The sequence below is a fragment of the Nocardia sp. NPDC087230 genome (genome assembly GCF_044744725.1).
In the GTDB taxonomy this organism is placed as follows: domain Bacteria; phylum Actinomycetota; class Actinomycetes; order Mycobacteriales; family Mycobacteriaceae; genus Nocardia; species Nocardia canadensis.
In genome coordinates this window covers 1-112,763 of record NZ_JBIUYV010000013.1, presented here as the reverse complement: position 1 = coordinate 112,763, position 112,763 = coordinate 1, and the positions used below count along the sequence as shown (strand labels likewise).

Sequence of the window (112,763 nt, the reverse complement as noted above, 5' to 3'; positions counted from 1 at the left end):
CGATCGCGATGTCGTCACAGTGCGCGCCGAGCAGCGCGAGCCGGCGCGGCGGGCGGGGGAACAGCCCGATCACGCCTGCTCCCACACCATCCACGGCCGGGAGCCGTTGCGGTAGGCATCGTCGAGTTCGGCGCGCTCCTTGAAGGTGTCGGCCGGTTTCCAGAAGCCCAGGTGCTGATAGCCGAACAACCGGCCCTGCCCGGCCAGCGCACCGCACGCGTCGGCGACCAGATCACCGCCGGGCGGGAGCAGGTCGAAGATCTCCTGGCTGAGCACGAAGTAGCCGCCGTTCTCCCACAGCGGCATCCGGGCCACCGGCATGATCTCCTTCACCTCGCCGGTCGCGGTGATGTCGACGCAGTGGAACGAGGACTGCGGCGGGACCACCATCATCGACGCCGCGGCGCCCGAGGCGTGGAAGGTCTCGACCATGGTGTCCAGCGGGGCGTCGGTGAGCACGTCGGCGTAGTTGGCCAGGAAGTACTCGTCGCCGTCGAGGTGCGCGCGGACCCGGCGCAACCGCTCACCGATCGCGGACTCGACCCCGGTGTCGACGAAGGTGATCGACCAGTCGCCGATATCGCTGCCGAGCAGTTCCACCTGGCCGTTGCGGATGACGAAGTCGTTGGACGCCGATTCCTGATAGGTGAGGAAGAAGTTCTTGATGTGCTCGGCGCCGTAGCCCAGGCACAGGATGAACTCCTTGTGTCCGTAGTGCGCGTAGTAGCGCATCACGTGCCACAGCAGCGGCCGCGGCCCGACCAGCTGCATCGGCTTCGGGACGACGTCGTCGGAGCCGCCGCGCATGCGCATGCCGTATCCGCCGCAGAACAGCACGACCTTCATCGGTTCACCTTCGTTTCCGTGCCCGCGCGGTGCAGCACCGGCAGCGGATAGATCAGTTCGCCGCCCCAGTCGCCGACATGGCGCAGCTGGGCGGTGATCTCGGTTTCGAGATTCCACGGCAGGACGAGCACGACATCGGGCCGGTCGGCGTCGATGCGCTCCGGCGGATGAATCGGAATCCGGGTGCCCGGGGTGTATCGGCCGTGCTTGTAGGGGTTGCGGTCCACGGTGTACTCGAGCAGGTCGGGCCGGATGCCGCAGTAGTTCAGCAGGGTGTTGCCCTTGCCGGGGGCGCCGTAGCCGACGACCCGCTTGCCCTGATCCCGGCAGTCGAGCAGGAAGCGCAGCAGCTCGAGCCGGACCCGTTCGGCCCGCACGCCGAGTTCGGCGTAACCGGCCGGGACGTGCAGGTCGGCGGCGCGCTCGAGCTCGAGGACCTCGGCCACCCGCCCGGTCGGCACCGCGACCTGCTCGGGGCGGGCCCACAACCGGATCGAGCCGCCGTGGGTCTCGAGCAGCTCCACGTCGACCACCGTCAACCCGGCGACCGCGAGCGCACGCTGGGCCGAATGCACGGTGTAGTACTGGAAGTGCTCGTGATAGACCGTGTCGAACTGGCCCAGCCGCACCAGGTTCAGAGCGTGGTGCACCTCGATGCTCAGCCAGCCGTCGTCGGCGAGCAGGGTGCGCAGGGCGCGGGTGAAACCGCGCAGGTCGGGGACGTGCGCGTAGACGTTGTTCGCGACCACCAGATCGGCGGGCCCGTGCTCGGCGCGCACCCGCGCGGCCGATTCCGCGTCGAGGAAGGCGGTCTCGGTGGGCACTCCCGCCGACCTGGCCGCCTCGCCGACATTGACCGACGGCTCGATGCCCAGGCACGGGATGCCACGGGCCACGGCGTGGCGCAGCAGATAGCCGTCGTTGCTGGCGACCTCGACGACGAACGAATCGGTGTCGAGCCCCAGCCGCTCGGTCGCGGTGGCGACGAATCGCGCGGCGTGGTCGACCCAGCTGTGTGAGTACGACGAGAAGTACGCGTACTCGGTGAAAGTCTCCTCCGGCGTGATCAGTGCGGGGATCTGCAACAGCAGGCAGTCCCGGCACAGGCGCAGGTGCAGCGGATAGGTCGATTCCGGCAGGTCGAGCTGGGTCTCGGACAGGAAGCTCTCACACGGCGGGGTCGCGCCCAGATCGAGTACGCTCTCGAGCCGATCGGAATCGCAGAGACGACACTGCACGCGGGCTCACCTTCTAGCTGTTCATTCGTCGCGGCCGGCGCCGGACATGCCGGACGTCGGCGCGGCGTGGTCAGACGTTACAACCGGAGGTAGGCGGGGGCCATTCGAAACAGCCGGGGTGGAAACCAATTCATGGCATGTTTCGGGATCGGGGCTGTTCGCGGGCATTTCGGCAAATTGTCGGCGACGACAACTTCTCCTCGGCGAATTGTGATCCGTCCCATCCGGAAATCAATTGTCCTGCGATCATATCCGATAGCCATCATTCATCTGCCGATAGCCATGTGATAGCCATCATACTCGGCTACCTATGGAATGCACTGTGGCCCTTAACCTTCGGAAAGAAGTCGCCTCGAGACTCTGTAACAATCAGCGGGCGGGCATCGAATCGACGGGCAGAGGGCGGCCGAGCGGGCCGCATTCCGGTCGACGGCGACCGGAAATATGATTCGTCTCCCGAGGGGGAGGTGTGGGTTCATGAGCTTCGAGCTCACCGGTGGCAGCGATGTGAATGTGGTCAACGGTGTCCGAGTGCTGCGCCGAACGCAGCGCGAGAATTGGCAGGAGGCGTATCTGCAACGCCTGGGCGTCACCGACGTCGCCGCCGTGTTCGCCGCGGTGGCGGCGGCCCAGGTCCTGCGCTTCGACGGTCCCGCCGCGCCGCCGCTGGCCTGGCCGCTGCCCTACGAGATCGGCTACTCGGTGGTGTCGCTGGCGCTGGCCGCGGGGTGGCTGGCGCTGCTGCACGGCACCCGCACGCCGCAGGTGATCGGCTCCGGCAGCGAGGAATTCCGCCGGCTGGTCTCGGCGACGATGCGCCTGTTCGGGGTGCTGGCCATCCTCGCGCTGCTGTTCCGGGTCGAGGTGGCGCGCGGCTATCTCGCCATCGCGTTGCCCGCCGGGCTGTGCGCCCTGATCGTAGGCCGGCTGGCCTGGCGGTCGCGGCTGCGACGCTGGCGCGCCCAGGGGCGCTGCCACACGGCGGTGCTCGTGGTCGGCTCGCCCGAGGCCGCGCACGCCATGGCCACCGCCTTCACCGACGACCCCGGTTCCGGCTATCGGATCGTCGGTGTCTGTGTGCCCGCGGGCTCCGGTGACCGGCGCTTCACGACGGTCGACGGACCGACGGTGCTCGGCGACGATCGTTCGGTGCTCGAGGCGGTGCGCCGCAGCGGCGCCGACTCGGTGGCCGTGGCGGCGACCGACCATCTCGGCCCGGTCGAATTGCGACGGATGGCCTGGGAGCTGGATCCCTTGGGCGTCGATCTCATCGTGGCGCCGGGCGTGGTCGACATCGCGGGCATCCGGCTGACCAACCGGATCGTGGCCGGCATGCCGATGCTGCACATCGACGGGCCCCGCTACGACCACGCCAAGTCCAGCCGCAAAGCGCTGTTCGACTTCTGCTTCGCCACCGCCGTGCTGGTGCTCATCGCGCCCATGCTGCTGGCCATCTCGCTCGCGGTACGCACGACGAGCCCGGGGCCGATCTTCTATCTGTCCGAACGGATCGGCCGTGACGGCATCCCGTTCCGGATGATCAAGTTCCGCAGCATGCTGGTCGGCGCCGACCGCGCCGTGGACGCGCTGATCGAGAGCCACGGCGGCAATCCGGTCTTCTTCAAGGTGAAAGACGACCCGCGCGTCACTCCCGTCGGCCGCTTCCTGCGCAAGTACAGCCTCGACGAGCTGCCGCAGTTCTTCAATGTGCTGCGCGGGGACATGAGCGTGGTCGGGCCGCGACCGCAGGTGCAGCGTGAGGTCGACAGCTACGACGGAGAGATGCGCCGCCGACTGCTGGTGAAGCCCGGTGTCACCGGGCTCTGGCAGGTGAGCGGGCGCTCGGACCTGTCCCCGGAGGACTCGGTGCGGCTGGACCTGTCCTATGTCGAGAACTGGTCGATGGTCCTCGATCTGATCCTGATCGGCCGCACCATCGGCGCGGTCACCCGCGGCGACGGCGCGTACTGACCACCGGGGTGGTGGGCGAGGCGCACCACCCCGGCCCCGGCTCAGCGCAGGTCGCGCCGACGGAAGGCGGTCAGTCCCACGGCGATTCCCGCCACCGCGACCAGCAGCAGCCAGCCGATCGGGACGATGTCGAACGTCGCGCCGGGCAGCTTCGGCGGATGCACGAACGGCACCAGATCCATCAGCCACTGCGGGAACGTGCCCAGCGAGCCGAGCAACACGATGACGATCATCGCGCTCAGCACCGCCCAGGCCAGCGACGCGTACTTCGGGACCACGCCGAACAGCAGCAGCGCGATCGCGGTGACCACCCAGACCGCGGGCAGCTGCACCGCGACGGCACCCAGCGATTCGCCGAGCTTGCCGACCACGTCACCGTCGGTGGCGCCCCAGACGACGCCGATGCCCAGACCCGCCACCAGCAGTGTCACAGCCGGTCCGGCCAGCGCGAACAGCAGATGGCTCGCCGCGTACCGCACGCGGCCGACGGCCGCCGCCAGCACGCTCTCGGCACGACCGGTGTTCTCCTCCTCGTGCAGCCGCAGCACCGCCGACACCGAGTACGCGGCCGCCGCCGCGGCCAGCATGGTGATCGCGTAGGCGATGAACGACTTCTCCAGATCGGCCGATCCGCCCATCGAGGTGACCACGTCCTGGAGTGTGCCGCTGTCGTCGAGCATGCCGCCGATGCTCTGCACCGCCCCACCGATCAGCAGGCCGTACAGGCCGAAACCGATCGTCCAGGCCAGCATCGACCCCCGCTGCAACCGCCATGCCAGTCCGACCGGGCCCGACAGCGCGGCACCCGCGGTGGCGGGACCCGGACGGTCGGCCAGCAGTCCCGCACCGAGGTCACGGGTTCGCAGCAGCTGGTAGGCGAGCAGGGTCGCCCCGGTGGCGACGGCGGCCAGGGGCACCAGGACCCACCAGCGCTCTTCCGCGTACGGGCGGATCTGCAGACACCAGCCCAGCGGCGAGAACCACGACAGCACACCGTTTCCGGCGTCGCCGACCGCCCGCACCGCGAACGCCGCGCCCAGGATGCCCAGCGCGACACCGCGGGCGATCCGCGCGCCGTTGCTCAGCTGCGCGGCCACCGCGGCCACCGCGGCCCAGACGATGCCGGCGGCGGCCAGCGCCGCACCCCAGGCCACCGACCCCGCGACCGGCAGGTCGGTGCCGAGCAGTGATGCGGTGCAGGCGATCCCGGCCACCGCCGACGCGCCGAAGGTCAGCAGCAGCGCACCGGTGAGCCCGGCGAACCGGCCGATGCTGGTGGCGCCCACGAGCTCCGCACGCCCGGTCTCCTCCTCGACCCTGGTGTGCCGGATGACCGTCAGCACGGCCGCGATGGCGATCATCGAATACATCGCCCCGGCCTTCCAGGTGCCGATGGATCCCAGCGAGGAGTTGAACACGGGACCGTACATGGCCAGCAGCGCCGGACTTGCCGCGGTGGTCGCGGCGAAGCTGTCGAGCTGCTGCTGGGTGCTGTAGAGGTCCTTGATGGAGACGATCTGCAGCGCCGGCATCAGCCCGATCAGCAGCGACCACAGCGGTGCGATGATCCGGTCGCGACGCAGGTACAGCCGCAGCATCTGCCCGGTGCCCGCGAATTCCCCTGCGGTGCGGGTGGTTCCGAGGAACCCGGGGGAGGCGGCGATGGTGGTCATGCCCGCACCTTCTCTCCGGTGGCCGCGTCGTCGGCCTCGACGTGGTAGTGCCGCAGGAACAGGTCCTCGAGCGTCGGCGGTGCGCTGGTGAGGCTGCGCACGCCCGCGTCGCCCAGCACTTGGATCAGCCGGCCGAGGTGATCGGCGTCGACCTGGCAGCGCAGGGTCGACCCGTCGCGTTCCACGTCCTCGACGCCGGGCAGTGCGCCGACATCGCCCGGGTCGCCGATCAATTCGGCGGTGATCGCCGTGCGGCTCAGGTGCCGGAGCTGGTCGAGCGAACCGGATTCGACGGTGCGGCCGGCGCGGATGATGGTCACCCGATCGCAGAGATGCTCGACCTCGGACAGGATGTGACTCGACAGCAGCACCGTGGCCCCGCGGGCGGCGGCATCGCGGACGCAGCCCTGGAAGATCTGCTCCATCAGCGGGTCGAGGCCCGAGGTCGGCTCGTCGAGGATCAGCAGATCGGCATTCGCCGAAAAGGCCGACACCAGCGCGACTTTCTGCCGGTTGCCCTTGGAGTAGGTGCGGGCCTTCTTGGTCGGGTCCAGCTCGAACCGCTCGATCAGCTCGGCGCGGCGGGTCTCGTCGATGCCGCCGCGCATCCGGGCGAGCAGGTCGATCGTCTCGCCACCCGACAGTGACGGCCAGAGCGTGACATCGCCTGGTACATAAGCGATCCGGTGGTGCAGGGCGACCGCGTCGGTCCACGGGTCGCGGCCGAACAGGGCCGCCTCGCCGCCGGAGGCGCGCAGGACGCCGAGCAGGACGCGAATGGTGGTGGATTTGCCCGCGCCGTTGGGGCCGAGGAAACCGTGGATCTCGCCGGGACCGACGTGCAGGTCCAGTCCGTCGAGCGCGGCGAATCGGCCGAAAGTCTTACGCAGGTCATGGACTTCGATGACCCGATCGGTGGTGGGGGAGGGCATCGTCTACTCCTCGATGAGGCTGTCGAGCAGAGTCGAATCGGTCAGCATGCCTTGGGTGTAGAGCTCGAGCGCCGGGAAGGTGGTCAGGTCCGACAGGTCCCGGATCGCCTTGCGGTAGTCGAGCTTTCCCTCGCGCTGCATTCGCATCTGCAGATAGAGGTTGGTGGCTCCGATGTGGCAGAGCACGACGTATCTGGCCCGGGCCGCGGGATCGCGGCTCGGTTTGAGCTGGCCCGCCTCGACGGCGGCCTGCATGTAGTCCTGCGCGTCGGCGACCATGTGTTCGAGCAGGGACTCGGCCAGCGCGCCGCCGGCTTGGAAGCTGCGCAGGATGTAGGCGAGCAGCGGGGCGTAGATCTCGATCTCGGCCAGGGCGCTGAGCATTCCAGCGGCACCCTGTGTGCGGATGACGCGCAGCTTCTCGTCGCGAATGAGCTCGAGCACGCGATCGTCGCAGGCGGCGCGCAGTCCGTCCTTGGAACCGAAGTGATGGTTCACCAGGCCGGGTGACACTCCGGCCGCCGCGGCGATCGCCCGGACGCCGACGCCGAAACCCTGTTCTCCGAACAGGTCGATCGCGGTGTCGCGAATGCGGGCCATGGTCGTCAGATCGGCGGAGGATCCTTGCGGTACGGGCTGTTGGCTGAACACATGTTCAATATACTAAACACTCGTTCAATCCACGAGCAAGGTTTCGCGGCGACCAGTTTTCCAATCAATGTTTGAAATAATGATTGAAACGGTGATGGAAATCTGGTTGGCTGCCGGTATGGGATCACTCGGGACGAGGGCTCGCGACGCGCGCTCGGTGGAGACACGCGAGCGGCTGCTCGCCGCGGCGGAGGAACTGCTGCTGGCGCAGCCCTCGACGGAGGTCTCGGTGCGGGCGGTGTGCGCTGCGGCCGAGACCAATCCGGCGGCGGTGCACTATCACTTCGGGAGCAAGGACGCGCTGGTCGCCGCGTTGCTCGAGGCCCGGCTGGCGCCGCTGTGGACCGAACGGCTCGGCGCGGCGGCCCAGCGCGAGGCCGAACTCGCCGAGGTGGTGGACGCGGTGATCGGACCGCTGACCGACCTGGCCGCCGATCCGCGCGGCCGGCTGTACCTGCGGCTGCTCGCGGAACTGGTGCTGGGCCGGCGCGACGTGGGCTGGACCGGGGACTGGTTCCAGCTCGACACCTGGGTGCGATTCCTTCCCGACCTCGACCCCGCCGAGGCGCAGCGGCGCTGGCTGCTCGCGTTCGAGGTGCTGATCATGCGCTTCGGCGCGGGACACCCGCCGTCGCAGGGCAGCGTCGGCACCCTGCGCGATTTCGTGCTGGCCGGACTCGACGGGCCGGGTGCGCGATGACCGATATCTTCACCCCGGCGAAGCTGGGCCCGATCACCCTGCGCAACCGCGTGATCAAGGCCGCCACCTTCGAAGGCCGCACCCCGGACGCGCTGGTCACCGACGAACTGGTGGAATTTCATCGCCGCATCGCCGCGGGCGGTGTCGGCCTGTCCACGGTCGCCTACTGCGCGGTGGCGCCCGAGGGGCGCACCGACCGGCATCAGATCTGGATGCGACCCGACGCGGTGCCGGGACTGCGCCGGCTCACCGACGCGATCCACGCCGAGGGCGCCGCGGCGTCGGCCCAGATCGGGCACGCGGGGCCGGTGGCCAACGCCGCGTCCAATCGCTTGCCCGCGCTGTCACCGAGCAGACTGTTCTCCCCCCTGGGGATGCGGATGACCCGGCGACCCGATGCCGAGGGCATCGCCGAACTGGTCGCCGCGCACGTGCGCAGCGCGCTGCTGGCCGAGGAGGCCGGGTTCGACGCCGTGGAAATCCATTTCGGCCACAACTATCTGGTGAGCGCCTTCCTGAGCCCGCTGCTCAACCGGCGCCGCGACGACTACGGCGGCAGCCTGGTCAACCGGGCACGGCTGGCCAGGCAGATCGCCGAGGGGGTGGCCGGCGCGGTCGGGGGCCGGCTGGCCGTGCTGGCCAAACTCAACATGGACGACGGGGTCGCCGGTGGGCTGCGCCCGGTCGAGTCCGTGCGGGTCGCACAGCTGCTGGAAGCCGACGGGACACTCGACGCGCTCGAACTGACCGCGGGCAGTTCGCTGCTCAACCCCATGCTCTACTTCCACGGCGACCCGCCCCGGCGGGCCTTCGCCCGCGCCTTCCGGCCGCCGCTGAGCTGGGGACTGCGCGTGGCCGGCCCGGTGTTCCTGCGCGAGTACCCCTACCGCAGTGCCTATCTGCTCGAGCGCGCCCGCCTGTTCCGGTCGGCCCTGCGCATGCCACTGGTCCTGCTCGGCGGCATCACCGACTACGACGGCATGCGCCTGGCCCGCACCGAGGGCTTCGAGTTCGTCGCGATGGGCCGCGCCCTGCTGTGCGAACCCGATCTCCCACGCCGGATCGCGGCCGAGACCACGACCACCGCCGCCTGCACCCACTGCAACGAGTGCATGCCGACCATCTTCACCGGCACCCGCTGTGTGCTGCCGATCGCCGAGGGAACCCTGTCGTGAGAATCGCCGTCACCGGTGGCACCGGGTATCTCGGCGCGCCCACGGTCGCCGCGCTGCTCGCGGACGGTCACGAGATCCAGCTGCTGGTCCACCCCGGCGAATCCCTGGACCGATGGTGGCCGGAATTCGCGCAGGACCGCGACCGCATCACCGTCCTACGCGGCGACCTGCGCGACAGCGACACGATCACCACGCTGCTCGACGGCTGCGCGGCGGTGCTGCACGCGGCAGGCATCGTGGCCACCGACGACCGCCGCGAATCGCTGATGTGGCAGGTCAACGTCGATGCCACCGCGGAGATCCTGTGCCGCGCGGCCCTGGCCGGACTCGATCCCATCGTGCACGTGGCCAGCTACAGTGCGCTGTTCCCCTGCCCGGATCCGGTCATGACCCCGGACAGTCCCACCGCGACCGGGCGCAGCGCCTACGGTCGCACCAAGTCCGCCGCCGACCGGGTCGCGCGGGCACTCCAGCGCAGCGGTGCGCCGGTGGTGATCACCTACCCCTCGAGTGTGATCGGGCCGGGTTTGGCCGGCACCCGCGGCATCACCGAGCGCGGCTGGAACACCATGCTGCGCAGTGGATTCGCGCCCCGGCTCGACGGCGGAATGGCGATGATCGACGTCCGCGACGTAGCCGAGCTGCACGCGGTGGCGATGCTGCCGGGTCAGGGCCCGCGCCGGTATCTGTGTGGCGGGCACCAGGTCCCCTTCGACACGGCCATCGACCTGCTCGCCGCCGCGTCCGGACAGCGGATCCGCCGGATTCCGGTGCGCCCCGGCCTGTTCCGGGCGCTGGGCCGGGCCGCCGACGTCGCCTCGCGATTCGTCGAGGTCGACGCCGCGTTCGGCTACGAGGCGGCGTGGCTGCTCACCTCCGACACCCCGACCGACGACTCGGCCGCGCTGAGCGAGCTCGGCGTGAGCTGGCGGCCCACCGAAGTGTCGATGCGGGACATGTTCCTCGGCTGAGACGCGGCGTCGGCGCGATGTGGGGGAGAACGCGAATCCGTCGCCGGGCGCGATGCACGGATTATGGTCGAAGTATGGCTACCGGCATTTCGACGACGGCAGAACATCTCCGCGCAGCGCTGGACGGACCGTGGCGCGAGGTCAGAGACCAGGCGCGAGTCCAGCTCGCCGACGACCGCTTCACCGGCGATCCCGAACTCGACATCCACGCCGCGCGGGCCCGCGTGCTCGATCAGATGCGGGTCATCGCGACCATGGGCTATCCGGAGCGTGGCTTCCGCTCCGAGAACGGCGGCACCGGCGATCCGGGTGGTGCCGTGACCGGGTTGGAGATGCTGGCCTACGCCGATCTGTCCCTGTGGGTGAAATCCGGCGTGCAGTGGGGTCTGTTCGGCGGCGCCGTGGAGAACCTGGGCACCGAACGCCACCGCGAGTACATCAAGCGGCTGATCACCCTGGATCTACTCGGCTGCTTCGCGATGACCGAGTCCGGGCACGGCAGCGACGTCGCCAATCTCGAGACCACGGCCACCTACGACCCGGCCACCCAGGAATTCGTGATCCACACTCCGACCCCGTCGGCGCGCAAGGACTACATCGGCGGCGCGGCGGTACACGCGCGGATGGCCGCGGTGTTCGCCCAGCTGATCACGGGTGGCGAGAGCAAGGGCGTGCACTGCCTGCTCGTCCCGATCCGCGACGAGCTCGGCGCCGACCTGCCCGGCGTGACCACCTACGACGACGGGCTCAAGGGCGGCCTGCCCGGTGTGGACAACGGCCGCATCGTGTTCGACCACGTCCGGATCCCCCGGGAGAACCTGCTCAACCGCTACGCCGACGTCGAGCCCGACGGCACCTACACCTCCGAGATCGAGAACCCGAGCCGCCGCTTCTTCACCACCCTGGGCACCCTGGTGCGTGGCCGGGTGAGCGTCGGCGGCGCGGCCGCGGCGGGCGCGCGCGTGGCGCTGAGCATCGCGGTGCGCTACGCGCTGGCCCGGCGCCAGTTCGCCGATCCCGACACCGGCGCGGAAACGCTGCTGATGGATTACCGCAGCCACCAGCGCAGGCTGCTGCCGCTGGTCGCGAAGTCCTTCGCGCTGGCCTTCGCCCAGAACGACCTGGTGCGCCGGATGGACCTCGTACAGAGCGGCCGCGAGATCGAGCCGGGCGCCCAGCGCGCGCTGGAGAAGCGCGCCGCCGGCTTCAAGGTCGCCCAGACCCGGCACGCCACCCGGGCCATCCAGGAATGTCGCGAAGCCTGCGGCGGTGCGGGCTATCTCACCGAGAACCGGCTCGTCACCCTCAAGGCCGACACGGATGTGTTCACCACCTTCGAAGGCGACAATGTCGTCCTCACCCAGCTCGTCGCCAAGGAACTGCTCACCGCCTACTCCGACGAGGTCCGCGACCTCGACGCCATGGGCTGGGTGAAATTCGCCGCCACCATGGCCGGTGACGTGGTGCGCAAGCGATCCGGGGTGCGCCAGCTGATCCAGACCCTGCGCGATCGCTCCGACGAGTCCGTCGACGAGGGCGACCTGTCCAAGCGCTCGGTCCAGCTGCAGCTGTTCGCCGATCGCGAGGACTACCTGCTGCGGACCGCGGCGCACCGGCTGCGTGCCAGGGCGGCCGACACCGGCCCGTTCGAGGCGTTCAACAACGCCCAGGACCACATCCTCGCCGCCGGCGCCGCGCACATCGACCGGCTGGTGCTCGAGGAATTCGTCGACGGGATCGCCGAGATCGAGGACCCCGACGCCAAGGCGCTCGCCGAGACCGTCTGCGACCTCTACGTGTACTCGACGCTGGAGGAGAACCTGTCCTGGTACATCATGCACCGGTTCATGTCCGTGGAGCGGGCCAAGGCGGTGCGCCGCGGGGTGAACGAACTCGTCGACCGGCTGCGGCCGGACGCGCTGACCCTGGTCGAGGCGATGGGTGTGCCGGAGACCATGCTGCGCGCCGAGATGCTGCACGACGCCAGCGTTTTCGACCGGACCTAGCGCACCGCGGCGCGTAGCGCCTCGGCGAGCCAACACAGTGCCGCTACCAGCGCGGTCGCCGCGGCCGCCCCACCGAGGACATCGGTGGGGCGGTGATAGCCGAGGACGACCATGCCGGGCGTGATCGCGAGCAGGGCGAGCACGGTGAGCGCCGCGACCGTGATGCGCGCGGTGCGCGTTGTCACCAGACACGCGAACGTCGTTGCGACAGCGACCAAGTGGACCGTGTGGCCGCTCGGATAGGCGAGGTAGTCGTGCATCTGCCTGTCCCACAACGGTTTCAGCACCACCGTGTTGATCGCCAGGGCGAGCTCGGGCACCACGAGCATGGTCAGCGCCGCCCGCCACCGGCGGCGCAGCGCGAACCAGCCGACCGCCGCCAGCAGCACCGCGAGCACCACCGGGGCGTTGCTCGGTGCGACCAGCACCTCGGCCAGACCGGGGGAGACCGTCGCGGCGATCGGGTCGGCGACGGCCGCGTCCAGTCCGGACGGTCCGTCGTCGGCGGGGAAGGTCAGCGGGAGCGCGGCGGTGAGCGCGGCGCCCGCGCCGATGGCCGTCGCGCGGACGACGGTGGCGGTCCGGGCGGGAGCGGGGTCGATCACCGATGCGACGATAGCCGCCGCGCGGGGCTGTCTCAGGCGGGACCGTAGGTGAGCACCGCGGTCACCACGAACCACAGCACCCACACGATCGCCACGATCATGCCGATCGCCAGGGTGATCCGCAGGAACGCGCGGCCGAAGTCCAGGTCGCCGCCGACCCGCGGGTACAGCTTCCACGGGCTGTACCAGGGCGCCACCAACCCGCGCGAGGCCAGCTCCTGCTCGCGCTGGGCCTGTTCCTCGGCATACTGCTCGGCCTGGGCCTGGGTGGGGCCACCGTGCCACAGCGTGACGTCGATCGGGCCCAGGAAACCCTCGTTGAGCAGGTCCTGCGGGGCGGGCAGGAACGGCAGGATGCCCAGCCCGCGGAACGCGATGGCGATGTCGTTGGCCGTCCAGAGGTTGTGTTCCTTGGCGGCCAGCATCTCGAAGTACTGCTCGAGCCGGTGCGGATCGTCGGTGACGATGACATCGAAACTCGGATCGTTCCAGCCCTGGTGGATGTCGATCTGCGCGCCCGGCTGCGGCACGATCACGCCGAGCCCGTGCACCGCCCGCTGGCCGAGCCCGCGCGCGGCGAGATAGTCCTGCAGCGCGAAGGTGTGTTCCCGTGAGCGCTCCAGCGGCGTCGACTTCTCCCCGCCGGTGAACTGGGCGAGCTCGCCGGAGACCATCCACGGGCCGTTGAGCGGGATCTCCAGCACGCCGTCCTGCGCCACGGCGAAGGTCTCGGCCTCGATGATCACGCAGCTGGTCGGGGTCCACACCACCGCGTCGAGCTGGTGCAGCCGGTCGTTGTGGAACAGGCCGCAGTTGATCGTGGCGACGCCGTGCGGGCTGGACGGATCCTTCCACGTGCGCAGCCAATCGATCAGTGCCAGCTCGGCATCGGTGCCTGCCGCATTCTGCACGCGCACGAGCATGGAGTCCGCCCTTCTGGGTCGTTGGCGCCGCGGGCCGAGAACCGTTGGCGTACATCGTAGCTCGACAATCGATGGATGCCCGGCAGGATGCCGGTGGTGTTCAGCTCGGTTCGGCGGCGATCTTGCCCGCCGAAACGGCGGCGACCAGTTCGGCGTGATCGGCCTCGGTCCGGTCGGCATAACGTACCGCGTAGGCGGCCACCGCCTCGTCGAACGCCTCGCCGTCGTCGTCGAGATAGCCGGCCAGCGTGCGCGGGTCCAGCGACCGCGAGTGCGCCCTGGCCAGCAGCGCGCCCGCGAGCCTGCCGTAGTCGTCGAGATCGTCGGCCGAGAGCCCGGCCGGGTCGATGCTGCCTTTGAGATTGCGGAACTGACGGACGATGAACGGCAGCGGCTCGTCGAGCTCCACGGTGGTCCAGCCGAGCAGGATGTCGGTCTCGGACTGCACGCTGCGCGCGCCTGCGACGATCCGCTCGCCCTCGTGCCGCGGCGCGACCGGTGGCAGGAAGGGCGCCAGCGCGGACGGCCTGGCCTGCTTGACCTGCAGCACCAGCGACTCGCCGTCGTTACCGTGTAGCAGCGCCACGTAGCTGTGCAGGCCGACGCTGCCGGTGCCGACGATCCGGAAGGCGACATCCGAGACCGCGAAGCGCGCCAGCAGCGCACGCCGCGACTCGCGGATGGTGCCCGCGTAGCGCTGCAGCCCGTCGATCACGGCGTCGGCGACCGGCTCCTCGACCGGGGTCAGGATCGGCGGATCGCTGACGAAGCGGTGCTTGCTGATGCCGGTCTCGTGATCGTCGAGGTGCTCGGTCCACTTCGCCACCACCTTGGCACTGGTGTTCTTGCGGGCCTTCTTGGCGGCCTTCTTGAAGTCGTCGATCAGGTCGTCGGCCTTGGCCTTGCCCAGGATCGACTCGTCGGGCAGCGCGGTCCAGGACTGCATGAACGGCATCTCGGCGAGCTCGGCGGCGGTCTGCCGGTAGAAGCGGGCGGCGTCGCGCGCGGCGCGTACGCAGTCGTCCTCGTCGGCGCCGCTCTCGCGCCCGGCCAGCACCAGGCTGGCGGCCAGCCGCTCGAGATCCCACTCCCACGGGCCGAGCACGGTCTCGTCGAAATCGTTGATGTCCATCACGATCTCGCCGCGCTGGGTGCCGTAGAGGCCGAAGTTGGCGGCGTGGGCGTCACCGCAGATCTGGGCGGTCAGCCCGCTGTCGGGGCCTGCGGCCAGGTCGGCGGCCATCAACCCGGCGGCGCCGCGGAAGAAGGTGAACGGGGACGCGGTCATCCGGCCGATCCGCAGCGGGATCAGCCGCTCGATCCGGCCCTGGTTGCTCGCCTCGACGAACTCGAGCACCGTCGGCCGGTCGGGGCTTTCGACGGCCCGGTCGCGGGCGTCGACGGGCACGCGCTGCCGGGCTGCGCGGCCGCGCTCACGGGCGTCCTCGGCGGAGACGTAGGAGCGCAGATCTGGACCACTGTCGGACACAACTGCCCAGGCTAGCGGGTCGGCGGGCGGTGGGCATCGCGACCGCGCGGCAATCGGACACGCCCGACGATTTTCGGCGTGGCCGGATGGCGCGATCAGGGGTCGGTGCGGTATGCAGGGGCGTGGCAACCGAATCGGGAACGCCGGGCACCAACGACACCGAAACCGGTGGCGTGTTCAGCGACCGCATCCTGACCGTGCCCAATGTGCTCAGCCTGCTCCGGCTGATCGGAATCCCGATATTCCTGTGGTTGATGCTGGTCCGCCATGCCGACGGCTGGGCGTTCACATTGCTGATCGCCAGCGGTGTCACCGATTTCCTCGACGGCAAACTCGCCCGTCTGCTCGACCAGTCCTCCCGGCTGGGCGCGCTGCTCGATCCGCTCGTCGACCGGTTATACCTCGTGACGACACTCGTGGCGTTCGTCGCACGCGGGCTGATCCCGTGGTGGATCGCCGTGATCCTGATCGGTCGCGATCTGGTACTCACCGTGACCCTGTCGGTATACAAGCGCCGTGACCTGCCCGCGCCCGAGGTGATCTACCTGGGCAAGGCGGCGACCTTCGCGCTGATGTCGGCCCTGCCGTGGCTGCTCACGGGGGAGATGGACTGGGCAGGGGCGGGTTTCGGCTGGGCCTTCGGCTGGGCACTGCTGATCTGGGGCACCGCGCTCTACGTCTGGACGGGGGCGCTCTACGCGGGGCTGGCGGTCGCGGTCGCGCGATCGATACCGCCTGTGCCGCACCGTGGGAGCTAGTCGATACTGTTGCGTGCAACGTTGACGACGAAAGGACGTCCTGTGACCCGGACCCCTGAGGATCTGCGCTACACCGAAGAGCACGAGTGGGTGCGGCGGACCGGCCCCACGGCGGTTCGTGTGGGCATCACCGACTACGCCCAGTCACAGCTGGGTGACGTCGTGTTCGTCCAGCTGCCCGATGTCGACAAGGATGTGACCGCGGGCGAGAGCATCGCCGAGGTCGAGTCGACCAAGAGCGTCTCCGACATCTACGCCCCGCTGGGCGGGAAAGTCGTTGCGGTGAACGAGGATCTGGTCTCGGAGCCGGAGACGCTCAACAGCGATCCGTACGACGCGGGCTGGCTGTTCGAGCTCGCCTTCGACGATGCGGCAACCCTCGATTCCGCACTCGGTGAACTGCTGGATGCGGCGGGTTATCAAGGAGTTATCGGGGGCTGAGCAAGCCTTCACAGTTCTCCCTGCACGGGTACGCCCCGGCAGGGTACGGTCAAAGCCAAGCGGATACGTCGGGGAATCGACGCCGGGATCTTTTTTCCTGGCGATGTGATCGCGCCGGTCGTGTCGCCGAATACAGCACCTGCTTGCATGGATAATCAGGTTCGAGGAGGAGAGAAACGGTGAGCGAGAACAGGGACCCGGGTTACGGGGAGACCGCGGCCGAGACGACGTCGGTCTTCCGCGCGGACTTCCTCAACGAGGTCGACGCGTCGCGCTCCGGAGAGCCGACCGGCGAACAGCCGGTGCAGGGCGTCGAGGGCCTGCCGGTCGGCGCGGCCCTCCTGGTGGTCAAGCGCGGCCCGAACGCGGGCTCGCGTTTTCTGCTGGATCAGCCGACCACCTCGGCCGGTCGCCATCCCGACAGTGACATCTTTCTCGACGACGTCACCGTCAGCCGCCGGCACGCGGAGTTCCGTCAGGACGACGACTCGTTCCAGGTCGTCGATGTGGGCAGCCTCAACGGCACCTACGTCAACCGGGAGCCGGTGGACTCCTCGGAGCTGCAGAACGGCGACGAGGTCCAGATCGGCAAGTTCCGGCTGGTCTTCCTGACCGGTCCGCGCGCGCAGGCGAACGAGTCGGCGTCGGGCGCGGGGTCGCGATGACCCCTACGGTGCTGGTGTCCGTGAAGGGCGCAGTGCTGTGACGGGGGCGGCGCAGTGGGCGCGCGGAGGAATGTCGATCGGCTCCGTGCTCGACCTGCTGCGACCAGATTTTCCTGACATCACCATCTCGAAGATCCGGTTCCTCGAATCCGAGGGCCTGATCCGGCCGGAACGAACGCCGTCGGGGTACCGGCGGTTCTCGGTGGCCGATTACGAGCGGCTGCGTTTCGTGCTGACCGCGCAACGCGATCAGTACCTGCCGCTGAAGGTGATCAAGGAGCAGCTCGAAGCGATCGACAGTGGTGCGGCGACCCTGGGCGTGCGTGAAGCGCGTGCCAGGGCGCACTCCCACCACAGCGCCGCGGAGGCCGGGCAGTCGCTGTCCGGCGCCGCGCGTGCCGACGGCGAGGCCACGCCGGCGCCGCCGCGTCGGCTGGGCGTTGTTCCCGGCGAGATCACCCCGGACGAATTGCGCGTCGATGTCGGGGTCCGGCTCACCCGGGCCGATCTGCTCGCCAAGGCGGGCATCGACGACCGTTTCCTCGACGACCTGCTACGCGCCGGACTGATCGTCCCCGGTGCAGGCGGCTTCTTCGAATCCGACGCGGTGACGCTGGCGCACGCGGCAAAGTCGATGGCCGAGTTCGGCCTGGAAGCCCGGCACCTGCGCGCGTTCAAACTGGCCGCCGACCGCGAGGCGGCTCTGGTCGCCCAGATCGCCGCGCCGATCGCCAAGAGCCGCGACGCCGACGCGCGTGCCCGCGCCGAGGAGACCGTCCGCGAACTGGCGGCATTGTCGCTGAACTTGCACGCGGCACTGGTGAAGGCGGCCGTACGGGCCGCCCTCGGCAACTGACACACCCGACCGCCGGATCGGGTATCACCCCGGCAACACGCCGATTTCGGCTCGGGCGTCCTCGTTGCACCGCCCGGAATTCGCCTAGACTCATGGGTACGGCGAGCTGGGCAGCGGTCCTGCCGGCCGGCGGCGAGTATGGGAGGCAGACAACTCATGAGCGAGATGCGCGTCATCGGCATCCGTGTCGAGCAGCCACAGAACCAGCCCGTGCTGCTGCTGCGGGAAGCGGCGGGCGAGCGTTACCTGCCGATCTGGATCGGGCAGGCCGAGGCCACCGCGATCGTGCTCGAGCAGGAGGGGGTCACGCCGATCCGTCCGCTCACTCACGATTTGATCAAGATTCTGATCACCGAACTCGGCCACACCCTCAAGGAAGTGCGGATCGTCGATCTGCAGGAGGGCACCTTCTACGCCGATCTGGTCTTCGACGGCGACCTGCGGGTCTCGGCGCGGCCGTCGGATTCGGTGGCCATCGCGTTGCGGGTCGGCTGCCCGATCTTCGCCGAGGAACCGGTCCTGGCCGAGGCCGGGCTGGTGATGCCCGACGAGCGCGAGGACGAGGTGGAGAAGTTCAAGGAGTTTCTCGAGTCCGTCTCGCCCGACGACTTCAAGGCCACCGACAGCTGATTCACATCACGATCTTCTAGACCTGAAGTAGAGGTCGAGGGAATCGCCGCGCGCGGTGCTTGGTGCGACAACGGTGCAGGTCCGACAATGGCAGGAGTAACCTCGAAAGTCGGGCAACATCCGTCGTGACTCCGGTACTCGAGAACGTCGGCAGAGCAAGGAGTGGTCAGTGGAAGAGCAATCGCAGGATGTGGTGCAGCCTGGCTTGTTCCCGGACGACTCGGTTCCGGATGATCTGGTCGGTTACCGGGTGCCGAGCGCGTGTCAGGTCGCCGGCATCACCTACCGCCAGCTCGACTACTGGGCGCGCACCGGGCTGGTCGTGCCGTCGATTCGTGGCGCTGCCGGGTCGGGCAGTCAGCGGCTGTATTCGTTCAAGGACATCCTGGTCCTCAAGATCGTGAAGCGACTGCTGGACGCGGGCGTCTCTTTACAGAACATCCGGATCGCCGTCGATCATCTGCGCAGCCGCGGCGTGCAGGATCTGGCCGGGATCACGCTGTTCTCCGACGGGACCACGGTGTACGAGTGCACCTCGCCCGAGGAAGTCGTCGATTTACTGCAGGGCGGGCAGGGTGTCTTCGGGATCGCGGTCAGCGGCGCCATGCGGGAACTGACCGGGGCGATCGCCGACTTCCCGGCCGAGCGGGCCACCGAGATCACCGATCGACCCGAGGACGAGCTGTCCTACCGCCGCAAGGTGCGGGAGAACCGTAAGACCGGGTAGTGACGAGCACTACACCCCCGGCGTGCCCCAGGTGGCGCGGCCGGGGGTTTGCTGCATCTAGACTTGATGACGCGTCGCCGCCGTGCGGGAGAGTCCTGGATTCGTGAGAGTCCGGGCGCCGAAGGAGCAGCACCTCCCCGTCAATCTCTCAGGCAACAGGGACCGCACGGTGATTCGACGCCTCTGGAAAGCGGTGGCTCCTGGCTGCCCGCCCACGGGGAAAGGGGCACGGCTGTTCGCGGTCGGGTCACCGAATCTCTCAGGCGCCACGACAGAGGGGGAGGGCTGGTACCCGTCGACCACCTGGTCGACCCGCCCGACCTTGGAGCTGCCGTGACCCGTTCGTTCGCCGACCGCCACATCGGACCCGATTCCGACGAACTCGCCCGGATCCTCGCGACCGTCGGCGTCGAGTCCCTCGACGCGCTGGCGACCACGGCATTGCCCGCGACCATCCTCGACGAGTCCGGCCTCGGCGCGCTGCCCATGCCCGGCACCGAGCACGAGGTGCTCGCCGAACTGGCCGCGCTGGCGCACTCCAACACCGTCGCCACCTCGATGATCGGCCTGGGCTACTACGACACGCTGACCCCGCCGGTGCTGGTGCGCAACCTGCTGGAGAACCCGGCCTGGTACACCGCTTACACCCCCTACCAGCCCGAGATCAGCCAGGGCCGCCTCGAAGCGCTGCTCAACTTCCAGACCATGGTCTCGGACCTGACCGGCATGGACGTCGCCAACGCCTCGATGCTCGACGAGGCCACGGCCGCCGCCGAGGCGATGACGCTGCTGCGGCGCGCGGGCAAGTCCTCGTCGAACCGGCTGGCGCTCGACGCCGACCTGTTCCCGCAAACCAAGACCATCATCGGCACCAGGGCCGAGCCGCTGGGTATCGAGGTCGTCGAGGCCGACCTGTCGACGGGCGTGCTGCCCGAGGGCGAGTTCTTCGGCGTCATCGTGCAGACCCCGGGCGCGTCCGGCCGGATCGTCGACTGGACCGCACTGTTCGGCGCCGCGCACGAGCGCGGTGCGCTGGTCGCCGCCGGTGCCGATCTGCTGGCCCTGACCCTGATCACCCCGCCGGGTGAGCAGGGCGCGGACGTGTGCTTCGGCACCACCCAGCGTTTCGGCGTGCCGATGGGCTTCGGCGGCCCGCACGCCGGCTACCTCGCGGTGCGCACCGCCTTCGCTCGGCAGCTGCCCGGCCGGCTGGTCGGCGTGTCGGTCGATGCCGACGGCGCTCCCGCCTACCGCCTGGCCCTGCAGACCCGCGAGCAGCACATCCGCCGCGAGAAGGCCACCTCCAACATCTGTACCGCGCAGGTGCTGCTGGCCATCGTCGCCGCCATGTACGCCAGCTACCACGGTGCGAACGGACTGCGCGCCATCGCCCGCCGGGTGCACGCGCACGCGGCCGCGGTCGCGTCCGGGATCGGTGCCGCGCTGGTGCACGACACCTTCTTCGACACCGTGCTGGCGCACGTGCCCGGCGGCGCGGAAGCCGTTGTCGCCAAGGCGAAGTCGCAGGGGATCAACCTGCGCCTGGTCGACGCCGACCACGTCGCGATCGCCTGTGACGAGGCCACCACCGACGCGCACGTGGCCGCCGTCGTCGAATCCTTCGGCACCGCACAGGCTCCCGACGCGGGCGCCGGTGCCCAGCCCGCCGCGATCGAGACCCGTACCTCGGAGTACCTGACGCACCCGGCGTTCACCCGCCATCACACCGAGACCGCCATGCTGCGCTACCTGCGTTCGCTGTCGGACAAGGACATCGCGTTGGACCGCAGCATGATTCCGCTCGGTTCCTGCACCATGAAGCTCAACGCGACCGCCGAGATGGAGGCCATCACCTGGCCCGGCTTCGCGCGCCTGCACCCGTTCGCGCCCACCGAGGACGTGCCCGGCATCCTGAAACTGATCGGCGATCTCGAGCAGTGGCTGTCGGAGATCACCGGCTACGACGCGGTGAGCCTGCAGCCCAACGCCGGGAGCCAGGGCGAGTACGCGGGTCTGCTGGCGATTCGCCGCTACCACCTCGATCGCGGCGACGACCACCGCGACACCTGCCTGATCCCCTCCAGCGCGCACGGCACCAACGCGGCGTCGGCGGCCATGGTCGGCATGCGGGTCGAGGTCGTGAAGTGCCGTGAGAACGGCGACGTCGACCTCGACGACCTGCGCGCCAAGATCGCCGACCACGCCGATCGGCTGGCCTGCATCATGATCACCTACCCGTCCACGCACGGCGTGTACGAGCACGAGGTGGCCGAGCTGTGCGCGCTCGTGCACGACGCCGGCGGTCAGGTCTACGTCGACGGCGCCAACCTCAACGCCCTGGTGGGCCTGGCTCGTCCGGGCCGGTTCGGCGGCGACGTCAGCCACCTGAACCTGCACAAGACCTTCTGCATCCCACACGGTGGCGGCGGTCCCGGTGTCGGTCCGGTGGCGGTGCGCTCGCATCTGGCGCAGTACCTGCCCGGTGACCCGCGGGAGGCGGGCTCGCACGCGGTGTCGGCGGCGAACTACGGTTCGGCCTCGATCCTGCCGATCACCTGGGCCTACATCCGGATGATGGGCGCGCAGGGCCTGCGCGCGGCGACGCTGACCGCGATCGCCTCGGCCAACTACATCGCCCGCCGGCTCGACGCCTACTTCCCGGTGCTCTACACCGGCGAGAACGGCATGGTCGCCCACGAGTGCATCCTCGACCTGCGCGAGATCACCAAGCAGACCGGCGTCACCGTCGACGATGTGGCCAAGCGTCTGGCCGACTACGGCTTCCACGCGCCCACCATGAGCTTCCCGGTGGCGGGCACCCTGATGGTGGAGCCGACCGAGAGCGAGAACCTCGAGGAACTCGACGAGTTCATCGCGGCCATGATCGCCATCCGCGGCGAGATCGACCAGGTCGGCGCGGGCGTGTGGCCGGTGACCGACAACCCGCTGCGCGGCGCGCCACACACCGCGGCGAGCCTGGTGGGCGAGTGGGACCACCCCTACAGCCGGGAGGTCGCGGTCTATCCGCGCGGCATCGGGCACACGCGTCCGAAGGTGTGGCCGCCGGTGCGTCGCATCGATGGTGCCTTCGGCGACCGCAATCTGGTCTGCTCGTGCCCGCCGCTGGACGCGTACGAGGACTGACCATTCCGCCGACGGGCCCCGCCGACACTGTTCGGCGGGGCCCGTCGGCGTCGGCAGCGGTGCGCGTGCCGAGGACTAGCCGTTCTCCTCGGTCAGCAGCCCCGATCGGGCGAGCACGGCCGCCGCGTCGGCGGCCCGGCGCGCGTGGTCGGCGGTGACCGGTTCGTGGGTGACGAAGAGCCGGTGGAACAGGGGCGCGACGGCGAACCGGACGACTTCGGCTCCGCTGACCGCTGCGTCGAGTTCACCGCGGGCGATCGCCCGGTCGACGATCACCGCCGCCTCGGCGTGCCGGGCGGCGTAGTAGGCGCGCAGGGCCTCGGCGGCGGCGGGGTGCTGTATGCCGGCCGCGACGAAAGAGGTTGCCACGGGCGCTGATTCGGGATCGGTGAAGCCGGTGCGTAACAGCTCGGTGAGGGCGCGCAGGTCGCCGGCGAGGCTGCCGGTGTCCGGGATCGCCCACGACAGACCCGCTGCCCGGTCGAGTGCGTCGGCGACCAAGCCTTCGGGACCGCGCCAGCGCCGGTAGACGGTGGTCTTGTGCACCCCTGCCCGCTGCGCGACGGCGTCGACGGAAAGTCCCTGGTAGCCGTGCTCGGCGAGCTCGGCGGTCGTCGCGTCGAGGACGGCCTCCCGTACTCGGGCGCTGCGCCCACCAGGGCGCCGTTGCGGTTCCAAAATCTACTCCTGTTGCGTTAGTAGCCGAGCCTTCGTATATTAAAAGCTACACACGTTGCGATTGGAGCGCTGTTTGACCACTCAATTGACCGTGCGGGGCGTGTCGAAGTCCTACGCCGACCGGCTGGTACTCGACGCGATCACCGCGACCATCCGGCCCGGCGAGCGAGTCGGCATCGTCGGGGAGAACGGCGCGGGGAAGTCGACCTTGCTGCGGCTGCTCGCCGGTGCCGAGTCCGCCGACGCCGGATCCATCACCGTCACCGCCGACGGCGGCGTGGGCCACCTCGCCCAGACCCTGACCGGCGACACCGTCGAGGCGGCGGTCGAGCAGGCGCTGGCGGAGCTGCGCGGGCTCGAACGCGCGATGCAGGCCGCCGCCGAAGCGCAGGACATGGACCGGTACGGGGAATTGCTCACCCGATTCGAGGCCAGGGACGGGTACGCGGCCGACGCCAGGGTCGAGGCGTCGATGCACGGACTGGGGCTGGCCGGGATCGACCGATCGCGCCGCCTCGACAGTCTCTCGGGTGGGGAGCGGGCCCGGCTCGGCCTGGCCTGTCTGCTCGCCGCCTCGCCGGAGGTGCTGCTGCTCGACGAACCGACCAATCACCTCGACGACAGCGCGCTGACCTGGCTCGAGGACCGGCTGCGCACCCACAACGGCACGGTCGTGCTGGTCTCGCACGACCGGATCTTCCTCGACCGGGTGGTGACCGCGATCGTCGAGGTGGCCGACCGCGGCCTGACCCGGTTCGGGGGTGGGTACAGCGGATTTCTCGCCGAGAAGGCGGCCGCGCGCGTGCGCTGGGAGCAGGCGTACGCGCAGTGGCGCACCGAGATCGGGCGGCTGGAGGAGTTCGCGACCACGACCGCCCTGCAGGTGGCGCACGGCCGGGCGATGACCGACAACAACAAGATGGCCTACGACCGCAACGCCGGGCGGGTCCAGAGCTCGGTCGCTTCCCGGGTGCGCCGGACCGCCGAGCGTCTGCGCCGGTTGCGCGAGCAGCCGGTGCCCTGCCCGCCCGAACCGCTGCGGTTCCGTGGACGATTCGCGGCGGCCGGGTCGGGCGCGGAGTTCACCGTCGGTCCCCTGACGCTGGGCGCGCGAGGACGGCTGCTGATCCACGGTCCCAACGGCGCGGGCAAATCGACGCTGCTCGACGCGATCCACGCGACGGCGCCGGACCGGATCGGATACCTGCGGCAGGACGAACGTTTCGATCCGGACCGCAGCGTCACCGAGACCTACGGGTACGGCCGGGCCGCGCTGCTGGCGACCGGGCTGTTCGCGTCCGACCTGCTGGATCGTCCGGTGGGTAGCCTGTCGGAGGGACAGCGGCGCAGGCTGTCGCTGGCGCGAGTGCTCGCGGGCGAACATGATCTGCTGCTGCTCGACGAGCCCACCAATCACCTCTCGCTCACGCTGGTCGACGAGGTGGAACGCGCGCTGCACGACTATCGGGGCGCGGTGGTCGTGGTCTCCCACGATCGGGCGCTGCGCCGGCGGTTCCGGGGAATACAGAAGGGAATTCAGGACTTTGGCTGACATCGTGCAGGTGGTCGAGGTGCCCGGCGCGCCGTACGGGGTGACGATCGGGCCGGACGACGCGGTGTGGTTCACGCTGGTCGCCCAGGGTGCTGTCGGCCGCTACGCCGACGGCGAGGTGCGAGTTTTCCCGCTCGATCCGGCCGACGGACAACCGACCGTGATCGTCACCGGACCCGACGAGGCCCTGTGGTTCACCGAATTCCAGGGCGGACGGCTGGGGCGGCGCACGCTCGACGGCGCCGTCACGAGCATCGCCCTCGACGGACCCTACGGGGTGTGCGCCGGACCCGACGGGGCGCTGTGGTTCACCGCGTTGCAGGCGGGCCGGGTCGGGCGGCTCGCCGCCGACGGCACCGTCGAGTGCGTCGACGTAGACGGGATGCCGTCGATGATCACCGCGGGATCCGATGGCGCACTGTGGTTCACGGTGAATCAGGGCAACGCGATCGGCCGGGTCGAGCAGGACATGGCGCTCACGCTGTTCCCGCTGCCGACACCCGCCGCCGCCCCCGTCGGGATCGCGGCCGGACCCGACGGCGCGGTGTGGTTCACCGAGATCGGGGCGGGCGCGATCGGGCGCATCGAGACCGACGGCACCGTCACCGAATTCGCGCTGCCCGACCCGGCCGCGCGCCCCCACGCGATCGTCGCCGGTCCAGACGGCGCGCTGTGGTTCACCGAATGGGCAAGCGGAAAGCTCGGCCGGATCTCCACCCGGGGCGAGATCGATCACCTGATCCTGCCCGGCGCGGAACCGCACGGACTCACTGTCGACCCGCGCGGCCATCTCTGGATCGCCATGGAATCCGGTGCGCTGGTGGAGGTCTCACCCGGCTGAGGACCGCAACCGCCTTAGCCCGGAAACGGCCGGTACGTCGATCGCTTCCGGCGGTACCTCGAGCATCCGCCCTGCGTGCGGCGTCAAGGCGTGGTGAGCGCCTTCACGACAGCGGTGCCGAAGCCGAGGTCGTTGCTGGTCGGGACCCGGGTGTAGGTGCCGCCGGTCTGCTGCGCGAGGGTCTGCAGAGTTTGGGTGCCCTGACCGCCGATCACGACGATATCGATCCGGACGGGCTTGCCCGCGGTCGTCGCGGCGGTGATCTCGTCGACGAGGGCGGTGCCGGTCAGGGTCGAGTCGTCGTCGGGACCGTCGGTGACGACCAGGATCGAGTTGGTCCGGCCGGGGGAGTAGGCGGCGACCGCCGCACGGTAGGCGGCGAGCAGGCTCGGGTAGGCCTGATCGGTGGCGCTCTGGGTCGCCTTGGTGCTGGTGACCGCCGACCCGACGGCATTGCGTTGGGTGTCGGTCAGCAGTCCGGTGGGGACCTGCACCTTGTAGGGGGTGGTGCCGTCGAGGTTCTTGCCGAAGGTCCACAGCCCGAGGCCGAAGTCCGGCGGCATCACCGTCAGTGTCGAGGCCAAGGCCGCGCCGGCGTTCGCGAGGCGGGTGGTCGAGCCCTCGGCGGTGCCCATCGACGACGACACGTCCAGCAGCACCGTCGCGTTCACGCCCAGCACCGGATCGGCCAGGGTGGACTGCACCTTCTGCAGCGCCGCCTTGTCCGGGTTCGGCGGCGCGGACCCGATGGCCGGGCCGAAACCATCGGTGGCCAGGGCGCCCGCCTGCTCCGGGGCGCGCAGGAAGTCGATGAAACGGGAGGCGATGAGGTTCTGGGTCTTGTCGACCCAGGGACCCGACAGCAGCGCGGCGGGATAGTCCGCCAGCGGCGCGGTGCCGACGGGCCGGAACGCGGTCAGGCCGCCGGTACCGAGCTGCTGGGCGGTCGCGGCGACGGCGTGCACCTCGTCGGCGGTGGGGTCGGCACTGATGGCGGCCATCGCGGTCATCAGGTCGGCGGGTGTCTGGGCGCCCGCGGCCAGTCCGGAGATCGCGGCCACGACCTGGCCGGATCCGGCGGCCTGCGCGGTCAGCGGTTCGGTGCCCGAGACCGCGCCGCCGATCGCGGCGGCCGCCGCGGTGGTGGCATCGCCCGCGGGCAGGGCCATCCGCAGGCCGCCCCAACCGGACAGGCCGAGCTCGTCGAGCGAGCCCTGTTGCAGGCGTGGCAGATCGGACCAGGCGATCCGATGCTGTTCGAGGGCCTGGCGCAGCGCGTCGGGCACAGCCAGCACGATCGGGCTGGTGGCGATGGAGGCGGGCGTGCCCTCGATCAGGCCGGGTACCCGCACGAGTTCGATCGATCGGGTCGAATCGGCGATCCACAGCCCCGGCTTGGGTCCCAGCGCCGGGTCCCACTTCCCGGGATCGGCCAACCCCGCCACCACGGCGGCCGACGGCCGGGCCGACACCTTCACCTGGGCGCAGTGATCGCGCACCCGCGGCTTGGTCGCGTTGTAGCGATCGGCGGCGGCGCGGACCGGGCCCGCGATCGCCGGGTCGACCGTCACGTCCAGCGACGCCGGTCCCTCCACGCATTCGGCGGCCGCCGCGACGTCGGTGCTCGCGGCGCGATCGCTGAGCTGGAACCAGGCGAAGACGGCCACGAGTATCAGCACGAGTACCGATGCCGCGATAACCGGACCTTTGCTGATACTTCGAGATCTGGTCCCGCTGCGATGAGTACCCACGTGGCAAGTTTAAGGAGTCGTGACCGGGCCGCCGCACGGTGTACACCGATGCGCATCGGCGCTGGTCACGACCTCGGGCCGGGTGTCACGACGGGCACCCGGCCCCGGCCGGTCACTCGCGGATCACCCGTCCGCGGTCGTATTCACGACCGCCCCAGACCCCCGACTGGCCCGTCTGCGCCGCGTACTCGGTGCACCCCGCGAGCAACGGGCAACCGGCGCAGATCCGGCGGGCGTAGTCGAAGTCCTGCGACGGATACGGGAACCACGCCTCGTGGTTCGGGTCGCCACGGCAGGCCGCGCGATGCCACTGCCCGGAATCGGACAGAGTCAGCAGTTCGGTCAGTGCGAGGTCGGTGGTGGTCACGGCGCGTACTCCTTCCAGATCCGGCGCTGGGTGCGGGCCAGCGGGTCGGGAGCCTTGGGCTCCCACAGCAGCCGCATCCCCGCTTCCTCCGGGGTGCGGTCGGCCTTGCTCGTATTGCAGGGGCCGCAGCAGGCGATCAGGTTGCCCCAGGTGTTCGGTCCGCCCCTGCTGCGCGGGCGGATGTGGTCGACGGTCTGCGCCCAGTCGTCGCAGTAGCCGCAACGGTGCTTGTCGCGGCGTAGGACACCGGCCAGCGTGGCGCGGCTGTCCTCGCCCACCGGGGCGACGTGGCCCAGGTAGACGTAGCGCACCAGCCGGATCGTCTCCGGCAGGCCGATGACCAGGTGCTGGGACCGGATCGGGAATTGCGGCGCCCGTTCGATGACGGTCTCCGCGGCGCCGCTGATCAGCAGTGTCACGGCCCGGTCGGCGGTGATCTCGTCGAGAGCTTCGTAGCTGGCGTTGAGCACGAGCACCCTGGTGCGTATCCAGGTGTCGGAGGTGGGCGCCATCGGGTCGACGGCATGACGGATCGTCATGGGAATCACCATGTTTCGGGAGAGAAAGGCGAACGACGGTCGAAGGGGAGCGGCTACCGCGTCAGTGCGCGAACCGGAGACGGGCCATGGCATCGGGGCCCGCGTTCGACACGCTGTGGGCCGAACCAGCGCGGCGGTAGGTCTTTTCGGACTGTCGCCGTGGCGCAAGGGTTTTCATGGCCGTCTCCTCCTCTCGAGGTGTCTCGTCGGTCTCGCCGTGTCGCGACTGACCGGCGTGGAATTCATGGTGGCATACGGCGCGCCGGATGTCGGCTGATTTATTTCCGGTAACGCTCCGATACCGACGGAAACGCTGAACCGGCAGGTCGCGATACATTTTCGGGGTGAGGTGCCCGTCGGGCGCACCGATCGCGAGGAGTGGTGCTCATGCGGACAGCGCTGATTCCGGCCACCGTGGTCTGCGCGGTGGCCCTGCTCCTCCCCGGCTGCGGAGCCGATTCGGGTGGCACGAGCGCGCCCGCCGATCGGCCGAGCCCGACCCTGCCCGCGCCCGGCTCGGCGTCCTCGGTCGAGCCGAGCGCGGCCGGGCCGGCGACACTGGTGCCACCGGCCGCCCTGCCCGCCCCGTCGCGTGGCCCGGCGGTGAGCTCGGCACCGGCGGCGACCGGCGGGCCGACCAGCCCGCCCGGTGTCGCGGTGCCCGACACCGCGCCCGCGTGCGCCGACGGTCAGGTGCTCGTCGGCGGCGGACCGGTCACCGCGGCCGCGGGCCATCAGGGGCTGACCCTGCGGTTCTGGCTGGTCGGCGCCGGCGCGCCCTGTTCGCTCACCGGCTATCCGGGCGTGGACGCGATCGGCGCAGCGACCATCGGTGCCACCCGCACGCTGCGTGGCTACCTGGGTGGCCTACCGCCCCATCAGAACGAGCCACCGACGGTGATCCTCACCCGGGACCACGGTGCGGAGGCGGTCGTGGAGGGCACCGCGACCGACGCCTCGGGTACTGCGTGCCCGGCGTACACCGGATTGCGGGTCACCGTGCCCGACACCACCGAGACCGTCCCGGTCGCCGAGACGCTGTCGGTGTGCGATCTGTCGGTCCATCCGGTCACCCCGATGAGCTGATCGTCGGCGCCGCGCTCCGGATCATGTCTGTGGGCACGAAACCGTTTGGACCGGAACGATTTCCGTGGTCGGGGTGACGCGTAGCCGGGCCAGGCCCCAGACGGTGAGACCGCACAGGGCGTAGCCGGCGCCGAACGCGCACGCGGCCCACCAGCCCCACGAGCTGTAGGCCCAGGCGGTGGTGACCGCGCCGAGGGCGGACCCGGCGGAATAGAAGGTCATGTAGGCGCCGATGACGCTGCCGGTGCGGTCGGGGTGCGCGGTGGTCAGCAGGTGCTGATTGGAGACATGCACCGCCTGCACGGCGAAGTCGAGCGCGACGATGCCTGCCACGAGCGGGAGCAGGGTCGGCCCCAGCGGGGCGATGAGCAGCCAGGATCCGGCCAGGATCACCAGCGACCACCCACTGACCGTGCCTGCCCGACCGGCGTCGGCCCACCTGCCCGCTCGGCTCGCGCCGAGGGCACCGGCCAGACCCGCCACCCCGAAGAGCCCGATCGCGGTGGTCCCGAGGGACCACGGTTCGGCGCCGAGCGGCAGGGCCAGGCCGCTCCAGAGCGTGCCGAAGGACGCGAAGAGGAAGAAGGCGATCAGGCCACGGCTCAGGAACAGGCGATCGGTGACCAGGAGGCGACCGGTCGACCGCAGGGTCGGCAGGTAGCGTGCGCCGGGCATCCGGACATCAGGGCGCAGAACCGCCCGGGTGACGACGGCGAGCGCCACGCACGAGCCGGTCAGCAGGACGAAGACGACCCGCCACCCGAGCGTGTCCCCGAGGACGCCCGCGACGACGCGGACACCGAGAATGCCGAGCACCACTCCCGAGGTGACGGCGCCGATGACGCGACCGCGTGCACCGGGGGCCGCCATCGCGGCCGCGTAGGCGACCGTCACCTGCACCACGACCGCGAACACCCCGGCGACGGCGAGCCCCACCATCGCGACCAGGCCGTTCGGTGCGAGGGCTGTGATCGCGGCGCCCACCGCGGTGAGCACGAGCAGACCGCTGATGAGCCCGCGTCGGTCCATCAGGTCGCCGAGCGGCACCAACAGGATCAGCCCGGCGACATAGCCGAGCTGTCCGGCGGCGACCAGCAGGCCCAGTGACTCGTCGGGCAAACCCAGTTCGGCGCCCGCCGTCTCCAGCACCGGCTGTATCGCATAGATCGTGGCCACCGCCGTGGCGCACACCGCGGCCAGCAGCGACCGCTGTGGTCGCGTGATTCCGGGGACCATCAGCCCTCCATTCGGTAGCAAAATGCAACCAAATCACGATAGGGAATAATGGTTTCGAAATGCAACCCGATGGAAGGGGTGGGGATGACACCGACGTCCGGCGTCGATCGCGCGTGGACCGATCCCACGTGTCCGGTCGCCCGCACCGTCGACCTGGTGGGCGATCGCTGGAGCCTGCTCATCGTCCGCGACGCCATGGACGGACCCGGCTCGTTCACCGAGTTCCGGCAGCGGCTCGGGATCGCCCGCAATATCCTCGCCGACCGGCTGCGCAGGCTCGTCGACGACGGCATCCTCACCACCAGCGCCACGCCGAGCGGCAAGCGGCACGTCTACGAGCTCACCGCCGCCGGGCGCGATCTGTTCACGACCATCGTCGCCCTGCGGCAGTGGGGCGAACGGCACGCCTTCGCCGACGGTGCGCGGCATTCGACCCTGGTCGATCGAGACGGTGAGGCGCTCGCCGAACTGCGGCCCCACAGTCTCTCGGGCGTGCCGGTCACCGCCGAGACCACCGACGTGCGGCGCGTGGACTGAGCCGGCACCAGCACCGGATTCCCGGCGGTGACCTCCCGATCAGAGGTTGCCGACTTCGCGTTCGAGCCGCCGCGCGACCAGGTCGCGGGCCTGCTCGCGCAGCACCGGGCGGAAACCGGTGGGATACACCGGGTCCGCGGGCGCGTACTGCTTCAGGACCTCCTTGGCCAGGGTGATCTTGTGGACCTCGGTGGGCCCGTCGGCGATGGCCATGACCTCGGCGTAGGTGGTCATGTCGAGGAACGGGAGATCGGTGCTGACACCGAGCGCGCCGTGCAGATGCAGTGCGCGGCGGGCGATGTCGTTCATCACCGTCGGCATCGCCACCTTGATGGCGGCGATGTCCTTGCGGACCGCGCGATAGTCCTGGGCCTGGTCGATGCGCCAGGCCGTGCGCAGTACGAGCAGGCGGAACTGCTCCATCTGGATCCAGCTGTCGGCGATACGCTCCTGGGTCATCTGGAAGCCGCCGAGCACGCCCTTGCGGGCCGGGCGCGACACCGCGCGCTCGCACATCATGTCGAACGCCTTGCGGACCAGCGCGACCGTGCGCATCGCGTGGTGCACGCGGCCGCCGCCGAGGCGGGTCTGCGCGACGACGAAACCGGCGCCCTCCGCGCCCAGCAGGTGATCGGCGGGCACCCGGACGTCGGTGAACCGCAGGTGCCCTTCGTGTTCGCTGAAGCCGGGCACGGTGAAATTGCGCACCAGCTCGAGCCCGGGCGCATCGGCCGGGACGATGAACATCGACAGCCGCAGATGCGGTTCGGCGTCCGGATCGGTCACCACCATCACGATGTGGAAGGTGGCGAACTCTGCGCAGGAGTTGAACCACTTCTCGCCGTTGATGACCCACTCGTCCCCGTCGCGGACCGCGGTGGTGCGAAACGCCGTCGGATCCGAGCCGCCGGTGGGCTCGGTCATCACGTAACAGGAGCCGATCTCGCCGTCGAGCAACGGCTGCAGGTACTTCTGCTTCTGCTCCGCGGTGCCGAAGTGTGCCAGGATCTCGGTGTTGCCGGAATCCGGTGCCTGACAACCGAAGACGAGCGGCGCCCACATCGACGTGCCGAGCACCTCGTTGAGCAGCGCGAGCTCGAGCTGACCGTAGCCGGGACCGCCCAGTTCGGGGCCGAGGTGGCAGGCCCACAATCCCTGGTCCTTCACCCGCTGCTGCAGCGGCCGCATGAGCGCGCGGATCTCCGGATCGGTCCGGTCGTAGGGGTTGGGGTAGATCAGATCCAGGGGCTCGACCTCGGTGCGGACGAACTCCGCGACCCAGTCGAGCTTGCGCTGGTACTCCGGATCGGTCTCGAAATCCCAAGCCATGGTCAGCCTTTCGGGTCGGTGTCCGTGGCGCTGAGCCCGGACAGGACGGTGTCGGTGAGGATGTCGGCGATCTCGGCGGGGGAGTGCGCGCCGCGTTCGCGGTACCAGAACCCGAGCGAGTTCAACATGCCGAGCAGGCCGTTGGTGACGACGTGATCGGCGGTGCGCAGCCGCCCCGCGGCGTAGCCCGCATCGATGACGTCCTGCCAGCGATGCTGGAGGCGGTCGCGTAACCGCTGCAACTCGATCGCGCGGTCGCCGGTCAGGGCGTCGGCATCGCGCAGGTGTACGGCGACCGCGCGGCGATGGGTGACGATCAGCTCCACATGACTGCGGATGAGCAGGCGCAGCGTCGCGACCGGGTCGGTGCTCGCCTCGGCGAGGCGCTCGGCGTCGGCGAGCAGCAGACGGGTGTAGTCGGCGAGGATCTCCCACAGCAGCTCCTCCTTGGAGCCGATGTGGTAGTACAGCGCGCCGCGCTGGACGTCGGCCCTGGCGCCGATCTCGGCGACGCCGGTGCCGTGGAAGCCGCGCTCGGCGAACAGCTCCAGCGCGGCGGCGCGGATGCGATCACGGGTGTCGGCCGCGCCGCGATCGGCGGCCGGCGGGCGGCCGCGGCGACGGACCGGAGCGACGGGTTCGCCTGCTCGCGCGACGCTCATCGTGCCTCCGCTCCACCCGGCGACCTGGGCGAGCCGCCGAGAAATGTTCCGGTCAGTACATTAATTCTCCGGGTGCCTACAATCAAGGGGTGTGCCGCCACGCCCACGCGCCGACCCCGGCGTCTCGGCGTGGCGGAATGGACGGCGGTTCCACGACGTTCCCACCCACACGAGGTGTCACCACTACCCACGGGTAACATGACATCGACTTTTCCCACCCGGCTTTCTCAAAAGTGAGGCAGTAGATGACAGAGCGGATTCAGGTCGGCGGGCTCCAGGTGGCCAGCGTTCTCCACGATTTCATCGAGAACGAGGCGCTCCCCGGTACCGGCGTAGATTCCGCCGCGTTCTGGGCCGGAGCCGAGCAGGTCATCAACGACCTCGCCCCGCGCAACCGCGCCCTGCTGGCCGAACGCGACGAGATCCAGGGCAAGCTCGACGCCTGGCACCAGGAGAGCCCCGGCGCCGGCTACGACAAGGGCGCCTACAAGCAGTTCCTGACCGAGATCGGTTACCTGCGTCCCGAGCCCGCCCCGTTCCAGATCGGCACCGGCAACGTCGACGCCGAGATCGCCACCACCGCGGGCCCGCAGCTCGTGGTGCCGGTGATGAACGCGCGCTTCGCGATCAACGCCGCCAACGCGCGGTGGGGCTCGCTCTACGACGCGCTCTACGGCACCGACGCCATCTCCGAGGCCAACGGCGCCGAGAAGGGCACCGGCTACAACCGCGTGCGCGGCGACAAGGTCATCGAGTGGGGCCGCAACTTCCTCGACGACGCCGTCACCCTGATCACCGGCTCGCACATCGGTTCGTCGTACTACAAGATCGTCGACGGCGAGCTCGAGGTCGGCCTGGAAGACGGCACCGACATCGGCCTGGCCGATCCGTCGCAGCTCGTCGGCTACCTGGGCGACCCCGAGGCCCCGACCTCGGTGCTGCTCAAGCACAACGGCCTGCACATCGAGATCCAGATCGACGCGAACTCGCCGATCGGCTCGACCGACACCGCCGGCGTCAAGGACATCGTGCTCGAGTCCGCGCTCACCACGATCATGGACTTCGAGGACTCGGTCGCCGCGGTCGACGCCGACGACAAGGTCGTCTGTTACCGCAACTGGCTCGGCCTGATGAAGGGCGACCTGGCCGAAGAGGTCACCAAGAACGGCAAGACCTTCACCCGCACCATGAACCCCGACCGCGTGTTCACCGCGCTCGACGGTTCCGAGCTGGTGCTGCACGGCCGTTCGCTGCTGTTCGTGCGCAACGTGGGTCACCTGATGACCTCCGACGCGATCATCGACGCGCAGGGCAACGAGGTGCCCGAGGGCATCATGGACGGCCTGATCACCTCGCTGATCGCCGTGCACTCGCTCAACGGCTCCGCTCGGCTGTCCAACACCCGCACCGGCTCGGTCTACATCGTGAAGCCGAAGATGCACGGTCCCGACGAGGCCGCGTTCACCAACGAGCTGTTCGGCCGGATCGAGGACGTCCTCGGCCTGACCCGCAACACCCTCAAGGTCGGGATCATGGACGAGGAGCGCCGCACCACGGTCAACCTCGCCGCGTCGATCGAGGCCGCCAAGGAGCGCGTGGTGTTCATCAACACCGGCTTCCTGGACCGCACCGGCGACGAGATCCACACCTCCATGGAGGCCGGGCCGATGGTCCGCAAGGCCGAGATGAAGACCCAGACCTGGATCACCTCCTACGAGGACTGGAACGTCGACACCGGTCTGGCCAAGGGTCTGCCCGGCAAGGCGCAGATCGGCAAGGGCATGTGGGCCATGCCCGACCTGATGGCGGGCATGCTCGAGCAGAAGATCGGCCACCCCAAGGCCGGCGCCAACACCGCGTGGGTCCCCTCGCCGACCGCCGCCACCCTGCACGCCACCCACTACCACCAGGTGGACGTGTTCAAGCGGCAGTCCGAGATCGCCAAGGGCGGCCCGCGTGCCACCGTCGACCAGATCCTGGAGATCCCGCTGGCCCAGTCCACCGACTGGTCCGACGAGGAGAAGCGTCAGGAGCTGGACAACAACTCCCAGGGCATCCTGGGCTACGTCGTCCGCTGGATCGATCACGGTGTCGGCTGCTCGAAGGTGCCCGACATCAACGACATCGGCCTGATGGAAGACCGTGCCACCCTGCGCATCTCGAGCCAGCTGGTCGCCAACTGGCTGCGCCACGGCATCGTCACCGAGGCCGACGTGATCGCCAGCCTCGAGCGCATGGCGCCGGTCGTCGACCGCCAGAACGCCGGCGACAAGGCCTACCGCCCGATGGCGCCGGACTTCGACGCCTCGATCGCCTTCCAGGCCGCCAAGGAACTGGTGCTCGAGGGCACCAAGCAGCCCAACGGCTACACCGAGCCGATCCTGCACCGCCGCCGCCGCGAGTTCAAGGCTGCGCAGAAGTAGTGCTGCCGAGTGCATGAAAAGTAGCTCATAGCAGTGCTTTTCGCTTGTGGCCCCGCGTCGGAGAGATCCGGCGCGGGGCCACTGCCGTCACTGGACATGAACGTTGGAGACGACGAGCGGGCGATGCTCGGCGTCAGTTCACGGCACGCTGAATCCGGGTTCTCCTTGCGCGCATCGCTTCGGTGGATTCGCGAATCTTCTGCTGGATACGCCAGGACTGCCGAAGGAATTCGATGAAACCGTCGGCAAGCTTGTGATCCTCAGGGGCACACTCGTTGTAGAGATAGACTGCACCGGATCCGCGTCGGAAGAAATAGACTTTATAGCCTTGATGGTGGCCGAAGAAGAAGTGGTTCTCCAGTGTCGGTCCCTCGCCGGAGATTTCTTCGGCGGCCTCTCGGGCATCCAGCATTCGCGGAAAGAACAGGTCGGTTCCCCGGAAGAGTGTGCCGGCCTGCTTTCCCATCTGCGCGAGAAAAGCGTGATACTCATCGGGGATCGGGAAGCCTTCGGGCGCAAGAGAATAGACCTGTGCGATCTCTGCTGAGTCACACCCGATGATCGAGTCGCTCGTTGCGAATCCGGACTCTATCAGGTCGCGACCGAACGATTCCATGTCACGGCTGCTGGTGTTCCTGGGCGTATCGATCTCACGTGACACGCGACCCCCCATCGAAGACAACAGAATCGAGGCTAGCGATGGTGGCGCCGGAAGGGCAACAATCTATCGGGGGCGGGCCAGTTGGCGTATCGCACCGCCTCGGTGCTCTGGTTTCCGCTGTTCAGAAGTAGCTACTCGCGAACGAAGCGTGCTGCGCGTCGAGCGAATCGCTCGCAACGCAGCCGGTCGATGACGTCGACTTCGACCTGTGCGAGGGCACAATTGCGGAAACCACCTCTGGGACAACGATCGGTGACACGACTGGGACCCTCACCAGTAGTGCGGTGTGAGGCCCCAGAAGTCGAATTCGGTGGTGAGGAGGGTGCGGAGGGCGGCGCGGGTGGGGAAGCGGTCCGGGTCGGCGCCGGTGACGGCGAGGGTGACGGTGTGGCCGTCGGTGCAGAAGGAGAGGTTCACACCGACTTCCACGCGGCGGAACATGGCGGGATCGTTCGTGCAGACGACCGGGCGCATGAGGACGGCCGAGGCGTGGTGGCCGGCGAAATCGGCGACGCCTTGGGCGGTGTCGCCGAGGTTGGTGCACAGGCATTCCGGTGCGGTGGCGGTCCGGGCGAAATGGCGCAGGACGAAACGCGGCAGGATCATCTGGAGGGGTTGCAGGTGTTGCAGGGCCGGGGTGGTCGCCGGGTCGCGGTAGGCGGTCGCCGCCTGTTTGACCGCCGTGCGGACCGCGGCGAGGTCGACGCGGTCGGTGGTGCGGTAGCGGACCGAGATCGGCAGGCCGGTGGTGGCATTGGCGCGCGGGTCGTCGGCGGTACGCATCGAATGCGGAATGTCGACGCGGATGTCGGCGGCGTCGCCGACACGTCCGCTGCGCCCGAGCAGGCCCGCGCCGAGGGCGATCAGCAGTCCGTTGGTCGTGCCGGAATGTGTTGCGGCGACGGAGTTCCACTGGTCCAGCGACAGCTGCACGACGACGTCGGCGGGGGACCATCGCCGCGGCAGCGGCAGCAGGGGTTGCGCGGGTCGGGGCGTGCGGTCGGGCTCGGTGACAGCCCGGGCCGCGATCGCGGCCCGGATGCCCTTCGCCACCGCTCGCAGCTGATGCAGCGCATCGGAGACGTTCGCGCCGAGCGCGTTTCGCGGTGCCCGGCCGACCAGCGCCCCGGAACTCACGGTCCGGTCGGGTTCCTCCGCCAGGCGGGCCAGCGCATCGCCGACGGCGAACAGCACCGCGCCGCCGTCGGAGGCCACGTGCGAGGTCACCAGCGACACCAGGGTCCCGCCCGTGGTGGTCGGCGCGGCCGACAATCGCCACACCAGACCGGTGCCGGGGTCGAACTCCACCCGGCTCTGCGCGAAGTACCAGTCCAGCACCTCGTCCTCGGCGACCGGCACCGTGTCCCACCCCAGCGGGATCGAGGCGGTGGCGGGCACCCAGTACGGCCGGGCGAAGGGCACCCGGGTGCCCTGGACCCGGCGGGCCAGGAAGCCCTGGGCGAGGTGGGCGTGGAAGCGGTCGAGCAGGTCCCGGCTCAGCGGCTCGTCGAACCGCCACGCGAGCTGGTTGACCAGTGCGTTGCCGTAGAGGCTGTGCAGTTTGAGGAACAGGTCGTCGTCGGCGGTGAGCCGATTGACGGCGGCCACGGGAGCGATCGCGGGAGCGGTGAGCGTCATGGTGGCTCCTCTCAGCGGGCACGCAGGGTGCGGACGGTCAGGGGCGCGAAGACGGCGACGACGACGAGCGAGGCGACGACCGACCAGCAGGCATCGGCGCCGATCGCGCCGTTCTCGGCGAGCGCGCGGACCGCCGACACCAGATACGACACGGGGTTGTAGTCGGAGACGTAGCCGAGCCAGGTGGGCATGGACTCCTCGGGCACCAGCGCGTTCGAGGCGAAACTCAGGAAGGTCAGTACCAGCATCGACATGCCCTGCACGGCGGCGGGCCGCGACACGGTGACCCCGATGAACGCGAACAGCCAGCTGATCGCGGTGGTCGCCAGCACGACCAGCACCGCGCCGGCGACGAAGCCGATCGGATGCGCCGGTCGGTAGCCCATGGCGAACCCGACGATCACCACCGTGGTCGCAGCGATCACATAGCGGGTTGCCCCGGCCAGCAGCGCGCCGGCGACCGGGGCCGACCGCGCGATCGGCATGGCGACGAACCGGTCGAAGACTCCCGAGCGGATGTCCTCGGACAGCTGCACCCCGGTGGCGACCGACGACGTCAGCACAATCTGCACCAGTACGCCCGGGATCAGGATCGGCAGGTAGGCCGTCATGCTGCCGGCGATGGCGGTGCCGAAGATGCTGCCGAACAGCAGCGGCCCGACGATGGGCAGCAGAAGGGCGTCGTAGAGCAGCTGTGGGCTGTGCCGGAAGGTGAGCAGCCCGCGCCAGGCCATCAGCAGGGACTGGAACAGCGCGGCGCGCAGGCTCACGTGCGTGACGCGGGGGCGGCGAGCGATCGTCGCGGGCGTGGTGGTCTCGACGGCGATCTCGGCGGTGGTGACGGTCATGATGGTCTCGGCTTCCGTGATCAGGCGGCGGCGCGAGCCGTGCCGGTGAGAGCGAGGAAGACCTCGTTCAGGTCGGGTCGGTCGACGGCGAAGCCGCGCAGTGCGATGCCCGCGGCCCGGCAGGCGGCGACGATGTCGGCGGCGGTGCCCGCGTCGGCGAGCGCGACGGTCAGGACGCCGGCCGAGGAGCCCTCCGGCACCTCGCCGGTGAGGTCGGCGACGATGGCCTCGGCGTGCCCGGACTGGGCCACATCGGCGAGTTCCAGGCGCAGCACCTGTTCGCCGATGGAGGACTTGAGCTCGGCGGCGGTGCCCTCGGCGACGATGGCGCCGCGGTCGATCACCGCGATCCGGTCGGCCAGTGCGTCGGCTTCCTCGAGGTACTGGGTGGTGAGCAGCACGGTCGCGCCGCGGGCGACGAGCTTGCGGATGATGCCCCACATGCGGTCGCGGGTGTGCGGGTCCAGGCCGGTGGTGGGTTCGTCGAGGAAGATCAGCGGGGGATCGGTGATCAGCGTCGCGGCCAGATCCAGGCGCCGCCGCATGCCGCCGGAGAACTGGCCGACCGGGCGATCGGTGACCGCGCTCAGCTCGAACTCCGCGAGCAGTTCGGTGCTGCGGGCGGCGGCCGCGCGCCGGGAGAGACCGAGCAGGCGGCCGAACAGGCGCAGATTCTCACCCGCGGTGAGGGTTTCGTCGACGGAGGCGTATTGGCCGGTGAGCCCGATCATCGAGCGCACCGCGGTGGCCTCGCGCACGATGTCGTAGCCGAAGATCTCGGCGCTGCCGCGATCGGGCCGCACCAGGGTCGCGAGCATGCGCACGGTGGTGGTCTTGCCCGCGCCGTTGGGGCCGAGCAGGGCGAAGACGGTGCCCGCCGCGACGGTGAGGTCGACCGCGCCCACGGCGGTGAAGTCGCCGTAGGACTTGCCGAGTCCGGTGATCCGGATGGCGATATCGGGGTTCATGGGAGTCTCCCTGGGGCGTCGATGAGTTCGGGCGCGACCGGGGCCAGCGCCGCGACGATGTCGGCGGCACGCTCGACACCGTCGGTGGTGAAGGCGGCGGCGTAGTCGGCGGCCCGGCGGCGGACCTCGGGGGTCGAGATCCGGTCGAGCAGCGAGTCGAGCCGCGCGCCGGTGAGCGTGCGCGCCGGGGTGGTCGCCGCCAGGCCGCGTCGTTGCAGCGCTCGTCCCCAGTAGGGCTGGTCGGCCTGGACCGAGCAGATCACCTGCGGCACACCGGCTCTCAACGCGGCCGCGGTGGTTCCCGCGCCGCCGTGGTGCACCACCGCCACACAGTGCGGCAGCACCTCTGTGTGGTCGACCTGGTCGACGACGGCCACGTCGGCATCGATGCCGGGGGTGATCGCGGCCCAGCCCGAGGCCAGCAACAGTCGGCGCCCGCGACGCGCGCAGACCTCACGCAGCATGGCGACGAACTCGACGGGATCCCCGACATCCATCGAGCCGAAGCCCACGTAGACGGGTGCGGAACCGGCCGCCAGCCACCGGCGAACCGCTGCCTGGGCATCGGTGCGGGAGCGGAAACCGGCGGAAGCCGTGGCGGTCGCGCTCGACGGCAGCGCCGGATCCGTCGAGGCGCCGCACCGCACGTCGTCCCGGGGACCGAGCGGCCCGGCCTCGGGATGCGCGCCGCGCGGCCGCCGGTGACGATCGGAATCCCTCGGCGTGGTGCGGGCACCGTCGACGTCGACCGGAAAGCCGGTGAACGGCCCGGGCAGTTCGTCGCGCAGACCGGGGAACAGCGTGGGGTCGTACGCCTGGATACGCACCCTGGTCGGCGGTTCGCCCGTGGGCAGCACCGGAGCCAGCGCGGCGGCCCTGGCGAAGGCGAGCGCCGACCACCCCCAGCGGTGCACGACACCCGGGAGTCGCTGCGCCCAGCGCGCCGGAACCACCGGGACGACGGCATTGGCCTGGATCGGGAAGAAGTGCATCGCCGCGAACGGCAGCCCCGCCTCGTGCGCCACCGCGGCGGCGGCCTCCTCGCCCGCCATCCCGGCCACCACCGCATCATGGCCGGGCACCAGCTCGCGCAGGTCGGCGACCATGTCCGGCACCCCGCGACGCTGCAGGTCGAGCACGGCGCGCAGTCGTGACCACGGATTGCGGGCCTTGAATCGGCGGTCGGTGCGCTGGGCGTGCAGCAGCACGGCGCTGTCACACCCGAAGGGGACCGCGGGGACGCCGTGTTCGGTCGCGAACCCGACGAGGTTGGGGGCCAGCGCGAGGGTCACCTCGTGTCCCCGGGCGATCAGGGAGCGCGCCAGCAGGATGCCGGGCTGGGCATCGCCGCGGCTGCCGGTGAATGCCAACAGGGCCCGCATCGGCTCATACCGCCTGCGCGACGACCGGCGCCGCGACGGGCGCGGGTGCGTCGAGGTGGACCGCCGCGGTGACCTCCGTCAGCACCGCGCCGAAGGCGGTGAGGAAATCGTCCATCACCTCGGCGGGCAGCCCCGCGGGATACCGGGTGGACACGTAGAGGCCGTCGGCGGCCCGCACGACCCACAGGAACACCTCGTCGGTGGAGTACGACTCCGCCCGCAGGGTCCGTCCGCGCAGGTCGGCGACGAGCTCGTAGCCGGGCAGCACCCGGATGTCGAGGAAGGACACACCGAACCGGGGCGTCTCGCGCACGCCGAGGATGTCCAGCACGCGCGACCAGGACGCGTCGTTGGCGGTTCGCGACCGGCGCAACGCGGCGCGGGTGCTCTCCAGCGCCGCGGCCATCCCCGCGCCGGACTCCACCCGGATGTCGACCGGGACGACATTGACGAACCAGCCCATCGCTTCCAGCCAGCGCAGGTCGGGCCGGGTCGCGATCGGCATCACCGTGCGCAGACGTTCCGTGCCGAACCGGCGCTGGTGGGCCACGGCCAGCGCGGCGAACACCGCCACCGACATCCGGTGCCGCACCTGGTCGAGCACCGCTTCGATCTGTTCGAGCTGGTCGAGCTCGAGCACCCGCCGCGACACACTCGGCTGCGCGAGGCCGGCGGCCACGGGCCGGTGCGTGTGCGGGGCGAACTGTGGCATGGTGCCGTCGCCGCCGGCGAGGAACTCCCGCCAGGTCGCCACCGCGGGCGACGCGGCGTCGAGGTCGGCGGCGGCCGCCCGCTCGACCACCGCGAAGTCGGCGGGACTGCCGAACGTGGCCGATTCGCGCGCCCGCTCGCCCGCCAGCACCTCGCGGTAGAGGGTGCGCAGCTCCAGGATGAGGATGGCCTGGGAGTAGGCGTCCATCACCGAGTGATCGGCGCCCACCAGCACGGTGAAGTCCGCGGTCGCGGCATGCTCTACGGTCGCGGCCAGCAGATGCGGCCAAACCAGCGGGGACAGCCGCAGTTCCAGTGCGCCGCAAAGGAATTCGTTGATACTCGTCCCGTCGGTGAGTCCGTCGACCTGCTGTTCGACGATGCCGACCGCGGTGGCGGGCGCGAGGAGCCTGCCGGGTTCGCCCGCGGGGTCGGGGCGCACCGTGGTGCGCAGCCCCTCGTGCCGGGCATGCCAGCGGCGCAGCGTCTCGGCCCAGGCGGCGCGATCGAGCGGGGCGTCCATCTCGAAGACGGTGCCGATCCAGCGGCCACGGCCCGGTCGCGGGTCGGCGGGGTCGACGCTCGCGCAGTAGCCGGCGTGCACGCTGGTGAGCGGACGGTCGTCGGGGTGCCAGGCGTTCGCGGGCAGTTCCGGCGTCCAGAGCGACAACGTGCCGGGGCGGATCTCGAATTCGGACAGGTGGGTGTATTCCATGACCGGTTCACCTCGTGACGAATACATGCCGGAACGGCGGAAGACGGATTCGAAAAGGGGCACGTCGATGTGTCACCACTGATGCTCTGGATCTTCGACGGCGGTAATTCCCGGGAAGCCTCGGCGGATCTGATGGTATAGCCGGAGCGGTGGAATTCATGCCTGTGACGGCGATCACGGTTTTGCTGAACAAAACTCTTCTGCCAGCGGTTGGTGCTGAGGGTTCGGTGGATTGCGGCTGTCGCACAGAATATTTCGGATGGAAATATCGGTGCACATCGGTGTCCGTCGACACTTTTGTTCAGCCGTGGTCGGTGCGCGGTGTCGGCGTCATCACAGCCCGGGTAGCCCGTTGTCCGGTGCTGTTTCCCGGCCGTTCACCCGGTGCGGTGTGGCAGCGAGTGAAATGCCGGAATCGATGGGCTGTGCTCAGCGCGATGCCGCGATGTCGCCGCGAATGGCCAACTCGCGCAGCCGGACCCAATCGATCGTGGGCCGTGCGGGCGGTGTTCCCGGCCGGTCGCGCGGCACCCATACGCGCAGCGCGCCCGGTTCGATGACGCAGCGCACCGGCGTGTCGAGGCGGCGGGATTCGCCGTCGACACCGACCGGGAGCTGCGGGGCGTCGGTGTCGACGTCGACCCGCGCGGTGGTGTGCTGGGTGAGCCCGCGGCTGCGGGTGCGGCGGAGCAGGCCGACCGCGTCGCGAGTGTTGGCGACCGAGACGGTGACCGCACCGAGCATGCCGCGATCGAGGCGGTCGCGGCGGTTCAGGCCGGCGAGATCGCTGGTGCCGTAGGGGTTGTTGCTCACCAGGATCGCCTGCGGTCCGACGACCGTGGTGCCGTCGATTCGGGCGACGAGCTGGTGGCCGGTGTGGCCGGCGAGCAGGTCGGGCAGCAGACGCAGGACCGTCGCGGTCTTGTCGTCGCGGTAGGCGGGACTGCGCACGATCTCGGCGTAGACGCCGAACGAGGCGTTGTTGACGAACGGCAGTCCGTTGATCCGGCCCAGGTCCACGCGCAGCTCCACGCCGTCGCGGAGCGCGTCGAGCCCGGCGGCAGGATCGTCGCGATCCAGGCCGAGGTCCATCGCGAAGTGATTGCGGGTCCCCGCGCTGATCACCAGGAACGGCAGATCGTGCTCGGCCGCGACGCCTGCCACCAGGGCCTGGGTTCCGTCACCGCCCGCCACCCCGAGCAGATCCGCGCCCCGCGCGACGGCCTGTCTGGCCAGCGCCTCGACATCGACGTGGCCCTCGAGCATCGCTACTTCCGCACCCAGTTCCTCGGCGCGGCGACGCAGGTCGAACTTCTCGACCTTCCCGCCGCCGGACCGTGGATTCATGATCAGGAACGGGTGCTGGGCGCGCGGGGCCGACCGGCCCGGCGCGGTGGCGGGTGGTGTTCCGGCGCGCAGCGCGATGCGCGCGCAGACCACCGCCAGCAGGGCTGCCGCGACGGCGAGCAACACCACCCACAGCAGCCGGGCGCGCACGAACACCACGACGACGAAGATCGGCGAGAGCACCGCGATCGCCAGCGACACCCAGCGCAGCACTCCGTACCTGGTCAGGAACCAGTACAGCGCGGCCATCGTGACGACCACGCCCCCGGTGCCGATGATCAGCACACCGAGGGTCCCCACGACCCCGGCGAACAGCACCGGGATCACCGCCGTCAGGGCCGCGAACACGAAGGCGGCCCGGGCCGACCAGGTCCGGATCCGCCGTCCGGAGTCGGTGGTCATCGCCCGGCCCGCCGTGGCGCGGGCCGGCATGTCGTCCGTCGCACGGGCGGACTCAGGGCTGTGGTTTCCAGGTGGCGATCGCCCAGATGATCACCACGCTGAGGGCGATGATGATGAACGACCAGGCCGGGTAGTAGGGCAGGGAAAGGAAGTTCGCGACGATCACCAGCCCGGCGACACCGAGCGCGCTGTACCGGCCCCAGGTGGCGCCCAGGACCAGGCCGACGCCGACGATCAGCGCCAGCGCTCCGAGGACCACATGGACCCAACCCCAGGTGGTCGTATCGAACTCGTACACGTAGTCGATTCCGGCCACATATATTTCGTCTTCCAGCAGCGCGGAAATGCCCTGCAGGATCGAGACCGCCGCCAGGATGAGAAGCATGCACGCGGCCGTGATGGATATTCCTTCCGCGACGGCTTGTCGCTGAAAGGGTTCTGCTTCGGGTGGTGCGCGATGCGCTGAGGTATTGCTGGTCATGCTCGACTCCTCGCTGTGCGGAGGGACGCCAGCCCGTCGCGAACAGGATCGCCGACAATTCTGCCGACAGTCCGGTGACGAGGTCGGCGAGCGGGTGATATTCGGTCGAAGAACGTTCTGATTTTACCGAAATAGCATCCTCCGAACAAGGAATCGGGCAGGCACGGAATCAGTCGGTAGATGGGGGGTACGCGTTCACGAGCGCTCCTCGCCTCGGGACCCTGCGGTCGGCCTGTTCCAGCCAACCAGGCGGGCCCGGCGCCGACCTCACCCGGAACGGGTGATTCCCGAGGCGGACCGACGGGGCAGCAGGCCGGTGCCGAACAGCGCCAGGACCGCGATCAGCGCGGTCACCGCGAACGCGACCTGCAGGGCCTCGAGGCGGGCGTCGGCGTTGACCGACTGCACGGCGGCGGCGGTGGTGGCGTCGACCCCGGCCTCGTCGAGGGCGTCGGAGAGCTGCTGGTCCGACAGGAACGGCACCCCTGAAGCCAGATCGGTGGTGGCCTGCTGTTGCACGGCGACCGGCACGTCCGGGTTCTGCTCGATTCCGGCGACCACCGAGGACGTCAGCGTGGCGATCAGGACCGACCCGATCAGCGCGGTCCCCAGCGAGGCGCCGAGCTGGGTCGCGGTGTTCTGGATCCCGCCGACCTCGGAGGTGCGTGAATCGGGCACGGCCGAGACCGTGACCGCACCGAGCTGCGAGGCCAGCGCGCCCAGACCCAGCCCCATCAGCAACATCGGGATCGACACCACCGCCGCGTTGGCGCCGGGATCCATGCCCGCCGCGAGCATCAGCACCCCGACGATGATCACGCCCAGGCCCAGCCGGACCACCCGGCGCGGGTTGGCATGAGGACGGAACTTGGGGATGCCCACCGCGGTCAGCACCAGCGCGACCGACAGCGGCAGAATACGCACTCCGGTCTCGACCGCGCTGAGCTCGAGCACCACCGACAGGAACAGCGGCACCGTGAAGAACGCCCCGGCCTGCACGGCGAACTGCGCGAAGAACATGCTCGACCCGCCCACGAGCTGACGGTTCCGCAGCAGCGCCGGATCGACGAGCGGATCCCGGTCGTGGTCCACCAGATACGCCTGCCAGCGCAGGAACAGGTACAGGGTGAACAAGCCGCCCAGCAACAGCCAGATCACCGCCGACAATCCGAACAGTGCCGGGGCGCCGGATTCCGGCCGCACCCAGCCCCATTCGCTCGACCGCAGCACGCCGAACACGATCGCGCCGAGCCCGACGACCGACAGCGCCGAGCCGATCAGGTCGAGGCGGACCCGCTCGGCGGGCGCGTCCTCGACGCGGCGCAGCACCAGCAGGATCGCCACCACGATGACCACCTCGCCGAAGAAGACGTAGCGCCACGACGCGAATGTCGTCACCGCGCCACCGAGCAGCGGGCCGACGGCGACCGCGATCGCACCCGCCGCCGCCACCATCCCGTAGGCCGCCGGTCGTCGATCGGGCGCGAAGTTACCCGCGACCAGGGAGACGATCGCGGGCATGATCAGGGCCGCGCCGATGCCTTCCAGCAGCGACCAGCCCAGCAGCAGGACGGCCAGATTGGGCGCCAAGCCGGTGACGAACGAGCCGATGCCGTAGATCACCAGGCCGATCCCGAACACCCGGCGTCTGCCGACGATGGCGCCCACTTTGCCGCCGGTGATCATCAGCGAGGCCATGACCAGGGTGTAGAGCGTGATGGCGGTCTGGATGCCGGTGATCGTGGTGTCGAGGTCTTGGGCGACGGTGGCCATCGACACGTTCATCACCGAACTGTCGAGGGTCATCAGGAACTGGCCCGCCGCCAGCACGAGCAGGACGAGCGAACTGGACTTCACCGGTGTCGCCGACATCCGGTCCTCCTCGCGATCAGTGGGTCAGGATGACTTTGACCGCCACCACGGTGGTGGCGACGCAGCCCAGCACGACCGCTCCGGTCAGTGCCGATCGGTCGGGGCGCCGGCCTTGCAGCCGCCGGATGACGAACACGATGCCCGCGATGCGTACCAGCATCGCGACCTCCGCCAGGATCTGCGCGGTGCGTGGTTGCAGCCACCCGAAGGCCGCGGCCGCGAGAATCGCGCACGGCAGCACCGCCGAGGTGAGGATGGGCAGCGAATCGCGCAGGTTCGCCCAGCGTTGCGCGGCGGGCATCGCCATGCCCTGCCGCACCGATTGCCCGACGCTCTCGGCGAACGAATGCGCGATGAACGTCGACACCGCGGTCCCGAGGACGACCAGGATGCCGACGTCCTCGGTGGACGGCGCGACCGGGATCAAGGCGGCGAGGATCAGCACGTTGCCGTAGATATAGGCGCTGATGCGACTGGCCGCATTGCGCTGATCGAGGGGGACCCGGGAGAACAGGGGCCTGTGCAACAGCTCGTGGGTGGTGCCGTCCATCTGTCCTCACCGTGTTCGTCGGGCGCTACCGGTCTCACGTCGGAAAGGTTTGCTTCCTGTGTACTGTATTCGCGGTTCGCCACGGCCGCGAGGAGGTTCGCCCTCCGGCGCCGCCGTGGCGCGGCGTCGGTGCGCGCCGCGCCACGTGCGGCGAATATGTCGACGGCGAGAATTCGTGGCCCGCCACCCGCGGAAATTGCGGCCCGGCCGGAAATTGATCGGCCGGCGCACCCGGTATGCGCGGAACTCGCTGCCCGCGCCGATTTCGCTCCGTCGACGCCCTCACCTGCTGAAACGGCGATCGCGTTGTCGGCGAAACGAATGCGCGCGCGGTCCGGCTGGTAATGCTCCAGTGCTTCGAGATCGCCTCGTGATCGGCGGTCACGAGTTGCTATGGTGGGCAAGCGAATCGTTCATCCGAATGTGAGGAAGCTTGATGGGAAGCACTGCTCTCGACGTCATTGCCCTGCTGGTCAACCGTGCCGCCGGATTCTGGAACTGGATGGCGACCGGCTCGGCGGGATTCCCGCCGCTGTGACGGTGTGATCTGTGCGCGCGAAACCCCTGAAAGCCCCGGGCCTTCAGGGGTTTCGCCGTTTCCGGCCGGTGCGTTTGTAGGGTGGGCCCATGACGACCGTGGACACCGAGGCCGCGCCGGCGCCCCGGCGCTGGGTGCTGGCGATGCGCACGTCGATCGTGCTGGCGGCCGGAGCGATCGGCGTCCTCGTCCTGAACGACGCCACCGAGTTCGACCTGTTGGTCACGGTCGGCGGCGGGCTCGCGCTGCTGGTCGCCGGGGTGCTGTGGATGGTGTGCGCGCCGATCGGGTGCGCGCGCTACCGGCGCTACGGCACGGTGCTGGTCGCGCCGCTGGTGGTGTCGGCCGGCATCGGCGCCGCCGTGGCCGGGATTCCGGATCGGGTGGCGTGGTGGCTGTCGGAATCGGCGGTGACGGAGGTGGCCCGCGCGGGGTGCGACGAGACCCGGGCAGGCTGGATCGGTGTCGTCCGGGTGCACTCGGTCGCCGCGAGCGACGGCGGCTGCCTGTTCCGGATCGGGGACTCGCTCGGGGGCCTGGCCTACTTTCCCGACGGTGCGCGGCCGCCGGTCCACGCCCCCGCCACCTACCAGCCCGTCTACATCCCGTTCGACGGGAACTGGTACCGCTACTCCGTCGACCTGCACGACGAGCACTGAGACGGTCGTCCGGTTCTGTCGGACCCCGGCGTTACCGTTGGCGCACAGCCCATGTCGAGGAGGGTGACGATGACCGACAGTGTCGACGGTGTGCGCGAACGAGCGCGGCGTCCGGAGGATCTGAGCCGGCTGGTGGTCGAACGGCTGAATGCCGGTGACGTGGACGGCCTGGTCGAATTGTATGAATCCGAGGCGGTGCTCGCCCTGCCGGACGGCGTGGTGGCGACCGGCATCGCCGAGATCAGAGCCGCCTACGCGCGCCTGATCGCGGATCGGCCGGTGTTTCAGCTCGGCGCGCAGGCGCCCGCATTACGCGCGGGCGATCTCGCGCTCACCTCGTCGCGGCTGCCCGGCGGAACCGGGGCCACGGTCGAGGTCGCACGCAGGCAGCCGGACGGTAGCTGGCGCTGGATCCTGGACCAGCCGAACGTGCTCGGCTGAGCGGTCGGCGGTGTCCAGAATGTTGGACATCGGCGGCACCGTCTTCTCCGTAGCGTGGTGCTCGGGTCGGGACCAGAACATCGAGGAGGCCTGTACATGACGAGGTCGAATTCCGTCCTCGCGCGGGCGTCGGGCTCCGACGGCGAGTGGCGCACGACGATGCCGATCGCCGCGCACGGAGACGACGCGGGCCGGGTGCAACGCCTGGTCGCCGCGTTCACCGAGGCCGAGGACACGGTGGGCGCCGCCGAGATCGAGGACGTCGTCGCCGCGTGGGTGCGCCAGGGCGTCTCTCTGGAGACGGTGCTGCGCTACGCGGTGCTGCGCGAACACCACAGCGCGGTGCACGCGATCACGGCGGCCCTGCTCGACGGCAGCGCGACCGCGACCATGGCGCGGCGCTGCGGGGTCGAGATCGCGTCGCACTACTGGGTCCTCGCGCTGGCCGTTGCCGACCATCCGGAGTCCGCGGGCCGGGTGCGTCCCGACCGCGCGCAGGCCAGGCGCAGGCTCGAACAGATGCGCGCCGAATTGTTCCGCTGGTCCGACGGCACCGCGCTGTCGCTGCTGACCGGCGACGGCGGCACCGCGCTGATTCCCGGCGATGTCGACGCCGACGAACTCGAGCCGCTCTTCGCCGCGCTGACCCACGCCGCGGGAGTGCCGATCACCGCGGCGGTCGCGCACTGCCCCAGTGACGCGTTGCCGACCTGGGCGGACCGGACGCACAGTCTGCTCGATATGGTGCAGCGGCTCGGCGTCGACGGCCGGCTGCACCACTTCGCCGACCTGGCGCTGGAATACCAGCTGACCAGGCCCGGCCCCGGGCGGGATTTCCTTGCGGCCCTGCTGGATCCGCTCGACGAGCACCCCGAACTGTTCGCCACCCTGCAGTGCCACATCGCGCACGACGTGAACCGGCAGCGCACCGCGCGCGCCCTGCACGTGCATCCCAACACCGTCGATTTCCGGCTCAAGCGCATCGCCCGGCTGACCGGCTGCGACGCGACCCGCAGCCACGGGCTGTGGCGCTTGCGGTCGGCGCTGGTCGCGCGCAGCTACCGCAGTGCGGAACCGGTGTAGCGCAGCGGCTTTCGCCGCACGTCAGTTCTGGTTCAGACCGGTCGACAGCACGACGACGACCTTGTCCTGGGTGACCTCGCTGACCCGGACGTCCATGCCGTTGGCCGCCTGCGACTGCCCGACCGGCACCGTCAGCTGCTGACCGCCGATGCTCAGCGTCACCATGTCGCCGTTCACGGCGACCAGTTCGGCATCGATCCCGAGCACCGACGCCTTGGCGCTCACGCCGCGTTCGAAGGTCACCGTGCACCCGCCGACATTGCATTCGGAGGTGGTGCCGGGCCCCGTCATGGTGCAAGCGGTGGCGGCGAAGGGCAACAGGAGGGCGAACGCGCACAGCGTGATCAGCCGACGAACTGGCATGAGGGCCAGTGTAGTGCGCGCCGACAGGCCGCGGTCCAAAGCGTGGACTCGGGATCGAAGGTGCAACGGAACGGTCTCGCCGTGTTGCGGGTCGACCTCGCCGGGTAATACCGTCGCTGACAGGTAACTGGCATCGCAGACGGGTTGCCGATCGTGTCCGGTACGTCGGGGTGAACTGGCCGAATCTGTTGTTCGCGGACAGACGTGCCGGTCAACCGGGTAGTCGCTGGGGCGAGCGGCCGAGATCGGGAGGTGGGTCGATGAGCGCGAGCGAGATGACGGTTGCCAGCCGCTGGTGGTGGCGGCCGGGGTGGACACCGGGACGGTCCTTCTACGACTGGCAGGTCACGCCGACCCAGCCCGTCGCCGACAAGCTGGTGGAGATCTTCGCGCCGACCCTGACCAGGCTGCCCGGCTTCGAACCCGTCGACGCCGGCCGCCTGCGGATCGGGGTCCAGGGCATCGGCTTCGTCGACGGGGTCAAGGGAGTGCATCTCGCGGCGCTGGTCGCCGGTTCGCGCGCCGCGCTCGCCGAGCGCGCTCCGTTCCAGCTCACCTTCGGCGCTCCCGTGGTTGCCGCCGACTCGATCCGTCTGCCGATCGAGCTGCCCGCCGATCTGCTCGAGGTCCGCGAGGACCTCACCCGCGCGCTGACCGAGGTGTGGATTCGGGAGCGGGTCCCCGAGTTCGGTGAGCCGCTGCGGCCCTTCCTCGCCCTGGCGTACGCGACCCGGCCGACCTCGGTCGAGCACATTCGCGCGGTGCTCGCCGAGGACGGCTTCGCCGACTTCGGCCTCGACGACACCGTGTCGTCGGTGTCGCTGGTCGAATTGCTGTGTGAGAACCAGCGATACGACTGGACCGAGGTGAGCACCGCCGACCTGCTGCGGGTGCCCGATCCGGTCGTCGAACCCACCGTCTACGACGATCCGCTCTTCGGCGCGTTACGACGACCGGCGGACCTGCTCAGGGGATGAGCCGCGGCGGTGGCGTGCCGTGCGGCAGGCGCGGACCCACCGCGACGCGGGCACCCGCGGTCCGGCCCTTGCCCCAGCCGAGCTTCTCGCGGTACCGGCCGATGTGCTCGGTCGGCAGCGTCGCCTCGCGCGGGAGCGCGGTCGACTCCGGGGACACGTAGAGCGCGTCGGTGGGGCAGTACGCCTCGCACATGAAGCAGGTCTGGCAGTCCGATTGCCTCGCGATGACCGGGATGCCCTCGTCGGTGCGGTCGAACACATTGGTGGGGCAGGCGAGCACGCATTTGTCGCAGCCGATGCAATCCTGCGCGCGCAGCAATTCGATCACGACGCCACCGCCAGCCCGGAGTTGCGCGCGTCGGCGGTGCCGGTCCACGGCGCGTCGAGGCCGCCGGAGACCACATGATGGTGCTGCGCCGGGTCGAGGCCGGGATGATCGGCCCGCTTGCTCATGCCCCGGGTCTCGGTGCGCGACAATGTCGATCGGTACATCAGCCTGCCGACCGCGGTGAGCGCCGCGGCCTGGCGCGCCCTGACCCGTTCGTCGCCGGTGGTGCCCGTCAGGCCGTCGGCGGCAGCGGTCCACAGCTCGTCGAGGCGGGCGAGCGCGGGCCGCAACCGGTCGCCGTGGCGCAGGTAGTTCTTCTCGAACGGGATCAGCTCGGCCTTGGCGGCCGCGACCACCTCGTCGGCGGTGAGCGTGCCGGAACCGGTGGGCCGCAGGCCGACCCGGCCCGCACCCTCGACCTCGCCGCCCACCCGCGCCGTACGGGCATAGCGCGCGGCGCCCGCGCCCGCCCAACTGCCCGACGACATCGCCCAGGCCGCGTTGTGGCTGCCGCCGCCGGTGAAGCCGCCGCAGATCCGCTCCCTGGTCGCGGCGTCGCCGGCGGCGTAGAGACCGGGAATCGTGGTGGCGCAGTCGTCGTCGACGACGTCGATGCCACCGGTGCCGCGCACGGTGCCCTCGGCGAGCAGATCGATCTCGAAACGCTGGGTGAACGGGTCGATCCCGCGGCGGTCGAACTGCAGGAAGAAGTTCGGCTGCCCGAGCCGCATCTGTGCCTGCACGGTGGCGTCGGCCCGATCGAGCTGGGCGAACACCTTCTCCTGTACCAGGGTTCGCGCGATCACCGACCGGCCCTTGGTGGACCCGGCGTCGGCGAGCACCCGGCCGTCCTCGCCGAAGAAGGTGGCGTAGCCGTAGTAGGCGGTCTTGGTGATGGTCGAGCCCTTGGGCACGATCGCGTAGGCGTTGGAGAACTCCATACCCGAGAACCGGGCGCCCACCTCGGCCGCCAGCAACGCGCCGTCGCCGGTGTCGACATTGGTGCCCAGCGCCCCGGACAGGAAGGCGCACCCGCCGGAAGCCAGCACCACCGCGCCCGCGGTGATCCGGTAGTCCCGATCGAGCTGACGCTGATGACCGGCCGCGCCGCGGACCGCGCCGGTGTCGTCGACGAGCAGTTCCAGGGCGGGGGAGTGATCGTGGATCCGCACCCCGATCCGCTGCAGCCAGGCACGCATCCGGCGCATGTACTCCGGGCCCTGCACGCCGGTGCGCAACTGCTCGCCGGTCGCCGGATCGACGGGGAAGGGATAGCGGCCCTCGACGGCGAGCCGGTTCATGTTCGTGTAGGTCTGGTCGAGGACGCGGTCCATCCAGTAGTGGTCGGCGAGGTGCCCGCCCAGCGCCTCACGGGACGCTTTCGCGCTCGCGCGGGCCGTGGCCTCGGGCGCGACGTACCACACCCCGGTGCCCGACGGCGCGGTGGCGCCGCTGGTGCCGCAGTAGCCCTTGTCGACCAAGATCACCTCCGCGCCCGCCTCCCTGGCGTGGATCGCCGCCCAGGACGCGGCGGGACCGCCGCCGATCACCAGGACATCGGTGCTGGTGTGCCAGGTTTCGCTCATGGATCGTTCTCCTGTCGAGAAGACCGGTGCCCGGCCGGGGGCCGGGCACCGGAAGGGAAATCAGGCGCCGGTGAATTTCTCGCCGGCCACCGAGCGCGAGGCCGTGCCGTCGACGCCGACCGGGACGTCGCCCTCGAGGGTGGTGCGGTAGAGCACCCGGGTGACATCGAGATGGTCCAGATCGCTCGGGGCCAGGTGCGCGGTGGCGCGGTTGTCCCAGAACGCGATGCTGCCCTTCTCCCACCGGAACCGGACGGTGTAGGCGGGGTGCGAGATCTCGTCGAAGAGCAGCTGCAACAGGGCATCGCTCTGCGGCGGGGTCAGACCGATGATCCGGGTGGTGAAGCCGGGGTTCACGAACAGCACCCGCTCGCCGGTCACCGGGTGTACCCGGACCACCGGGTGCTCGGTGACCAGCGGTGCGGCCGCGATCTTGCGGGCGTAGTCGCTGTCGGCCTCCCACGGCGGGATCCGGCCGCCGAAGCGGTGCTCGGCGCGCAGTCCGTCGAGGAAGGTGCGCAGCGACTCCGGCAGCCCGGCGTAGGCGGCGGCCAGGTTGGTCCACTGGGTGTCACCACCGCGTTCGGGGGCGATCTCGGCGCGCAGGATCGAGGCCGCGGGCGGGTTGATCAGCGGGGAGACATCGGTGTGCCACTGGTTGGTGTAGCTGAACTTCTTGCGGCCGAAGCGCTTCTGGTAGAGGCGGCTGTCGACGGCCAGGATCTCCGGGTGCTCGGTGGGCGCGTCGTCGTCGTAGGGGTGTGACGGGGTGACGGCGCCGAAGCGGCGGGAGAAGGCGATCTGCTCGGTGTGGCCGATCTGCTGATCGCGGAAGAACAGCACCTTGTGCCGGTGCAGGGCGGCGGTGAGCTCGGCGACCTGGCCGTCGGTGAGCTCGGTGCGCAAGTCGATGCCCGCGACCTCGGCGCCGATGTGCCCGGCGACCGGGGTGATCTCGAGTGCGGTGGCGGTGCGGGGGGTTTCGATGGTGGTCATGTTCTCGGTCCTTCGGGGATGCCGGGCTGGGGGCGGTGTGCTCAGCGGCCCGGACAGGAACTGCTCACCACCCGCATGAGATCGATGTCGAGGCGTCGGGTCCGCATCAGGCGCTGACCCGCGAATCCCGCTGGGCGAACTGGCTTTCCACCGGATCGAGGCCGTAGTGGCCGCGCAGCGTGGTGGAGTCGTAGTCGGCCCGGAACAGGCCGCGCTCCTGCAGGATCGGCACCACCCGGTCGACGAAGTCGGCCAGGCCGCCGGGCAGATACGGCGGCATGATGTTGAAGCCGTCGGCGGCGCCCGCCTCGAACCAGGTCTGCAGTTCGTCGGCGACCTGTTCGGCAGTGCCGGCGAAGGTGCGGTGCCCGCGGCCGCCGCCCAGCTTGCCGATGAGCTGACGCACGGTGAGATCCTCGGTCTCGGCCAGTTCCTTGACCAGCGTGAAGCGGCTCTTGCCGCCCTCGATCTCGCTTTCTGCCGGCAGCGGGGGCAGCGGCGCGTCCAGCGCGTGCGCGGTGAGGTCGACACCGAGCATGGACGAGAGCTGGCGCAGCGCGTAATCGGGCGAGATGAGGTCGGTGAACTCCTGCTCGAGTGCCTTCGCCTCCTCGACGGTGTCGGCGATGAACGGCACCAGACCGGGCAGCACCTTCAGCTCGTGGTCGGCGCGCCCGTATTCGGCGAGTCTGCTCTTGAGGTCGCGGTAGAAGCGCACACCCTCCTCGAGGGTGCGCTGCGCGGTGAACACCGCCTCGGCCCGGTGCGCCGCGAACTCCTTGCCGGACTCCGAGGATCCGGCCTGCACCAGCAGCGGCCTGCCCTGCGGCCCGCGCGGCGAATTGAGCGGACCACGCACCCGGAACCGCTCACCGGCGTAGTCGAGGGTGTGCACCCGGGAGGGATCGGCGAACACGCCCGCCTCGGTGTCGAGCACGATCGCCTCGGACTCCCAGCTGTCCCACAGGGCCAGGGCCACGTCGACGAACTCCTCGGCCCGTTCGTAGCGGCGCGCGTGCTCGGGAATCGCGTCGAGGCCGAAGTTGTGGGCCTCGTCGACACTGCCGGAGGTGACGATGTTCCAGCCCGCCCGGCCCGCGCTGATGTGATCGAGCGAGGCGAACGTGCGAGCGAGGTTGAACGGCTCGTTGTAGCTGGTGGAGGCGGTGGCGATCAGGCCGATCCGTTCGGTGGCCGTCGCGATGGCCGACAGCAGCGTCACCGGTTCGAACACCGCGAGGGTGTTGCGTTCGATGCGCGGGCCCACGGCCAGGGTGTCGGCGAAGAACACCGAGTCGAGCTTGCCGCGCTCGGCGATGCGGGCCAGCTCCTGGAAGTGGCGCACGTCGAGGACCCGGTGCGCGTCGGTGCGCGGGTGGCGCCAGGCCGCCTCGTGATGGCCGACGCCCATCAGGAAGGCGTTGAGGTGGAAGGTCTTGCGGGACATGGGGTAACTCCTGGTCAGGCGTCGGTGGGCGAGGTGCGCCAGCGGGAGAGGCGACGTTCCAGCGCGACGAGGGCGAAGTTGAAGCCGAGGCCGATCAGCGAGATGGCCACGATGCCGGCGTACATCTGCGGAATCTGGAAGTTCTGCTGGGCCGCGGTGATCAGATAGCCGAGACCGGCCCTGGCGCCGACCATCTCGGCGGCGATCAAGACCAGGATCGAGCCCGCCGCCGCCATCCTGATACCGGTGAAGATCGACGGGATGGCCGCGGGCAGGATGACTTTCTGGAACAGCTGGATCGGGGAGAAACCCAGCGACACCGCCGACTTCACCAGCAGCGGATCGACCGTGCGCACACCGGTGATGGTGTTGAGCAGGATCGGGAAGAACGTCGCGTAGCCGATCAGCGCGATCTTGGAGGTCTCACCGATGCCGAGAATCAGCACGAACACCGGCAGCAGTGCCAGGGCGGCGGTGTTGCGGAACAGCTCGAGCACCGGATTGAGGAAGTCGGAGACGGGCTTGTACCAGGCGATCGCGATCCCGACCGGCACCGCGATCACCAGGGCGATCGAGAAGCCGGTGACGGACCGGGTGAGACTGGCCGAGACGTGTTCGCCCAGTTGCCCGTTGGCGGCCAGTTCGGCGAAGGCCTGCACCACCACCGAGAACGGCGGCAGGAACACTTCGTCGACCAGGCCGAGTCTCGGCGCGAGTTCCCAGGCGCCGAGCAGCAGCGCGAAGGCGAGCAGCGGCTTGGTCAGCCGGATCAGGGTCGCCGCCGTCGTGCGCGCGGCCCGGGTCAGACCGGCGGGGACCGTGGGCCGGGGGACCGCAACGGCCAGGGGCGCGGCTGGTCGCTCGGCGACGTCGGTGGGGCGGACGAGGAGGGGGACGGCGCTAGACATGGGCGGGACTCCTGTCGGTGGACGCGGCCGCCTCGGCGGCGCTGTCGTCGGTGGCGAGCTCGAGCCGCTGCGCCCGGCTCACCTCGCTCTGCAGTTCGGTCCAGAGGCGGTGGCGGTAGTCGCGGAACTGTTCGCTGGAGCGGACGTCGATGTCGCCGGTCCGGTTGATGTCGATGTCGATCACGGCCTTGACCCGGCCGGGCCGCGAGGTGAGCACCGCGACGCGCTGCCCCAGGTACACGGCCTCGTCGATGCCGTGGGTGATGAACAGGATGGTCTTGCCCGTGGTGCGCCAGATGCGCAGCAGTTCGTCCTGCAGCGATTCCCTGGTCTGCGCGTCGAGGGCGGCGAACGGTTCGTCCATGAGCAGCACCTCGGGGTCGAAGGCCAGGCTGCGGGCGATCGCGACGCGCTGTTTCATGCCGCCGGAGAGCTCGTGCGGGTAGCGGTCGCCGAAGCCGGCCAGACCGACCAGCTCCAGGTAGTGATCGGCGATCGCCTTGCGTTCCTTGCGGGCCACGCCCTTGGCCTCGAGACCGAACTGGATGTTGGCGCGGGCGGTGCGCCACGGCAGCAGCGCGTACTGCTGGAACACCACGCCGCGGTCGAGGCCGGGGCCGGTGATCGGGGCGCCGTCGAGCAGGATCTGCCCCGAGCTGGGGGTGCTCAGGCCGCCGAGCAGATCCAGCAGGGTGGACTTGCCGGAGCCGCTGGGGCCGACCAGGACCAGGAACTCACCCGCGCCGACCTCGATGCTGATGTCGTCGATCGCGGTGAACTTCTCGGCCGCGCCGCGCACGGCGAACTGTTTGCCGACGCCGCGCAGTGCGAGTTTGGCTGTGGTGGTACTCATTTCGCGGCCACGACCTCTCCGGTCGGGCCACTGGCCGGCTGGTAGGTGCCGTTGGCGTAGGGGTTGTCCTGGTTGGTGTAGAGGTCCTTGGCGGCGATCTTGCCCTTGGGCAGTTCACCGTTGCGCTCGAGCCAGTCGATCCAGATCTGGATCTCGCGCTCGGCGATCACCGCGCCCGCGACCGGGATGCCGGAGCTGCGCCAGTAGTCGAGCAGCTTGAGGTTCTCGTTGCGGCCCCGCTTGGAGATGATCTCGGCGAACTTGGCGACCACCTCGTCGCGCGGGGTGATCTGCAGCCAGCGGGTCGCCCGCGCGGTGCCCTGCACGAAGTCCTCGACCGCCTCGCCGTTCTGGGCGATGTAGTCCTTGCGGAAAACGTAGGTGCCGTAGTCGAATTCGCCGAAGATGTCCTTGTCGGTGAACAGCGGGTGCAGGCCGCCGCGCGGCACCGCGGTCTCCCGGTACACACCGCCCAACGCCGCGACGTCGATCTGGCCGCTGCGCAGCGCCTCTTCGGTGTTGATCGGCGGGACCACGATCAGCTGGACCTGCTTGATCTCGGCCTCGCTGAGGCCCTGCTGATGCAGCCATTCCCGGGTGACGAACTCGTGGTGGGCGCCGAGAGTGTTGACGCCGACCTTCTTGCCGATCAGGTCACGGGCGCTGGTGATGCCGGCATCGTCGCGGACGAAGTAGCCGGTGAAGGACTTGGCATCGGAGCCGTAGGAACTGAGCACCGCCTGCACCGGGGCGCCCCCGGCGGCGAGCTTGACCACCGCGCCGTTGAACGCGCTGCCGAATTCGATCTGTTTGGTGGCGGCGGCCTGGATGTTGGCCGGTCCGCTGGTGGTGTCGCCTTCCCACTGCAGGCTGATCTTGCTGAAGTAGCCCAGGTTGTCGGCGAGTTCGAAGGCGGTGACCAGGCCGGTCTGGCCCTGATAGCGCAGGACGGTCTTGCCGTCGGCGGTCGTCGGCGCATCGGAGGCGCCGCACGCGGTGACCACCGCGAGGGCGGCGGGAACGACGAGCGCGGCGGCGAGCGCACGCAGCGGACGTCGTCGGAAGAGGGTGGAGAACATGTTTCGGGGTTCTTTCGACGGCACGCGTGACCGCGCGGCGGGCCACACGGGGCGCACGCCGCGACGCTCCGCGCGAACGGATTACCGGGGGTGAGAAAGGAGGAATCGGCGGACCTGGGATGCCGCCGCGGCGTCAGCGGCGACAGAATCCGGGCGACAGGCGCATCAGGTCCACCGTACGGCGGCGGACGAGCGCGGGGGATTCGATCATGACGGGACTTTCCTGATGAAGTGCGACGAAGTGTGCGCCGCAACGGATTCCATAGTGCGCCCGCTGGTATCCGGGCGGCAATGTCGTTTTCGCATCGTGGAAATCACGGTGCGCCGAATCCCGTACCAGCGGCGCCCGCGTGGAAATACGGTCCGATCCGCACGGCGATCTGGTGCATGGCGGGCACGACGGCCCGCACGAGATCACGGTCGAGGCGCACCGAACGTGCCTGCACGCCCAATGCGCCCCAGACCTGTTTGTCCGGCCCGAGCACTGGGACGGCGATCGCGCGGATCGGTTCCTCGCTGTCGATCTCCTCGACCGCGAACCCGCGCCTGCGCACGGTGTCGAACAGTTCGCCGTGGCCGGTGTCGGCCCTGGCCGGGGTGTGCGCGAGCAGGGCGTGGCCGACCGCGCTGGTATGCAGCGGCCTGCGCTCCTGCGGAATCTGGTTGTGGCAGAAGTACACCGGCGGCCGGGCCTGGAAGACGGTGAGCGCCTCCTCGGCGTCGGGCACGCTCAAACTGACGGTGATCTTGATGCCGGCCGCGAGCGCGTACAGATGTGGTGCGGCGGCGTCGAGACCCAGCCGCGAGAGCGCGGGCCGGGCCAGGCAGGCCAGCCCGTGCCCGATCCGGTAGCGATCGGTGACCGGATCCTGCTCGAGCAACCGGCCGCGCACCAACGCCTGGGCGAGCCGGAAGGTGGTACTGACCGGCAGTCCCGCCCGCTGCGCGAGCTCACTGAGCGAGAGTTCGGGATCGCTGCCCTGGAAGCAGTTCAACACGTGCACCGCGCGGTCGACTGCTTGCGCGCCGGAACGCGGCGGTTCGGTGGCGGTCATGGCGGCTCCCTCTCGACGAAGTGCCGTGAACTATCGCCACTGCCGTGATCAGGCGCAATCCTTCCGCGCACCGATAGCGGAATTCGACGGGTGCGGCGCGGGCGCTACTCGTCCTCGGCCGGGGCCCGGCCGATCGGTGAGGAGAGCCGGATGACACCGGCGTCCAGGTCGACGGCCAGCCGGGGATCGTGCTCCTGCCCGTCGCTGTCGCCGCTGCCCTCGTTCTGCAGCTTCTTGCCCGGAAACAGCTCGCCCATGATGCCCACGGCTCCACGATAGCCGCGGGCAGCGGCGCGCACCTCACCAGAAGCGCGGAGTCAGGCCCCAGTCGGCGAACTCGGCGGCGAGCAGATCCTGCAGGGCCGCGCGGGTCGGGAAGCGGTCGGGATCGCCCCCGGTGACCACCAGGGTGACGGTGTCGTCGTCGCAGGAGAAGGCCAGGTTGACGCCGACTTCCACCTGCCGGAACAGTTCCACCGGGCCGGGGTTGACCACCGGTCGCATGATGACGTCGCGGGCCCGGTGCGGGCCGAGGACGGCGATGTTCTGGGCGGTGCGCCCCATGTTCGTGCACAGGCATTCCGGCGCTTTGGCGGTGCGCGCGAACTTGTGCAGCACCACCTTCGGCAGCAGCATCTGGACCGGCTGCAGGTGCTGGATCGGCGGGATGGTCTCGGGATTGCGGTAGGCCAGGCCCGCGGCCTTGAGCGCGGCGCGGACCGCGGGCAGGTCGGCGCGCTCACCCGCCCGGTAGGTGACGCTGATCGGCAGCCCGGTGGTGGCGTTGGCCCGGGGATCGTCGGCCACCCGCATCGAGTGCGGGATGTCCACGCGGACCTCGGCACCGTCGGCGATGCGGCCACTGCGCCCGAGCAGACCGACGGCGACGCCGATCAGCAGGCCGTTGGTGGTGCCGCCGTTGGCCGCGGCGACCGCGTCCCAGTCGGCGAGGTCGACCTGGACGATCGTCTCGGCGGCCTGCCAGGTCTCCGAGTGCGGGAGGCGGGGTTCGGCCGGGCGCGGATTGCGGGCGGGCTCGCTGACACCGCGAGCGCGCCGCGCCGCGCGGACACCGCGCGCGACCGCGCGCAACTGCCCCGTGGCGTCGGCGAGGTCGGCGGCGAAGCGGCCACGGCCGGCGACCGGGCCCACCAGATTGCCCGCGCTGGCGGCGCGGTCGGGATCCTCGCCCCGGTTGAGCCGGTCGAGCGAATCGACGATCGCGTGCATCATCCCGCCGCCGTCGCAGGCGACATGGGAGGCGACCAGGGTGACAACGGTGCCGCCGGACTCCGTGTGCGCGCCCGCCAGCTGCCACACCAGGCCGCGTTCGGGGTCGAACTCGACCGCGGCCTGCTCGAGGAACCACTCCAGCACCCGGTCGTCGGGCAGCGGTGTCGGCGTCCAGATCAGCGGCATCGACTCCGTGGCGGGCTCCCAGTGCGCCCGCGCGATCGGGAACCGGGTGGTGCGGACCTTACGGGCGATGAACCCCGTGGCCAGGTGCGCGTGCCAGCGCCGCAGCAGCTCGGGGTCGAGCTGCTCGTCGAAGCGGTAGGCCAGCTGGTTGACCAGTGCGTTGGGGTAGAGGCTGTGCAGTTTGAAGAACAGGTCGTCGTCGGCGGTGATCCGGTTGAGGCCGGCCGGTCCGGTGGCGACGGCCGCGACGGCGGGGGAGGTGACGGTCATCGGGAACTCCTCATCGGGAACGGAGGGTGCGCACGGTCAGCGGCGCGAAGACGGCGACGACGACCACCGAGGCCACCAGCGACCAGCACGCGTCGGCACCGACGGTGCCCGCGGCGGCCAGCTCGCGCACCGCGGAGACCAGGTAGGACACCGGATTCACGTCCGAGACGTGCTGCATCCAGGTGGGCATGGACTCCTCGGGAACCAGGGCGTTGGAGGCGAAGCCGAGGAAGGTCAGGACCAGCATGCACATGCCCTGGACGGCGGCGGGCCGGGCGACGGTCGCGCCGATGAAGGCGAACAGCCAGCTGATCGCGGTGGTCGCGACGACGACCAGTACGGCGCCGGCGAGGAACCCGGCGGTGTGCTCGGGCCGGTAGCCCATGCAGAACCCGACGATCACCACCGTCGTCGCGGCGATGAGGTACCGCACCGTGCCCGCCAGCAACGCTCCGGCAACCGGGGCGGAACGGGCGATCGGCATGGCGACGAAGCGGTCGAAGACTCCCGAATGGATGTCCTCGGACAGCTGCACGCCGGTGGCGACCGAGGAGGTGAGCACGATCTGCACCAGCACGCCCGGGATCATGATCGGGAGGTAGGCGTCCATGCTGCCCGCGATCGCGGTGCCGAAGATGCTGCCGAACAGCACCGGGCCCACGATGGGCAGCAGGATGGCGTCGTAGAGCAGTTGCGGGCTGTGCCGGAAGGTGAGCAGGCCACGCCAGGCCATCATCAGCGCATGGTGCAGCGCGGCGAGCGCGCCGACCCGGGTGATCCGCGGCGCGCGCACGACCTGCGGGGGCGTCGTGGTGGTCGTGGTGAGAGTCATGGCGTTGCTCGACCTTTCACGAAGGGCGGTCATGCCGCGTCGACGGTGTCGGCGGTGCGGGCGTGCCCGGTCAGTGCCAGGAACACCTCGTTGAGATCGGGCCGGTCGACCGCGAACCCGCGCAGCGTGAGCCCCGCGGCGCGGCAGGCGGCGACGATGTCGGCGCCGAGCGCGACATCGGGCAGGGTCACCGTGAGCGTGCCGGTCGAGGAGCCCTCGGGGACCTCGCCGGTGAGTTCCTGGATCAGCGCTTCGGCGCGGCGCAGGTCCGCGGTGTCGGGAATGTCGAGGCGCAGCACCTGTTCGCCGATGGAGGACTTGAGCTCGGCGGCAGTGCCCTCGGCGACGAGCGTGCCCCGGTCGATCACCGCGATCCGGTCGGCCAGCGCGTCGGCCTCCTCGAGGTACTGCGTGGTCAGCAGCACGGTCGCACCGCGGTCGACCAGACCGCGCACGATGCCCCACATCCGGTCGCGGGTGTGCGGGTCCAGGCCCGTGGTCGGCTCGTCGAGGAAGATCAGCGGGGGCACGGTGATCAGCGTCGCGGCCAGGTCCAGGCGGCGGCGCATCCCGCCGGAGAAGGCCGAGACGCTGCGGCGCGCGACAGCCGAGAGCTCGAACTCCGCGAGCAGTTCGTCGCTGCGCGCGGCGGCCGCGCGCCGGGAGAGGCCGAGCAGGCGGCCGAACAGGCGCAGATTCTCACCCGCGGTGAGGGTTTCGTCGACGGAGGCGTATTGGCCGGTGAGCCCGATCATCGAGCGCACGGCGGTGGCCTCGCGGACCACGTCGAAACCGAACACCTCGGCGCTACCGCGATCGGGGCGCAGCAGCGTCGCCAGCATGCGGACCGTCGAGGTCTTGCCCGCGCCGTTGGGGCCAAGCATCGCGAAGACCGAGCCCGCCGGGATGCTGAGATCGATGCCGCCGACGGCGGTGAAGTCGCCGTAGGACTTGCCGAGTCCGCTGGTGCGGACCGCGATGTCGGTGGTCACCGGTGCCTCCCGGCATGGTCGAGTTCGGGGGTCGAGAACGTCAGGGGGACGAGGTGTTCCACCTCGTCGGCGGCCAGCGCGACGCCGTGGTCGGGGAAGCGGTTCGCGTACGCGGTGGCGCGCGAGACCACGGTCGGGTCGGCGACTCGGTCCAGCAGGGTGGTGAGCCGCTCGGCGGTCAGCTCGGCGGCGCGCAGGGTGTCGGCCAGTCCGAGGCGGGCCAGGGCCTGTCCCCAGTACGGCTGGTCGGCCTGGATCGAGCAGATCACCTGGGGCACACCGGCGCGCAGCGCGGCGGCGGTGGTGCCCGCCCCGCCGTGGTGCACCGCGGCGGCACAGCGCGGGAACACCGCGGCGTGGTCGACCTGTTCGACGATCGCGACGTCGGCGGACAGCTCCGGCTCGATGCCGGCCCAGCCCGCGGCCAGCAGCAGTCGCCCGCCCCGCCGGGCGCAGACCGTGCGCAGCATCGCCACCAGCGCCGCCGGATCGTCGACGGCCATCGAGCCGAAGCCGACATAGATCGGTGCGGCGCCCGCGTCGAGCCACGCCGTCAACGCGGGATCGGCCGGGCCGCCGAGGAATCCGTCGGTATCGACGGCGAAGCCGGTGATCGGATGCCGATCGGGTAGTTCGGCCGCGAGCCCGGGGAACAGGTCGATGTCGTAGGCCTGGATCGAGACCCGCTGCGGGAGTGGGTGTTCCACGATGCCGAACTCGGCGAGCGGTTCGGCGAGTGCGGCATCGCGGGCCCAGCGCAGACCCGACCAGATCCGCCGGTTGAGCGCGCCGGGAATCCTGGCTCCCCACGCGGTGGGTACCACGGGCACCGAGCGATTCGGGTGGATGGGGAAGAAGTGCACCGCGGCCAGCGGCAAGCCGACCCGCCGGGCGGCCTTCTCGGCCGCCTCCTCGCCCGCCATGCCCGTCACCAGCACGTCGTGGCCCGGCGCGAGCGCGAGCAGGTCACGGACCGCTTCGGCCACGCCGCGGCGCTGCAGATCCAGCACGGCCCGCAGCCGCTGACGCGGGCTGGGGCTGCGGAAACGCCGGTCGGCGTGCTGGGTGCGCAGCAGTTCGGCGCTGTCGCGACCGAAGCCGACCGCGGGAATGCCGTGCGCGGTGGCGAAGTCGACGAGGTTGGGGGACAGGGCGAGCGTCACCGAGTGCCCGCGAGCCTGGAGCTCGCGGGCCAGCAGGATGCCCGGTTGGGCATCGCCGCGGCTGCCGGTGAAGGCCAGCAGTGCGCGCATCGTCAGCCCGCGCTCAGCGCTGCCGACGCGGAGTCGGCGATCGGGGCGTTCGTGACGGGCGCCGCGAGGGTGGTGACCGCGTAGATGGCCCTGGCGAATTCGGTGAGGAACCGGTCCATCACCTCGGCGGGCAGCCCGGCCGGGTAGCGGGTGGACACGTAGAGCCCCTCCGGACCGCGCACGACCCAGAAGTACACCTCGTCGGTGGAGTACGACACCGCCCGCAGCGTGCGTCCGCGCAGGTCGGCGACCAGCTCGTAGTCCGGCAGCATCCGGATGTCGAGGAATGACGCGCCGAAGGTCGGGCCCTCGAGCGCACCCGCCATCGCCAGCGACCGGCCCCAGGAGGCGTCATTGCAGATGTGGGCGCGCTTGAGGGCGGCCCGGGTGATCTCGAGCGCGGCGCCCATGTCGGCGCCGGCGGGCAGGGTGATGTCGACCGGGACGACATTGACGAACCAGCCCATCGACTCGAGCCAGGTCAGGTCCGGGCGGGTCGCGATCGGCATGATGGTGCGGAAACGGTCGTCGCCGAACACTTCTCGCGAAGCGGCGGCGAGCGCGGCGAACACTGTGACCGAGAGCCGGTGCTTGAGCCGGTCGAGCGCCCCTTCGACCTCCTCGAGCTGGTCGAGGGTCAGCAGCGTGCGCGAGACACTGGGCTGGGCGTGCTCGCCGTCGAGCGCGGCCACCATGCCCTCGGCGAAGCGGGGCATCGGCGAGCCGGGGGTGCCGACGAAGTCGCGCCACACGGCGACGGCGGGGGAGTCGGGGGTCAGTTCCTCGGCGGCGGCGCGTTCGGCGGCGGCGAAGTCGGCCGCACTGCCGAAGGTGGCCGAATCACGGATCTCCCCGCCGTCGCGCACCGCGGTGTAGAGGGTGCGCAGCTCGAGGATCAGCACGGCCTGGGAATAGGCGTCGAGCACCGAGTGGTCGGCGGCGACCAGGACCGTGAAGTCGTCGGTGTCGTGGGCGACGGTGGCCACCAGCAGATGCGGCCAGACCAGCGGCGAGAGGCGCAGTTCCAGCTCGTCGCACAGGAATTCGTTGATCAGCTCGCCGTCGGTGAGCTCGGGCACCGGTGCCGAGGTGACCCGCACGGTGCCGGGAGCGGTGGTGATCCGGTGGTAGTCGCCGTCGCCGGTGGGGGCGACGGTGGTGCGGAAACCCTCGTGGCGGTCGTGCCACAGTTCCAGGGTCCTGGCCCATACCTGCGCGTCCAGCGGCGCGTCCATCTCGAAGATGGTGCCGATCCAGCGGCCGCGACCGGGGGTGGGATCCTCCGGATCGAGGAAGCCGAGGTACTGGGAGTGGACGCTGGCGAGGGGGCGTTCGTCGTCATACCACGAGTCGGCGGTGGCCAGTTCCGGTGTCCAGATGGACAGGGCGCCGGAGCGAATCGTGAATTCGGACAGATGGGTGTATTCCATGCGGGGTCACCTCGAGGTGCAGTGCATGCCGAAGACGGCGCGAACGGGGATATCGGTGACCGCGGTCGCGTCACCGGATGTTGCTCTGGATCCCGCACCGGATGTAGCTGGCGAACCCTGGGCTATCCCGAGTCTATAACTCTGAGAGTTTTCTGAAATACGCGTTAGTCACAACTGGTCTATGTGAAGAAGCTCACTTTCAAATTGTCCCGGATCCCCAGCGTAACCCGGTGCCCCTGAAGTAAGGGGGTTTCAGTTCAGAAAGTCCACGACCGAACCGATGAATCGCCTATGAGCTGCGCTTATGTCGTGAAAGTCGGGCCGAACTCGGCGAGCACGGTGCCGTGCCGGACCACGCCGGAGAGTCCGGGGAGCTCGATCGGGGGCGTCCAGGAGCGGAATCCGTCATAGCTGTCGCTGACGACATAGCGGCCGTCGGTGTAGGCATCGAGGTAGATCCGGTGCCCGCCGTCGGGCAGCCGGACCACCGACTGACCCTCGCTCGGACCACCCCAGCCGGCCCAGTCGCCGGTCGCCACGAAGGTATAGGGCCCGACCGGACGGTCGGCCACGGCCAGTTCGATCAGCTTGGTGTCCTCGTTCTTGACGAAGGCGAACAACCGTCCGTCCCACCGGACCAGGGTGGTGTCGATATGGCCGAGGGAACCCGGTCGGGCGGGGCCGAGCCCGAGCAGCGGCACCGGCGGCGCCCAGGTCGTGAGGCCGGCGTCGAGCGGGATCAGCAGATGCGGGGTGAACCCGTGGCCCCAGGTGAGCGAGACGATGATGCCGACGCGGCCGGCGGCGTCGGCGTACCACTCCGGCGCCCACGCGCCTTCGAGCCTGCCCGGCACCAGCATCGGCGCGGGCGCCATGGGCGTCCAGGTGATGCGGTCGAGGCTGTGGGCCAGGCCGATCGCGGTGGCGTCACCGGCCATCGTGTAGGTGAGGTAATAGCGGCCGTCGGTGTGGCGCAGGATGCTCGGATCGCGGACCAGTCCGGTGGGCGGGGTATACGCGTGCTCGCTGACCGGGGTGAACTCGGTGCCGTCGACCGACTCGTACACCGCCAGCGTGGTATCGCTGTCGGCGCGGAACGCGGTCATCGTGTAACGGGTGGGGGTGCGCTCGGGGTCGATCCCGACACCGGGCCCCAGCGCCGATTGCGCCCCCGCGGTTCCCATTGCGAGCAGCGGCACCCCGGCCAGCAGCGCGAGTGCGGATCGTCGGCCCACTGTCATCGCCATGACCTGGGATTATCCGAGCGGAAACCGCCCCGGCGACGCAGACGCGCCGCACGGGGTTCAGCCGCGCGCCGCCACCGGCTCGGTCTCCGAGGCCGTCGGCGGAGCCGTGACCGGCATCTTCGCGTCGAGGGCCAGCCCGAGCAGGCCCAGCGACAGGCAGACCGCCGAGACGGTGACCGCGATCGGATCGGTAGGGCCGGCCAGGGATCCGGCGAGCACGACCGTCGAGATCGTGCCCGGCGCCGACCCGACGAGCGTGGCCGCCAGATAGGGCAGCACCCGCACCGAGGACAAGCCGCAGCAGTAGTTGACGATCGAGAACGGCGCGAGCGGGATCATCCGCAGCGCTGCCACCGCGAGCCACCCGCGCTGGGCCAGCCGGTCATCGATCGCGCGGACCGCCGGATGGTGCAGATGCTCGGCGACCCGGTCGCGGCCGACCGCGCGCACGCCCAGCAGCGCCAGCGTCGCGCTGATCGCGGTGGCGCCCAGCGCGACGGTCGACCCCAGTACGGGACCGAACAGGACACCGCTGGTCACCGTCAGCACCGTGCGCGGCACCGGCGCCACCGCGACGAGCGCGTAGAAGAGGAAGAACAGCAGCGGCAGCAGCGGACCCGCGCCGCCTGCCCACTCCCTGATCTGCTGCGGGCCGGGCAGCGGAACCATCATCGCCACCACGAACAGCACGGCGATCCCGGCCAGAGCCATGAGCAGGCGCGGGGAGCGGATCAGTCGGGACACCGGATAAGCGTACCGGCCGGTAGGGGATGGCCGGAGCGAGTGGACAGGGTGTCACAGTTAGCATCATGTAAGAACCGGACACATCCTGGTTCGCCGCAGTATTCCGCTGCTGGGCTGATGCTGCCGGATCGGCAGTACACCGGGATGCGGTCGTCGAATGGAAGAGAGAACAGCAGCTATGCCGATTGGTTCAGAGTCCGGGGCGGGACTCGCACCGGATCCGGTGCCCGAGTACGCCGCGTGGCGCAAGGGTGTGGCGGGCGTGCTGGCGAAAGCGCGACGGGTCGAGGCTGCCGAGCTCCCGGCGGAGCCCGAGCATCTGCTCGACGAGACCACCTATGACGGGCTGACCATCGCCCCGCTCTATACCCGCCGCGACGAACTGCCCGAGCAGCCGCTGCCGGGCGCTTTCCCGTTCGTCCGCGGTGGCAGCGCCACCCGCGACCCGCAGCGCGGCTGGTTCGTCGCCGCCTTCGCCGGCTCGGCCGATGCCGCGGCCACCAACCGGACGATTCTCAGCTGGCTGGAGAACGGCGTGAGCGCCGTGTCGCTCGGCGTGGGCGCCGAGGGCGTCGCGACCGCCGACATTCCCACCGCCCTGACCGGCCTGCTCTTCGAGCTGGCCCCGCTGACCCTGGTGGCGGGCGTCGACGTCGACGCCGCCGCCGCGCAGGTCTTCACGGTGCTCGACGGCTACCAGCTCGCCGAGCGGGCGCAGATCCAGGTCGGCCTGGGCGCCGCGCCGCTGACGAGTGCTTTCGCCGGCGCCGCCGACATCGACATCGATCAGGCCGTCGCCCTGGCCACCCGCGCGATCGCCCGTCCGGAGACCGTGCGCGCGATCACCGTGGACGGCACCGCCTTCCACAACGCCGGCGCCGCCGACGCTCAGGAACTGGGCGCGTCCGTCGCGGCCGGTCTGGCGTACCTACGCGCGCTGACCGCCGCCGGGGTCGACATCGCCGACGCGTTCGGTCAGCTCGAGTTCCGCTTCGCGGCCACCGACGACCAGTTCGCCACGATCGCGAAGTTCCGCGCGGCCCGGCGTCTCTGGGCCCGCGTCGCGCAGGTGTGCGGCGCGCCCGCTTTCGGCGCCGCCCCGCAGCACGCGGTGACCTCGGCCGCCATGATGACCCAGCGCGACCCCTGGGTGAACCTGCTGCGCACGACCCTGGCCGCCTTCGGCGCCGGTGTCGGTGGTGCCGACTCGGTCACCGTGGCCCCGTTCGACTCCGCTCTGCCCCCGGGCGAACTCGGCGTCTCGCAGTCGTTCTCGGAGCGCATGGCCCGCAATATCCAGCTGCTGCTGCTCGAGGAGTCGCGTCTCGGGCACGTCCAGGACCCGGCCGCCGGTTCCTGGTACGTCGACTCGCTGACCGACGAACTCGCCGCCAAGGCCTGGGAGTTCATGCAGGAGATCGAGGCCGCCGGTGGCTATCCCGCCGCGCTGGCCGCGGGCTTGGTCGCCGAGCGCATCGCCGAGACGGCCGCCACCCGCGCCGCCGACATCGCGCACCGCAAGACCGCGGTCACCGGCGTCAACGAATTCCCCAACCTGGCCGAGACCCCGCTCTCGGAGCAGGCCCGCACCGCGGACTCGGTCGCGCGCTACGGCGCGGCGTTCGAGTCGCTGCGCAACCGTTCCGACGCCTACCTCGCGGCCAACGGTGCCCGGCCGCAGGCGCTGATCGTGCCGCTCGGCCCGGTCGCCGAACACAACGCCCGCACGATCTTCACCGCGAACGTGCTGGCCTCCGGCGGTATCGAGTCGGTCAACCCCGGCCCGCTGACCGTCGACGGAATCGCCGCGGCCGCCACCGCGTCCGGTGCGCCGATCGCGGTGCTGTGCGGTGCCGACAAGCGCTACGGCGAGGAAGCCGGCGCCGCGGTCGAGGCCCTGCGTGCCGCGGGCATCGACACGGTCCTGCTGGCCGGACCGGAGAAGTCGGTCGCGCAGTACAGCGGTACACAGCGTCCCGACGGGTACCTGACCCTGCGCATCGACGCGGTCGCGGTCCTGTCGCAGCTGCTGGAGAAGGTGGGAGCCTGATGACGACATCCGATATCGAGCACCTGGTCGGTAGTTTCGCCGAGGTGCCGCTGACCGAGCACGCGCCGACGGCCGCCGAGGTCGACGACGCGCAGGTCAAGGAGTTCGTGGCCGAGGCCGCCGCGGCCAACCACACCACCGCCGACCAGCTCACCTGGGCCACGCCCGAGGGCATCGACGTGCCGCCGGTGTTCACCAAGGCCGACCGCGATGCCGTTGTCGCGCAGGGTTATCCGCTCGACACGGTGCCCGGCGTGGCGCCGTTCCTGCGCGGTCCCTACCCGACCATGTACGTCAACCAGCCGTGGACCATCCGCCAGTACGCGGGCTTCTCCACCGCCGCCGACTCCAACGCCTTCTACCGCCGCAACCTGCAGGCCGGTCAGAAGGGCCTGTCGGTCGCCTTCGACCTCGCCACCCACCGCGGCTACGACTCCGACCACCCGCGCGTGCAGGGTGACGTGGGCATGGCCGGCGTCGCGATCGACTCGATCCTGGACATGCGCCAGCTCTTCGACCAGATCCCGCTGGACCAGGTGTCGGTGTCGATGACCATGAACGGCGCGGTGCTGCCGATCCTGGCGCTCTACGTCGTCGCCGCCGAAGAGCAGGGAGTCGGGCCCGAGCAGCTGGCCGGAACCATTCAGAACGACATTCTGAAAGAGTTCATGGTCCGCAACACCTACATCTACCCGCCCAAGCCCTCGATGCGGATCATCTCCGACATCTTCGCCTTCACCAGCGCCAAGATGCCGAAGTTCAACTCGATCTCCATCTCGGGCTATCACATCCAAGAGGCGGGTGCCACAGCCGATCTGGAGTTGGCCTACACCCTGGCCGACGGCGTGGAGTACATCCGGGCCGGTATCGCGGCGGGCATGGACGTCGACAAGTTCGCTCCGCGCCTGTCGTTCTTCTGGGCCATCGGCATGAACTTCTTCATGGAGGTCGCCAAGCTGCGCGCGGGTCGCCTGCTGTGGAGTGAGCTGGTCTCGAAATTCGAGCCCAAGAGTGCGAAATCGCTGTCGCTGCGGACGCATTCGCAGACTTCCGGTTGGTCGCTCACCGCCCAGGACGCCTACAACAATGTGGCGCGCACCTGCATCGAGGCGATGGCCGCGACCCAGGGCCACACCCAGTCGCTGCACACCAACGCCCTCGACGAGGCGCTCGCGCTGCCGACGGACTTCTCCGCCCGCATCGCGCGCAACACCCAGCTGCTGATTCAGCAGGAGTCCAACACCACCCGTCCGATCGACCCGTGGGGTGGCTCGTACTACGTGGAGTGGCTCACCCACCAGCTCGCCGAGCGCGCCCGCGCGCACATCGCCGAGGTGGAGGCGCACGGCGGTATGGCGCAGGCGATCTCGGAAGGCATTCCGAAGCTGCGCATCGAAGAGGCCGCCGCCCGCACCCAGGCGCGCATCGACACCGGCCAGCAGCCGGTGATCGGCGTCAACAAGTACCAGGTCGAAGAGGATCAGCAGGTCGAGGTCCTCAAGGTCGAGAACTCGCGCGTGCGCGCCGAGCAGATCGAGAAGCTGGAACGGCTACGCGCCGAACGTGATTCGGCCGCCGTCGAGGCCGCGCTGGCCAACCTCACCCGCGCCGCGGCCTCCGCCGAGGGCGGCATGGACAACAACCTGCTGGCCCTGGCCATCGACGCCGCGCGCGCCAAGGCCACCGTCGGTGAGATCTCCGACGCACTGGAGAAGGTCTACGGCCGCCATCAGGCCGAGATCCGTACGCTCTCCGGTGTGTACCGTGACGAAGCAGGCAAGGCCTCCAACATCGGCGCGGCCATCGCGCTCGTCGAGGAGTTCGCCGAGGCCGAGGGTCGCCGCCCGCGCATCCTGGTCGCCAAGATGGGCCAGGACGGCCACGACCGCGGCCAGAAGGTGATCGCGACCGCGTTCGCCGACCTGGGCATGGACGTCGACGTGGGCCCGCTGTTCCAGACCCCCGAAGAGGTGGCGCGCCAGGCGGCCGACAACGACGTGCACATCGTCGGTGTCTCCTCGCTGGCCGCGGGTCACCTCACGCTGGTGCCCGCCCTGCGGCAGGCGCTGGCCGATGTCGGTCGCCCCGACATCATGGTCATCGTCGGCGGTGTCATCCCGCCCGGTGACTTCGACGAGCTGTACGAGGCGGGCGCCGCGGCGATCTTCCCGCCCGGCACGGTCATCGCCGACGCGGCCATCGACCTGCTGAAGAAGCTGGGTGCCTCGCTCGGGCACGAGATCGGTGGCGGCGCACCGGCATGATCGGTCAGCGTCCGGAAGCGAAAGCCGGCGTCATCACAGCGGGTGCGCGAGCGTGCTGTGGGGGAGCCGTATGAGTGACGCCGTAGAGCGGGCCGGGGGTACGGCAGCACACCCCCGGCTCGGCACCACCGCGGGCGTCGGGGCTCCACGCAACGAAGGCCGGTCGGTCGCTCGGGCCGCGCGCACGATCGACATCGACGAGCTGGCCGACGGGATCCGGGCGGGTCAGCGTGCGCCGCTGGCCCGGGCGATCACGCTGGTCGAATCGACCCGCGCCGATCACCGGGAGCTGGCGCAGCAGTTGCTGCTGCGGCTGGGCACCGAGCCGGGCACGGTCGTGTCGAACCGGGTCGGCATCACCGGCGTTCCCGGCGTGGGCAAGTCGACGTTCATCGACGCCCTCGGCATGTACCTGCTGGGCAAGGGCCATCGCGTGGCGGTGCTGGCGGTGGACCCGTCCTCGACCCGCACCGGCGGCTCGATCCTCGGGGACAAGACCCGGATGGCGCGGCTGTCGCTGGAAGCCGACGCGTTCATCCGGCCTTCGCCGACCGCGGGCACCCTCGGCGGCGTGGCCAAGGCCACCCGCGAGACCATCGTGCTGCTCGAAGCCGCCGGCTACGACGTGATCCTGGTGGAGACCGTCGGTGTCGGCCAATCCGAGGTGACCGTCGCCAATATGGTCGACGTGTTCTGCTTCCTCACCCTGGCCCGCACCGGTGACCAGCTCCAGGGCATCAAGAAGGGCGTGCTGGAACTGGCCGAGCTGGTCGCGGTCAACAAGGCCGACGGCAAGCACGAGATCGAGGCCAAGGCCGCGGCGCGCGAGCTGTCCGGGGCCCTGCGCCTGATCCACCCGCACGACGCGCTCTGGCGTCCGCCCGTGCTCACCATGAGCGGGCTCGAAGGCGTCGGCCTCGACAAGTTCTGGGACACCGTCCTGGAACACCGTCGCGTCCTCACCGAGGCGGGCGAATTCGCCGAGAAGCGCCGTCGTCAGCAGGTCGACTGGACCTGGACCATGGTGCACGACCAGATCCTGCGCCGTCTCGCCGACAACCCCGCCGTGAAATCCGCACGCCCCCAGATCGAATCCGCCGTCCGCGACGGCACTCTCACCCCGGCCCTGGCCGCCGAACAGATCCTGCGCGCCTTCGACGCCTGAGCCGGATTCCGGGGCTGTCACGAATCGCGGCTCGGCGATTCGACGGGATTCACCAGGGCGACACCGAGGGTGATCACGGTCAGTCGCTGTCATTTTCCTCGTCGCTGGACGTCGTTTGCCCGCAGAGGTTGCGCGGAGGGCCGTCGATGTGAATACTTAGGTATGTGCCTAAGTATTCAGGTGGTGAGTCGGACGGGGGACTGGACAGTGTCTTCCGGGCGCTGGCCGATCCGACGCGGCGGGCGATCGTCGAGCGGCTCGCTCGGGGACCCGCCTCGGTGTCGGATCTCGCGGCGCCGTTCGAGGTCGCGTTGCCGACGATCGTGCAGCACCTGAAGGCGCTCGAGGCTGGGCGGATCGTCAGCTCGGCCAAGATCGGGCGCGTGCGGACCTATCAGCTGGCTCCGGGGGCCTTCGGGTCCGCGATCGACTGGCTGCGACAGCAACGACCACCGGCCGAGCGGCAACTCGACCGGCTCACGGCACTACTCATGGAATCAGCGAACAACGCAGAGGGAGAACAACAATGAACGACACCGCGACCCGCACCATCAACCACGCCCAGTTCACCATCGAGCGCGAGGTGCCCGTGGCGCCCGCGGTCGCGTTCCAGGCGTTCGCCGATCCCGCCATCAAGAGCAAGTGGTTCGGCGGCGAGGAGGGCTGGGAGCTGACCGAGGCCTCCGTCGACTTCCGGGTCGGCGGCATCGAGATCAACGAGGGCATCTTCCAGAAGTCGGTGACCTCGCGCTTCGTCGCCACCTACACCGACATCATCGACAACGAACGCCTCGTCTACACCTACGACATGTGGCTCGACGGCGCCCACATCTCCACCTCGGTCGCGACCTGGGAATTCGAACCGACCAGCACCGGCACCAAGCTCACCCTTGTCGAATTCGGCGCCCACCTCGACGGCCACGACACCGGCGCCCAGCGCGAGGAAGGCACCCGCGAGCTGGTCGACACGCTGGCGAAGTACCTCGAATCCGTCGCCTGATCACCCGTGGTCCATGTCCATCCGCATCGGGGCCGGCTGCTGCCCCGGCGCGAGGACCAGGAACTGGCCCATCATGCCCTGGTCCTCGTGATGGAGCAGGTGGCAGTGGTACATGTACGGGAAGGTCGGGTCGGTGTGATCGGCGAAGTGCATGGCCAGGGTGTAGGTGACGCCCGGCGCCGTGTACACCGTGTCCTTCCAGCCGGAAAGTGCTGGGGGAGGCGGGTTTCCGTCGACCGCGAGGATCTGGAACTGGACGTCGTGGATGTGGAAGTTGTGCGGCCAGTTGTCCTCGTTGCGAACCGACCAGACCTCGGTGGTGTCGACCGGGATGGTCATGTCGATGCGGTTAATGTCCATCCGCCGGTTGTTGATCATGAACCAGCGCAGTTCGAAGCTGCGGGTCGGCGCGGTGGTCGCCGCGGCGAGGGGTCGGAGGGGCACGAGCGCCGCGGGCACGGCCGCCGCGGGGCGCAGGGTGTCGGCGGCCCGCAGGTCCAGGATGGCGAAGGTGTCGTCGAAACCGAACTCGCCGGCGCGATCGATCCCGGCGCGGTCGCGGATCGGCAGCGACCGTAACGTGACGTTCTCGCCCGCGCGAACGGTGACCACGATCTCCGCCCTTTCCCCGGGGCTGAGCTGGATTCGCGACAGTGCCACGGGTTCCGGGAGCAGGCCGCCATCGGTGGCGATCAGCTGGAACGACCGGCCGTCGCCGAGCGCCAGGTGGTACAGGCGGCCCGCGGATCCGTTGAGCACGCGCAGCCGCACCCGCTCGGTGGTGACGTCGAGATGGGCGCCCGCGATGCCGTTGGTGACGATGGTGTCGCCCAGCAGGCCCACATCGGTGGCGTCGGATTCGTCGATGGCGCCGTCGGTGGTGAACCGGCGGTCCTGGATCACCAGCGGAATATCGTCCACGCCATAGTCTTTCGGTAGATCCAGCGCATCGGCGGGATCGTCGTCGACGAGGAAGAACCCGGCCAGCCCGCGCTGGACGTGCCGTTCGGTAGCGCCGTGGGGGTGCGGGTGGTACCAGAGCGTCGCGGCCTGCTGCGCCACCGTCCAACTCGGCGTCCACACCGCACCGGGAGTGATCATCTGATGCGGTCCGCCGTCGGCGGCGGCGGGCACGTGCATGCCGTGCCAGTGCACCGACGTCGGTTCGGGCAGGTCGTTGGTCACCGTGACCGCGACCCGCTCACCGCGCCGGGCCCGCAGGGTAGGGCCGAGCACCGACCCGTCGTAGCCCCAGGTCGCGGTGCGGACACCACGCAGCATCTCGGTGTAGCCCGCCTGCGCGCGCAAGGTGAACCGGCGGACACCGTCGACGCCCACCGTCGACGGCGCCGGTGGCGGGATCGGGAGCGGGCGCGTGGCCGACGACGGCATGGGCGCGGCGGTGCGGAACGAACAACCGGCGGCATAGGCGACCGGAGCGAGGGCGAGTCCGGTGAGGAATCCTCGGCGCGAGACCACGTGGCGTACTCCTTGTCTGTGCGGAGCCTCCAGCTTCGATCGGTTCGGGCCCCGGCCACTCCACCCCGGAGCCGGAGAGCGGGCCGCTGATTCCGGCCGCGCGGCTGTTGCGGACGCGCCGATCGCGTGCTACCCCCGGTGCGTCGCCTACCGTGGGTGCGTGATCGACACCAGCGCACGCCGCGACCCGCGGCCGCTCCTGCGGTGGCTGCCGCTGGCGCTGATCCCGGTCCTGCTGCTGGCCAGCACCTACCCGGGCCAGTACCGGGTGCCGCCGCACTACTGGCTGCTCGCGATGACGGCCGGCCTGGTCTTCCTCGCCGGGGCGCGGTGGCCGCTGGCGGTGTCGCTGATCTTGTCGGCGCTGGCCGTGCCGCTGCTGCGGACGCCGGCGTGGGGCGTGTCCGGCCTGGTGCCCTACCTCGGCGCGGTGGCGCTGGTCGACGTGATCGCGCGCACCCGTCGGCGTTCGACGGTGTGGGTGGCGACCGCGGCCTGGGCCGCCGCGGTGGTGCTCGGGCGCGTCGGCCTGCACGACACCTCCATCGGGCGGGCCTCGACCGTGGTCGAGGCGGTCGCCTATGTCGGGCTGCCACTGCTGCTCGGGCTGTACCTGCGTGGCCAGCGCGAGCTCGCCGACAGTCTCCGGATGCGCGCGGCCGACGCCGAAGCGCGCACCCGCCTCGACGAGCGCGCGGCGATGGCCAGGGAACTGCACGATGTGGTCGCCCACCACATGGCCTCGATCATCCTGCGCGTGTCCGTCGCCGGACGGGTGGTGCGCGACGCCGATCCCCGGGTGGTCGCGGTCCTCGACGACGTCCGCGCGACCGCGACCGACGCGCTGTCCGACATCCGCCGATTCCTCGCCGCGCTGCGTGATCCCGCCCTGGGCGCCGTGTCCCTGGTCGAAGCGGACGCGGTCGGCACCGAGATCGCCGCCGCCCTCACCCGCGCGCGGGCCGCCGGCTTCACCATCGACGCCGAGCTCGAGGCCGACCTCGGCGCGCTGGACGCGATGAGCAGGCTGACCCTGCTGCGGTTGGTCCAGGAATCGCTGACCAATGTCATGAAGCACGCGGATCGCGATGCGCCCGTGCGGATCCGGATCGCCCGGCGCGACAGCGGCATCGACCTCGAGGTGCGCAGTGGCCGTGCCGGAACCGCCGCGCCGCCGGGTCACGGTCTCGTCGGGATGCGGGAACGCGCCGCCGTGGCGGGCGGCACGCTCACCGCCGCGGCCGACGGTGGGCACTGGGTCGTCCGGGCCCGGCTGCCCGATGTCGCGAAGGGAACCGATCCGGCATGATCACGGTATTGCTGGCCGACGATCAGCGCCTGGTGCGCGCGGGCCTGCGCATGCTCATCGAGGACACCACCGATCTCGCCGTCGTCGGCGAAGCGGCCGACGGGATGGCGGCTGTCCGCCAGTTCGCCGAGCTCGCGCCCGATCTGGTGGTGATGGATCTGCGGATGCCCGGTCTGGACGGTGTCGCGGCCACCCGGCAGATCCTCGCGTCGGCGCCCCGGGCGAAAGTGCTGGTGCTCACGACCTTCGACGACGACGAACACCTGTTCCCGGCGCTGGCCGCCGGCGCGTCCGGCTATTTCGTCAAGGACACCGATCCCGAGGTCCTGCTCGACGCCATCCGCCGGACGGTGGACGGCGACCTGCTTTTCTCGCCCGCGCTCCTGCGCCGACTGGTCGACCGGGCGCTCGCCGCTCAGCCCGCGCCCACGGTCGCCGGGCCGGAGCTGAGTCCTCGTGAACGCGAGGTGCTGCTTCTGGTCGGGCAGGGGTACGGCAACCAGGAGATCGCCGATCGGCTGCACCTGGGGGTGAGCACCGTGAAGACCCACCTCGCGAACCTGTTCGAGAAGACCGGCACCGACAACCGTGTCCGCCTGGCGGTCTACGCCTCCAAGCTGTCTCAACGGTGAGAGCCGTCATGGCAATGCCCGACGCCTCGGCGACGTCGCTGCACGGTTGCTGCTTCATCATTCGCGAGTGCTCCCATTGTCTTTGGTGACGAATCGGTAAGAAGCCGGTAACGGTGCCGTGATCGAGCCCGATACTGAACCGACCGCACTGAGCGGTCTGTTTTCGGTAGGAGGTTCGATCGATGCGATGCCGCAGCGCCCTCTCGGCGGTGGCGGCGGTGTTCCTCGCCGCCGGTTCGATGGTCGGCGGTGGTGCTCCCGCCCTCGCGGAGGTTCCGGAAGCCGGTGTGGCGGTGGCGAATCGGGCCGTGGCGATCGACGGCTCGCGTGCCGAGGTGACGTCGATCGACGGTCGGCAGGTGACCGTGCGGATCTACTCGGCGGCGATGGCGCGCGAGGTCTCGGTGAAGGTGCAGCGACCGGCCGACACCTCGGTCCCGCGCCCCTCGCTGTATCTGGTCAACGGCGCGGGCGGCGGCGAGGACACCGCCACCTGGGAGCAGAACACCGATGTGGTGGACTTCCTGGCGGCCAAGGACGTCAACGTCGTGATGCCGGTGGGTGGCGCGTGGAGCTACTACACCGACTGGCGCAGTACGGATCCGCGACTCGGCGTGAACAAGTGGCGCACCTTCTTCCTCGACGAACTCCCCGCCCTCGTCGACACGATGTTCGATACGACCGGCCGCAACGCCATCGCCGCGAACTCGATGACCGTCACCTCGGTACTGCAACTCGCGATCGCCAAGCCGGGCCTGTTCCGTTCGGTCGCGGCCTACAGCGGCTGCGCGCAGATCAGCGATCCGGTGGGCAGGCAGTTCGTCAACGTCGTGGTCGGCACCGGCGGCGGGGACGCCTCGAACATGTACGGACCGCCTGGTGACCCCGAGTGGGTCGCCAACGATCCGGTCGTCAATGCCGAAGGATTGCGCGGCACCAAGCTCTACATCTCCAACGGCAACGGCCTGCCGGGCGAACACGACCAGCTCGGCGACCCGCACCTGATCACCTGGGGTCCGGTGGGGCTCGCCAACCAGATCGTCGTCGGCGGCGTGATCGAGGCCGCGACCAGCTGGTGCACCGAGAACCTGCGGGAACGGCTCGCCGAGCTCGACATTCCCGCCACCTTCGACGTGGACACCCAGGGCACCCACTCGTGGGGCTACTGGCAGAAGGCGTTCAAGAACTCCTGGCCGCTGCTGGCCGAGGGGATGGAGATCCCCGCCTGATCAGCGCAGCTCGAACAGCGCGACCGCGTTGTCGTGACACACCTTGCGCAGCCAGTCCGGCCCGAGCTCGAGGCGCTCGAGCGCCTGGACGGCCTCGGCGTACGGGTACGGGATGTTGGGGAAGTCGCTACCGAACAGGATCCGATTCCCGAAGCGGCGCAGGCGGTCCCGCTCGGCAGGCGGGAACGGCGCGCCTGCCTCGCTGAAATCGGTCCACACCATGGTGGTGTCGAGGTACAGGCGCGGGTACTGCTCGGCCAGGTCGAGGAACTCGCTGTACTCGGGGGTGCCCATGTGCGCGATGATCAGGCACAGATCCGGAAACCGCCGCAGCAGTTCGGCGATCGGCGCCGGCCCGGTGAATTCGCCCGGGGCCGGACCGGATCCGCAGTGGATGAGCACGGGCACTCCCGCCTCGGCGAGGATCGCCCACACCGGGTCGAGCTGCGGATCGAGCGGGGAGAACGCGCCGACCTGGATGTGCACCTTGAAGACCCGGGCGCCGCTGTCGATCGCCGCGCGGACGTAGTCGGGCGCCGACGGTTCCGGGTAGAAGGTGGCGGTGTGCAGGCAGTCGGGGGTGCGGGCCGCGAACTCGGCGGTCCAGTCGTTGAGCCAGGCCGCCATCTGCGGCTTGTGCGGGTACACCAGCGAGGTGAACGCGCGGACGCCGAAGTCGCGCAGCGTCTTCAGTCGCACCTGCTCGTCGTCGCGGTAGGTGATCGGCCACGTCCGCCCGGTCAGCGGGCCGACCTGGTCGAAGTACGCCCACACCTTGCGCATCACCTGGTCGGGCATGAAATGGGTGTGCACGTCGACGATCGCGGGCAGCCCGAGGCGGGCGCGGAAGTCGGCGAGATAGGCGGCGGTATCGACGGTCACGAGGGCGGCTCCGGGTACAGGCGACGGGCCAGCGCGCCGACGCGGGTGACGAGACGTTCGAAGAAGACGGCGGGATCGGTGCCGACCACGATGTCGGCGTTGGGTTCGCGGCCCCACATGCCCGCCCAGTCGGCGACGGTGGTGGCCCGGGTGAGGGTGCCGGTCAGCTCGACGTCGACGGTCGCGGGCCTGGTCCGCGCCAGCGCGGGGTCCAGCGCCACGGCGGCGGCGAAGGGATCGTGCATGTGCGCGAGATAGCCCAGGTCGTAGCCGTCGTGGAAATCGAAGTAGAAGCGCACCGCGTCGACCAGGTACCGGATGACCGGATTGCCGGCCGCCGAGCGCCAGTCGGCCGCATCGCCTGCGGCCACCCGCTCGAGCGGCGCGCTGTGCGCGACCTCGGCCAGCCGGACCAGGTGCTCGGGCCGCATCTCGATGGACTCGGTGATGTCGAGGGCACACACCAGGGGCCTGCGGTCCGGCGGGGCGGCCGAGAAGGCGTCGAAGACCTCCTTGGCGGCCTCGGGGTCGACGTGGATGTTCCACTCGTTCGTCGGCGTCGTGTTCCCGGGGTGGTTGAACGCGCCACCCATGACGACCAGGCGGTCCAGCAACAGGGGCAGCTCGGGTTCCATCCGCAGGGCCAGTGCCAGGTTGGTCAGCGGGCCGGTGCACAGGCCGATCGCGGAGCCGGGGTGCGCGCGGGCCAGCTCCACCCACATCCGCGCGGCGGACCGATCGGAGAGTGGCCGGGGCGAGGCGGGGAGTTCGGCGTAGCCGAGGCCCTGCGGGCCGTGGGTGTCCTCGGTGGTACGCAGCGGCACCATCAGCGGGCCGTGCGCGCCCGCCGCCACCTCGACGCTGCCCGCTCGCGCGAGATCCAGCAGGGCGAGGGTGTTCGCGGCGACCTGGGCGGTCGGCACATTGCCCGCGGTCGCGGCGATCCCGAGGAGCTCGGCCTCGGGAGAGGCCAGCAGATACAGCAGCGCCAGCGAATCGTCGATTCCGGTATCGACATCGAGGATGATCTTGCGCGCCACAGGTCGAGGGTAACCGCGGGCGTTTCGCGCGCCGCCGCCGACCGTGCCGTAGCCGGACCGTTCGCCGCTGGTCATGGCGTTTTCGCCGCGTGACGGGCCGATCCCGGGTCGGCGAATGTCGCGCCGACGACGACGAAAGAGCTGTGACGGCGGCGTTTTCGGCTACTCTGCCTCAAAGATTGCGGACCGATAGCTCCTGACTGGCGAGGGTAGGTGCATCTTGAAGGCGACGACCGCTGCGAAACTGGAAGAGTTGCGGAAGAATCTGGCAGCCGCGCAGGAGCCTGCGGGGGACGTGGGGGTCGCCAAACGGGCCGCCAAGGGGATTCCGAGTCCGCGGGAACGGATCGGCATGCTGCTGGATCCGGGGAGTTTCGTCGAGATCGGGGCGCTGGTGAAGCAACCCGGCGTCGCCAACAGTCTCTACGGCGACGGCGTGGTGACCGGCCACGGCACGGTCGACGGCCGCCCGGTGGTGGTGATCGCCCACGATCAGACGGTGTTCGGCGGCTCGGTCGGGGAGATGTTCGGGCGCAAGGTCGCCAAGGCGATGGACCTCGCGGCCGAGATCGGCTGCCCGTTCGTGGCGATCAACGACTCCGGCGGGGCGCGCGTGCAGGACGCGGTCACCTCGCTGGCCTGGTACGCGGCCATGAGCAGACGGCAGCTGAATCTGTCGGGCGTAGTGCCCCAGGTGTCGATCATGCTGGGCAAGTGCGCGGCGGGCGCGGTCTACGCCCCGATCAACACCGACGTGCTGATCGCGACCGAGAACGCCTACATGTTCGTCACCGGACCGGAGATCATCCGCGAGACCACCGGTGAGGAAGTGACGCTCGGGGAACTCGGCGGCGCGTACAACCAGGCGCAGAACGGGACGATCCATCACGTGGCCGTCGACGAGCGGGCCGCGTTCGATTGGGCCCGAACATATTTGAGCTTCATGCCGTCGAACTGCTTCGACAGCGCCCCGGTGGTCAACCCGGGACTGGAACCCGAGATCACCGCGACCGACCGGGAACTCGACACGCTGATCCCCGATTCCGACCGCGCCGGCTACGACATGTACGACGTGCTGCTGCGGATCTTCGACGACGGCGAGTTCCACGAGGTCGGAGGCAGCGCCGCGCGCAACATGATCACCGGATTCGCGCGAGTCGACGGCCGCAGTGTCGGTGTCGTCGCCAATCAGCCGCAGGTGTTCAGCGGGGCGATCGATGCCCGCTGCTCGGACAAGGCGGCGCATTTCATCCGGCTCTGCGACGCGTTCGGGCTGCCGCTGATCTTCGTGGTCGACACTCCGGGGGTGCTGCCCGGCGTCGAGGAGGAGAAGATCGGCGTCATCAAGCGGGGCGGGCGGTTCTTCTACGCCGTGGTCGAGGCGACCGTGCCGATCGTGACCGTGGTCGTGCGCAAGGCCTACGGCGGCGGCTACGCGGTGATGGGCTGCAAGCAGCTCGGCGCCGATGTGAATCTGGCCTGGCCGACCGCGCGCATCGCGGTCATGGGCGCCGAGGCCGCGATCGGGCTCACCCAGCGCAGGCAACTCGCCGCGGTGCCCGAGGCCGAGCGGGCGGGAGTCCGTCAACAGATGGTCGACTACTACAACACCGCGGTCGCCACGCCGTGGATCGCGGCCGAGCGCGGCTACATCGACGCGGTGATCGAGCCGTCCACCACCCGGCTGGAGATCCGCAAGGCCCTGCATCTGCTGCGGGACAAGCGCGTCGAGCAGCGGCCGCGCAAGCATCTGCTGATTCCGCTGTGAGCCCGGCGCCCGCGTCGCGGTGGCCGGGCCGGGCGGTTCAGTAGCTCGGCAGGGCGAACTCCTCGGTGTGGCCGAAGAAGATCTTCTTGGTGATCGGCCGCATCGGACGCGACATCATGACGCGCACATTGGTCTTGGCCAGTCGTGTCATCAGCGGGGTCTTGGGGATCATCATCGCGATGCCGCCGCCGGGGATCTCCTTGGCCTTGGCCAGGAACGGCGTGATCTTGTCCTGGTAGCGCTGCTGCGCGCCGGCCGGATCGTCCGGGGTGGCGGCGATCTCGGCGGCCAGCACGTAGGCGCCGACGATCGCCATCGCGGTGCCCATACCGGTCATGGGGGAGCCGCAGTAGCCCGCATCGCCGACGAGGGTGACCCGGCCGACCGACAGCTCGGGCACGTCCACCCGGGCGAGTTCGTCGAAGTAGAAGTCGGTCGTGGTCTCCATCGCCGCCAGGACCTCGGGGGCGTGCCAGCCCGCGTCGGCGATCCTCCGGCGGATGAGCGCGCGCTGGGCGTCGCCGTCGCGGCGCAGGGCCGGGTCGACTTCGGTGCGCAGGGTGATGATCGCCTTCGCGGTAGCCGGGTCGCCGTCGGGGCGGATCCCGAGCATGGCGCCGGGCACCAGGCGCATGCCGAACCAGCCGGGCTCGATATCGGCGGGCGAGGGCATGGTGAAGAACGCGCCGTAGCCGCCGAGGTTGGTGCTGAACTGCTCCTCGGGGCCGAAGACCAGCCGCCGGGTCGCCGAGTGCACGCCGTCGGCGCCGATCACCAGGTCGAAGCGCTCGGTGGTACCGGAGGCGAAGGTGACCTCGACGCCGGTGGCGTCCTGCTCGATCCGGTCGATCCACTCGCCGTAGCGGTAGTCCAGCTCGCCGGTCTCGACGGTGGCGATCGCGTCGAGCAGGACCTGGTTCAGATCGCCACGGGTGATCTCGATTTCGGCGACGGCGCCCTGGCCGTCGAAATCCTCCATCGCCATCCGGGCGTAGATCTTGCCGTCGCCGTCGACGTAGGACATGCCGCGCTCGTCGAGCTGGTACTGCGCGATGCCCGCCATCAGCCCCATCCGCTCGGCGGCTTCCTTGCTCGGTCCGCGCAGGTCGACCGCCTGGCCGCCCGGGCGGGGGACCTCGGCCCGCTCGACCACCGTCGTGCGAATGCCGTTGCGCAGCAACTGGAGTGCGACCGCGTTACCCGCGATCCCGCCGCCGGAGACCAGAACGTGCAGGGGGCTGGTGGTGGTCATGATGTTTCCCGTCTGGAGAAGAACGAATGTCTTAGACATATGTCTAACACAGGGCTGGCACGAATGTCTAGAACAAATGTCTAAGACAGTCCGGTAGGGTGGTGACCATGGGAAACAGAGAAGACCTGCTCGCGGGAGCGCGGAAGGTGATCCTGGAGCGCGGCGTCGCGAAGGCGACCGCGCGCGACATCGCCGCCGCGGCCGGGGTGAGCCTGGCCGCGATCGGCTATCACTTCGGATCGAAGGACCGACTGGTCACCGAGGCGCTGGCCGAGGCGCTCGGCAACGCGATCGGCGATGCGATGGAGGCGCTCATTGCCGATGGTGCCGGCTCGTCACCGCTGGCCGGGTTCACCGGTCTGTGGAACGCGATGCCCGCGGTGTTCGCCGACAACCACGAGGCCATGCTGGCCAGCCTGGAGAACATCGTGCGCATCGTGCGCTCCGACGACGCGCGCGCTCAGCTCGGTGACCAGCTCTCCCACGCGTTCGCCGACCTCGCGGCCACCGTCCGGGCGGCGCACCCCGAACTCGACGCGGCACAGGCCGACGCCATCGGGCGGCTGTATTTCGCGCTGGTGCAGGGATTGGGCGTGCTGTGGCTGCTGAACCCGGGCGGGGCGGTGGCCGACGGTGACCAGCTGGCGACCGCGATCCGGGCGCTGGCGGGGAAGTGACCGCGAGCCGCCCCGCGGTCGATCAGTCGCGGTGGAAGTGGTCGGGCGCTTCGATCCAGAACGGCTGGGCCGAGCCGTACGGCGGGGCGGGCCAGCGATAGTCGTCGTAGTCGGCGAAAGCCGGTGCGGCCGTGACGATATCGCCGTGGCGGTTCGTCGCCGCCGGGTCGGGCGGCAGCGGCGCGGGGTGGTCCGGGTGGCGGTCGGCCGCGCGGAGCCAGGAGCCGGTGCGGGCCAGCGAGACCCGGACGTCGCGGCCTGCGCCGTCCTCGGCCCGGGCACGCAGCGCGTCCATGACGCCCGCGGCGAGGAGATAGCCCGAGCCGTGGTCGAGGGCCTGGGCGGGCAGCGCGCCGGGGCTGTCGGCGTCGCCTTCGAGCAGGGCGATGCCGGAGGCGGCCTGGACGATGCTGTCGAAGCCGCGCCGACCGCCCCATGGCCCGGTCGTTCCCCACGCCGAGACCGACGCCTCGATCAGACCCGGCCGGGCCGCGGCGCGCACCCCGGCCGCGGCGAGCGCGCCCGGGCGATAGCCCGTCACCAGGACATCGGCGGCGGCCAGCAGGTCCTCGAAGGTCGCGAGGTCGGAGCGCAGATCGAGCAGCGTCGAGCGCTTGCCCTGGCAGGTGTCGCTGAACTGCCAGTCGATCTCGGGCAGGTGCGGCGGGTCGACGCGCAGCACATCGGCGCCGAGCAGCGCCAGGGTCCTGGTGGCGACCGGACCCGCGAGGACCCGGGTGAGGTCGAGCACACGGACATCGGCCAGCGGACGATCGATCGTCGGCGCGGCCGCGCCGGGGCGTGTGGATTCCGTGGGTGGACCGTCCGTGCGTGAGTCGACGGCCACCAGCGGTCCGGCCGCGGCGGCCCGGCCCATCGGGGAGGCCGACCACTCGGCCTCGGTGCGGACCCGCACCGCGATCGCGCCCACCACGGCGGCGACGTCCTCGATCTCGGCACCCTTCCTCGTGGCGACCGTGGCGGCGAGCCGGGTGCGGTCGGTGTCGGCGGGCAGGTCGAGCGCCCGCAGCAGCCGCGCACGGTGGTGCGGGTAGTTGGCGTGGGTGCGCACCCAGCCGTCGGCGCTGCGGAAGAACCCGGACAGCTCGGCGAAGGCCGACGGTGCCGACTCGCCCTGCCGGAACAGTCGCTCGCTCGCGAAGGCCGCGGCGATGCGGGCCGGGTCCAGGCGCGTCGGCCGGGTGGCCAGCCCGAGCGCGGCGCGGTACCGATTCGCCGATCCGGCCGCCGCGGCCACCGATCCCGCGGCCAGCGCCCACACCGGTAGCGTGGCTGCCAGCCGAGCACCGGGCGCCGGCTCGTCGTCGAGTGCCGACGGTTCGAGTCCCAGCCCGGTCTCATAGGCGTGCACGAGGTGCTGCGCGGTGGTCACGCCGCTCAGCCTAGCCACGACGAGGACAGGTGAGGAGCGTGATGTGGCCGTGAATACAGCGGCGACGGAATGGATTCGGGTGCTGCGGGCGGACCCGGCGGCCCGGCGGCGACTGGTGTGTTTCCCGCCCGGCGGGGGATCGGCCTCCGCCTACCGTGAACTCGCCGAGCACCTCGGTCCCGGCACGGAGGTGACGGCCGTGCAGTATCCCGGCCGCCAGGATCGCCTCGCGGACGCCGTGATCACCGAGATGCGTGCGCTCGCCGACCGCATCGCCGAGGACGTCCTGCGCCGCCCCGGACCGCCGCGCGTGCTGTTCGGGCACAGCATGGGCGCGACAGTGGCCTACGAGACCGCGCGCAGGCTGGCCGCCGCGGGCGAACCACCGGCGGCGTTGATCGTGTCCGGCCGTCCCGCACCGGCTTTCGTCGAGACCGGTCGCCTGCATCTCGGCTCCGACGCGGCCCTGATCGACGATCTGGAGCGCCTCGCCGCCGACCCCGCCCCGGTGCGGCTGCTGCGCACCGAACCCGGCCTGGCCGAGCTGGTCCTGCCCGCTGTCCGGGCCGACTACCAGGCCGTCGAGACCTACCGTCACGAGCCGGGACCCGCGCTGAGCTGCCCGGTCGTGGCCTTGGTCAGCACCGAGGACCCGACCACCACGGTGGAGCAGGCCGAGCAGTGGCGCACCGTCACCGATGGGGTGTTCGCGTTGCGGACCTTCCCCGGCGGGCACTTCTACCTCGACGAGGACCCGGCCGCGGTGGCGCGGGAGATCACGCGGCACCTGAGCTGAGTCCGCGGTGGCGCAGCTGCAGGCGCACGTACCCGGCCCACGACACCAGCACCGCCACCGCGGCCACCAGCCGCACCGACCCGAGCGCGCTGTCGGGGTAGATCACGCCGGTCAGGTAGTGGTCGATGAACCCGGCCTGCGGCAGTTCGGCCACCCCGGCGTGCCTGCGCGCCCAGTTCTCGGCGTAGGTCAGCGGGCAGTCGAAGCCGATCAGGATGGTGCCGAATCCCCACGAGGCCGCCAGCAGGTGCAGCCCGATGGTGCGGGGCCATCGCCACGCGAGGAAACCACCGGCGACCACGTACGCGATGAACGCGACGTGGGTGACGGCGATCAGATCGGCCAACACCCGGAACGGCACGTATTCAGATTAGGCGGCGACCGGCCGATACGGAATCATGATCAACATTCCGGTTCGGCATCGCTTGGATGCCGTCACCAGGGCGAGGGCTGGTAGTCCTTGAGGAAGCAGCCGTAGAGGTCGACGCCGTTCTCGCCCTGCACGATCGGGTCGTAGACGCGGGCGGCGCCGTCGACCAGGTCGAGCGGCGCGTGGAAGCCTTCCTCGGCCAGGCGCACCTTCGTGTAGTGCGGACGCTCGTCGGTGATCCAGCCGGTGTCGACCGCGGTCATCAGGATCGAGTCGGCCTCGAACATCTCCAGCGCGCTGGTGCGGGTCAGCATGTTCAGCGCGGCCTTGGCCATGTTCGTGTGCGGATGGCCCGGACCCTTGTAGCCGCGGCTGAACTGGCCCTCCATCGCCGAGACGTTGACGACGTACTTGCGCCGCCCCGCCGACGCGGCCATCGCCGGGCGCAGGCGCGAGACCAGGATGAACGGCGCGACGGAGTTGCACAGCTGCACCTCGAGCAGCTCGGTGGCGTCCACCTCGGCGACCGTTTGCACCCAGCTGTTGGTGTGCGCGAGATCGGGCACCAGCCCGCCGGCGTCGATCGCCACGCCCGCCGCGATCCGCTCCGGGGTCGCCGATCCCGCGACCAGCGCCAGCTCGGCGACATCGGTGGCCGACAGCGACGGCGTCAGCGAGGCGGTGAGCGCGGTCGGATGCGCCTGCATGGTCTTGCCGAAGGTGACCATCTCGGGCAGCACACCCGCGGGCAGCGGCGCGGTCTCGGCGTCGACCAGGGCACTGTAGGCGCCCGCCGAACGGCGCACGGTCTGGGCGGCGTTGTTGATCAGGATGTCGAGTGGACCCTGGGCGGCGACGTCGTCGGCCAGGGCGACCACCTGTGCCGGGTCACGCAGGTCGATGCCGACGATGCGCAGGCGGTGCAGCCAGTCGGCGCTGTCCTCCATCGTGGCGAAGCGGCGGATCGCGTCGTTGGGGAAGCGGGTGGTGATGGTGGTGTGCGCGCCATCGCGCAGCAGCCGCAGCGCGATGTACATGCCGATCTTGGCGCGGCCACCGGTCAGCAGGGCGCGCTTGCCGGTCAGGTCGGTGCGGGCGTCGCGCTTGGCGTGGCTGGCGGCGGCGCACTCGGGACAGAGCTGGTGATAGAACGCATCGACCTGGGTGTAGCGCTGCTTGCAGATGTAGCAGGGCCGCGGCCGCAGCAGGGTGCCCGCGCTCGCGCCGGTCGTGGCCGAGCTGATCGGAATGCCCGCGGTCTCGTCGTCGATGCGCTGCGGCGAGCCGGTGGCTGTCGCCGCGATGACCGCGCGGTCGGCCGAGGCGACCTGCTCCCTGGCCTCGATGCGCCTGCGCTGCTTGAGCTTCTTGAACATGTGCCCCACCGCGCGCTGGACCGCGATCGAATCGGGGTGTTCCTTCTCCAGTTGCCCGGCCTGTTCCAGCACCCGCAGACAGGTCGCCAACTCGTCCGGATCGATCATGTTCGCGGTCATCGGGGAGTGCGGCATTCCTTCGTGCGGGAGCGGGGGACGACACTCATTGTCGCATTGGCCGCTCGACGGACCCGCTGGGTATCGTGGTGCACCGTCGCCGCAACAGCGCGGCGACCCTCGAACCCGACGGAGCAGCCCGATTTCCCCGCTCGACACCGATACCGCAGACGCGCCGCGCAGGCGCAGGCTCGAACCCGACGAGCGACGCGCGCAGATCCTGGCCTGTGCCATCGACATGTTCGGTGAGCGGCCCTACGCGGCGGTGTCCACCGCGGAACTCGCGCAGCGCGCCGGTGTCGCCCGTGGGCTGATCAACCACTATTTCGGCAACAAGCGCGACCTGTATCTGGCCGTCGTGCGCCGGATGGTGACGCTGCCGCGGCCGGACAAGGTGTCGATTCCCGACGGTACCCCGGTCGAGCGGGTCGACGCGATCGTCACCTGGCTGCTCGACACCATCGCCGAGCACGGCACCACCTGGGTGAAGGTGACCAGCCACGAGGGCGTCGGCGACGACCCCGAGGTGCAGCAGATCCTCGACCAGGCCGACGACGCCGCCGCCGAACGCATGCTGGTGATGATCGGCCGGTCCGATCTGGCAGACAATGCAACATTGCGCGCGCTGGTCCTGGCCTACGCGGGTCTGGTGAAGGTGGCGGGCCGGGAGTGGATCACCCGCGGCACGCTCACCCGCGAGCAGGTGCACCGGCTGCTCGCCGACACCCTGATCACGGTGATCACCGAGACCATCCCGAGCGTGGAACCCCAGCCGGGCGTGCTCGGCTAGGACCTCAGCCCGCGCCGGGTGGGGTTCGGCAGCGGAATGTCGCGGGCGCTGTAGCGCTGCGGGCCGACATGGCCGGGCGCGTGTCCGCTGCGCCCGTAGACGTGTTCGATCCGTTCTTCCCGGTGATGCTCGAACAGCAGCGCGCCCGCGCCGCCGAGAAGAAAGATCGCGGTGACGACCCCGGCGACCGCTGCCCACCCGTAGTACTCCGACCCCGCGGCCACCAGCGTGCAGGCCAAGCCGACGACGCCGATCGCGCACGCGATGATGCCGGGCACGTTGTAATCGTCGGCGAGCAGATCGCCGGCCTGGGCGTGCCAGCGTTGCTCGTCTGCCGGAGTGGTGCTGCCTGGCATGGGGTCCTCCTCGCGGACCGGGGCTGCGCGCTGTCGTTCACCTGATGACCAGCATGGACCCGTCGATGGTGGGGAGGCAAAGGTGTTTGCCGGTTCGTTACCCGTGTCGATGCCCCTGGATTCGGGGGCGAACCGCAGGTACGCGCATTTGTCGTTTGCGCTGACCGGCCGCGTCGGAGTCCCTATTCTCGTCGCGTAACCCGGCGCCGCAAGTGGTTCGATTCCGCGCCGGGGGGATCGAGAGGGACCCGGGGTTGATGGCACGGTACGACGAATGGGACGACGACCCCGAGGAGGACGTGAACGATCGGCGCTGGAACGGCCAGCGCTGGCCGCACGCGACACCGGAGGACGGTGGGGCGGGCGCGGGCCGCGCCGACCAGCCACGGGTGAATCCGTACGCGATGATCGCGCTCGCCGCCGCGCTGGTCCTGCTGTTCCCGATCGCGATCGTGTTCGGGCTGCTGTCGTTCGGGCATCCACGGGGGCGCGGAATGGCGGTGTTCGCGCTGCTGCTCGGCAGCACCGAGGTCGCGGCCCTGGCGACGGTGGGACTGGTGCTGTTCGGTGGGCTGGATCTCGAAGTGCCCACACTCGCCCAGGAGACGACGGTGACCTCGGTGTCGACGACGGTGCCCTCGCACGGCGCGCCGAGCGCCACCCCGACCGGGACCGTGCCCGTGCTGAGCCCGGCGGGCACCGTCGTCGAGAAGGGCACGCCCTGTTCGGCGGATCGGGCCGGGCTGCTGGGCGTCGCGGCGGACGGTGCGACCCTGCTGTGCCTGCGCGCTGATGGCGCCTACACCTGGTCGGGCCCGTTCCGGGTGTCCGGGTCGTACTACACCGAGGGCACGCGCTGCGACCCCACGGTGGACAAGTCGGGGCGCACCTCCGACAACCACGCCCTGGTGTGCGAGGGCAAGGCGGGGGCGGGCAGCTGGGTGCCCTGGACCGAATAGGTCCTCAGTCGGCTTTCTTGGCCCGGCTCGGCTGCACCCGCGGCGGTTCGTTCGGCATCTTCGGGTACTGCGGCGGCCACGGCGCGTCCATCAGACCCGCTGCCATATCGCGTTCCGACATCTCCAGCAGCGGTGCGATGGACTGCGGCGGGCGGTCGGCCCACGGATCACCGAGTTCGGCCAGCCGGGCGGGGACGGTGGCGAGGGTGAGGTCGTCGGGCACGACGGTGTCGAGGTCGGCCCACGCGATCGGCGTGGACACCTGACCGCCGACCTTCGGCCGCACCGACCACGCGCCGAACACCGTCTTGTGCGGTGCGTTCTGGTTGAAATCGACGAAGACCCGCGACCCGCGCTCCTCCTTCCACCAGTGCGCGGTGATCTCCTCGGGGTGGCGGCGCTCCAGTTCCCTGGCCAGCGCCACGGCGGCGGCGCGCACCTGGTAGCCGTCCCAGCGCGGTTCCAGCAGGGCGTAGATATGCAGCCCCCGCGAGCCGGAGGTCTTGATCCAGCTCTCGATGCCGAGCTCGGTCAGCAGTTCCCTGGTGCGCACCGCCGCCCGGCGCAGATCGTCGAAGCCGATCCCGGGCGAGGGGTCGAGGTCGATTCGCAGCTCGTCGGCGATCCGCAGGTCGGGCACATGATTGGGCCAGACGTGGAAGCCGAGGCACCCTTGGTTCACCGCCCACAGCAGGTGGGCGAGGTCGTGGGCGACGAGCGCGTCGCTGGTCGTACCGTTCGGTGTCGACACCTCGACGGTCCGCAACCAGCCCGGCGCCGACTTGGGCACCCGCTTCTGGAACCACGACTTGCCCGACGCGCCGTCGGGATAGCGCTCCAGCAACACCGGCCGGTCGCCGATGACGCCCAGCAGCGGTTCGGCGACGGCCTGGTAATAGCGGACCAGGTCGAGTTTGGTGTCGCCGCGCTTGCTGAAGTAGATCTTGTCCGGGTTGCTGATCGCCAGGACGCGCCCGTCGACCTCGATCTCCACGGCCGCGCTCATCGCGCACCGCCGAAGATCGCGTCGAGCTCGGCCGGGGCGACCTCGTCGAGCTGGGCGTAGGTGCACGACTCCGGGGTGCGGTCGGCCCGGAAGCGCACCAGCCGCCCGCCGTGGCGGAACCTCCCCGACTGCACGTGCTCGTAGCGGACCTCGGCGACCAGTTCCGGGCGCAGTGGTTCCCAGGACAGGTCCTTGCCGCCGGTCCACCGGCTCACCCCGCCGGGCATCTTGCCGTCGGCGTCGGCTTGGGCGACCGCGTCGGCCCAGTTGCGCCACGGATGGTTGTCGAGCGCGTTCTCGCGCAACGGCGCCAGCTCACCGAGCAGTTCGCGGCGCCGGGCCGCGGTGAAACTCGACGCGACACCGACGTGATGCAGGTTGCCGTCGTCGTCGAACAGGCCGAGCAGCAGCGAGCCGACACCTACGCCGTCCTTGTGCATCCGGTAGCCGGCCACCACGCAGTCGGCGGTGCGTTCGTGCTTGATCTTGAGCATCACGCGTTTGTCCTGCAGATAGGGCAGATCGTCGGCTTTGGCCATCACCCCGTCGAAGCCCGCGCCCTCGAACCGGGTGAACCAGTCCAGAGCGACGTCGGGGTCCTGGGTGATCGGGGTCAGATGGATCCGGCCCGGTGCGGCCTCGAGCAGCGATTCCAGCGCGCGCCTGCGCTCGGTGAACGGTTCGGCGGTCAGATCACGATCACCCAGGGCGAGCAGATCGAAGGCGACGAAACTGGCCGGGGTCTCGGCGGCCAGCTTGTTCACCCGCGAGGCCGCCGGATGCAGCCGCTGCTGGAGCGTGTCGAAGTCCAGGCCCTGATCGGTGACGACGACGATCTCTCCGTCGACGACACAGCGGTCCGGCAGTGCGGCCGCGAGCAGCTCGGCCAGTTCGGGGAAGTACCGGGTGAGCGGGCGGTCGTTGCGGGAGCCGAGCTCGATCTCGTCGCCGTCGCGGAACACGATGCACCGGAACCCGTCCCATTTGGGTTCGTAGCTGAGCCCGGGCTCCCGGGGCAACGACGGGGTCGACTTGGCCAGCATGGGGCGCACTGGCGGCATCACCGGTAGATCCATCCGATCCTCCTCGCGGGTGGGTTCACCCGTGTCGACGGCGCGAGCGTGCCCGATTCATCGGTGCGGCTTCGATCGTAGGGCCGTCCACCGACACCGGCGCGGACATCGCCCGGCCCGGTGTCGCGCTCAGCTGTCGACGCGGCCCGCGCGGCGGTGGCCGCGATACACGCTGGTAGTCGAGGGGGAGTAGCGGTCGTCGCGGCACCGCAGCGACCGGATCAGCCGGGCGTCCGGGCGCCGCGACCGCGCGGGCGCGAGGTCAGCTGTCGAGCCAGCCGTGATCGTCGGCGAACGTGGTGAACCGCTCACGAATGGTGAGGATCTCGGCCGCGGTCAGCGCGGGGGAGGCTTCCAGCAGCAGCTCGGTGATCTGGCGGCGCAGCTCGTCGGGACCGAGCCGGTCACCGCCGGTGCGCTCCTTGCGCGACTTCGGCGCGGGCGCGGTGTGACCCGCGGCGGTCAGGTTGATCGCCTTGGGGCCGCGATCACCTTCGGTGACATCGAATTCGAACAGCCTGCCCTGGCGCAACTCGTCCTCGTCGAGGCCGATGTCGTTGACGTGGACGAAGACATCGGGCCCGCCGTCGTCGGGCCGGATGAACCCGAAACCCCGTGACCCGTCGAACGACACCAATTTCCCGATGGACACCGACCAGCTCCTCGCTCCGCTTCCCGACGCCACTGTAACGCGGCTTTTGGGCGATTTTCCGGGAAAGTGGACAGACAGCGACATCGCGGAGACGCCGCACCGCCGGGCCGACCGGACGTGGTCACAATCCGGTAACTGTTCGTTCACATCCTCTCGTTAGCGTTCCGAATCTGTTGGTACGGGTGTGGAGGTTGTGACGAGTGTTCGACCCCGGTCGGGGGATGAGGTCGGGGGGATACGACGCCGGTCGCGGGGTGCTGACAGCACCTCGGGCGGGATCGGAGACGGTGTGTTTCCGGCCGCCGGCGCCGCCGGTCGTCCTGCTCGGGCCACGCCCGCGCCCGGCGCATGTGCCGTTGGCGCCCGCGCAGGAGCGCATGTGGCATGCCGCTCGGCTCGGCCGCTCGGCGGACTGGAATGTCGCGCGGGCGCTGCGGCTGCGCGGCGCCGAGGTGGACCCGGCCGCGCTGCGGTCGGCGCTGGAATGCGTTGTCGCCCGGCACGAACCGCTGCGCACGATCTACCCGGCGACCGAGCACGGTCCCGCCCAGCACGTCGTCGACGCGGCGGAGACCGCTCTCGATATCGCCGAATGTGCCGTCACCGAGAGTGAACTCGCGGTCGCGGTCGCCGCGCTGTCGGCGCGGGCCTTCGATCTCACGCGAGAGCTGCCGGTGCGGGCCCGACTGTTCGTCGTCGGACCCGGCGACGTGGTGCTCGCCCTGGTCGTGCACCACATCTCGGTCGACGGGCGCTCGCTGGGCCCGCTGATCCGGGATCTGGTCACCGCCTATCTCGCCTGCCGCGCCGGGAGCGCCCCCGAGTGGGCGCCGCTGCCGGTGAGTTACACCGACTACACCCTGTGGAAGCACGCCCAGCTCGGCGAGTTCACCGACGAATGGAGCCGCGCGACCCACCAACTGCGCTACTGGGCCAACGCGCTGGCCGGTCGGCCCGCCCTGCTGGATCTGCCCGCCCGTGAACCCCTGTCACCGCCGGTCGACCCGGCCGCCGGTGCGCTGCTACCGATCTCGTTCGACGCGCGGACCCACGCCGGGCTGCTGCGGCTGGCACAGGACGGACGGGCGAGCCTGTTCATGGTGCTGCAGGCCGCGTTTGCGGTGGCCGTCGGCGCGTTCGCCCGCAGCGCCGACGTCACTGTGGCGACCGCGGTCTCGGGGCGCGACCACCGCCTCCTCGACGACCTGGTCGGCAACTTCTCCGACGACGTCCTCCTGCGCGTGCGCCTGGACCGCGCCGCCGACGTCGACGAGCTCATCGACCAGGTGCGCCGGGTCGCGCTGGCCGCCTACGCCCATCCCGACACCCCCAATCCCCGGCTCAAGCGCTGCCTGCTCCAGGACGCGGCGCTGCCGCTGTTCCAGGCCACACTGATCCTGCAGCGAGCCGACGCGCCCCGCAGCGCCACCGAACTCGGTGCGGCTCCGGGTTTCTCGATCACCGAGGTGCCGACCGGGGTGGTGCGGGCCAAACACGATCTCGAGTTCGGGCTGACCGATCACTACGATCCGTTCGGCGCGCCCGTCGGCATCGACGGCTCGTTCCTGTATCCGCTCGCCCGGTTCGACGAGGAGACCGCCGAGCGGTTCGTCGCCCGGTTCCGGGCGGTCGTCGGACTGCTGGCCGACGGCTACCGTGGCCCACTGGGCGCCCTGCTGGCGGCCACGGGCAGCCGCCGCTCCCTCGCGGGGGTCCGCCGGGCGGCACGGGTGCTGGTCTGATCACCCGCCGCGTTCGAGCGGATGACCGGCGTCGCGCCAGGCGACGATGCCCCCGGCCAGGCTGTAGGCGTCATAGCCCGCGCGGTGGGCGAGGGCGGCGAAGCGCAGCGAGGTTTCGCCGACGGGGCATACGAACACGACCGGGCGCGAGCGTGGGAACGGCATGCCCTGGGCGAGCATCTCGTCGAGCTGATCGTCACGGATGTTGAGCGCGCCGGGCACGTGCCCCACTCGGTAGGCCATCGCGCCTCGGGTGTCGACGACGGTCGGTCTGCCGGTGCGGTCCAACTCGGCCAGCGCGGCGGGCGTGAGCGTCGGTGCGGCGGCGGTGTCCTCGGGGCCGGGCGCGCCCGCGCCCGCGGCCTTGCCGAACAGCTCGGGCCTGCGCTTGGCGATATAGGACAGGTACGGCTCGAGCCGGTCGCACACGATGAGCACCGCGACCAGCGGCCGATCCTCGGGGCGCGGCGCCGTGGCCAGGGCACGCAGGGCCGCCGCGTAGCCCGCGCCGCTGGTGGGTCCGGCGAGCACTCCGTAGCCGTGGATCAGGGCCAGGGTGGCGTCGATGGCGGCGGCCGAGTCGACGGTGACGATGTCGTCGTAGAAGTCGGGCCGGAACAGTCCGACATCCCACATCTCGCGTTCGGAGCGGATGCCGGGGATGAAGTCGAACCGGTCCGAGACCACGCCGATGGTGCGCAGCGCCGGATGCCGGGCCAGCAGCGCGGTCGCGGTGCCGCGCGTGGAACCGGTGGTGCCGAGTCCGCCGATCAGATAGTCGAGATGATCGATGCCCGCCTCGGCGAGGTCGGTGGCGATCTCGGTGCCGGTGCCGTCGTGATGGGCGTCGATATTGCGCTCGTTGGTGTACTGCGAGGGATGGAACCACCGTTCGGGCGCCTGACCGGTGGTCTGGGCGATCACCGCCGAGACATCGTCGGCCGCCTGCGGATCCGGGCATTCGGACAGGCCTGGCAGTTCCACGATCTCGGTGCCGAGCAGTTGTAGCAGCTGCCGTACCTCGCCCACCCTGATCCGGTTGGTCACCGCCCGCAGCGGGATGCCGTGCAGCGCGCCGAGCACCCGCAGCGCCTTGGCGGTGTTGCCGCTGGAGGCCTCGATGAACGACTGCCCGCCCGCGGCGACGCGGTCCACCTCGGCGCGGATCATCGCCCAGGCGACCCGGTCCTTGACCGAGCCGAACGGATTGTGCGACTCCAGTTTCGCGTACAGCTCGACTCCGGCCAGCCCGTGCACCGCGGGATCGAGGCGAAGCAGGGGAGTGTTGCCGATGAGCTCGGTGATGTGGTTGTAGACCATCACGGCACCCGGTAATCCGCGTCGGGGCAGAGCGTGAATCCGCTGTCACTATGTCGCACAGCGACTTTCGGCACCACCGGGTGCATGCTGGCCTGCGCGGCGGACAAATCCATGTGATAGGCGCCGGTATTGGCGAACAGCACCGGATCGCCCGGCGCGGGCACCCCGGCCACCCGCACCTGCCGCTGGGTCACCAGATCCCGCTCCAGACACAGATGTCCCGCGAAGAAGACCCCGACGGGTTCGGCGACGGCGGGTTCGGCGAGCACCACGGGGTCGATGAGCACCTCCTGGTCGGCGGCGGTGACCGTATCGCGACTCAGGTCCAGATGCACCAGGGTCGCACCGTTGCCCGCGGTTTTGACGAATTCCACACTGGCGAGGGTGACCCCGGCCTGATCGACGAGCGCCTTGCCGGGCTCGAGCCACAGTTCGAGCAGATTGTCGGCCAGCACCTGCCCCAGCGCGCGGCCGCTGTGCCCGGGCAGCGGGGTGGCGAGCAGATCGGCGAGGATGGCGGCGGCCGGTTCGATGTTGGCGTACTTGTGGAACACCGGTCCACCGTGGACCGCGCCGCCGGCGACGTGATAGCCGAAGGTGCTACTGCCCCAGTGCAGCGCCTCGCCCCGCCCGAGCAGACCCGCGCGCAGCGCGTCGTCGTAGGCGTCGTAGCGCGCGGCGTCGGCGGTGAAGACCTGGCGCAACCCGCCGCCGATGTCGAGCACGGTCGGCGTCAGATCGTGTCCGTAGGCGCGCTCGACGAGCTCCAGGCACGCCGCGACCGCCCGGACGCGTTCGGCGGTGGCGGCGGTGTCGAGGTGGAAGGCGAAACCCAGCAACCGCAGCCGATCCCGGTGCCGGGTGAGCACGTCGAACGCGGTATCGGCGGCCGCGAGGTCGATGCCGAAGCGGCTCGGGGCGCTGCCGGGAAATCCCGAGATGCGCAGCAGGACCGGCACCGGCGCGTCCGCCAGCTCGGCCAGTGTGGACAGTTCCCACAGATTGTCGACATTGACCGTCACCCCCGCCGCGAGCGCCGCGCGCAGCAGAGACACCCCTTTGGGGCCGGTCGCCTCGATCCGGTCGCCCGGAAATCCCGCGGCCAGCGCGGCCGACAATTCCCCCGCCGAGGCCACGTCGACGGAGATCCCCGCCGCCGCGGCGGTCCTGGCGAAGGCCGCCGAGCGGTTCACCTTGTGCGCGTAGCAGATCCGGTACGGGCCGGCTCCCGCGTCGAGGACCGCGCGCACGGTGGCCAGGTTCGCCGCGTGCACCTGCGGGAACAGCAGGTGCAGCGGCGAGCCGTAATGGTCCAGCGCCGCGCGCACGGCCGCCCGGTCGGCGAGGAAGTCGGCGACCAGCGGGGGGAGCGCGGCGGGAACGGCGGGCGGGGTCATCCCACCGCCGCGCCGGGCGCCGGGGCGGGCACGTCGTCGACCGGGTTGTAGCCGCCGTCACGCAGCGCCTCGAACACCCGGAACCGGTGGCGCGGGCTGCGGATCCGGGCGATGACCCGCTTGGACTCCAGGTCGACCTCGGCCACCGGGATCTCCATCGATTCGAGCAGCGTGGTGATGGTGCGGACGCAATGCTTGCAGCTCATATCGGGGACGTAGAAGACGCCGTCGTCGCCGGGCGGCGCACCGTCGAACACCTGCTCGGCGGTGTCTCGCAAGACCACGACGCTGTCCGCCAGCGCGGCGAAGGTCTCGACGAACCGGTCGACCACGGTGGCCAGCACGTGCACCGCCGCGCCGTCGACCGCCTGCGGTGCCGCCGCCAGGCAGGCGGGCCTGGCGCCGGCGGGCAGCAGGGCGTACTGGCGGGAGATCAGGTCCAGCTCGTCGTGATATCTGGCCACCGCGGCCTCGGTGTCGAGCCCCTCCTCGGTGACCGCGCGCCGCATCACCGCGTGCGCGTCGGCGATGGTGGCGTCCTTCATGGCGCGCAGCAGCGCGAGGGAATCGGCGGTGTAGCGCACGCTCCCGTCGGGCTGGACGGCCAGGCGCACCGGGATCATCCCGCGCCGGAACGTCGAGGCCTGCAGCTCCCAGAACCAGCGGGTCGCGACGGCGGCGAAGATCCCGGAATCGCGCATGCCCCTGGCGAAGCCGACGATATCCCGATAGGGGGTATCGGCCGCGATGATCCCGTGCTGGACGAGTGCGCGCCCGGTGGCCTCCACCCCGACGCGGAAGATCTCGTGCGGGTCGTGATCGGTGGTGGTGCCCGCGAGCACCGCGAGATCGGGCTCGCTCAGCGCCGCCGAGCGCGCCACCAGACCGGACCCGGCCAGCTCGCGCCACAGCGTCAGCACGGTCTCCCTGGCCACCACGGCCAGGTCGGGACCGGCGCCCCCGGTGTGGAAGTAGCCGGTATTGGGCACACCCGCGCTGTCGGTCCAGGTGATGCGGTGGGTCGCGCTCGTGACCTGGTCGGGGCGGCACGGCCGCATGAACCGCTCCAGATACATCCGCTGCGACTGCGTGAGCGCGCTGCCCGGCTCGGGGCGTAACTCGGTGGCGCGGAAGGTGATCTGGGTCGGCGACGGTGGCTCGGCGGCCGCGAACAGACCGGGCGCGGCCAGCTCGGCCAGTACCCGGGACGCGGACCGTCGATCGTAGTGCTGCGCGGGGTGCGTGCCCATGGGTTCCTCCTCGGCTCGGGACAGGAAAGGGTCAGCGCCCGTGCCCGGCGAGGCCGGCCACGCAGGCGACGAAACGATCGATCTCGTCCAGGGTGTTGTAGAGGTGGGTGCTCACTCGCACCGAACCCGCGCCGGGCTCGGTGCCCGGCACGCAGTGCGCACCGGTGCGGACCAGGAAACCGGCCTCGGCCAGCACGAAACCGAGATCGGTCGCGCTGATCCCGTCGAGGGTGAACGAGACGATCCCGTACCCCACCGCGCAGCCCGCGTACGCGGGCCCCGGCAGGAACTCCAGGCCGGGCACCGGCCGCAACCCCTCGATCAGCCGCAGCGTGAGTTGCCGGTTGTGCGCGGCGATCGCGATCGGGTCCAGCTCGTCGAGCAGATCGAACGCCGGTGCGAGGGAGAGAATTCCGGGAATATTGTAGGTTCCCCCCTCCAGCAGCTCCGGCATCCCGGAGCCGGTCAGCCCGGATTCGCCGATCGTCACCCCGGTGTGGCCGCCGGGCAGGAACGGCCGCAGCCGCTCGTGGACCCGCCGTCGGCAGTACAGCAGCCCGATCCCGGGCGCGCCGAACATCTTGTGCCCGGCGAACACCGCGAAGTCGGCGCCGAGGTCGAGCACGTCGACCGGCAGGTGCCCGCCGCTCTGCGAGCAGTCGAAGCACAGCAGGATCTCCGGATCGATCCGGCCGCGCAGTTCCTCGAGCGTGGTCAGCCCGCCGTAGACGTGGTGCAGGTGGCTGGTGGTGACCAAGCGGGTACGCGGGCCCACCTTAGCCAGGATGTCGTCGATGTCGGCCTCGCCCGCCGCGGTGCTGCGGTAGGGCCGCAGGACGATCCGGCGCCCGAACCGGGCCAAGGTGTCGCGCAGGTGGTGCCAGGGCAGCACATTGGACGCGTGATCGGCGGGGTTGTAGAGGATCTCGTCCCCGTCGTCGAGGACGGCCAGCCCCCAGCTGTAGGCGACGGCGCCCAGTGCGGCGGTCGCCCCAGCGGTGAACACGATCTCGTCGGGGTGCTCGGCGCCGACGAACGCCGCGGCCCGGGAACGGATGGCCGTGATCCGCGCGGACAGCGAGGTCGCCCAGCCGTAGGTGCCGCGCCCGGCATTGGCCGTGTGCTCGGCGTGATAGCCGGTGACGGCGGCGATCACGGTGTCCGGCTTCTGGGTCGTGGCGGCGCTGTCGAGATACACCACGGCCGGATCGGCCAGTGCGGGAAAGCGGCCGCGGATCGTGGCGGGCACCGGGGTCGGCGCGTGCCGCAGCACCGGAACGGCGGTGAGCTCGGGCCGGAAGGGGTGCACGAGATCAACGATACGCACTTTTCTGGTACGGCTGACGAAGAATTCTCGCGGGCAACGCTTTTCGGGCGCGGGCTCAGTACTTGCCCTGCAGGTAGTCGACCAGGTGTCCGCGTTCGGCGGCCAGTTCGGTGATCTCGCTCTTCACCACGTCGCCGATGCTGACGATGCCGATCAGCCGGTCCGCCTCGACGACAGGCATGTGCCGGACGCGATGCTCGGTCATGACCTCGCGCAACGAGGAGACGTGGTCGTCTGGTCCGCAGGTGCGCACCCGGTCGGTCATGATCTCGGCGACCGGCCGGTCGAGCAGGGCGGCGCCGTGGCGGTCCAGGTGGCGGACCACGTCGCGCTCGGAGACGATTCCGCTGATGGTCGCGCCGTCGGGGGAGACCACCACCGCGCCGATATTGTGCTCGGCCAGCACGGTGAGCAGGGCGCGCACCGTGGTCTGCGGCCCCACCGTGGCCACCGCCGTGCCCTTGTTGCGCAGAATCTCCGCTATCCGCATATGCCGCTCACCCGTGTCGAGCCCGATCGTTCCCCTTCAGGATGCCTCGGGTGACACGGCTGTGACCAGCACGAAGACGTTACAACCGGCTATTCGTCGTCCAAGCCGGCGGAGAGATAGGCCGCGGCGGCCAGCCATTGCCTGCACTGCGGACCGTGCACGTCGTGCTGGCGCAGCATCTCGCGGGCCTGGCGGTAGGTGAGCCCGAGCGGCTCGTCGCTACACGATCCGGAGGACGCGCCCGCCGTGCCGAGGTATCGCGGGATCTCGAGGCCGGTGCTTCCGGCCGAGACCCGGCGGGGTGTTCGAAACGGCGTACTCATCCGAGTCCCCTCGCATCCGGCAGCGGAGGGCCCATCCGGCTGGTGCTGCCGACGTCCCTTCCGGTGATCTTGAGGCCTGAGTCTACGGGGGTGTTGTTTGCAGATGCAAGAACATCTGCACTGTCGATTCGGACGTGTCGGGCAGCTGATCGGGTTGTCGCGCTTGCGAATTCAGGGGACTGGACGTCACCGATCGAGCGTGCGCCCAGGTCGTGTCGTCGGGTAAGTACCGACCGGTGCGGCCGCATGTGAACCGTGTTAGTGTCCCGATCGCAATGTGCAGATGCAAGAACGTTTGCACGTGCATCTGCAACTTTCGCACTGATGGCATCAATCGAGAACGAGGAGTGTGACGTGTCCGGTATGCACCATGATCAGCGGGAACGCCCGGGCGTCGGCGACTGGCGCAAGAGCACGTTCAGCAACCCCAGCGGCAACTGTGTCGAGGTGGCCGAGGCGACGGACGGTTCGGTCGCCGTGCGCAACTCGCGCGACCCGCACGGCTCGGTGATCTTCTACACTCGGCCGGAAATCGACGCTTTCATCCGCGGCGCGAAGGCCGGAGAGTTCGACTACTTGACCCGGTGATCGGTAATATCGGCAGCCATGACGGCTGAACCCGACGAGATCGGTCGCGTGCAACCCGTTGTCGATCGCGGCCCCACCGTGCTGCGCATCGCCCTCGGTGGCCAGTTGCGCAAACTGCGCGAGAGCAAAGGCATCACCCGCGAGGCGGCTGGTGACGCGATCCGTGGCTCACACGCCAAGATCAGCCGGCTCGAACTGGGACGCACCGGATTCAAAGAACGCGACATCAGGGACCTGCTCACGCTCTACGGTGTCCACGACACCCGCGAGCGTGAGTCCTTCTTCGAACTGGCCAGGCAGGCAAGTGAACCCGGCTGGTGGCATCGCTACAGCGATCTGCTGCCCTCCTGGTTCAGTACCTACCTCGGGCTCGAGCAGGCGGCCAGTCAGATCCGCACCTACGAGGCCCAGCTGGTGCCCGGCCTGCTGCAGACGCCGGAGTACACGCGCGCCATCGTGACTCTCGGGTTCGACGACGCCGATACCGAGCGACGGGTGCAGGTCCGTCAGCTCCGCCAGGACGTGCTGCGCCGGGTCGACCCACCGGTGGTGTGGGCGGTCATCGACGAGGCCGTCCTGCACCGCCCGATCGGCGGGCATGAGGTGCATCGCGCGCAGCTGCGCTACCTGGCCGAGCTGTCCGCGCTGCCGAACGTGACCGTGCAGGTGCTGCCGTACTCCGCGGGCGGGCACGCCGCGGCGGGCAGTTCCTTCAGTATTCTGCGGTTCGCCGAGCCCGAGCTGCCCGACATCGTCTACCTCGAGCAGCTCACCAGTGCGCTGTACCTCGAGCGGCGGCAGGACCTGGCGCTGTATCTGTCGGTGATGGACCAGCTCAGCGTGCAGGCCGCCCGGCCCGATCGCTCGCGCCAGATCCTGCTCGACTACGCCGATCGCGCCTGAGGCCGGACACCGCTACCGGGCGCCGCTGACGGCGCCCGGTCCGGGTCGGTGATTCAGTAGCGGATGCAGCCCGCGGCGATCCGCCAGAAGGTGTCGGGGGTCAGCGTCTGCAGATCCCAGTCGTCGGCCAATTCGTGCGCGGTGGTCACGATCCGGTCGATATCGAAATCATTGCGTGTCGCCGCGCCGGTGGATTCCACGGCATCGATGACATAGGCGACCGCTGTTTCCCTGGAGCACCCTGCGGTGACGGGGTGGGTCGTCGCTGCGCGATCAGCGAGGCCGAATCGGCCGTTGGTGTTGTTCATGGTGAACGCCCCTGTGTTTAGGCAGTGGCAAACCCAAGGCAAACATAGCCCCAGGTGTGCCGCTCGCGGCCTCCCCTGACTATCCCCTGAATTGTGTTGCGGCCCTGAGTTTAGGACGGGGCAAGTTTCGAATGCAAGCACATCTGCACGATCGATTCCGTCTCGATGCAGCGCATTTCTCGGCTTCTGAGCGGCGAATCCGCGGGTGCGCCACCGTGTTCACGACAAACGGCGGGTGGATAACGGCGTGACCGGCGGCTGGTCCCTCCCGCGGCGTGATGCGGGGACTGCCGCCGGTCGGCGAGAATCGACCCTACGGCCGAATATTGTTGCGATAGTTAATTTTCGGCTACCGAATTGCCGACACGGCCGCCGCGATCGGCGCCGTTCCGGAGACCACTTCCAGCGTGCGCCCAAAAGTGTTGTCCGCGTCCAAGATCGACGCGAGCGTCGCGGCGACGTCGGCGCGGGGGATCGGACCCCGCGCAATCGGCGGTGGTCCGAGCGTGACCAGACCGTTGCCTGCCGTGTCGGTGAGCATGCCGGGGCGCAGGATGGTCCAGTCCAGGGCGCGCGACCGCAGATCGTCCTCCGCGCGGGTCTTGGCGTCGATGTAGGCGGCCCAGACCTCGTCGGTGCCCGGTGCGGGCGGCGCGCCGGCGCGCATCGTCGAGATCTGCACGAAGCGCCGGACGCCGGTCCGCTCGGCGGCGTCGGCGAGCTGCACCGAGCCGTTGAGATCGACGGTGTATTTGCGCGCGGCACCGCTGCCCGGGCCCGCGCCGGCGGCGAAGACCACCGCGTCCGAGCCGGCGACCGCGGCGGCCAAATCGTCGGGGGTATCGCGTTCCATATCGAAGATGACCGGAACGCCGCCGGTCGCGACGATATCGGCGGCCTGGTCGGGGCGGCGGATGAGCGCGTGGACCTGGTCACCGCGGCGGGTGAGCAGCGAGGCCAGCAGCAGGGCGATCTTGCCGTGCCCACCGGCGACGACGATACGCATGCGAGTGCTCCTTTCGAGCGGAGAGCGGACAGTCAGCGTTCCGGGCCGCCGGGATTGCAGTTCGCCGACACCGTGGCCGAATAGCCGACGGCCGGTCGCCACGGTTCGAGGTTCCAGCTCGGTTTGTCGGGCGCCACCATCCTCGCCCACACCCAGTGGCAGAGGAACTGGTCCCGCATCCCCGGCGCGTCGGCGCCGGCGTCCAGGGCGAGGACCTCCTGCCAGGCGAGTTCGTCGGTGCCCGGCGCGGCGGTGCGTCGGCCCGCGACGGTCGGCACGACGAGCAGGCGAGGGCCGTCGGCGGTGTCGGTCCAGGTGAGGTGGTCGATCAGCGGCAGTCCGGCATACGGATCGACCGTCGGTGTCGGCGCGGCGAGGGTGACCGGAGGCTTGCTGGTCGAGCGGGGCGGCGTGGTGGTCGTCGACGGAGTCGCCGTCGCCGGCTCCTCGGCGGCGGTCGAGCCGCAGCCGGTGAGGCCGAGCATCGCGACGGCGGCGAGTGCGGCCGACAACTGCCACCGAATCACGCGTCGCCCCTCCTTGTCGTCCAGGCGCGCGGCCGGGACGCGGCCGCCCGGCCAGCCTAGTGCGGTCGGCCCGGCGGTGCCGGTGGGCTCAGTGCCAGAGCGAGCGGCAGGGGAGTCGGCGCAGGTCGGGACCCACCTGCCCGTCGACGGTGACCAGCAATCCGGCGTGCACCGCCGCGGTGGTGAACTCCCACGCCTCGGCAGGGGTCGCCGCGTACTCCAGAATCAGCGCGTCCTGCGGTGTCGCGCCGTCGAAGTAGACCGTGATCCGCCGGGTCGGTATCTCGGTGCGGTCGGCGCGGTGGGAGGTGGCGGCGATGTTCTCGTCGATGGGAATCATGGCGTGCTCCTTATGCCCCGGCGCTGGTGGGCGCCTTCCTACTCGACGGTAGGGCCCGGGCCGTCGAGTGGAACATGTTCTGGAATTCACTGGAGATCTCACAGCCCTCCGGCGCCGCGGCGTGACGGTGGCAGACGAGAATCGCCGTCGACTTGCATCCGGTCACAACCCGCGTTCCTGCCGGTTGTGAGCTCCGCCGATCTCGGTCCGAAGGGGTACCGACGAGCCACGCTACCGGCAAGTATCGGTCTCGACGGCAGCGACACGGGAGGACGGCCGGATGATCTGGGTTGCCGCGGCACAACGGGCTCGGCCCCGCCGCGCCCTGCTGGCCGTGGCGGCGGCGCTCGTGCTGGCCGTGGTCTGCGCCGCCCCCACACACAGTTCACCGCTCTATCCGAGCGCCGATCCCGACCCCTTCTACGCCCAGCCCGCCGACCTGTCGGCGTCGCGGCCGGGCGACGTACTGGACGTGCGGCCGATGCCGCCCCTGGCGATGTTCCCCGACACCAGGATCACCCTGGTCAAGTTCCGCTCGACCAACTCGGCGGGCGAACCGATCGCGGCGACCACGACCGTGCTGCAACCGGCGGGCCACCGCCGGGACGCGCCGGTGCTGTCCTACCAGCACATCATCAACGGACTCGGCGTGCGCTGTTCGGTCTCCAAGGTGCTCTACACCGACGACCCGAACCTGATGGTTCGCGAGGCGGTGTTCTGGAATCTCGCCCTGCGGCGCGGCTGGACGATAGCGCTGCCCGACCATCTCGGGCCCAACTTCGCCTACGGCGCCGCCAAATTGGGCGGGCAGGTGACCCTGGACGGCATCCGGGCGATCCGCAATGTCGACGACCTGCTGGTCGCGGGGAGCCGGGTCGCGATGGCGGGCTACTCCGGCGGTGGCATGGCGACAGCCTGGGCAGCGGCGCTGCAACCCAGCTACGCGCCCGACGTCGCGGTCGCCGGCGCGGCGCTGGGCGGGGTGCCGATGAACCTGGTGTCGATGCTCGAGGGTCTCGGCTTCGGCTCGCACCCGGTGTTCGGCCTGGCGCTGGCGGCGGGGATCGGGCTGGAACGGGAGTATCCGCAACGGTTTCCGATCAGCGAGCAGATGAACGCGCGCGGCCTGGCAGCCCGCGCCTCGATCGCCGACGCGTGCACCAACGACATCCTCGGCGCAGGCGCGGGCCGCGGCATCCTCGACTTCGCCGCGACGACTTCGATGGTCGACGACCCGCACGCCCGCGCCGTCGTGGAGGAGAACAGCCTCGAGCTCTACCCAGGAACGCCGACGATGCCTGTCTTCGAATGGCATTCGCCCATCGACGGCCTGATCCCGGTCGAGGCGATCACCGCCACCACACACCGCTGGTGCGCGGCGGGCACCCCGCTGGTCACCGAATCGACCCCGACCCCGGACCACCTGACCGCAGCTGTGCTCGGACTGCCTTCCGCGCTGAGATGGCTCGACGCGCGGCTGCAGGGGGAACCGGCGCCCAGCACCTGCTGAGCCCGGTTTCGATCGGCCCGGATCCGCACGCCCCGAAGCGGATTCGGGCCGATTGTTGTTGCGATCGTGCCGCATTGCGTCACGACTCGGGCACGACGCCGATCCGGCGGGGTGGTTCCGGCGTACCTTCAGTGGACTGACGAGGGTGCGCTGGGGGAAGTTCGACGGGAGACGAAGCACCGCATCGCCGCACGTCAGCGACGAATCCGACGTTGCCACCCGAAGGCGTGTGTGCCATGCGATCTGTGCGTGTGTTGGTCTGCTCGATCCTGCTGCTGTGTTCGTTGTCCGTCGGCAGTGCCGCCGCCGAACCCACCCCGGAATTCCCGGTGCCGCAACCGGGTACGCCGGGGTTCCTGCCCGACTTGCAACGCTGGATCGATCAGGTGCTGCCGTCACCGATCCAACCGGCGGCCGGTGCCGATCCCGATGCCGAGCTCGCCGCGCTGCGGGCCGCGGTCCTGCCGTCGGCCGTGGGCGACGCGATGTTCGACCATTGGCCCGACGGGCTGGCCGATTACACGCCGGGACAGATCATCGCCACCCGCGACATCCTCGCCACCGCGGGTCCGCTGACCCTGGTGCCGCTGCGCTCGGCCACCCTGCTCAAATACCGCACGGACGATTCGCAAGGTCGCCCGTCCTTCGCCACGGCGACGCTGCTCGTGCCCGCCACCGACTGGACCGGACCCGGCGATCGGCCGGTCCTGGTCAACAACCTGCCGATCGACGCGCTGGGGCGCGACTGCACGCCGGGATACACCCTCGCGCACGGCCTCACGCTGCACTCGAGCTCGACCGAATTCATCCCGCCGACCACGCAATTGGCGGCACTGCGTGGATACGCCGTGCTGGTGCCCGATCACGAGGGCCCGTGGATGGCCTACGCGGAGCCGTATGTCGCCGGGCACGCGGTGCTCGACGGAATCCGGGCCGTGCGCGGCCTCGACCCGGCGGTGTTCGGCGCGAGCCGGTTCGCGATGACCGGCTACTCCGGCGGTGCCATCGCCACCCACGGCGCGGCCAAGCTGATCGACTCCTACGCACCGGAACTCGCCGACGTGATCGTCGGGGCGGCGCTGGGCGGTGTGCCCGCCGATTTCGAGATCCTCTCGCGCAGTATGAACGCCAATCTCGCCTCCGGGATCTTCATGGCGGCCACCTTCGCGATCGGCCGGGAACGTCCCGAGATCCTGGCCGCGATGAACAACCTCGCGCGCTGGGTCGCCACCTCGGTGATGAAGGACCAGTGCGTGAGCGTGTTCGCCGTCCCCGGCGTCCTGCACCTGCCGATCGATGTCGGCGCGAACATCCCCGACCCGCTGCGCTCGGACCTGGCCACCCGGATCTACGAGATCACCCGGATGGCCGGAATGCGCTCGGCCACACCGCTCTACATCTACAACGGCGAGCAGGAGTTCTGGATCCCCGCCGCCGGCGCGCGGAATCTGTACAACGAGCAATGCTCGCTCGGCGCGAACGCGGTGTACCGCAGCGTGTTCGGTGAGCACGTGATCGGTGCGGTCACCGGATATCCGGAGGCGATGCTCTGGCTCGACGAGCGATTGCAGGGTGTCGCGGCACGCAGTGAATGCTGACCGGCGGAAGTGGGAATTCTCTTCGATCTTCGCGGGCGGCTGCTGTGAAAGGTCAGCGGGCCGCGGAATTCCCGGGTGGTGTGGGCGATGACGGCCGGTCAGTGCTGGTGAGACGGCGATGAAGGGGATCCGGTCCGCGGTGCGGTCCGGATTGCCGAAGAATTCCTGTGCCCCCTCATGGGGGTTTTCGACGAGCCGTGGTGACCTGTCCAGAAACCCGGAAACGGCCGAATTGCGGGGATTTTCGGGACTTATGTTCGGTGCGGTTTCGACAAAGCCATTCGTATTTCTCGAATCGCACAGGAAGATACGCCAACGATGAAATCTCCCAGTCGCAGACGGACGCTACACACGGCGGTGCTCACCGGCGTCGGCGCGCTCGCCGTCGCGCTCACCGGTCCGGGGGCCGCCGCGTCTCCCGACCCCGCGCCCTCCGAGCAGGCCCTCGCCGACATCATCACCTCCGGCCGCGAAGTGGCCGGGCCGGGTAGCGGTTCGGCCTGCACCTCCGGCAGCGGCGCCGGATCGGGGAACGGCTCGGGCAACTGCTACGGCGGTTCGGGCTCCAGTTCGGGCTCCTCCGGTGGAAAGTCCACCGACACCATCGGTTACGGTCCCGCGCAGACCGCTTTCCTGGCCGCGTTCGCCTACGGCCTCGGCAACGGCGACGCCGCCCCGCCCGGCGCCAACGACTGGAACTGCAAGCCGACCGCCGAACATCCGCGTCCGGTGGTGCTGTTGCACGGCACCTGGATGAACGCCTACAACGGCTACGCCTTCATGGGTCAGCCGATCAAGGACGCGGGGTACTGCACCTTCACCTTCAACTACGGCCGCTCGGGCCTGGTCGAAGGCGGCGGCCTCGGCTCGCTGCTGCCCGGCGTCATGGGCACCGGCTACATCCAGGACTCGTCCAAGCAGGTCGCCACCTTCGTCGACCGTGTGCTGGCGGCCACCGGCACCGACGAGGTCGACATCATCGCTCACTCCCAGGGCGGCGCGCTGGCCAACTGGTACACCAAGTACGACGGCGGCGCGGCCAAGGTGAAGAACCTCGTCACCTACGGTGCCACCCACCACGGCACCAGCCTCGACGGCATCGGTGCCCTGGGCCGGATGATCAACAACGCCGGTATCGACATCCTGGGTCTGATCGAGATCTTCGTCGGGCATGCCGGCATCCAGCAGACGATCGGTTCGGACTTCGTCAACCAGCTCAACGCCAACGGTGACACCGTCCCCGGCGTCGACTACACCGTCGTCGGCACCCGCTACGACGAGGTCACCAACCCCTACGACCTGACCTTCCTGAAGCCCGGTCCCGGCGCCACGGTCGACAACATCACCCTGCAGGAGGGCTGCGAACAGGACGTTTCCGACCACCTGACGATGATGTACTCCCCCGCGCGCGCTGTCGATCGCGCTGCGGGCCCTCGATCCGGCGAGCAGCCCGAACCTGGTCTGCGAGTTCAACCCCTGGCTGGTCGGGGGTGGTGGCTCCCTGTGAGACGAGGCGAAGGCGCTGTCCGCGATCGCGGACAGCGCCTTCGGCGTCGCGGGGGTGGGATCAGGCCGCGGAACGGTAGCTGCGGGCGACCAGCGCCGAGCGCAGATACCACAGACCCGAGGGCTGGGTCGGGTCGAAACCGGTGAGCTGGCCGATCCGCTTGAGCCGGTAGTCGACGGTGTTGGTGTGCACGTGCAGCACCCGGGCGGTGCGCTGGCGGTTGAGATTGTTCGCGATGTGGCGCTGCAGGGTCTCGAGCAGTTCGGGGTACTGATCCAGCGGATCGAGCAGCGAACCGAGGAACTCCCGGCCGGGGCCAGGGCGGGTCAGCTGGTACTCGAGAGCCAACTCGTCGAAGCGGTACAGCCCGGAGGTGACCTCGAGCCGCTGCACCATGTCGAGCAACTCGTGGGCCTGGTCGGCGGCATCGGGCACGCCGGTCGTGCTGGTCTCCACCAGCGCCGCGGTGATACCGACCTGGGCCGCCTGCGAGAGCTGGGCCACGAGGGCGGCGAGGCCGTCGCGATCGAAGGTGCCCGCGGGGATGAGCACCGTGCCGCCGTCGACACTGAGTAGCGACAGCGCCGAATCGCCGCAGCGCTTGGCCAGCTCGGCCTGCACCCGGCGCAGCTTGCGGCGCGCGACCACCTGGGCGTCGAGGGCCGGGTTGGCCTCCTCGCGGTGCGGCGGGATCGCCAGGGCCAGAACGGCATAGGTCTCGGCGATGGCGATGCCGCACTCGCGGGCCATCGTCGAGGTGCTGTGGCCGCCGAGCAGCGCCGAGGTGAGGGTGTGCACGGCGGTGTGGTGCTCGCTGACCACGCCGCGCAACTCCCGCACGTAGGCCAGCGACACCTGGGCGGTGATGGTGTCGAGCATCTCCATCACCATCTTGACGCCGTCGACGAGATTGTCGTAGTCCTTCACCGACGCGTTCGCGACCACCAGGTCGAGGCCGATCTTGAACCCTTCGGCGATCGAGTGGTGGATGGTGTCGATCGGCACGCCCTCGCGGGCCCAGCCGCTGGCCGCGTCCTGCAGGCGCTGCAGCTTGTTCGGGATGTCGCGGCCGTCGAGCATGCTGACGGCGAATTCGAGGCAGATCCGGGTGATGGTGGTGACGTCGCCGGTGATCGCGTCGCCCGGCAGCGTGCCGCAGGGGACGACATTGGCGACGAAGTGGCCGACCATCTGCCGAGACAGGGCGCGCACGTCCTTCAACGGCGACGACATCGGCTGACCGGAGATGGTCAGCGATTGCCGGGGTGGATTCTCAACGGACATCTGTGTTCCCTTCGCCCATCTTGCGGCTCTGCCCCCGCTGTCCAGCGTGTTCACCCTAGCCAACCCGCGGCGATGCCGGAATGGAACGTCAGGTTATGGGTCGTGGACCCATGCTTGCTTGCCTGCTTGGTGAGCGGTCACAAGTCTGGTCCATCGCTATGAGTGGTTGTAGAGTTCTCCGCGCCGGAACGAACCGATAGGGGCACCATGCGACCTGCCGTCCGTTGTCTGGTCTGGGAACTGGACGAAACCCTGTGGGACGGCGTGGTCCACGACTCGACCAGCACCACGCTGCGCCCGCAGGCACTGCGTACGCTCACCAAGCTGAGCGAACGGGGAGTGCTGCATGCCGTCGCGGCACGTGGTGATCGTTCGCGCACCCTGCGCACGCTCTATCGGCACGGCCTCTACGAGATGTTCTCGGCGGTCGAGGTGGGCTGGGGCCGCAAGTCGGCCTCGATCGTGCGGATCGCCGACACCCTGGGCCTCGGGCTGGACGGGATGGCGTTCCTCGACGCCGAGCCGGTCGAGCGCGCCGAGGTCTCGCGTGCGCTGCCGATGGTGCGCTGCTATGCCGCCCGCAACGTGGACATGCTGCCGCTGTTACCGGACTTCCGGCACGACCTGCGTTCGGGCCCGGTCCCGACGCCGCCGCTGGGGTTCGCGCGCGTCCCGGCCCTGTGACGGCCCGGATTCGGCTGCGCGCGCTGCCTTCTCGCACGCGATGCGGCACCGCATCGCGTGCGATCTTGCACAGCGTGCCGAAATCGACCGGGTGGCAGCGTCTCAGGACTGATCCGGCAGCAGCGACAAGGTGAGACCGGCCAGCCTGACCGGGTCGGCGACCACGTCGTAGGCCGCGATCCGCGTTGCCCGGATGGTGAAGGTGAGCACGAACAGCGGCCTGCCCGCCCGGACAACGACGAGCCCCGGCCGACCGTCGACGAGGACCAGGACCGCTTCCCGCGAGCGCTGCCGCAGCACGACCGCGCCTTCGGCGACGGCGGCCGCGCCCCGGACCAGGGCGGCCATGCCGGGCGGGAGCGCCGCCGGATCGGCCGAGCGCACGACATCGGGGGCGAGCACCGCCAGCAATTCGTCCAGGTCGCCCTCGCGCGCGGCCTTCAGGAACGCCGCCACCGCGGTCCGCTGCGCGGTCAGTTCCGCGGGCTCGATCCGGGCCGGCGCGTGGACGCGCTGCCTGGCCCGGCTGGCCAGCTTCTTGGTGGTGGCCGGTGTCCGCCCGAGCATCGGGGCGATCTCGGCGAACGGCACGGCGAACAGGTCGTGCAGCACGAACGCGACCCGCTCCTGCGGGCCGAGCACATCGAGCACGACCAGCAGCGCGCGGCCGACCGCGTCGGCGAGCAGCGCGTCGTCCTCGGGGTCGGCGCCCGGACCGGTGGCCCGCGTATCGGCGAGGTCCGGCGCCGTGGTCTCGGCGCGCTGGGCGCGGGCGCGCAGCAGATCCAGGCAGATCCGGGAGACGACCGTGGTCAGCCAGCCGTCGAGATTGCCGATCTCGGCCACGGCGACGCGATCCAGACGCAGCCAGGCCTCCTGCACGACGTCGTCGGCCTCGGCGGCGGTGCCCAGCATCCGGTAGGCGATTCCGCGCAGCCGGTCACGGCGCTGTTCGAAGGCGAGCGCGAGCGCATCCGTCTGCATCGGTCACCTTTCGGCCGGCCCGTTCGTCATCGGATCGACGGCGGTCGCCGTCGCTCACCGTAGACCGGAGGAACCCACTCATGCACACGAGCTTCGTCGTCGTCACCGTGCTCGCCGCCTCGGCCGCGCTGATCGCCGCGGCGATCGACGTCGTCCGCGCCGACTGGATCCGCGCGAACATGCGCCGCTACGGGGTCGCACCGTGGACGCTCACGCCGCTGGCGGTGATCAAGGCGGTGGGCGGTCTCGCGCTGCTGGCCGGGCTGGCCTGGCGGCCGCTGGCGATCGCCGCCGCGGCCGGGCTCGTGGTGTATTTCCTGTGCGCGGAGCTGACCGTCCTGCGTGCCCGCGCCTACGCCGACCTCGGCTACCCGTTGCCGTATCTGCTGCTCGCGGGCGCCTCGCTGACGCTGGCCGCGGTGTGAGGCGGTGGTGGGGCGCCCCGGGGGGCGCGCCCCCCCCCCCCGGGGGGGGCCGGGGCCCCCCGGGGGGGGCCCCCCCTTCACCCAATTATATTGGCCGGGCGGTGGTGTGGGCCCGGCGGATCATCCGCCAAACCCAGG

The 112,763-nt window shown here is 70.1% G+C and carries 107 protein-coding genes, 1 pseudogene and 1 riboswitch (1 of these 109 running past the window's edge); of the genes and pseudogenes, 42 read left to right on the top strand and 66 right to left on the bottom strand.

The features are described from left to right. The 3 genes in view from ACIO52_RS29655 to ACIO52_RS29645 are tightly spaced (each overlapping or abutting the next) and all read right to left on the bottom strand, a layout consistent with a single transcriptional unit that may run on beyond the window. Positions 1 to 73 carry the start of a PIG-L family deacetylase gene (locus ACIO52_RS29655; RefSeq protein ID WP_316574670.1) on the bottom strand. It extends 578 nt beyond the left edge of the window, so 73 of the gene's 651 nt are visible here — the first part of the coding sequence; its start codon is at positions 71 to 73; its stop codon lies beyond the left edge, outside the window. After that, positions 70 to 846, bottom strand: coding sequence for a glucose-1-phosphate cytidylyltransferase (locus ACIO52_RS29650; protein ID WP_218716401.1), 777 nt, complete (start codon positions 844 to 846; stop codon positions 70 to 72). The genes ACIO52_RS29655 and ACIO52_RS29650 overlap by 4 nt, the downstream gene beginning before the upstream one ends. Next, positions 843 to 2,084: a class I SAM-dependent methyltransferase gene (locus ACIO52_RS29645; protein ID WP_316574671.1), complete on the bottom strand. Its 1,242-nt coding sequence runs from the start codon at positions 2,082 to 2,084 to the stop codon at positions 843 to 845. Before ACIO52_RS29645 ends, ACIO52_RS29650 begins: the two co-directional genes overlap by 4 nt. A gap of 477 nt (positions 2,085 to 2,561) precedes the next feature. Here ACIO52_RS29645 and ACIO52_RS29640 point away from each other — a divergent pair, with 477 nt between their 5' ends. After that, positions 2,562 to 4,055 carry a sugar transferase gene (locus tag ACIO52_RS29640; protein ID WP_402648501.1) on the top strand — a complete coding sequence of 498 codons (1,494 nt, stop codon included), beginning with the start codon at positions 2,562 to 2,564 and terminating at the stop codon, positions 4,053 to 4,055. 41 nt (positions 4,056 to 4,096) lie between these two features. On the opposite strand, the gene ACIO52_RS29635 is transcribed toward ACIO52_RS29640, so the two are convergent. Genes ACIO52_RS29635 through ACIO52_RS29625 form a run of 3 tightly spaced genes read right to left on the bottom strand, consistent with a single transcriptional unit; the run spans position 4,097 to position 7,311 of the window. Beyond that, complete coding sequence (locus ACIO52_RS29635) at positions 4,097 to 5,728, bottom strand: ABC transporter permease (RefSeq protein ID WP_402648498.1); 1,632 nt, start codon at positions 5,726 to 5,728, stop codon at positions 4,097 to 4,099. Then, entirely contained in the window at positions 5,725 to 6,660 is a 936-nt protein-coding gene (locus tag ACIO52_RS29630) for an ABC transporter ATP-binding protein (RefSeq protein ID WP_218716397.1), read from the bottom strand. Before ACIO52_RS29630 ends, ACIO52_RS29635 begins: the two co-directional genes overlap by 4 nt. Before the next feature lie 3 nt (positions 6,661 to 6,663). Continuing rightward, positions 6,664 to 7,311, bottom strand: a complete 648-nt coding sequence (locus ACIO52_RS29625; protein WP_308248356.1) for a TetR family transcriptional regulator — start codon at positions 7,309 to 7,311, stop codon at positions 6,664 to 6,666. A gap of 118 nt (positions 7,312 to 7,429) precedes the next feature. Between ACIO52_RS29625 and ACIO52_RS29620 the strand changes: the two genes are divergently transcribed. From ACIO52_RS29620 to ACIO52_RS29605, 4 genes are all read left to right on the top strand, one after another. Next, positions 7,430 to 8,011, top strand: a complete 582-nt coding sequence (locus tag ACIO52_RS29620; RefSeq protein ID WP_218716396.1) for a TetR/AcrR family transcriptional regulator — start codon at positions 7,430 to 7,432, stop codon at positions 8,009 to 8,011. Continuing rightward, on the top strand, positions 8,008 to 9,186 hold the full coding sequence (locus tag ACIO52_RS29615) for an NADH:flavin oxidoreductase (RefSeq protein ID WP_218716395.1): 1,179 nt from the start codon (positions 8,008 to 8,010) through the stop codon (positions 9,184 to 9,186). The genes ACIO52_RS29620 and ACIO52_RS29615 overlap by 4 nt, the downstream gene beginning before the upstream one ends. Continuing rightward, positions 9,183 to 10,157, top strand: coding sequence for an NAD-dependent epimerase/dehydratase family protein (locus ACIO52_RS29610; RefSeq protein ID WP_218716394.1), 975 nt, complete (start codon positions 9,183 to 9,185; stop codon positions 10,155 to 10,157). The genes ACIO52_RS29615 and ACIO52_RS29610 overlap by 4 nt, the downstream gene beginning before the upstream one ends. A 74-nt stretch (positions 10,158 to 10,231) precedes the next feature. Then, a complete protein-coding gene (locus tag ACIO52_RS29605; RefSeq protein ID WP_255586831.1) occupies positions 10,232 to 12,163 on the top strand; it encodes an acyl-CoA dehydrogenase in 1,932 nt (643 codons plus the stop codon). Here ACIO52_RS29605 and ACIO52_RS29600 read toward each other — a convergent pair. From ACIO52_RS29600 to ACIO52_RS29590, 3 genes are all read right to left on the bottom strand, one after another. Beyond that, entirely contained in the window at positions 12,160 to 12,768 is a 609-nt protein-coding gene (locus ACIO52_RS29600; protein WP_402648492.1) for a phosphatase PAP2 family protein, read from the bottom strand. The genes ACIO52_RS29605 and ACIO52_RS29600 overlap by 4 nt on opposite strands. Before the next feature lie 32 nt (positions 12,769 to 12,800). Further along, positions 12,801 to 13,679: a nuclease-related domain-containing protein gene (locus ACIO52_RS29595; protein WP_308248354.1), complete on the bottom strand. Its 879-nt coding sequence runs from the start codon at positions 13,677 to 13,679 to the stop codon at positions 12,801 to 12,803. A 112-nt stretch (positions 13,680 to 13,791) separates the two neighbouring features. Continuing rightward, positions 13,792 to 15,180: a DUF2252 domain-containing protein gene (locus tag ACIO52_RS29590; protein ID WP_218716392.1), complete on the bottom strand. Its 1,389-nt coding sequence runs from the start codon at positions 15,178 to 15,180 to the stop codon at positions 13,792 to 13,794. 122 nt (positions 15,181 to 15,302) lie between these two features. Between ACIO52_RS29590 and ACIO52_RS29585 the strand changes: the two genes are divergently transcribed. From ACIO52_RS29585 to gcvP, 7 genes are all read left to right on the top strand, one after another. Next, a complete protein-coding gene (locus tag ACIO52_RS29585; protein ID WP_218716391.1) occupies positions 15,303 to 15,938 on the top strand; it encodes a CDP-alcohol phosphatidyltransferase family protein in 636 nt (211 codons plus the stop codon). A gap of 42 nt (positions 15,939 to 15,980) precedes the next feature. After that, positions 15,981 to 16,379: a glycine cleavage system protein GcvH gene (gene gcvH, locus ACIO52_RS29580; RefSeq protein WP_316574680.1), complete on the top strand. Its 399-nt coding sequence runs from the start codon at positions 15,981 to 15,983 to the stop codon at positions 16,377 to 16,379. A gap of 179 nt (positions 16,380 to 16,558) precedes the next feature. Continuing rightward, positions 16,559 to 17,044, top strand: coding sequence for an FHA domain-containing protein (locus ACIO52_RS29575; protein WP_110041099.1), 486 nt, complete (start codon positions 16,559 to 16,561; stop codon positions 17,042 to 17,044). 70 nt (positions 17,045 to 17,114) lie between these two features. Next, complete coding sequence (locus ACIO52_RS29570) at positions 17,115 to 17,900, top strand: MerR family transcriptional regulator (RefSeq protein WP_218716389.1); 786 nt, start codon at positions 17,115 to 17,117, stop codon at positions 17,898 to 17,900. Positions 17,901 to 18,056: 156 nt separating this feature from the next. Then, positions 18,057 to 18,530: a bifunctional nuclease family protein gene (locus tag ACIO52_RS29565; RefSeq protein ID WP_019046780.1), complete on the top strand. Its 474-nt coding sequence runs from the start codon at positions 18,057 to 18,059 to the stop codon at positions 18,528 to 18,530. Between the two features lie 169 nt (positions 18,531 to 18,699). After that, a complete protein-coding gene (locus tag ACIO52_RS29560) occupies positions 18,700 to 19,257 on the top strand; it encodes a MerR family transcriptional regulator (protein ID WP_218716388.1) in 558 nt (185 codons plus the stop codon). A 75-nt stretch (positions 19,258 to 19,332) separates the two neighbouring features. Beyond that, a riboswitch (glycine riboswitch) is annotated at positions 19,333 to 19,432 on the top strand. Positions 19,433 to 19,590: 158 nt separating this feature from the next. After that, complete coding sequence (gene gcvP, locus ACIO52_RS29555) at positions 19,591 to 22,401, top strand: aminomethyl-transferring glycine dehydrogenase (RefSeq protein ID WP_402648486.1); 2,811 nt, start codon at positions 19,591 to 19,593, stop codon at positions 22,399 to 22,401. A 75-nt stretch (positions 22,402 to 22,476) separates the two neighbouring features. On the opposite strand, the gene ACIO52_RS29550 is transcribed toward gcvP, so the two are convergent. After that, positions 22,477 to 23,079, bottom strand: a complete 603-nt coding sequence (locus ACIO52_RS29550; RefSeq protein WP_402648483.1) for a TetR/AcrR family transcriptional regulator — start codon at positions 23,077 to 23,079, stop codon at positions 22,477 to 22,479. Positions 23,080 to 23,152: 73 nt separating this feature from the next. On the opposite strand from ACIO52_RS29550, the gene ACIO52_RS29545 reads away from it, so the two are divergent. Continuing rightward, positions 23,153 to 24,631, top strand: a complete 1,479-nt coding sequence (locus ACIO52_RS29545; protein WP_402648480.1) for an ABC-F family ATP-binding cassette domain-containing protein — start codon at positions 23,153 to 23,155, stop codon at positions 24,629 to 24,631. Next, positions 24,624 to 25,472, top strand: coding sequence for a virginiamycin B lyase (locus ACIO52_RS29540; RefSeq protein ID WP_402648477.1), 849 nt, complete (start codon positions 24,624 to 24,626; stop codon positions 25,470 to 25,472). The genes ACIO52_RS29545 and ACIO52_RS29540 overlap by 8 nt, the downstream gene beginning before the upstream one ends. 83 nt (positions 25,473 to 25,555) lie before the next feature. On the opposite strand, the gene ACIO52_RS29535 is transcribed toward ACIO52_RS29540, so the two are convergent. From ACIO52_RS29535 to ACIO52_RS29525, 3 genes are all read right to left on the bottom strand, one after another. Further along, positions 25,556 to 27,151: a VWA domain-containing protein gene (locus tag ACIO52_RS29535; RefSeq protein WP_402648474.1), complete on the bottom strand. Its 1,596-nt coding sequence runs from the start codon at positions 27,149 to 27,151 to the stop codon at positions 25,556 to 25,558. A gap of 184 nt (positions 27,152 to 27,335) precedes the next feature. Next, positions 27,336 to 27,590: a WhiB family transcriptional regulator gene (locus tag ACIO52_RS29530; RefSeq protein WP_189034276.1), complete on the bottom strand. Its 255-nt coding sequence runs from the start codon at positions 27,588 to 27,590 to the stop codon at positions 27,336 to 27,338. Further along, positions 27,587 to 28,129, bottom strand: a complete 543-nt coding sequence (locus ACIO52_RS29525; RefSeq protein WP_402648471.1) for an HNH endonuclease — start codon at positions 28,127 to 28,129, stop codon at positions 27,587 to 27,589. Before ACIO52_RS29525 ends, ACIO52_RS29530 begins: the two co-directional genes overlap by 4 nt. 387 nt (positions 28,130 to 28,516) lie before the next feature. Here ACIO52_RS29525 and ACIO52_RS29520 point away from each other — a divergent pair, with 387 nt between their 5' ends. Continuing rightward, positions 28,517 to 29,215, top strand: coding sequence for a DUF4232 domain-containing protein (locus ACIO52_RS29520; protein ID WP_402648468.1), 699 nt, complete (start codon positions 28,517 to 28,519; stop codon positions 29,213 to 29,215). Positions 29,216 to 29,236: 21 nt separating this feature from the next. Here ACIO52_RS29520 and ACIO52_RS29515 read toward each other — a convergent pair whose 3' ends face one another. Next, positions 29,237 to 30,451: an MFS transporter gene (locus ACIO52_RS29515; protein WP_402648465.1), complete on the bottom strand. Its 1,215-nt coding sequence runs from the start codon at positions 30,449 to 30,451 to the stop codon at positions 29,237 to 29,239. A gap of 84 nt (positions 30,452 to 30,535) precedes the next feature. Here ACIO52_RS29515 and ACIO52_RS29510 point away from each other — a divergent pair, with 84 nt between their 5' ends. Beyond that, complete coding sequence (locus tag ACIO52_RS29510) at positions 30,536 to 30,988, top strand: helix-turn-helix domain-containing protein (RefSeq protein ID WP_218719974.1); 453 nt, start codon at positions 30,536 to 30,538, stop codon at positions 30,986 to 30,988. A gap of 39 nt (positions 30,989 to 31,027) precedes the next feature. Here the strand turns inward: ACIO52_RS29510 and ACIO52_RS29505 are convergent, their stop codons facing one another. Both ACIO52_RS29505 and ACIO52_RS29500 read right to left on the bottom strand, forming a co-directional pair. Next, positions 31,028 to 32,317, bottom strand: coding sequence for an acyl-CoA dehydrogenase family protein (locus tag ACIO52_RS29505; protein WP_402648462.1), 1,290 nt, complete (start codon positions 32,315 to 32,317; stop codon positions 31,028 to 31,030). A gap of 2 nt (positions 32,318 to 32,319) precedes the next feature. Next, positions 32,320 to 32,979 (bottom strand): TetR/AcrR family transcriptional regulator, encoded by a 660-nt coding sequence (locus tag ACIO52_RS29500; RefSeq protein ID WP_402648459.1) that lies wholly within the window; start codon positions 32,977 to 32,979, stop codon positions 32,320 to 32,322. A 245-nt stretch (positions 32,980 to 33,224) separates the two neighbouring features. Between ACIO52_RS29500 and ACIO52_RS29495 the strand changes: the two genes are divergently transcribed. Then, positions 33,225 to 35,402, top strand: a complete 2,178-nt coding sequence (locus ACIO52_RS29495) for a malate synthase G (RefSeq protein WP_402648457.1) — start codon at positions 33,225 to 33,227, stop codon at positions 35,400 to 35,402. Positions 35,403 to 35,535: 133 nt separating this feature from the next. Here the strand turns inward: ACIO52_RS29495 and ACIO52_RS29490 are convergent, their stop codons facing one another. The 10 genes from ACIO52_RS29490 to ACIO52_RS29445 all read right to left on the bottom strand — a co-directional run bounded on the left by ACIO52_RS29490 (position 35,536) and on the right by ACIO52_RS29445 (position 46,977). After that, positions 35,536 to 36,063 (bottom strand): SMI1/KNR4 family protein, encoded by a 528-nt coding sequence (locus ACIO52_RS29490; RefSeq protein WP_402648454.1) that lies wholly within the window; start codon positions 36,061 to 36,063, stop codon positions 35,536 to 35,538. Positions 36,064 to 36,333: 270 nt separating this feature from the next. Beyond that, positions 36,334 to 37,701: a hypothetical protein gene (locus tag ACIO52_RS29485; protein ID WP_402648452.1), complete on the bottom strand. Its 1,368-nt coding sequence runs from the start codon at positions 37,699 to 37,701 to the stop codon at positions 36,334 to 36,336. A gap of 11 nt (positions 37,702 to 37,712) precedes the next feature. Then, positions 37,713 to 38,549, bottom strand: coding sequence for an ABC transporter permease (locus ACIO52_RS29480; RefSeq protein ID WP_316574695.1), 837 nt, complete (start codon positions 38,547 to 38,549; stop codon positions 37,713 to 37,715). Between the two features lie 20 nt (positions 38,550 to 38,569). Beyond that, entirely contained in the window at positions 38,570 to 39,517 is a 948-nt protein-coding gene (locus tag ACIO52_RS29475) for an ATP-binding cassette domain-containing protein (protein WP_218719980.1), read from the bottom strand. Continuing rightward, positions 39,514 to 40,899 (bottom strand): nucleotide disphospho-sugar-binding domain-containing protein, encoded by a 1,386-nt coding sequence (locus tag ACIO52_RS29470; RefSeq protein WP_316574697.1) that lies wholly within the window; start codon positions 40,897 to 40,899, stop codon positions 39,514 to 39,516. The genes ACIO52_RS29475 and ACIO52_RS29470 overlap by 4 nt, the downstream gene beginning before the upstream one ends. A 4-nt stretch (positions 40,900 to 40,903) precedes the next feature. Further along, positions 40,904 to 42,325 (bottom strand): condensation domain-containing protein, encoded by a 1,422-nt coding sequence (locus ACIO52_RS29465; RefSeq protein WP_402648447.1) that lies wholly within the window; start codon positions 42,323 to 42,325, stop codon positions 40,904 to 40,906. A 429-nt stretch (positions 42,326 to 42,754) separates the two neighbouring features. Beyond that, a complete protein-coding gene (locus ACIO52_RS29460) occupies positions 42,755 to 44,074 on the bottom strand; it encodes a diacylglycerol/lipid kinase family protein (RefSeq protein WP_402648444.1) in 1,320 nt (439 codons plus the stop codon). Between the two features lie 52 nt (positions 44,075 to 44,126). Further along, on the bottom strand, positions 44,127 to 44,459 hold the full coding sequence (locus ACIO52_RS29455; RefSeq protein WP_255588246.1) for an acetyltransferase: 333 nt from the start codon (positions 44,457 to 44,459) through the stop codon (positions 44,127 to 44,129). Positions 44,460 to 44,822: 363 nt separating this feature from the next. Next, the gene (locus tag ACIO52_RS29450; RefSeq protein ID WP_402648441.1) at positions 44,823 to 46,427 is read right to left on the bottom strand and encodes an MFS transporter; all 1,605 of its coding nucleotides are present in this window, start codon (positions 46,425 to 46,427) and stop codon (positions 44,823 to 44,825) included. Between the two features lie 16 nt (positions 46,428 to 46,443). After that, entirely contained in the window at positions 46,444 to 46,977 is a 534-nt protein-coding gene (locus ACIO52_RS29445; RefSeq protein ID WP_218719987.1) for a hypothetical protein, read from the bottom strand. A 627-nt stretch (positions 46,978 to 47,604) separates the two neighbouring features. Between ACIO52_RS29445 and ACIO52_RS29440 the strand changes: the two genes are divergently transcribed. The 3 genes from ACIO52_RS29440 to ACIO52_RS29430 all read left to right on the top strand — a co-directional run bounded on the left by ACIO52_RS29440 (position 47,605) and on the right by ACIO52_RS29430 (position 49,698). Beyond that, positions 47,605 to 48,174: a hypothetical protein gene (locus tag ACIO52_RS29440; protein ID WP_316574700.1), complete on the top strand. Its 570-nt coding sequence runs from the start codon at positions 47,605 to 47,607 to the stop codon at positions 48,172 to 48,174. A 69-nt stretch (positions 48,175 to 48,243) separates the two neighbouring features. Next, positions 48,244 to 48,615 carry a nuclear transport factor 2 family protein gene (locus tag ACIO52_RS29435; RefSeq protein WP_218719989.1) on the top strand — a complete coding sequence of 124 codons (372 nt, stop codon included), beginning with the start codon at positions 48,244 to 48,246 and terminating at the stop codon, positions 48,613 to 48,615. A gap of 96 nt (positions 48,616 to 48,711) precedes the next feature. Beyond that, entirely contained in the window at positions 48,712 to 49,698 is a 987-nt protein-coding gene (locus ACIO52_RS29430; RefSeq protein ID WP_402648437.1) for a PucR family transcriptional regulator, read from the top strand. Positions 49,699 to 49,719: 21 nt separating this feature from the next. Here the strand turns inward: ACIO52_RS29430 and ACIO52_RS29425 are convergent, their stop codons facing one another. Continuing rightward, positions 49,720 to 50,061, bottom strand: coding sequence for a hypothetical protein (locus tag ACIO52_RS29425; protein WP_218719991.1), 342 nt, complete (start codon positions 50,059 to 50,061; stop codon positions 49,720 to 49,722). Positions 50,062 to 50,321: 260 nt separating this feature from the next. On the opposite strand from ACIO52_RS29425, the gene ACIO52_RS29420 reads away from it, so the two are divergent. Next, positions 50,322 to 51,038, top strand: coding sequence for a hypothetical protein (locus ACIO52_RS29420; protein WP_402648434.1), 717 nt, complete (start codon positions 50,322 to 50,324; stop codon positions 51,036 to 51,038). Here the strand turns inward: ACIO52_RS29420 and ACIO52_RS29415 are convergent. The 16 genes from ACIO52_RS29415 to ACIO52_RS29340 form a co-directional block, all read right to left on the bottom strand. Continuing rightward, entirely contained in the window at positions 51,028 to 51,366 is a 339-nt protein-coding gene (locus ACIO52_RS29415; RefSeq protein ID WP_402648431.1) for a 4Fe-4S dicluster domain-containing protein, read from the bottom strand. The genes ACIO52_RS29420 and ACIO52_RS29415 overlap by 11 nt on opposite strands. Further along, positions 51,363 to 52,952 carry an FAD-binding protein gene (locus ACIO52_RS29410; protein WP_402648428.1) on the bottom strand — a complete coding sequence of 530 codons (1,590 nt, stop codon included), beginning with the start codon at positions 52,950 to 52,952 and terminating at the stop codon, positions 51,363 to 51,365. The genes ACIO52_RS29415 and ACIO52_RS29410 overlap by 4 nt, the downstream gene beginning before the upstream one ends. A gap of 60 nt (positions 52,953 to 53,012) precedes the next feature. Next, complete coding sequence (locus ACIO52_RS29405) at positions 53,013 to 53,948, bottom strand: TauD/TfdA dioxygenase family protein (protein ID WP_402648425.1); 936 nt, start codon at positions 53,946 to 53,948, stop codon at positions 53,013 to 53,015. 106 nt (positions 53,949 to 54,054) lie between these two features. After that, entirely contained in the window at positions 54,055 to 55,395 is a 1,341-nt protein-coding gene (locus tag ACIO52_RS29400) for an LLM class flavin-dependent oxidoreductase (RefSeq protein WP_402648422.1), read from the bottom strand. Positions 55,396 to 55,409: 14 nt separating this feature from the next. Next, positions 55,410 to 56,303, bottom strand: coding sequence for an ABC transporter permease (locus ACIO52_RS29395; RefSeq protein ID WP_402648419.1), 894 nt, complete (start codon positions 56,301 to 56,303; stop codon positions 55,410 to 55,412). Further along, complete coding sequence (locus ACIO52_RS29390) at positions 56,296 to 57,156, bottom strand: ABC transporter ATP-binding protein (RefSeq protein WP_402648417.1); 861 nt, start codon at positions 57,154 to 57,156, stop codon at positions 56,296 to 56,298. Before ACIO52_RS29390 ends, ACIO52_RS29395 begins: the two co-directional genes overlap by 8 nt. Beyond that, entirely contained in the window at positions 57,153 to 58,235 is a 1,083-nt protein-coding gene (locus ACIO52_RS29385) for an ABC transporter substrate-binding protein (RefSeq protein ID WP_402648415.1), read from the bottom strand. The genes ACIO52_RS29390 and ACIO52_RS29385 overlap by 4 nt, the downstream gene beginning before the upstream one ends. A gap of 314 nt (positions 58,236 to 58,549) precedes the next feature. Further along, complete coding sequence (locus tag ACIO52_RS29380; RefSeq protein ID WP_402648412.1) at positions 58,550 to 59,290, bottom strand: IclR family transcriptional regulator; 741 nt, start codon at positions 59,288 to 59,290, stop codon at positions 58,550 to 58,552. 104 nt (positions 59,291 to 59,394) lie between these two features. Beyond that, positions 59,395 to 59,556: a hypothetical protein gene (locus ACIO52_RS29375; RefSeq protein WP_402648547.1), complete on the bottom strand. Its 162-nt coding sequence runs from the start codon at positions 59,554 to 59,556 to the stop codon at positions 59,395 to 59,397. A 34-nt stretch (positions 59,557 to 59,590) separates the two neighbouring features. Next, entirely contained in the window at positions 59,591 to 60,979 is a 1,389-nt protein-coding gene (locus ACIO52_RS29370; RefSeq protein ID WP_316574702.1) for a hypothetical protein, read from the bottom strand. 10 nt (positions 60,980 to 60,989) lie between these two features. After that, positions 60,990 to 61,811, bottom strand: a complete 822-nt coding sequence (locus tag ACIO52_RS29365; RefSeq protein ID WP_218720002.1) for an ABC transporter permease — start codon at positions 61,809 to 61,811, stop codon at positions 60,990 to 60,992. A gap of 29 nt (positions 61,812 to 61,840) precedes the next feature. Continuing rightward, a complete protein-coding gene (locus ACIO52_RS29360) occupies positions 61,841 to 62,803 on the bottom strand; it encodes an ATP-binding cassette domain-containing protein (RefSeq protein ID WP_402648407.1) in 963 nt (320 codons plus the stop codon). Continuing rightward, a complete protein-coding gene (locus ACIO52_RS29355) occupies positions 62,800 to 64,056 on the bottom strand; it encodes a glycosyltransferase (RefSeq protein WP_316574703.1) in 1,257 nt (418 codons plus the stop codon). Before ACIO52_RS29355 ends, ACIO52_RS29360 begins: the two co-directional genes overlap by 4 nt. A gap of 2 nt (positions 64,057 to 64,058) precedes the next feature. Next, on the bottom strand, positions 64,059 to 65,486 hold the full coding sequence (locus tag ACIO52_RS29350) for a condensation domain-containing protein (protein ID WP_402648403.1): 1,428 nt from the start codon (positions 65,484 to 65,486) through the stop codon (positions 64,059 to 64,061). 302 nt (positions 65,487 to 65,788) lie between these two features. Then, positions 65,789 to 66,733 carry a hypothetical protein gene (locus ACIO52_RS29345; RefSeq protein WP_402648400.1) on the bottom strand — a complete coding sequence of 315 codons (945 nt, stop codon included), beginning with the start codon at positions 66,731 to 66,733 and terminating at the stop codon, positions 65,789 to 65,791. 57 nt (positions 66,734 to 66,790) lie between these two features. Continuing rightward, positions 66,791 to 67,477 carry a TVP38/TMEM64 family protein gene (locus tag ACIO52_RS29340; RefSeq protein ID WP_316574706.1) on the bottom strand — a complete coding sequence of 229 codons (687 nt, stop codon included), beginning with the start codon at positions 67,475 to 67,477 and terminating at the stop codon, positions 66,791 to 66,793. 178 nt (positions 67,478 to 67,655) lie between these two features. On the opposite strand from ACIO52_RS29340, the gene ACIO52_RS29335 reads away from it, so the two are divergent. The 5 genes from ACIO52_RS29335 to ACIO52_RS29315 all read left to right on the top strand — a co-directional run bounded on the left by ACIO52_RS29335 (position 67,656) and on the right by ACIO52_RS29315 (position 73,956). After that, on the top strand, positions 67,656 to 69,527 hold the full coding sequence (locus ACIO52_RS29335) for a methylmalonyl-CoA mutase family protein (protein ID WP_402648397.1): 1,872 nt from the start codon (positions 67,656 to 67,658) through the stop codon (positions 69,525 to 69,527). Further along, a complete protein-coding gene (gene scpA / locus ACIO52_RS29330; protein ID WP_218720009.1) occupies positions 69,527 to 71,791 on the top strand; it encodes a methylmalonyl-CoA mutase in 2,265 nt (754 codons plus the stop codon). Before ACIO52_RS29335 ends, scpA begins: the two co-directional genes overlap by 1 nt. A gap of 70 nt (positions 71,792 to 71,861) precedes the next feature. Further along, positions 71,862 to 72,956, top strand: a complete 1,095-nt coding sequence (gene meaB / locus ACIO52_RS29325; protein ID WP_255588247.1) for a methylmalonyl Co-A mutase-associated GTPase MeaB — start codon at positions 71,862 to 71,864, stop codon at positions 72,954 to 72,956. A gap of 164 nt (positions 72,957 to 73,120) precedes the next feature. Beyond that, entirely contained in the window at positions 73,121 to 73,486 is a 366-nt protein-coding gene (locus ACIO52_RS29320; protein ID WP_402648394.1) for an ArsR/SmtB family transcription factor, read from the top strand. Continuing rightward, on the top strand, positions 73,483 to 73,956 hold the full coding sequence (locus ACIO52_RS29315; protein ID WP_402648391.1) for an SRPBCC domain-containing protein: 474 nt from the start codon (positions 73,483 to 73,485) through the stop codon (positions 73,954 to 73,956). The genes ACIO52_RS29320 and ACIO52_RS29315 overlap by 4 nt, the downstream gene beginning before the upstream one ends. Here the strand turns inward: ACIO52_RS29315 and ACIO52_RS29310 are convergent, their stop codons facing one another. Continuing rightward, positions 73,957 to 75,435, bottom strand: a complete 1,479-nt coding sequence (locus tag ACIO52_RS29310) for a multicopper oxidase family protein (protein WP_402648388.1) — start codon at positions 75,433 to 75,435, stop codon at positions 73,957 to 73,959. It lies immediately after the preceding gene. Between the two features lie 160 nt (positions 75,436 to 75,595). Here ACIO52_RS29310 and ACIO52_RS29305 point away from each other — a divergent pair, with 160 nt between their 5' ends. The 3 genes from ACIO52_RS29305 (at position 75,596) to ACIO52_RS29295 (ending at position 78,605) form a co-directional block, all read left to right on the top strand. After that, positions 75,596 to 76,744: a histidine kinase gene (locus tag ACIO52_RS29305; RefSeq protein ID WP_316574710.1), complete on the top strand. Its 1,149-nt coding sequence runs from the start codon at positions 75,596 to 75,598 to the stop codon at positions 76,742 to 76,744. Next, positions 76,741 to 77,376, top strand: a complete 636-nt coding sequence (locus ACIO52_RS29300) for a response regulator transcription factor (protein ID WP_316574711.1) — start codon at positions 76,741 to 76,743, stop codon at positions 77,374 to 77,376. Before ACIO52_RS29305 ends, ACIO52_RS29300 begins: the two co-directional genes overlap by 4 nt. 182 nt (positions 77,377 to 77,558) lie before the next feature. After that, positions 77,559 to 78,605, top strand: coding sequence for an alpha/beta hydrolase family protein (locus ACIO52_RS29295; protein WP_316574712.1), 1,047 nt, complete (start codon positions 77,559 to 77,561; stop codon positions 78,603 to 78,605). Here ACIO52_RS29295 and ACIO52_RS29290 read toward each other — a convergent pair whose 3' ends face one another. Both ACIO52_RS29290 and ACIO52_RS29285 read right to left on the bottom strand, forming a co-directional pair. Further along, positions 78,606 to 79,487, bottom strand: a complete 882-nt coding sequence (locus tag ACIO52_RS29290; protein WP_316574713.1) for an amidohydrolase family protein — start codon at positions 79,485 to 79,487, stop codon at positions 78,606 to 78,608. It lies immediately after the preceding gene. Then, positions 79,484 to 80,527 (bottom strand): nucleoside hydrolase, encoded by a 1,044-nt coding sequence (locus tag ACIO52_RS29285; protein WP_402648383.1) that lies wholly within the window; start codon positions 80,525 to 80,527, stop codon positions 79,484 to 79,486. The genes ACIO52_RS29290 and ACIO52_RS29285 overlap by 4 nt, the downstream gene beginning before the upstream one ends. Before the next feature lie 220 nt (positions 80,528 to 80,747). Between ACIO52_RS29285 and ACIO52_RS29280 the strand changes: the two genes are divergently transcribed. Continuing rightward, entirely contained in the window at positions 80,748 to 82,295 is a 1,548-nt protein-coding gene (locus tag ACIO52_RS29280; RefSeq protein ID WP_402648381.1) for an acyl-CoA carboxylase subunit beta, read from the top strand. Between the two features lie 37 nt (positions 82,296 to 82,332). Here the strand turns inward: ACIO52_RS29280 and ACIO52_RS29275 are convergent, their stop codons facing one another. After that, positions 82,333 to 83,547 (bottom strand): FAD-dependent monooxygenase, encoded by a 1,215-nt coding sequence (locus ACIO52_RS29275; protein WP_402648379.1) that lies wholly within the window; start codon positions 83,545 to 83,547, stop codon positions 82,333 to 82,335. Between the two features lie 107 nt (positions 83,548 to 83,654). Here ACIO52_RS29275 and ACIO52_RS29270 point away from each other — a divergent pair, with 107 nt between their 5' ends. Continuing rightward, positions 83,655 to 84,224 carry a TetR family transcriptional regulator gene (locus tag ACIO52_RS29270; RefSeq protein ID WP_316574716.1) on the top strand — a complete coding sequence of 190 codons (570 nt, stop codon included), beginning with the start codon at positions 83,655 to 83,657 and terminating at the stop codon, positions 84,222 to 84,224. Positions 84,225 to 84,246: 22 nt separating this feature from the next. On the opposite strand, the gene ACIO52_RS29265 is transcribed toward ACIO52_RS29270, so the two are convergent. Continuing rightward, entirely contained in the window at positions 84,247 to 85,617 is a 1,371-nt protein-coding gene (locus ACIO52_RS29265; RefSeq protein WP_402648376.1) for a CoA transferase, read from the bottom strand. Between the two features lie 43 nt (positions 85,618 to 85,660). On the opposite strand from ACIO52_RS29265, the gene ACIO52_RS29260 reads away from it, so the two are divergent. After that, entirely contained in the window at positions 85,661 to 86,413 is a 753-nt protein-coding gene (locus tag ACIO52_RS29260; protein ID WP_402648373.1) for a thioesterase II family protein, read from the top strand. Here ACIO52_RS29260 and ACIO52_RS29255 read toward each other — a convergent pair. Continuing rightward, complete coding sequence (locus ACIO52_RS29255; RefSeq protein ID WP_218720022.1) at positions 86,394 to 86,774, bottom strand: DUF2784 domain-containing protein; 381 nt, start codon at positions 86,772 to 86,774, stop codon at positions 86,394 to 86,396. The genes ACIO52_RS29260 and ACIO52_RS29255 overlap by 20 nt on opposite strands. Before the next feature lie 74 nt (positions 86,775 to 86,848). Next, on the bottom strand, positions 86,849 to 88,279 hold the full coding sequence (locus tag ACIO52_RS29250) for an SDR family NAD(P)-dependent oxidoreductase (RefSeq protein ID WP_402648370.1): 1,431 nt from the start codon (positions 88,277 to 88,279) through the stop codon (positions 86,849 to 86,851). A gap of 235 nt (positions 88,280 to 88,514) precedes the next feature. Here ACIO52_RS29250 and ACIO52_RS29245 point away from each other — a divergent pair, with 235 nt between their 5' ends. After that, positions 88,515 to 89,066, top strand: coding sequence for a TetR/AcrR family transcriptional regulator (locus ACIO52_RS29245; protein WP_255588248.1), 552 nt, complete (start codon positions 88,515 to 88,517; stop codon positions 89,064 to 89,066). Here ACIO52_RS29245 and ACIO52_RS29240 read toward each other — a convergent pair. Further along, entirely contained in the window at positions 89,063 to 89,422 is a 360-nt protein-coding gene (locus ACIO52_RS29240) for a hypothetical protein (protein WP_218720025.1), read from the bottom strand. The two genes, ACIO52_RS29245 and ACIO52_RS29240, sit on opposite strands and share 4 nt — an antisense overlap. 257 nt (positions 89,423 to 89,679) lie before the next feature. On the opposite strand from ACIO52_RS29240, the gene ACIO52_RS29235 reads away from it, so the two are divergent. Next, positions 89,680 to 90,381: a hypothetical protein gene (locus ACIO52_RS29235; protein WP_402648367.1), complete on the top strand. Its 702-nt coding sequence runs from the start codon at positions 89,680 to 89,682 to the stop codon at positions 90,379 to 90,381. Between the two features lie 4 nt (positions 90,382 to 90,385). Here ACIO52_RS29235 and ligD read toward each other — a convergent pair whose 3' ends face one another. From ligD to ACIO52_RS29220, 3 genes are all read right to left on the bottom strand, one after another. After that, complete coding sequence (gene ligD / locus ACIO52_RS29230; RefSeq protein ID WP_402648364.1) at positions 90,386 to 91,387, bottom strand: non-homologous end-joining DNA ligase; 1,002 nt, start codon at positions 91,385 to 91,387, stop codon at positions 90,386 to 90,388. Continuing rightward, positions 91,384 to 92,463 carry an ATP-dependent DNA ligase gene (locus ACIO52_RS29225; RefSeq protein WP_218720028.1) on the bottom strand — a complete coding sequence of 360 codons (1,080 nt, stop codon included), beginning with the start codon at positions 92,461 to 92,463 and terminating at the stop codon, positions 91,384 to 91,386. Before ACIO52_RS29225 ends, ligD begins: the two co-directional genes overlap by 4 nt. 259 nt (positions 92,464 to 92,722) lie before the next feature. Beyond that, on the bottom strand, positions 92,723 to 93,112 hold the full coding sequence (locus ACIO52_RS29220) for a cold-shock protein (RefSeq protein WP_402648361.1): 390 nt from the start codon (positions 93,110 to 93,112) through the stop codon (positions 92,723 to 92,725). A 254-nt stretch (positions 93,113 to 93,366) separates the two neighbouring features. On the opposite strand from ACIO52_RS29220, the gene ACIO52_RS29215 reads away from it, so the two are divergent. Continuing rightward, complete coding sequence (locus tag ACIO52_RS29215; RefSeq protein ID WP_402648359.1) at positions 93,367 to 94,854, top strand: condensation domain-containing protein; 1,488 nt, start codon at positions 93,367 to 93,369, stop codon at positions 94,852 to 94,854. Here ACIO52_RS29215 and ACIO52_RS29210 read toward each other — a convergent pair whose 3' ends face one another. The 6 genes from ACIO52_RS29210 to ACIO52_RS29185 form a co-directional block, all read right to left on the bottom strand. After that, positions 94,855 to 96,174, bottom strand: coding sequence for a pyridoxal-phosphate dependent enzyme (locus tag ACIO52_RS29210; RefSeq protein ID WP_342800942.1), 1,320 nt, complete (start codon positions 96,172 to 96,174; stop codon positions 94,855 to 94,857). Then, the gene (locus tag ACIO52_RS29205) at positions 96,174 to 97,571 is read right to left on the bottom strand and encodes a decarboxylase (RefSeq protein ID WP_402648355.1); all 1,398 of its coding nucleotides are present in this window, start codon (positions 97,569 to 97,571) and stop codon (positions 96,174 to 96,176) included. The genes ACIO52_RS29210 and ACIO52_RS29205 overlap by 1 nt, the downstream gene beginning before the upstream one ends. Beyond that, positions 97,568 to 98,821, bottom strand: coding sequence for a heavy-metal-associated domain-containing protein (locus tag ACIO52_RS29200; protein WP_402648353.1), 1,254 nt, complete (start codon positions 98,819 to 98,821; stop codon positions 97,568 to 97,570). Before ACIO52_RS29200 ends, ACIO52_RS29205 begins: the two co-directional genes overlap by 4 nt. A 31-nt stretch (positions 98,822 to 98,852) precedes the next feature. Next, positions 98,853 to 100,130, bottom strand: coding sequence for an aminotransferase class V-fold PLP-dependent enzyme (locus ACIO52_RS29195; protein WP_402648350.1), 1,278 nt, complete (start codon positions 100,128 to 100,130; stop codon positions 98,853 to 98,855). Positions 100,131 to 100,203: 73 nt separating this feature from the next. Continuing rightward, positions 100,204 to 100,638, bottom strand: coding sequence for a CBS domain-containing protein (locus ACIO52_RS29190; RefSeq protein WP_402648347.1), 435 nt, complete (start codon positions 100,636 to 100,638; stop codon positions 100,204 to 100,206). Positions 100,639 to 100,727: 89 nt separating this feature from the next. Beyond that, positions 100,728 to 100,961 (bottom strand): hypothetical protein, encoded by a 234-nt coding sequence (locus ACIO52_RS29185; protein ID WP_218720035.1) that lies wholly within the window; start codon positions 100,959 to 100,961, stop codon positions 100,728 to 100,730. 324 nt (positions 100,962 to 101,285) lie between these two features. On the opposite strand from ACIO52_RS29185, the gene ACIO52_RS29180 reads away from it, so the two are divergent. Then, a complete protein-coding gene (locus tag ACIO52_RS29180) occupies positions 101,286 to 101,549 on the top strand; it encodes a DUF397 domain-containing protein (protein WP_387161932.1) in 264 nt (87 codons plus the stop codon). Between the two features lie 18 nt (positions 101,550 to 101,567). Next, entirely contained in the window at positions 101,568 to 102,452 is an 885-nt protein-coding gene (locus tag ACIO52_RS29175; protein WP_218720036.1) for a helix-turn-helix transcriptional regulator, read from the top strand. 53 nt (positions 102,453 to 102,505) lie between these two features. Here ACIO52_RS29175 and ACIO52_RS29170 read toward each other — a convergent pair whose 3' ends face one another. The 4 genes from ACIO52_RS29170 to ACIO52_RS29155 all read right to left on the bottom strand — a co-directional run bounded on the left by ACIO52_RS29170 (position 102,506) and on the right by ACIO52_RS29155 (position 104,633). Beyond that, positions 102,506 to 102,760: a hypothetical protein gene (locus tag ACIO52_RS29170; protein ID WP_218720037.1), complete on the bottom strand. Its 255-nt coding sequence runs from the start codon at positions 102,758 to 102,760 to the stop codon at positions 102,506 to 102,508. A gap of 349 nt (positions 102,761 to 103,109) precedes the next feature. Then, entirely contained in the window at positions 103,110 to 103,766 is a 657-nt protein-coding gene (locus ACIO52_RS29165; protein ID WP_402648342.1) for an SDR family oxidoreductase, read from the bottom strand. Between the two features lie 32 nt (positions 103,767 to 103,798). Then, complete coding sequence (locus tag ACIO52_RS29160; protein ID WP_402648339.1) at positions 103,799 to 104,293, bottom strand: DUF2599 domain-containing protein; 495 nt, start codon at positions 104,291 to 104,293, stop codon at positions 103,799 to 103,801. A gap of 88 nt (positions 104,294 to 104,381) precedes the next feature. Then, a complete protein-coding gene (locus ACIO52_RS29155) occupies positions 104,382 to 104,633 on the bottom strand; it encodes a hypothetical protein (protein ID WP_218720039.1) in 252 nt (83 codons plus the stop codon). 280 nt (positions 104,634 to 104,913) lie between these two features. On the opposite strand from ACIO52_RS29155, the gene ACIO52_RS29150 reads away from it, so the two are divergent. The 3 genes and pseudogenes from ACIO52_RS29150 to ACIO52_RS29140 all read left to right on the top strand — a co-directional run bounded on the left by ACIO52_RS29150 (position 104,914) and on the right by ACIO52_RS29140 (position 109,248). Then, positions 104,914 to 106,143 (top strand): lipase family protein, encoded by a 1,230-nt coding sequence (locus ACIO52_RS29150; protein ID WP_402648336.1) that lies wholly within the window; start codon positions 104,914 to 104,916, stop codon positions 106,141 to 106,143. Positions 106,144 to 106,379: 236 nt separating this feature from the next. Continuing rightward, positions 106,380 to 107,741 carry a lipase family protein gene (locus ACIO52_RS29145; protein ID WP_218720041.1) on the top strand — a complete coding sequence of 454 codons (1,362 nt, stop codon included), beginning with the start codon at positions 106,380 to 106,382 and terminating at the stop codon, positions 107,739 to 107,741. Between the two features lie 318 nt (positions 107,742 to 108,059). Then, positions 108,060 to 109,248: pseudogene (locus ACIO52_RS29140) on the top strand (esterase/lipase family protein). A 60-nt stretch (positions 109,249 to 109,308) separates the two neighbouring features. Here the strand turns inward: ACIO52_RS29140 and ACIO52_RS29135 are convergent. Further along, on the bottom strand, positions 109,309 to 110,532 hold the full coding sequence (locus ACIO52_RS29135; protein WP_218720043.1) for a CdaR family transcriptional regulator: 1,224 nt from the start codon (positions 110,530 to 110,532) through the stop codon (positions 109,309 to 109,311). 207 nt (positions 110,533 to 110,739) lie between these two features. Between ACIO52_RS29135 and ACIO52_RS29130 the strand changes: the two genes are divergently transcribed. Beyond that, positions 110,740 to 111,216, top strand: coding sequence for an HAD-IIIC family phosphatase (locus tag ACIO52_RS29130; protein ID WP_218720044.1), 477 nt, complete (start codon positions 110,740 to 110,742; stop codon positions 111,214 to 111,216). 102 nt (positions 111,217 to 111,318) lie between these two features. On the opposite strand, the gene ACIO52_RS29125 is transcribed toward ACIO52_RS29130, so the two are convergent. Then, a complete protein-coding gene (locus ACIO52_RS29125) occupies positions 111,319 to 112,200 on the bottom strand; it encodes a sigma-70 family RNA polymerase sigma factor (protein ID WP_218720045.1) in 882 nt (293 codons plus the stop codon). 80 nt (positions 112,201 to 112,280) lie between these two features. Between ACIO52_RS29125 and ACIO52_RS29120 the strand changes: the two genes are divergently transcribed. Next, positions 112,281 to 112,625 carry a DoxX family protein gene (locus ACIO52_RS29120; RefSeq protein WP_218720046.1) on the top strand — a complete coding sequence of 115 codons (345 nt, stop codon included), beginning with the start codon at positions 112,281 to 112,283 and terminating at the stop codon, positions 112,623 to 112,625. Positions 112,626 to 112,763 lie beyond the last annotated feature (138 nt).

Coding starts and splice junctions, on each gene's coding strand:
- ACIO52_RS29130 (WP_218720044.1), top strand. CDS start 110,740: ATGCGACCTGCCGTCCGTTGTCTGGTCTGGGAACTGGACGAAACCCTG.
- ACIO52_RS29270 (WP_316574716.1), top strand. CDS start 83,655: ATGGGAAACAGAGAAGACCTGCTCGCGGGAGCGCGGAAGGTGATCCTG.
- ACIO52_RS29650 (WP_218716401.1), bottom strand. CDS start 846: ATGAAGGTCGTGCTGTTCTGCGGCGGATACGGCATGCGCATGCGCGGC.
- ACIO52_RS29605 (WP_255586831.1), top strand. CDS start 10,232: ATGGCTACCGGCATTTCGACGACGGCAGAACATCTCCGCGCAGCGCTG.
- ACIO52_RS29455 (WP_255588246.1), bottom strand. CDS start 44,459: ATGCTTCTCATCCTGGCGGCGGTCTCGATCCTGCAGGGCATTTCCGCG.
- ACIO52_RS29615 (WP_218716395.1), top strand. CDS start 8,008: ATGACCGATATCTTCACCCCGGCGAAGCTGGGCCCGATCACCCTGCGC.
- ACIO52_RS29125 (WP_218720045.1), bottom strand. CDS start 112,200: ATGCAGACGGATGCGCTCGCGCTCGCCTTCGAACAGCGCCGTGACCGG.
- ACIO52_RS29500 (WP_402648459.1), bottom strand. CDS start 32,979: ATGAGCGTCGCGCGAGCAGGCGAACCCGTCGCTCCGGTCCGTCGCCGC.
- ACIO52_RS29425 (WP_218719991.1), bottom strand. CDS start 50,061: ATGCCAGTTCGTCGGCTGATCACGCTGTGCGCGTTCGCCCTCCTGTTG.
- ACIO52_RS29295 (WP_316574712.1), top strand. CDS start 77,559: ATGCGATGCCGCAGCGCCCTCTCGGCGGTGGCGGCGGTGTTCCTCGCC.
- ACIO52_RS29145 (WP_218720041.1), top strand. CDS start 106,380: ATGCGATCTGTGCGTGTGTTGGTCTGCTCGATCCTGCTGCTGTGTTCG.
- ACIO52_RS29165 (WP_402648342.1), bottom strand. CDS start 103,766: ATGCGTATCGTCGTCGCCGGTGGGCACGGCAAGATCGCCCTGCTGCTG.
- ACIO52_RS29465 (WP_402648447.1), bottom strand. CDS start 42,325: ATGGAATACACCCACCTGTCCGAATTCGAGATCCGCCCCGGCACGTTG.
- ACIO52_RS29275 (WP_402648379.1), bottom strand. CDS start 83,547: ATGACCACCACCAGCCCCCTGCACGTTCTGGTCTCCGGCGGCGGGATC.
- ACIO52_RS29120 (WP_218720046.1), top strand. CDS start 112,281: ATGCACACGAGCTTCGTCGTCGTCACCGTGCTCGCCGCCTCGGCCGCG.
- ACIO52_RS29210 (WP_342800942.1), bottom strand. CDS start 96,174: ATGGTCTACAACCACATCACCGAGCTCATCGGCAACACTCCCCTGCTT.
- ACIO52_RS29135 (WP_218720043.1), bottom strand. CDS start 110,532: ATGTCCGTTGAGAATCCACCCCGGCAATCGCTGACCATCTCCGGTCAG.
- ACIO52_RS29410 (WP_402648428.1), bottom strand. CDS start 52,952: ATGAGCGAAACCTGGCACACCAGCACCGATGTCCTGGTGATCGGCGGC.
- ACIO52_RS29505 (WP_402648462.1), bottom strand. CDS start 32,317: ATGGCTTGGGATTTCGAGACCGATCCGGAGTACCAGCGCAAGCTCGAC.
- ACIO52_RS29395 (WP_402648419.1), bottom strand. CDS start 56,303: ATGTCTAGCGCCGTCCCCCTCCTCGTCCGCCCCACCGACGTCGCCGAG.
- ACIO52_RS29620 (WP_218716396.1), top strand. CDS start 7,430: ATGGGATCACTCGGGACGAGGGCTCGCGACGCGCGCTCGGTGGAGACA.
- ACIO52_RS29390 (WP_402648417.1), bottom strand. CDS start 57,156: ATGAGTACCACCACAGCCAAACTCGCACTGCGCGGCGTCGGCAAACAG.
- ACIO52_RS29640 (WP_402648501.1), top strand. CDS start 2,562: ATGAGCTTCGAGCTCACCGGTGGCAGCGATGTGAATGTGGTCAACGGT.
- ACIO52_RS29300 (WP_316574711.1), top strand. CDS start 76,741: ATGATCACGGTATTGCTGGCCGACGATCAGCGCCTGGTGCGCGCGGGC.
- ACIO52_RS29405 (WP_402648425.1), bottom strand. CDS start 53,948: ATGACCACCATCGAAACCCCCCGCACCGCCACCGCACTCGAGATCACC.
- ACIO52_RS29445 (WP_218719987.1), bottom strand. CDS start 46,977: ATGGACGGCACCACCCACGAGCTGTTGCACAGGCCCCTGTTCTCCCGG.
- ACIO52_RS29460 (WP_402648444.1), bottom strand. CDS start 44,074: ATGACCACCGACTCCGGACGGCGGATCCGGACCTGGTCGGCCCGGGCC.
- ACIO52_RS29480 (WP_316574695.1), bottom strand. CDS start 38,549: ATGACCGTCACCACCGCCGAGATCGCCGTCGAGACCACCACGCCCGCG.
- ACIO52_RS29400 (WP_402648422.1), bottom strand. CDS start 55,395: ATGTCCCGCAAGACCTTCCACCTCAACGCCTTCCTGATGGGCGTCGGC.
- ACIO52_RS29485 (WP_402648452.1), bottom strand. CDS start 37,701: ATGACGCTCACCGCTCCCGCGATCGCTCCCGTGGCCGCCGTCAATCGG.
- ACIO52_RS29180 (WP_387161932.1), top strand. CDS start 101,286: ATGGCATCAATCGAGAACGAGGAGTGTGACGTGTCCGGTATGCACCAT.
- ACIO52_RS29510 (WP_218719974.1), top strand. CDS start 30,536: ATGACACCGACGTCCGGCGTCGATCGCGCGTGGACCGATCCCACGTGT.
- ACIO52_RS29420 (WP_402648434.1), top strand. CDS start 50,322: ATGAGCGCGAGCGAGATGACGGTTGCCAGCCGCTGGTGGTGGCGGCCG.
- ACIO52_RS29355 (WP_316574703.1), bottom strand. CDS start 64,056: ATGCGCGCACTGCTGGCCTTCACCGGCAGCCGCGGCGATGCCCAACCG.
- ACIO52_RS29365 (WP_218720002.1), bottom strand. CDS start 61,811: ATGACTCTCACCACGACCACCACGACGCCCCCGCAGGTCGTGCGCGCG.
- ACIO52_RS29370 (WP_316574702.1), bottom strand. CDS start 60,979: ATGACCGTCACCTCCCCCGCCGTCGCGGCCGTCGCCACCGGACCGGCC.
- ACIO52_RS29520 (WP_402648468.1), top strand. CDS start 28,517: ATGCGGACAGCGCTGATTCCGGCCACCGTGGTCTGCGCGGTGGCCCTG.
- ACIO52_RS29635 (WP_402648498.1), bottom strand. CDS start 5,728: ATGACCACCATCGCCGCCTCCCCCGGGTTCCTCGGAACCACCCGCACC.
- ACIO52_RS29245 (WP_255588248.1), top strand. CDS start 88,515: ATGTTCGGTGAGCGGCCCTACGCGGCGGTGTCCACCGCGGAACTCGCG.
- ACIO52_RS29430 (WP_402648437.1), top strand. CDS start 48,712: ATGACGAGGTCGAATTCCGTCCTCGCGCGGGCGTCGGGCTCCGACGGC.
- ACIO52_RS29565 (WP_019046780.1), top strand. CDS start 18,057: ATGAGCGAGATGCGCGTCATCGGCATCCGTGTCGAGCAGCCACAGAAC.
- ACIO52_RS29495 (WP_402648457.1), top strand. CDS start 33,225: ATGACAGAGCGGATTCAGGTCGGCGGGCTCCAGGTGGCCAGCGTTCTC.
- ACIO52_RS29185 (WP_218720035.1), bottom strand. CDS start 100,961: ATGAGTACGCCGTTTCGAACACCCCGCCGGGTCTCGGCCGGAAGCACC.
- ACIO52_RS29175 (WP_218720036.1), top strand. CDS start 101,568: ATGACGGCTGAACCCGACGAGATCGGTCGCGTGCAACCCGTTGTCGAT.
- ACIO52_RS29200 (WP_402648353.1), bottom strand. CDS start 98,821: ATGGGCACGCACCCCGCGCAGCACTACGATCGACGGTCCGCGTCCCGG.
- ACIO52_RS29515 (WP_402648465.1), bottom strand. CDS start 30,451: ATGGTCCCCGGAATCACGCGACCACAGCGGTCGCTGCTGGCCGCGGTG.
- ACIO52_RS29440 (WP_316574700.1), top strand. CDS start 47,605: ATGACGACCGTGGACACCGAGGCCGCGCCGGCGCCCCGGCGCTGGGTG.
- scpA (WP_218720009.1), top strand. CDS start 69,527: ATGACGACATCCGATATCGAGCACCTGGTCGGTAGTTTCGCCGAGGTG.
- meaB (WP_255588247.1), top strand. CDS start 71,862: ATGAGTGACGCCGTAGAGCGGGCCGGGGGTACGGCAGCACACCCCCGG.
- ACIO52_RS29150 (WP_402648336.1), top strand. CDS start 104,914: ATGATCTGGGTTGCCGCGGCACAACGGGCTCGGCCCCGCCGCGCCCTG.
- ACIO52_RS29335 (WP_402648397.1), top strand. CDS start 67,656: ATGCCGATTGGTTCAGAGTCCGGGGCGGGACTCGCACCGGATCCGGTG.
- ACIO52_RS29570 (WP_218716389.1), top strand. CDS start 17,115: ATGTCGATCGGCTCCGTGCTCGACCTGCTGCGACCAGATTTTCCTGAC.
- ACIO52_RS29350 (WP_402648403.1), bottom strand. CDS start 65,486: ATGGAATACACCCATCTGTCCGAATTCACGATTCGCTCCGGCGCCCTG.
- ACIO52_RS29225 (WP_218720028.1), bottom strand. CDS start 92,463: ATGGATCTACCGGTGATGCCGCCAGTGCGCCCCATGCTGGCCAAGTCG.
- ACIO52_RS29345 (WP_402648400.1), bottom strand. CDS start 66,733: ATGGCGATGACAGTGGGCCGACGATCCGCACTCGCGCTGCTGGCCGGG.
- ACIO52_RS29385 (WP_402648415.1), bottom strand. CDS start 58,235: ATGTTCTCCACCCTCTTCCGACGACGTCCGCTGCGTGCGCTCGCCGCC.
- ACIO52_RS29630 (WP_218716397.1), bottom strand. CDS start 6,660: ATGCCCTCCCCCACCACCGATCGGGTCATCGAAGTCCATGACCTGCGT.
- ACIO52_RS29240 (WP_218720025.1), bottom strand. CDS start 89,422: ATGCCAGGCAGCACCACTCCGGCAGACGAGCAACGCTGGCACGCCCAG.
- ACIO52_RS29250 (WP_402648370.1), bottom strand. CDS start 88,279: ATGACCGCGAACATGATCGATCCGGACGAGTTGGCGACCTGTCTGCGG.
- ACIO52_RS29315 (WP_402648391.1), top strand. CDS start 73,483: ATGAACGACACCGCGACCCGCACCATCAACCACGCCCAGTTCACCATC.
- ACIO52_RS29470 (WP_316574697.1), bottom strand. CDS start 40,899: ATGCGGGCCCTGTTGGCATTCACCGGCAGCCGCGGCGATGCCCAGCCC.
- ACIO52_RS29235 (WP_402648367.1), top strand. CDS start 89,680: ATGGCACGGTACGACGAATGGGACGACGACCCCGAGGAGGACGTGAAC.
- ACIO52_RS29170 (WP_218720037.1), bottom strand. CDS start 102,760: ATGAACAACACCAACGGCCGATTCGGCCTCGCTGATCGCGCAGCGACG.
- ACIO52_RS29450 (WP_402648441.1), bottom strand. CDS start 46,427: ATGTCGGCGACACCGGTGAAGTCCAGTTCGCTCGTCCTGCTCGTGCTG.
- ACIO52_RS29190 (WP_402648347.1), bottom strand. CDS start 100,638: ATGCGGATAGCGGAGATTCTGCGCAACAAGGGCACGGCGGTGGCCACG.
- ACIO52_RS29475 (WP_218719980.1), bottom strand. CDS start 39,517: ATGAACCCCGATATCGCCATCCGGATCACCGGACTCGGCAAGTCCTAC.
- ACIO52_RS29155 (WP_218720039.1), bottom strand. CDS start 104,633: ATGATTCCCATCGACGAGAACATCGCCGCCACCTCCCACCGCGCCGAC.
- ACIO52_RS29380 (WP_402648412.1), bottom strand. CDS start 59,290: ATGACCGCCACCGAACCGCCGCGTTCCGGCGCGCAAGCAGTCGACCGC.
- ligD (WP_402648364.1), bottom strand. CDS start 91,387: ATGAGCGCGGCCGTGGAGATCGAGGTCGACGGGCGCGTCCTGGCGATC.
- ACIO52_RS29525 (WP_402648471.1), bottom strand. CDS start 28,129: ATGACGATCCGTCATGCCGTCGACCCGATGGCGCCCACCTCCGACACC.
- ACIO52_RS29205 (WP_402648355.1), bottom strand. CDS start 97,571: ATGACCCCGCCCGCCGTTCCCGCCGCGCTCCCCCCGCTGGTCGCCGAC.
- ACIO52_RS29435 (WP_218719989.1), top strand. CDS start 48,244: ATGACCGACAGTGTCGACGGTGTGCGCGAACGAGCGCGGCGTCCGGAG.